The following is a 113,593-nucleotide window of genomic DNA, read 5'->3' on the forward strand; positions in this document are numbered from 1 at the left end:
GCGGGCGCGAGAGGAAGTAGTGCGAGCCCGACTCGATCAGGCGCAGCGCAAACGCGGTTTTGTCGACGTAGTAGTAGGCGTTGTCTTCGCGGATCTTGGCGAAGGTCTGGATGCCGATGGGGAGCTTCAAGCGTTGCACGCGGCGATTATGGCATCGTCCCTACTGTGTCATCGCCACTACTGCGGTGGGCGGCGCGCACTGGATGGATGTCGGCCAAGCCGAGATGGACGCGGGCATGGTGGCGATGGCATTGGTGCGCTGGTGTTGCTGCCGCCGCGGGCATCACCCGCGTGCGCGGGTGGCGCTGTTGCCGAGTGCCCGTAGCGCACGGTATGTGAAACGTTATGTGGGACAGCCTGAAAACATCGACAATCTTTCATGCTTTGTTCTATGCCTACTCCTGAGCGGCTTCGGATACGTGCCCGGCACACCATCGGCGTCCGGTCGCTGCGGCTGCGGCTGCAGCGTGGCGCTGCGGCAGCGGTTGGGCGCTGCGGCTGCCGCGCCGTGCGGCGGCGTGGCGTTGCGGCAGCGTGGTGCGGTGACGGCTGGGCGCGGTGGCACGCAAAGCGCCATCGACGATCGCCGCCGTTGCCACGGGCCTCAAGCGGCGTCGAATGCGATGGTGCGCACGCCCTGTGGCGTACCCAGCAAGCACAGGTGCGCGCGCTGGTGGGCAAATACCCCCACTGTCACCACGCCGGGCCAGTTGTTGACCATCGACTCGAACGCCAGCGGATCGTCGATCGTCAGCCCCGTCACGTCCAGAATGTGCTGGCCATTGTCGGTGACCAACGGCACGCCGTCGCGCAGGCGCACACGGGCACTGCCACCCAGGGCCGCAAACTGGCGGATCAGCCGCTGCGTGGCCATCGGAATGACCTCCACCGGCAGCGGGAAGCGCCCCAGGCGCGCCACCCACTTCGACTCATCGGCGATACAGATGAAGCGGCGCGCCTGGGCGGCGACGATTTTTTCCCGTGTCAGCGCGGCGCCGCCACCTTTGATCATGCAACCGCCGGGCTCGATTTCGTCGGCGCCGTCGATGTAGACCGACAGCTCGGGCACTTCATTGGCGTCGAACACCGGAATGCCATGCGCCTGCAGCCGCAGCGTGGACGCCTCGGAGCTGGATACCGCGCCGGCGATGGCGATCTTGGAGGCCGCCAAAGCGTCGATGAAGCGGTTGACGGTCGAGCCAGTACCGACCCCGATCACCTGCCCCGGCTCGACATAGGCCAGCGCAGCACGCCCCACCAGGGCCTTGAGTTCGTCTTGTGTCATGGCCGAAGCGGCCGAGTCGGTATGCATCGAAACATCCTGTGCCAAAACCCGGACAACGATCGCCCAGGGGATGCGACAATCGGCCCTGCGGTCCACAGCGGCGTTGGCGTGAGCCGCGCATCCTTCCACGTCACCCCGGCACGACCGGCGCCCGCCCCCGCGCTACGCCGCAACACCACAGCGGCGGACGTGAGGCGACGTCACCCCGATTATCTATGACTTGGCTGCCCTATGCCCCCTTGCGCAGTGCGCTGTTTCGGCTCGACCCCGAGCGCGCCCACGATCTGACCTTGTCCACCTTGGAGCGGCTACAGCACACGCCGCTGGCGTGTGTGCTGCGTCAACCACGCATCGACGACCCTGTCACCCTGGCCGGTCTGCACTTTCCGAACCGGGTGGGCCTGGCCGCGGGCCTGGACAAAAATGCGCGCTGCATCGACGCCTGGGCGGCGCTGGGCTTCGGTTTCGTCGAGGTCGGCACCGTCACACCGCGCCCCCAGCCCGGCAACCCGCGGCCTCGTCTGTTTCGGCTGCCGCAGGCACGAGCGCTGATCAACCGCTTCGGCTTCAACAACGATGGACTCGACGCCTTCGTGGCCCATGTGCGTCGCGCGCGCGTGCGGCAGCAGCCAGGGGGCGGCGACTTGGTGCTGGGCCTCAACATCGGCAAAAACGCCAGCACGCCCATCGAGCGCGCCACCGACGATTATCTGCTCGGCCTGGAGGGGGTCTATCCGTGGGCGGACTACATCACGGTCAATATCTCCAGCCCCAATACGCAACATTTGCGCCAATTGCAAAGCGATGCGGCCTTGGATGCGCTGCTGGCTGCGCTGGCCGAACGCCGCCAGGCGCTGGCCGATCGGCACGGCGTGCGGCGCCCGATCTTCATCAAAATCGCGCCAGACTTGGACGACGATCAGATCGCCGTCATCGCCGCGACCCTGCAGCGCCACGGCATGGACGGCGTCATCGCCACCAACACGACGCTGGCACGCGATGCGGTAGCGGGTCTGCCTCACGCGGACGAGGCGGGTGGTCTGTCGGGGCAACCGCTGCAGGCCGCCAGCAACCGCGTCATTGCGGCGCTGCGGGCGCGCTTGGGGCCCCGCTTCCCCATCATCGGCGTCGGTGGCATCATGGATGCCGCCAGCGCCTGCGCCAAGCTGGACGCCGGCGCCGACGCGGTACAGCTCTACACCGGGCTCATCTACCGCGGCCCGGCGCTGGTGCACGAAGTGGCCCTGGCGCTGCGCGACGCACGCGGCCGCCGCGCCGCATGACGGCAACCCGCGCCGGACGCACACCGGCTGTGCGGTCAGCCGCTTGGGCCGTGCGCGCTGGCGGGCGACACCAGAACATCGCAGGGCGCTTCGGCCACCACGTGCTTGGTGACGCTGCCCAGCAACAGATCCTCCGCAGCGCTGGTGCCGTGCTTGCCGATCACGATCAAATCGCACCGATGGGTCTGCGCCGTCTCCACGATCGAGGGCGCGGCATCGGCTTCCCGCAGCAGCAGCGTATAGCGCGCCGACGTCCAGCCCTGGGCCTGCGCCAAGGCACGCAAGCGCGCGTGCGCACGCGAACGCGCCTGCTGCCGGTACATAGCAATGGTTTCGTCGGGTACGCCAGCAAAGCGCAGTTTTTCTTCGAACGGCACGCGGTAGGCATGCAACAGGTGGATATGGGCTACCGGTGCCAGAGCATCGGCCACGGCCAACGTCGGTGCGGACCACGGCGAAAAATCCACCGGCAGCAGCACGCGTTCATAGGGCTGGGTGGGTTCGCCACGCACCACCAACAAGGGTTGCTGGGTTTTGCGCAACAAGCGTTCGGCCGTCGTGCCCAGCAGCAGCCGTCGCGCGCTCGCCCCCGCGCTGTCTTGCCCCAGTGCGCCCACCACCACCAAACGCGCCTCACAAGCCGCCGCCACCTCTGCCAGCGCCTGTACGGGGTGCCCCGACAGCAGCACGGCGCGCACCGGTCGCCCCAGTGGCTGGCTCAGCCGTTGCGCGCATCCTGCAAGGGTGGCGCGCACCGTGCCGGCCACCGTCTCGACACCGCGGGTGGCGCTCAGCCATTCCTGCAAGGACGCAAGCCAGTCCTGCGGCAAGACATGCACCAGCGCCAGCGGCGCATCGCTGGCGCGCGCCAGGCGCAACGCGCGCTCTTGGGCGCGCTCGGCCCCGGGTGAAAAATCGCTGGCCACGACGATGGCGCCTTTCAGCGTCGCATCCGCAGCCAAGTCGATCGGTCGGTCCAACAGCATCATCACCACTCCAGCCCCGCAGGCGCATCGTTGTTCTGCACGGTCTCTACCCGTCTGGCGCTACCCGGCCACCTATCATTCCGGAGGTGAAGCCGGCGCTGCAACCAGCGCGGCCGCCAGGGTCTGTGCCGCATGCACGGCAGCATCGCGAAACGGTAGAAAAACGCGCTGCACCGGCAGGGTAGCGAGTTGGCGCAGCGCGGCCTCATCGCGGGCGGTCACGGCCACGGCGCCCGTGTAGCCGGCCGCACGCAAGCCGTGCACCAAGGCACGGGTGGACTCCACCAACGGTAAGGTCACCACCACCCAGCGCACATCGACCAGTGGCAGCGATTCGAGAAAGTCGAGATTTTCCGCGTCGCCGTAGTGCACCGGCAGCCCTTCGCGCTTGAGGTCACGCACCGCCTCGGGATCGTGGTCGATGCCGGTGGCGGCAACACCCGCCGCCCGCAGCTCCCGCAACAGCCGACTGCCATAGCGTCCCAGGCCAAAGATCAACACGTCGGCTTCGCCCTGGCGCGGCGGATGCCGATCCACGGCCAGCTCGCGAAAGGGTCGCCGGCGCTCGAACACATCCAACCACGGCGCCAGTCGTTCATACAGCGGCTGCGAGTACAGAATCATGTACGTCGATAAGGTAATCGTGATCAACCCGACCAAGGTCGTCAACCCCAGCGCCTGCACGTCCACGTGCCCGAGCGTGATGCCCATGGCCACGAAAACGATGGAGAACTCGCTGATCTGCGCCACCGTCAACCCCGCCAGAAAGCCGGTGCGCTTGCGATAGCCCATATAGCCCATGATGGCCATGACGATGAGCGGGTTGCCAATCAATACGCGAAGACCGACAGCACCAAGGCACTGCTCAACTCCTGGCCCAAGGTGGTCAGATCCAGCTCGACCCCCAGGTGAATGAAAAAAAACAGCAACAAAAAATCACGAATGCCGCCCAAGCGCGCACTGATGGCGTCTCGGTAGTGGGTGGAGGCCAAGGTGAAACCGGCGACGAACGCGCCCGCTTCCATCGAAAACCCCGCCCACGCACCCAACGCCGCCAGCCCCGTACCCCACGCCAGCGCAAACACCAGCAAAAGCTCTTGCGAGCGCGCCATTGCCGCCACCAGCCGCGGCAGCACCCACCGCATCACCAGGGCAATCAACCCCACCGCCAACGACAGCCGCGTGGCCAGCGACACGGCCACATCCGTCCACGCCGCGGTTGCACCGCCGTCCGCCGGGGTGCGCAAGGCGCTCATCGCCATCATCGCCAGCACCACCGCCAAGTCTTGCACGATCAGAAAGCCGACGGCGATGCGTCCGTGCAGCGAATCGAGCTCGCGCTTGTCGGTGAGCAGCTTGACGATGATGATGGTGCTGGAAAACGTCAGCGCCACGGCCACGTACAGCGCCGTCATCACATCCTTGCCCAGCAGCAACATGAGCCCGAATCCCAATACGATGGTGAACGCCAGTTGCCCCAGGCCGGTGGCCAAGGCCACTGGGCCGATGTGGCGCACATGTTGCAAGTCGAGCTTGAGGCCGACGATGAACAGCAGCACCGTCACCCCGATTTGCGCCAACAGCGCCACTTGGTCGTGCGCTTTGACCCAGCCCAACCCCGCTGGACCCAAGGCGATGCCGATGACGATGTAGGCCATCAGCACCGGCTGGCGCAGCCGCACGAAAACGGCGCCCACCAACGCCGCCACCAGCAACAACGCAGCGAATTCGGCAAACGGCGTATCGAACATGGACGCTTGGCGTGATCTGGCTAACCGAGTGCCATGCAACACCCGCATCGGCCGCCGGGCGGAGCGGGTGGACCGCATAAAGGCCCCGGACACAGCATACCCCAGAAACCAACGTGCACGACGGCGTCGGCACATGCTCGCTGCCGCGGCAGTACTTCACGCCACCGTCACCGTCCATCCCCATGCAGAAAGCGGCCTGCACGGGCTTCAAAGGTGATGGCGGACAACGCCAGGCCCATGAAACGCGACAAGCTGGGAACGCTCGCATCAGCCCATGGCTGTCGATGATGCCCGTCTCGGGCGACCACAAGGCCGCCGAGGCGCGCAACGCCGGGGCACGGCGGCCCACCTCTGCGGCGCTGAGCCACTGCAGTGGCACGCCGTTGGCTGCTGCGCGCTGGGCTATCGCCGCGAGAGCGGCCTCCTCGTCGGTGGCCGTGGCCACCACCAGCTTGCCGCAGCGGCGGTGCGCCACGCCACAGCGCTGGGCCAATTCGTACAGCAGGGCGCGCCCACGGACGCACCAACGTGCCTAGCGCGAACCGGGTGCGTAGTACAGGCCGGCGTGGATAACTTCGCTGTTGCGGCTGCTGATGCCGGTGCCGATGGCGCGCTCACGCTCCAGCACCACCGTCTGCCACCCGGCCTGTGCCAACGCGCGCGCCACCGCCAGGCCGATGACACCGGCCCCCACCACGACAGCGTCGACGCGCTCCATACCTAACGCCGTCCCGCCAACCAGGCGGTGCTACCCAAGACAACCGTCAACGCCGCGAAATGCAAAAACGACCAGTTGGCGATGCTCAAACCCAGAAATGTCCAGTCGATGGCGGTACAGTCACCGCTGCCTCGAAAAATCATCGGGATGGCGCGCCGAAGCGGAAAGGCCTCGATCATGCCGTAGAAGTCGCGCCCGCAGGCCGCGACTTCCGGCGGAAACCACTGCAGCCACGATTGCCGCGCCGCCACCACCGCCCCGAACACAGCCCACAGCGCCCCCACGCCCAACAGCGTCCGCACCAGCGCCACACGCACCCACACCGCCAGCACGGCCGTGGCCAGCGTCAACAGCAAGGCATAGCGCTGCACGATGCACATCGGGCATGGCTCCAAACCGACGACGTGTTGCAAATACAGCCCGGCGGCCAAGAGCGCCGCACACCATGCCGCCACCACCGCAGCGACGCGGCGCGGCCGCCCCATCCACGCCACGACCGCGCCCAGCCCATCCACGACGACGCGCGGGCGGCCGCCACGGCGCCCACTTTCAGTTGGCATCGGCAAATGCCCTTTCGATGACGAACTGCCCCGGGGTGCTGGTGTTGCCTTCGACGAAACCACGACGCTCGCACATGGCTTTGAGGTCGCGCAGCATCGCGGGACTGCCGCAAATCATCACCCGGTCGGTCTGTGGGTTGAGGTCCGGCAGGCCCAGCTCACGCGCCATCTGTCCGCTTTCCACCAATTGCGGGATGCGACCTTGGCGTTCGAACGGCTCGCGCGTCACGGTCGGATAGTAAATCAATTGCGTACGTACATAGTCGCCGAGAAATTCGTGCTCGGGCAGCTCGCGCGTCAAATAGTCGCGGTAGGCCAGCTCGGCCACTTGCCGCACCCCGTGCACCAGAACCACCTGTTGAAACCGCTCGTACGTGGCGGGGTCCCGCACGATGCTCATGAACGGAGCCAGACCGGTGCCGGTGGCAAACAGGTACAGGTTCGCCGCTGGCAACAGATAGTCGATGACCAAGGTTCCGGTCGGCTTATGGCCGACGATGACGGCATCGCCGGGCTGGATGTGCTGCAGCCGGCTGGTCAGTGGCCCATCCGGCACCTTGATGCTGAGGAACTCCAGATGCTCCTCGTAATTGGCGCTGACGATACTGTAAGCGCGCAGCAAGGGCTTGCCGCTTTCCAGCCGCAAGCCGATCATCGTAAACTGGCCGTTGAGGAAGCGCAGACCGGGGTTGCGCGTGGTGGTGAAGCTAAAGAGCCGGTCGGTCCAGTGGTGCACGCTCAAGACGCGCTCTTCATCGAATGCTGCCATGATAATGGAGATGGGTACGAAACGAAGGCCCCAAGCGTAGCGCGGTCGCCCTGTCCGCGCCTTGACTTGACGCAACGCCCTGTCGGCTTTGGGGAAGCGGGGAACGCGTTACAGTTGAGTCTGCTGCAGCGCACGCCCGCCGGATGGCGCACGGTGTGCGCTGAGCACTCAATCCTAACAAACCTTTCATGCCATAAAGCGTAGGCTGACATTCCAGCAAGGCATGAAGGACTCGAACACGGAGCGTCGACACATGGCACGCATGGTTCGCTGCATCAAACTCGGCGTCGAGGCCGAGGGCCTGGATTTTCCGCCCTACCCGGGCGAACTGGGCAAGCGCATCTACGAAAACGTCAGCAAGCAAGCCTGGCAAGACTGGCTGCGCCACCAGACCATGCTGGTCAACGAAAACCGACTCAATCTGGCCGATGCACGCGCCCGCCAATACTTGGCGCGGCAAATGGAAAAACACTTCTTCGGTGAAGGGGCGGACGTGGCCGCCGGCTACGTGCCGCCCAAAGCCGACTGATGGCGCGCCGTGCAGGCAGAGGTCGAGTGGCTGCCCGATGGCACGCCACGCAGCGCTCGTTTCCGTGACATCTACCGCAGCCGCGGCGCCGACGGTCAGGGCGGTCTGGCGCAGGCGCGCTACGTGTTCTTGGCCGGCTGCGGTCTGTGGGCTGACGGCGGCAGCACGGCGTGGGCGGGCCAGGCGCGCTGGCATGTGCTGGAGAACGGCTTCGGCCTGGGCTTGAACGCGCTGGCCACCTGGCACGCCTGGCTGACGCAGCCCGCTGCGCCGCCCACGCTGTTTTACACCGCCACCGAGGCCTATCCCGCGTATGCCGACGATGTGCGCCGCAGCGCAGCGCCTTTTGCAGCGCTGCAGCCGCTGGCGCAATGGCTGGCGGCGCGTTGGCACGGCTTGCTGCCTGGCGTGCATCGCTGGATCTGGCATGGCGCAGATAGCGTCGGCCAACCACGCACCCTGTATCTGACGCTGCTCATCGGCGAGGCCGCACACACCCTGCCCACGCTGGACGTCGCCGTCGATAGCGTCTTTTTGGACGGCTTCGACCCCGCCGCCAACCCGGCCATGTGGGCACCCGAGGTTTTGCGTGCGGTCGCGCGCCTGTGCCGACCGGGCACCCGTGCGGCCACCTGGACGGTGGCACGCAGCGTGCGCGACACCTTGACGACTCTGGGCTTCGAGGTACGCAAGGCCCCTGGCCTGCCGCCCAAGCGCCATTGCCTACGGGCCACATACGCCCCGCGCTGGAAGCCGCGCTCGGCGCTGCGCACGCCATCCTGGCCCGATGAAGCGCCGCGCCAAGCCATTGTCGTGGGGGCTGGGTTGGCGGGGGCTGCCAGTGCCTGGAGTCTGGCGCAGCGCGGCTGGCACGTGACGGTGCTCGATGCCGCCGACCACGTCGCTGCAGGGGCCTCGGGCTTGCCCGTCGGCCTGGTGGCGCCGCATGTCTCGCCCGACGACGCGCCGCTGTCGCGCTTGACGCGCGCGGGCGTTGCCGCCACCCTGCAGCGCGCTGCCGCACTGCTGGAGGTCGGCACCGATTGGGCCCCCAGCGGGGCGTTGGAGCACCGGGTGGATGGCAAGCGCGCCTTGCCGGCCACCGACGCTTGGCAGCAACACGGGCGCGCCTGGAGCACCACAGCCGACGCCGCCCGACTGCGCGATGCCGGCCTACCACCCGACACCCCCGCGCTGTGGCATGCCTGTGCGGCGTGGCTGCGCCCGGCGCGGCTGGTCGCGGCGCAGCTGTCCCATCCTCGCATCACGGTGCACACCGGCGCGCGCGTGGAGGCGCTGCGGCGCGACCCCAGCGATGGCGCCTGGGAGGCGCTGGGGCGTGGCAGGCGGTGCTGGGCCCGCGCGCCCGTGCTGGTGCTGTGCGCGGGGTTTGATACGCACGCGGTGCTGGCCAGCACCGGAGCGGCGACCCTGCCGCTGCACGCCCTGCGCGGGCAAGTGGCGTGGGCCGCGCTGGCGAACCTGGACGCGCAGACGCGCGCGGCACTGCCGCCGTTTCCCGTCAATGGCCATGGCAGCCTGATCAGCGGTGTTCCTGGCGATGACGGGGCGCCCCTGTGGTGTATGGGTTCGACCTTCGTGCGCGGCGTCAACGACCGCACGCCCAATGTCGCTGAACATGCGGCCAACTGGGATAAATTGCACCGGTTGTTGCCCGCCACCGCCGAGGCGCTGCGCGCTGCCTGGCCCCATGCCCAGCGCTGGGCTGCGGTGCGCTGTACCGTCCCCGACCGGATGCCGGTGGTCGGTCCCGCGGATGCGACGCGCTGGCCGGGGTTGCATGTGCTCAGCGGTTTGGGCGCACGTGGGTTGACGCTGGCGGTGCTGTGCGGGGAGGTACTGGCCGCCGACCTGCACGGCGAGCCGTGGCCGCTGGAGCGCAGCTTGGCGCGGGCGCTGCAGGCCAGCCGCTGGCTGCACGCGCCAGCGACGACGCCTCTCCATCAGTCTCCGTAGCGCACCTGCACATAACGCCCCGGCGCCGCCCCCAGCGCGGGGTGGACCGGCGGCGTGCGCGCCGGCACCTCGCCGCTGGAGTGGGCGCGCAACCACGCCTGCCATGACGGCCACCAACTGCCCTCCAGCCGCGGCGCCACCGCCAGCCACTCGTCGGGCGTGCGCCACGCTTCGTGCATACCGGTGGTCAGCAAATGGTGGTAGCGGCCGGCGTGCCCCGGCTCCGAAACGATGCCGGCGTTGTGGCCGCCGTTGGTCAACGCAAAAGTCACTTCGGCCGACACCAGCTGATGAATCTTGTAGACCGAGCGCCAGGGTGCCACATGGTCCTTCACGGTGCCGACGGCAAACACCGGCACGCGGATGTCGCGCAACGCGATGGGCTGGCCCTCGAAACGGAAACGCCCCTCGGCCAAATCGTTGTTGAGGTAGCACTGGCGCAAGTACTGGCTGTGCATCACCGCCGGCAGGCGCGTCACGTCGGCGTTCCACGCCATCAGATCATTGCCGACCTCGTCTTCACCCAGCAACCAGCGCCGCGTCTGGCTCGACCAGACCAGCTCGCGCGAATGCAAGAATTGAAACGAGCCGGCCATCTGCTGCCCGGTCAAAAATCCGCGCGCCGCCATCATGTCTTCCAGCAGTCGCACCTGCTCTTCGTCGATCAAAATGCCCAGCTCGCCCGGCTCCTTGAAGTCCGTCTCAGCCGCCAGCAGCGTCAAACTGGCCAACAACCCCTTCACCCCGGGGTTGTCGGTGGCTACGATCTGGCAGCCCAGGCGTGCATCTCCTCCGCCCAGCGCCGCCGCGGCAATGGCCGCAAATGTCCCGCCAAGGCAGTAGCCCATCAGATGCACCGGGACTTGGGTGGCGCAGTGCACGTATTCCAAGGCGGCCAGTACACCGTCGCGCACATAGTCGTCCATCCCCAGCAGCGCGTCGCCTTCGTCCGGGTTTTTCCACGACACGATATACACCGTGTACCCTTGCCCGACCAACCAGCGCACCAGCGAGTTGTGCGGCGACAGGTCCAGGATGTAGTACTTCATGATGCACGAGGGGATGATCAACACCGGCTCGCGCTGCACCGTCGGGGTGGTCGGTGCATATTGCAACAGCTCGATGAGCGCGTTGCGCATCACCACCTGCCCCGGCGTGGTAGCCAGCTTGCGCCCCGGCACGAGCTCGGGGTCGAAACGCGGCGGCGGCTGCAGGCCAAGGCGCCAACGTACATCCTCGATGACCTGGCCCCACCCCTTCCATAGTGACTGCCCCCCGGTTTCGACGGCGCGCTGCAGCGCCTGCGGATTGCTCCACAGCACATTGCTGGGCGACCACATATCCAGCCACTGCTGGCCATAAAAGCGCATTTGCTCTCGGCTGTGGGACTGCATGCCACGCAACGAGGCGGCCTGCTGCCACCACAGCTCGACCGCCTTGGCGGCGCCGGCCAACGCCCGCCATGGCCACCACTGCCAGGACGGATGGGTATAGCGCGGATCGCCTTGCAGTGCCTGCGCCAGTGCCGTCATTTCGGCAGTGGCCGCGGGTTCGGGTGACGGCGGCGCGTCGCGCAAGGTGCCTGCCGCCGCCAACGGCCCCTGTGCCGCCAGCGCGGCCGTCTGCGCCCAGGCGCGCAGCGCATCCGCCCACCAGGCCTGGGCATGCTGGGCGGCTTGGCGCGCCAGACGCCATTGCGTGCCGGGCGAGCTGCTCAGGTGCAGCCACCAGTCGGTGCCGGCAAGCGCCAGCGACAGGGGCGACACCCCGCTCCACAGCCGTGCCATCAACACCGTGGCCTGCTGGTCCAGTGCATCGTGCGGATCCGCTCGCCGCCGGGATTGCGGCGCCCGTGGCTGCGGTGCTCGTGCCGCCGCCCCCCCCGACGGCGCAGAGGGTGGCGAGGCCGACGATGCCGCGGCAGTAGCCGCCAGCGCCGCCGATCGAGCGCCCCGTACAGTGGAAGCGGCGCGCGACGACCGATCCGACTGCGTTGGCGCGCCAGCAACTGCGGCAGGTGTGACAGTGGAGCGAGAAGGCATGACAGTGATGGCCCGAGTCGATGATGTATCAACGATAACCACATGACAGGCACGAATGAGGTGACGCACATCAAGGGCGCCGCCTGCACATGGACCTACAATTCAAACTCTTTTCGGCGGCAACTGCGCGCCGCGCGGCGCCGTCCGGCGTCACCTTTGACCCTTGCGCCATGACACACGTCGTAACCGAAGCCTGCATCGCCTGCAAGTACACCGACTGCGTCGATGTCTGTCCCGTCGATTGTTTTCGGGAGGGGCCGAATTTTTTGGCCATCGACCCGGATGAGTGTATCGACTGCGCCGTCTGCATCCCGGAGTGTCCGGTCGGCGCCATCTACGCCGAAGAAGACGTACCGCGCGACCAGCAGCACATGATCGCGCTCAACGCCGAGCTGGCCAAGCTGCCAACCTGGAAAAGCATCACCAAGCGTAAGGCGCCGCTGCCCGACGCCGACCTGTACAAGGACAAGACCGGCAAGCTGGCGCTGCTCAAGCGCTGAAACGGCCCCCACACGTGCTGCCGTCTGCCGGGCGTCGGCGCCTCTACTCGGGCTGGGCAATGAACGCCATTCGAACCGATGCCATCGTGATCGGCGCTGGGCCGGTGGGGCTGTATCAAGCATTCCAGCTCGGCCTGCAGGAAGTGCGCGTGCACGTCGTCGATGCGCTGCCGTACGCTGGTGGACAGTGCACCGCACTCTACCCCACCAAGCCGATCTACGATTTGCCCGGCATCGTGGCCTGTGATGGCGCCTCCCTCACCGAGCGGCTGCTGCGCCAGTTGCAACCGCTGCAGGTGCCGCTGCATCTGGGGCAGGTGGTGACGCAGCTACAGCGGCGCGCCGATACGGCCAACGGTGGCGCCGCTCCACCCGGCGATCCCCGGTTTCGGCTGCAGACCAGCGCCGGGCTGGTGTTCGAATGCGACGCCATCGTGATCGCCGCAGGCGCGGGCGCCTTTCTCCCCCGCAAGGTGCCGCTGGTCGATTTGTCGCCGTGGGAAGGCGACCAGGTCCGCTACGACGAGGTCAGTCCGGAGGTATGGGCGGGCCACAACGTCGTGGTGCTGGGCGGCACGGCCAGCGCTGCCGAGTGTGCGCTGCAAATCGCCGAAGGCGGAGCCGCTCACGTCACCCTGGTGCACCGCACCGACCGCTTCGACATCGACGCCGCGCTGGATGAGCGATTGCAATCGGCCATCGGCGCTGGGTGGATTCGCTTGGCCCTGGGTCAGCCCATCGGCGCCATTGCAGGTGACGATGGACGCTTGCAGGCGCTGGAAATCGCCACCGCCGATGATCAGCGCCGAGCCGTCCCGCTGGATCTGCTGCTGCCCCGACTGGGTCTGAGCCCGCAGCTCGGCCCCATCGCCGAGTGGGGTCTGGCCCTGCAGCGCAAGCATCTGCCCGTCGACACCGAGCGCTTTGCGACCTCGGAACCCGGCATCTTTGCCGTCGGCGACGTCAATACCTACCCGGGCAAACGCAAGCTCATCGTCTGCGGCTTTCACGAGGCCACGCTGGCCGCCTTCGCGGTGGCGCAGTGGCTGCGCCCGAACGAGCGCATCGTGCTCGAGTACACCACCACCAGCACGCGGCTGCAGCGCCTGCTTGGCGTGGCGCGCTGAAGCGATCGACACCCGCCCCCAGGGCCGGGCTTCAGACCCTCCCCCGCGCCGGGCCGCCCCCAAGGACTAGGAGCCCGGGGATGAGGCGTCCAAGACGTGCATGGGCACCGGCGCGTAGCCGTGGTTCAGCGGCCCGCTGCCTTGGCCGGTGCGCACATGCGCACCCGCCGCCAGCGCGCCGCGCACCCAAGCGTGCGCCGACTGCACCGCCTCCTCCAGCGTCTGTCCCAAGGCCAGATAGGCGGCAATGGCTGACGACAGCGTGCAACCCGTTCCATGCACGTTGTCGCTGCGGATGCGCTCCCCCGTCAAGCGGATCCAGAATGCGGCTGGCTCGCCACGCACGGCCAGCAGGTCGGTGATGCGATCCCCCACCAAATGCCCGCCTTTGAGCAGCACGGCCGGCGCCCCCATTTGCAACAAATCGGCGGCGGCGGCTTCCAGCTCGTCTTCGGCGCTCAGCGGCCGCCCCAGCAACAGGGCCGCCTCATCCAGATTGGGCGTGACCAGCGTGGCGCGTGGAAACAGCTCCGCCACCAGGCGCTGCACCGTCGGCGGCTCGATCAGCGTGTCGCCACTGGTGGCCACCATCACCGGGTCCAGCACCACATTGGGCAAGCGGTAGGTGTCGATCGCCCAGGCCACCGCCTCGACGATATCGGGCGCATGCAGCATGCCGATCTTGACCGCATCCACCCCGATATCCTCGGCCACGGTGGCGATTTGCTCCTTCAAAAACGCGGCCGGCACGGGGTGGATGGCGCGCACGCCCAGCGTATTCTGGGCCGTCAGCGCCGTGATCGCCGTCATACCGTAACAGCCCAAGGCGGCCACGGTTTTCAGGTCGGCCTGGATGCCGGCACCACCACCCGAGTCGCTGCCCGCAATGGACAACACCCGGGCATAGCGGCGCAGCGGCGGATGAGCGAGGTCGTTGAGCGTTGACATGGATCAGATTATCCGTCGGTACCGCGCGGTTGTGTGGCCCCAGAGGCGGCAGACGCGGTGTCTGTCAGGTACGATCACACCACCATGTCCGATCGCGAACCCGTGCTCATTTTGGGCGCTGGCCTGATGGGTCGGCTGCTGGCCTTTTCGCTGGCGCGTCGCGGCCACTCGGTGCGTGTGCTCGATGCCGCCGCCGACGCGCAACAGGCCGGTGGCGCCGCACGCGTGGCCGCCGCCATGCTGGCTCCGCTGGCCGAATCCGCCGTCACCGAGCCCAATGTCGTGGCCATGGGCCGCTATGCACTGCCGCGCTGGCGTACCCTGTGTGCCGAGCTGGCCGCGCCGGTTTTCTTTCAGCAGAATGGCACCCTGATCCTGTGGCACCGTCAAGACGCGCGCGAAGCGCAGCGCTTCGAGGCGCTACTGCGCACCACCGTCACGCGCCTGCCCGAGCTGCCCGCACCACAGGCAGTGGACGCTGCCGGCCTGGCCACGTTGGAGCCGGCGGTAGCCGGGCGTTTTGCCCATGCGCTGTACCTACCCGAAGAGGGTCAACTCGACAACCGGGCGCTGCTCGATGCCCTCTTGACGACCCTGCACACCCTGGATGTGACGGTGCAATGGGGTACGAACGCCACGCTGGATGAGGCCCTGCGCTGGCAGCGTGCACACCCCGATGGCTGGGTACTGGACTGCCGCGGGCTGGGGGCACGCGCCGACTGGCCAGCCGATACGAACCCGGGCGCCGGCCCCCTGCGCGGCGTGCGCGGCGAAGTCGTGCGCTTGTATGCGCCCGACGTGACCCTGCAGCGCCCCACCCGGCTGCTGCACCCGCGCTACCCCATCTACATCGCACCCAAACCGAACCACCTGTTCGTCATCGGCGCCACCGAAATCGAATCCGACGACCGCTCCCCGGCAAGCGTGCGCTCGACCCTGGAGCTGCTCAGCGCCGCCTATGCGGTGCATCCCGGCTTTGCCGAGGCGCGCATCCTCGAACTCAACACCGAGTGCCGCCCGACGCTGCCCGATAACCTGCCCACAGTGCGCGAGTCGGCCCCGCGCGTGTTGCACATCAACGGTCTGTACCGGCACGGCTTCCTCATCGCGCCGGCGGTGCACGACGCCGTGCTGGAGTACCTGAGCTCGGGCGCCACCACCTTGGCCACCCAGCTGGGACTGCGCTTCGTGCCGTACGACACGAAACACCGTCTTGCCACGGCCCTATCCTGATGCGCTCCCGCATCACCCTTGCCCGCTTCTGACCCGCCATGCAGGTGTTCATCAACGCCCAGCCACACCAACTGGCCGACGGCGCCACCGTGGCCGATGCCGTCGCCGCCCTGCGCCCGGACGCCGGTGCCAACGCACCCTTTGCCGTGGCGCTGAACCTGCAGTTCGTGCCGCGGGCACAATACGCCCAAACTCCGCTGCACGACGGCGATCGCCTCGAAATCATCACCCCCGTCGTCGGGGGCTGATCGACCATGACCACCGCTGCTGCCTCCACGCTTGCCGACGCCGACCCCCTGCGGCTGTATGACCAGACCTTTGCCAGCCGCCTGATGCTGGGCACCGCGCGCTATCCGTCACCCGCGGTGCTGGAGCGCGCCGTCCAACGAGCGCAGCCGTGCATGCTCACGGCATCGCTGCGGCGCCACGGCGCACTGGGGGCCGATGCCAGCCACGGTTTCTGGGCCTTGTTGCAGCGCCTGGGCGTGCCGGTGCTGCCCAACACCGCCGGCTGCCACAGCGTACAAGAGGCCATCACCACGGCCGAGATGGCCCGCGAAGTCTTTGGCACCGACTGGATCAAGCTGGAATTGATCGGCGACGACTACACCCTGCAGCCCGACACCCTGCAACTGCCGGTGGCCGCCGACTTGCTGATCAAGCGCGGCTTCAAGGTCCTGCCGTACTGCACCGACGACCTGGTGGTGTGCCAGCGGCTGCTGGACGTCGGCTGCCAGGCCGTCATGCCCTGGGCCGCACCCATCGGCACTGGCTTGGGGCCGGTCAACCCGCATGCGCTGCGCACGCTGCGCGAGCGGCTGGAGGTACCGCTGATCGTGGACGCCGGTCTGGGTTTGCCCTCACACGCCTGTCAAGTGATGGAGTGGGGGTTCGACGCCGTGCTGCTCAACACCGCCGTGGCCCTGGCGCAAGACCCGGTGGCCATGGCGGGAGCGTTTGCCGACGCCGTCGCCGCCGGGCGCGCCGCCTACCGGGCCGGGGCCATCGCGCCGCAGGCTGCCGCCCAGCCGAGCACGCCGGTGCTGGGCACGCCCTTCTGGCACCAGAGCTAATCCCCCCACGATTCCCCGATTGGTGATGGCCACTCCCTGCTTTCCCACGCTGTCCGCTGCCGCTGACGCCGCCCAGGCCATCGCCCGCCTACACGCGGCGCTCGCCATTGCCCGCGACGCCGATCCCGACGCCCAGCCCGTCGATGCCAGTGTGCGTGCCGCCGCTTACGCCGCGGCGCGGCGCTTGGGCTTCATCGACGCCGACGCCCAGTGTTTGGCGGCGGCATGGGAGCGCCGCTGCCGGGCGCTCCCATTCGATCCCCACGACTGGCCCGATGACCCGGCGGACTTCGATTTATCGATCCCGAGCGCCTCTTTTGCACCCTGCCCTGCGCACCTGGGGCTTTACGCCGTGTTGCCCGATGCCGACTGGATCGGCCGCATGGCACGCGCCGGCGTGCCCACGCTGCAATTGCGCTTCAAACACACCGACCGCGACCGCATTGCGCAGGAAGTGCGCGCCGCCGTCGCCGCCGTGCGCGGCACGCCCGCGCGGTTGTTCATTAACGACCATTGGCGCGAAGCCATCGCCGCAGGCGCCTACGGCGTGCATCTGGGGCAGGAAGACCTCGACGCCCTGACTCCGGCCGATGTGCAGCAACTGCGTGCCAGTGGACTGCGCCTGGGCATCAGCACCCACGGCTACGCCGAAATGCAGCGTGCCTGGTCGTTCGGCCCCAGCTACCTTGCGCTGGGGGCGGTTTTTCCGACCACGCTCAAGGCCATGCCGACGGCACCCCAAGGACCGGCGCGGCTGGCGCATTACGCCCGCTTGGCGCGCGCTCTGCCGACGGTCGCCATCGGCGGCATTGGCCTGGCCGAGCTGCCGGCTGTGGCAGCCAGCGGGGTCGGCTCGTTTGCCGTGGTGCGCGCGCTCACGGCCGCCGCCGACCCCGAAGCGGCGGCGCGCGCGCTGATGCAAGCCTGGCAACGCCTGCGCACCGACACCGCCACCCCGTGACGCCCGACACCGATTCCGTGCCCGAACGGAAGCCGGCGCCTCACGGGCGCTCCGCTATAATGGCGGGATCGATCCCCGATAGCTCAGTCGGTAGAGCGCCGGACTGTTAATCCGTAGGTCCCTGGTTCGAGCCCAGGTCGGGGAGCCAAATAAATCACAAATCACCCTACAGCCCACAATCGGTGGGCCTGTCAAGCCTCCGACGAGAATCGAGGGGGCCGTTGGGTTCGAGTGGACGCCTCTGAGGTGTCGCTGCGCGAGCGAAATTGCTCCACCCAGACCGACGTTTCGACCAACACCGGGCCGCCAGGATCAGACAAAAGTGGCATGAAGCGTGAGTCCAGGGCAGCGATGCGGACTGGCCTTTGGCTGCACGAAGCCCACGCGGGGATCGACCCTCTTTGACGTCGCCCTCTTTCAACCCGGACCGTTTGCCACGGTGGGCTCTGGCTCCGTTTCCAACCGTTGCAACCACCCCTCCAGCGGTTCGGGGCGCCCCAGGTGGTAGCCCTGGCCGGCGTCCACGCCCAGTGCCCGCACCGTTTCCCACACCGTGGCGTCCTCGATGAATTCCGCCACCGTCTTGACCTTGCGCAAGCGCGCTACCTCCACCACCGAGCGGACAATGACGCGATCCATGGCATCGTTGGCGACGTTGCGAATGAATGCACCGTCGATCTTCAGGATGTCGATGGCAAAGCGCTTCAAATAGTCGAAGGTCGCGTGCCCGGTGCCAAAGTCATCGATCGCGACCCGAAAGCCTTGCTGGCGCAGGGCCGTCAAGGTCGCCTCGGCATCGCGCAACTGCGCGATCGCCTGGCTTTCGGTGATTTCGAAGGTGAAGCGCTCGGGGGGCAGCTGGTGGTCAGCGAACAATCGAGTGATGCGTTGCGCCAAGTCCGGGCGGGCCAACTTGGCCCCCGACAGGTTCAGGCTGCAGTAGTCGATGCGGGGCAGTACGTGGCGAAAACGCGCAAACAAGGCGCAGGCGTGCTCCATCACCGCTCGATCGAGGTTCGGCATCAAGCCGGCCCGCATGGCAGCCGGGATGAATTGTGCGGGTGACAACACGGTGCCGTCCTCGTCCACCAAGCGCGCCAGCACTTCCCCGGCGGCTTTCGCTGGCTGTTGTACGCTGACGATGGGCTGCAACATTAACAGCAGACGGCCGCGCTCGATCAGACTGCGCACGTGTTCGACTTCCGCCGTGCGGTCGCGCAACCGGTGTCTGTCGCCTCCCATCAAGACGACCCGCCGGGGCTGCGCATCGTCACCCGGTTCAAGGTCTAGCTCGCGCAAGCGCAGCAGCAAATCACTCAGACTCGGCCGGTCGCTGGTAGCAGCTGGCACCGACGCCGTCACCTCCTGCGCGACGGCGGTCTCCACCATACCGACGCGCCACGCCGGTCGCACGCTCGCATGCAGTGCGGCGTCCACGTCGCGCAAGCTCAAAGTCTGCAGGCGCTCCAACCAGCCCTGCAAAGGCAGCGCGACATCGGATACACGGGCTGCCGTTCCGACGAAGCGCCCGGTAGCCATGCGAGCCCATATCAACGTCGGGGCCCAGCCCTGCAGCGCATTGGCAACCGTACGCTCCCATGCCTGCAACACGCGGGGCCCGTCGAGGTATTCGATGGCGCGCGCGTTGGTCAACCGCACCAACAGTGCGGCCGCCGGGACGGCATCGGTGCGCTCGGCCCAGATGCGCTGCAGGCCGGCTTCATTGGCCAATCCGGTAAGCGAATCCTCGAACGCCCACTGGCGCAACCGCGCCAACGCTTGGCGGCGCTCCTGTTGCACGGCGGCCAGTACCAGCAGCACCGCGGCCGATACCAGCAAAAACAACACCAACAAAATGCTTTCGGCGATCAGTTCGGGGGCGGGTACGCCCTCCTGCCCCCGCATGGCGTAGGCGCTTGCGCCGGTCAGTACCACCCCCGTCAGCGCCAGCAGTGCGTGTAAGACCTCGGGCGGGCTTCGGTAAGCCACCACCAACAGAGCGGGCAGCAACAGATAAGCGAAACCTCGTGCTTGGGTGGCTTCCAATACGCCATATCCGGCAGCAATGGCGCTGGCCAAGGCCAGCACCACCGCCACCGCGGGGACCTCACACCGCAGGCCCGCCCACAGTCCGGCGCAGCGGTGCTGTTGTGCCGTCCCGCTCGGACGGGCGGCCGGCGCGCTTAGCCCCCACAACAGCGGCGTCAGCAGCAACGCGCCGATGCTCTCGATAGCCCAATAGGCCACCCAGGTCAGCACCCAGGCAACCGCGCCTTCGTCTCCACCGGCCGCCGTCCCCATGACCGCCAGCGTACCGACGCTGGCCGCCAGCGGTGCCGCCACCAACAATTGCGCCCACAGCCAGCGCAACACCAAGCTCAGCTGATGAAAAGGCTGCGGCTCGGCGTTCCAGCTCGTCCGCACCCACCCGGCCACCGCTATCGGCCCCACGACGCCTGCAAGCGTGATCACAGGCACCCACATCCATACGTGGCCATAGCGCCACACCGCCCACAGCGCCATGCCCAGCACCAGCGCCGCCAAGCCCGCGACACGCCAACGCAACAGCAGCACGGGCCCCACCCCCGCCACCGGCCACAACAGCGAAAAGCTTCCATCGGCAAACGCCAGTTGGCGCGAGGCCTCGGCCAAGGCCGCCACCACCAACGCGCCGACGAAGATGCGCATCAGACTGGCTTTCATGGCCCGTACCCATCCCCGTAGCCGGCCAAATTTTCGAAGCGCGTCAGCGCATTGAGGAACGCGAGCTTGACCGTGCCGGTGGGCCCGTTGCGCTGCTTGCCGATGATGATTTCCGCCACCCCGGGCTCCTTGCACTGATCTTTGGTGTAGTACTCGTCGCGGTAGATGAACATGATGATGTCGGCGTCCTGCTCGATGGCGCCTGACTCGCGCAAGTCCGACATCATCGGCCGCTTGTCGGTGCGTTGCTCCACGCCACGGTTGAGCTGCGACAGAGCAATCACCGGGCACTGCAATTCCTTGGCCAGCATCTTCAGGCCGCGCGAGATCTCCCCCAGTTCGGTAGCGCGGTTTTCTCCGTCACTGTTGCTGCCGCTCATCAGCTGCAGGTAGTCCACCACGATCAGCCCCAGTTTGCCGCATTGGCGCGCCAGTCGCCGCGCGCTGGCGCGCAGTTCCGCCGGGGTGAGCCCCGGCGTCTCGTCGATGAAGAGCGAAACGTGGCGCAGCCGCTCGATCGCTTCGGTCAGCCGCGGCCATTCGTCGGGTGTGAGCTTGCCGGTGCGCAAATGCCCCTGGTTGATGCGGCCGATCGAGCCCACCACCCGCACCGCCAGCTGCGCCGCGCCCATCTCCATCGAAAACACCGCTACCGGCAGGCCCTCGTTGAGCGCGACGTGCTCGGCGATGTTGATGGCAAAGCTCGTCTTGCCCATGCTGGGGCGGGCGGCGATGATGATGAGGTCACCGGGTTGCAGCCCTGCCGTCAGGCGATCCAAGTCGATGAAGCCGGTGGGCACCCCGGTGATGTCATTGGGGTTGTCGGCCATCTCTTGCACGCGGTCCAGCAACGCCACCACGAGCTTGTCCATCGACTGAAAGCCCTGCTTCATGCGGCTGCCTTCTTCGCCGATGGACAGGATTTTTTGTTCCGCCTCGTCCAGAATGGTGGCCACCGGCTTGCCACGTGGCGCAAAGGCTTGGGCGGCGATGTCGTCGGCCGCCGCGATGAGCTTGCGCAGAATGGCGCGCTCGCGCACGATTTCGGCGTAGCGGCGGATGTTGGCTGCACTGGGCACGAACTGTGCGAGTTGGTTGAGGTAGCTCAGGCCGCCCACCTCTTCGGCCCGGCCCAGGCTGGCCAGGTGCTCGTTGACCGTGATCACGTCGGCGGGTTTGCCACCATTGATCAGGGCATCGATCGCTTCGAAGATACGTTGATGCTCGGGCCGATAAAAGTCACTGGCCGTGACCAGATCGGCCACCCGGTCCCAGGCGGCGTTGTCCAGCAGCAGGCCACCAAGCACACTGGATTCGGCCTCCAGCGAATGCGGCGGCAAGCGCAGCTGGTTGAGCTGCGGATCGTCGTCGAGCATGGGCAGGGTCGGGGGGGTCAGCGTGTCGTCGGCGGTACTCATTGGACGTGATTGTGGCAGCAGCTCGGCCAGCCGCGGCAAGTCACACCCGCCGGCAAATTCTCAACACGCCTCCCGCCAGAAGGCGGGAACGGCGCCGGCTACGCCGCCAACCACGAGCGCGAGCAGATCAAGCAAAAAAAGGCGAGTATGGTGGCACACCGAACGTGGTGTGCGGACCTTACCACGCCAGCGACGCTTGACAGCTGATCCCCAAACGGATCGATTGATCCACCTTTGACCACAGACCGATCGGCCACACACACCGCCTGGCGCACCTCCCTGCATGGGGTATCGACCGTTGCTGGCCGTGACCATGGTGCCGACTCGGGCAAACAAAAAAGCCTGGAGAGACGTTTCCAGGCTTTGTACGCCGACTGCGGTTTGGTAGGCGCGATTGGACTCGAACCAACGACCCCCACCATGTCAAGGTGGTGCTCTAACCAGCTGAGCTACGCGCCTATGCCGTTGTCGAAAACTCTATTGTAGCCGATTTTTCAGCGCCGCCAGACGCGTTGCACGCCCGGCACATCACCCAACACCGCCATCACGCGGCTGACGCGCGTGGCGTCCGATACTTCGACCGTGAAGGTCATCCACGCCACGCCTTTGACGGTTTGCGTTTGCACGCCGATGACGTTGATCTTTTCGCGTGCGAAGGCCTCTGAGATGTCGCGCAGCAGCCCCTGGCGGTCCTGCGCCTGCACGCCCACGTCCACCGCGTACACGACCGGCTGCGCCGCATCCCCGCGCGCGGCCCATTCGACGTCGATGACGCGGTCGGGCTGGCGTTGCGCCAGGGCCTGAAAGTCGGGGCAGTCGGCGCGGTGGACGCTGACGCCTTTGCCGCGTGTCACGAACCCGCGGATGTCGTCCGGAGGCGCTGGCTTGCAGCAGCGCGCCAGCGTCGTCATCAACGACCCTACGCCCTGTACCAGCACGTCGCCCGAGCGCGCCGAGGTCACCGCGCGGTGCTTTTTCACCACCAGTTCCGCGTCAGTCGGCGCGGGTTCGGCCGGACGCAGGTGCTGCTCGATGGCGCGCAGCGTCAACGCTTCTTTGCCCACCGCTTCGAACAGCGCATCGGGTGTATCAAAACCCAGCTCCAGCGCCAGTTCCTCCAGCTTGAGCGCCGTTTTGCCCTCGCGCTGCAGCAGCCGCTCCACCTGCTCGCGGCCGCGCGCGATGTTGTCGGCAGCCGCCTGTGCATTGAACCAGGCGCGTACCTTGCTCTTGGCGCGGTGGCTGACCAAGTAGCCCGCTTCGGGATTGAGCCAGTCGCGCGACGGCCCGCCCTCCTTGGCGGCGATGATCTCCACCGTTTGGCCGGTGGCCAGTGGCGTGTTCAAGGGGACCATCTGCCCGTCGACGCGGGCGCCGCGGCAGCGGTGGCCCAGGTCGGTGTGCACCGCGTAGGCGAAGTCCACCGGCGTGGCGCCCTTGGGCAGTTCGACGATGGCCGCCTGCGGCGTCAGCACATAGATGCTGTCATCGAACAGGCCGTGCGACAGGCCGCTCAAGTCGCGCTGCCACGCCAGCAGTTGACGCAGGACGGCGATTTTGGCGTCGTACGACGAGGCGGCGGACACACCGGCGTACCCTTTGGTGCCGGCCTCTTTGTATGCCCAGTGCGCGGCCACGCCGTGCTCGGCATGCTCGTGCATCGCGCGGGTGCGAATCTGGATTTCGAACGCCCGTCCATGCTCGTCACGCACCACCGTGTGCAACGACTGGTAGCCGTTGGGTTTGGGACGGGCGATGTAGTCGTCGAACTCGTCTGGCACGGGGGTGAAATGATCGTGCACCCACGCCAGCACCCGGTAGCACGCCTCCACCGTCTCGACGATGACGCGCAGCGCGCGCAAATCGTGCACCTGCTCGAAGTCGAGCGACTTGCCGCGCATCTTTTTGACGATGCTGTAGATGTGCTTGGGCCGCCCCTGCACCTGCACCGACAGGCCCAGCGCGCGCAGCTCGCGCTCCAGGCGTTGGCGCATGTGCTCCACCACGGCCTCACGCTCGATGCGCTTTTCATCGAGCAGCCGCGCGATGTGCTTGTAGGTGTCGGGCTCGAGGAAGCGAAAGGCCAGGTCCTCCAGCTCCCACTTCAGCTGCCAGATGCCAAGCCGGTTGGCCAGCGGCGCAAACACCTGCAGCGATTCGGCCGCCAGCGCCGCATCAGGCACGCGTTTGCTGGCGGCAAAGTAGCGCAGTGTCTGCAGCCGCGAGGCCAGCCGCAGCAACACCACGCGCAGGTCGCGCGAGAACGCCAGCAGCATCTTGCGCACGTTTTCGGTCTGGGCGGCAGCCAGGGGGTGGGCTTCACCGCCGCGCGCCGCGGCACTGGCGGCTTGGGCGCGCTGGCGGGCTTGGCGCTGCAGTTGCACCAGTTTGTTGGTCTCGACCGCCACGTCGGCATACGAGTCGCCGAAAGCCTTGGCGATGACCTCGCGCGGGCGGGCCAGAAACGGGCTGGCATACACCAGGTATACGCAGGCTTGCAGATCGGCGGTCGCCCCAATAGTGCGCAAGATCTCGACGACGCCGTCGGCGTGGGCCAGCACCGGCTCGCCGGTCTCCAGCGTCTCACCGCTGAGCAGCGGCTCGGCAAAGGCGCGTGCGCGCTGCAGTGCACGCGCATCGGCACCGGGGTCGGCCAGGGCTGCTGCGATGGCGCTGCTGGCGGCCGTCGCGGCGGGATCAGGGGCTGCGCGGGTGATCACGGGGCAAGCAAAAAGTCGAGCACCACCTGTACTTGTTCCGGCTGCACCAAGGTCGGGGCGTGCCCGACGCCGGGGAACTCCACCAGGCGTGCACGTGGCCCCCGCTGCGTCATGGCCAGCGCGGTCTCGCGCGACAGCAGGTCGGATTCGGCTCCGCGCAGCAGCAGCGTGGGGCAGGTGATGGCGTCGTACAACGCCCACAAGGCCGCCGCATTGGCCTGCTGCGCGGCGCGTTCGGCCTGCTCGCTGCCCGCTGGATCAGCCGAGCGCGCTGCTTGCACCGCCTGCAGCATGGCGCGGAAGGGCACGGCGATGGCGGGGTCGTAGTGCAGCGTCCAGCCGCCTTCGACCGGGCGCAGCATCGGGCGCGTCAGCGCCAGCCATTGTTCGCGCGTGTGCGGGCCAAACGAGCGTGAAATCTCCCACAGCGCAGCGGCCGCCGCTTCTTCGGTCGGCCATACCGGCTGCTGCCCCACGTACTGGGCGATACGCTCCAACGATGCCGGCTCGATCACCGGCCCGACGTCATTGAGCACCAGCCGCCGCAACCCCATGGCCGGTTGCGCGGCCAGGGCCATACCGATCAAGCCACCCATACTCGTGCCCACCCAGTCGATGCGCAAGGCATAGGGCTCGGCGGTGCCGGTGGCCTGCGCATGGCGTTGCCGCAGATGTCCCAGCAACACCGCGGCATCGGCCGCATAGGTGGGGATTTGGTAGGCCATGGGATCGGCCAGCCAGTCGCTGTGGCCGCGCCCGGCCACGTCCACGCACACCACGGCGGCGTGCGGCGCCAGCGCTTGCGCGAGCACGTCGAAGTCGCGCGCCTGGCGCGTCAGACCGTGCACGCAGACGACGATGTGGTCGGGCTGCGGGTGGCCGGTGGCGTTCCACTCCCACCAAGCGATACGGCGCGGCGCGCCGTGGGTGGCCCGGGGGCCAGGGACAGCCAGGTGATGCAGGATGGGTTCCATCGGGCAGTGTGTGTGACAGAATGGTGCCGGATCGGCGCGGTGGCCCGCGCAAATGACCTTGATGCTATCGGAAATGGAGCGCACCTCATGCTGAAAAATAAAACAGCTCTCGTCACGGGCTCGACCAGCGGCATCGGGCTGGGGATTGCGAAAGCGCTGGCGCGCCAAGGCGCCAATATCGTGCTCAATGGCTTTGGCGACGTCGAAGGCGCACGCCAGCAAATCGAAGCACTGGGCGTGCCAGTGTTCTACCACGGCGCCGATATGAGCCGCCCCGCCGACATCGAGGACATGATGCACGCTGCCGAGCAGCGCTTCGGGCGCGTCGACATTCTGGTCAACAACGCCGGCATACAGCACGTGGCGCCGATCGAGGATTTCCCGCCCGAACGTTGGGACGCCATCATCGCCATCAATCTCTCCAGCGCCTTTCACACCACGCGGCTGGCGCTGCCAGCGATGAAAGCCGCCAATTGGGGGCGCATCATCAATGTGGCCTCGGTGCATGGCTTGGTGGCATCGGCGCAAAAATCCGCGTACGTAGCGGCCAAGCACGGCCTGGTGGGGCTGACCAAGGTCGTGGCGCTGGAGACCGCCACCACCGGCGTGACCTGCAACGCCATCTGCCCCGGCTGGGTCTTGACCCCGCTGGTGCAAAAGCAGGTCGACGCCAAGGCCGCCGCCCTGGGCATCAGCAACGAGGAGGCCACGCGGTTGCTGCTGGGCGAAAAAGAACCCTCGATGCAATTCACCACCCCCGAAGAGCTGGGCGAGCTGGCGGTGTTTTTCTGCTCGCCTGCCGCCAACAATGTGCGCGGCGTGGCCTGGAATATGGACGGCGGCTGGGCCGCCCAATAAACAGCCGACCCGGCGCCGCCCGCGCGCCGCACGACGGCCAGCCTCGGCTGGCGCGCCGCGGCCTGTCGGCCGCCGATCGATGCTGGGCGTCTAGCGTGCTGGCGTCAAATGGACCGAGCCGGACACCGTCACTTCCAGCCACGCATGCCCCGGCTCGACCGGCAACGACGGCGCGGACTCCGCGCTGGCCATGCTGAGTGTGCGCATAACCGGCCGTGGCACATCGCCGCCGGCGTTGGCCACACCGATGTGCACTTCCCCCAGCTCATAGCCGGCGTAGCCAAAGGCGCGCGCGACGTCCTGCGCCTGCTGGCGAAACGCCTCGATGGCCTGCGCACGCAGGGCGGCTTCGGCCAGCAGGGTGGCGTCACGGCTGAGCGACAACTGCAGCGCCGCGATGGACATGCCAGGCAACGCCGAGGCCACCGTCGCCACGCGCTCCAGGTCGCGCCCCTGCAGCAGCACTTCGGCACGGCCTTCCCAACCCGTGATTTGGCCATCGCGCCCGTAGCGTGGCTGCACCTGCACACCGCCGCTGGCCACCTCCAATTGACCGGGTTGCTGCAGGGGGCGCACATGCGCCAATGCCTGCTCCAGCGTGCGCCGCAGATGCGCCTGCACTTGCGCCGCGTCAGGCGCCTGATGGCGCACCGCCACCGTCATGGCCAGCCAGTCGTGCGGCACACGCTGTTGAGCGCGCGCACTCAGGTGCACGGTGTGTTTCGGCTGCGCTGCCGGCAGCGCAGCCGCCCCCTGCGCCCACCCCTGGGTTGCCGTCAGCCCCAGGCTTGCCCACAGCAGCGCACGACTCCAATGTCCTCGACGACGTGTTGGTTCCATATCGGTCTCTCCCAAAGCCACGCGGCGCCCCGCCACGCGCGCCGCACGAGCATAGCCGAGCCGCCGCTTTGCCGCGACAATGGCGCCATGAACACCCGTCGTCCCCCGCGCGTGGTCATCGTCGACGATGACCAGCGCATCCGCGAATTGCTGCAACGCTATCTGACACAAGAGGGTTTCGACGTCCTGCTGGCAGAGGACGCCAACCGGCTGGAACGGCTGCGGTTGCGCGACCCGATCGACTTGATCGTGCTGGACTGGATGCTGCCCGGCGAGGACGGTCTGTCGATCTGCCGACGGCTGCGCGCCGGCGGCGATCAAACCCCCATCATCATGCTCACCGCCAAGGGTGAGGATGTGGACCGCATCGTCGGCCTCGAGGTCGGGGCCGACGACTATCTGCCCAAGCCCTTCAACCCGCGCGAACTGCTGGCACGCATGCACGCGGTGCTGCGCCGGCGTCCACCGCCGGAGCCACCGGGGGCGGCCGCCGCCGATGGCACCGTGGTACGCTTCGGTCCATACACCTTCGACATCGGTCGGCGCCGCCTATTGCGCGACGACACCGAGCTGCCCTTGACCACTGGCGAGTTCGCAATGCTCAAGGCGCTGGTGCGACATCCACGCCAACCCCTGTCGCGGGAGCGGCTCGCGGTACTGGCGCGCGGACGCGAGTTCGAACCCTTCGATCGCAGCCTGGACGTGCAGGTGTCGCGCCTGCGCAAACTGATCGAGCCCGATCCGGCCAACCCGCGCTACATCCAAACCGTGTGGGGGGTGGGCTATATGTTCGTGCCCGACGCGTGAAGCAACGGTCGCCATGACCCTGTTTTGGCGCAATTTTTTGCTGCTGGCCGCGCTGCTGCTGTTGAGCGTGCTGGCATGGCTGCAGACCTTCCGCACCTTGGAGGAGGAGCCGCGCGCGCTGCAAAGCGCGCAGGCGCTGGCGTCGCTGGTGAATCTGACACGCGCCGCCCTCATCCATACCGACCCGATCGCGCGCATCGCACTGGTCAAGACGCTGGCCGACGAGGAAAATGTGCGCATCGCCGTGCGCGAGCGCAGCGACGTCCATCAACCCTTCGAGCCACACAGCACCGGCGCGCGCATCGCGGCGGCGCTGACCGAGCGGCTCGGCCCCGATACCGTGGTGGCGCGTGAGGTCAACGGATTCGAGGGGCTGTGGATCGGCTTTGCAATCGAAGGCGACAGCTACTGGCTGCTGGCCGATCAGTCGCGCATCGAGACCGTGCGCGGCAGCACCTGGCTGGTGTGGCTGGTGCTGGCGCTGGGCTTGTCGCTGCTGGGCGCGGTGCTGATCACGCGTGTCATCAACCAGCCGCTGCAGCGGCTGGCCCAGGCGGCGCGGCGCATCGGTGCGGCCGACTTCGAGGCGGCTCACCTCAGCGAAGCGGTATCGACGCGGGAAATCGCCGCCGTCAACCACGCCTTCAACCGCATGGCCGAGGCCCTGGCGCGCAGCGAAGCGGACCGGCGTCTGATGCTGGCCGGTATCTCGCACGACTTGCGCACCCCACTGGCGCGGCTGCGACTGGAGATCGAACTCGGTGTGCCCGATGCGGCCATGCGCGAGCGCATGGCGCTCGACATCGAACAGATGGATGCGATCATCGACCAGTTTTTGCATTACGCGCGCGATGGCAACGGCATGCGCACGCTGCTGCCACTGGCGGCAGCGGTCCAGCGCGCGCTGCAGCCATACGTCGGACGCGACGATGTGCGGCTCGACGTGCAAATTGACGACGAGGCCACCGTTTGTGCCGACCCGACCGCCCTGGATCGGGTGCTGAGCAACATCGTGGAAAACGCGCTGCGTTACGGCCGCAGCGCCGATGGGCAGGTGCGTCTGTCGGTACAAGCCAAGCGCACGCACCAGATGGTAGAGCTGCGCATACGCGACCACGGCCCCGGGGCGGCCCCCGAGGCCCTGCCGCACCTGAGCGAACCCTTCTTCCGCGCCGAACCCGCCCGCACCCAGCCAGGCAGCGGCCTGGGACTGGCGATCGTGCGCCGTACCATCGAACGCTGGGGCGGCCGCTGTCAGATCGACAACGCGCCCGAGGGCGGCCTGGTCGTCACGTTGCAGTTACCCGCGATGTGTCCTCGAGGCGGCACGCATCCGCGCACGGGCACTCGCTCGGCCGCGCTCCCCGACCACACCGCGCCCACCTGATACCGGCCCCCAACATCACCGCGCCGGGCGCTGGGTACGTAGACCCCGCGCCACCTCGCGGCTGGTGCGCACCGCCTCCCCCACCGACGAGCGCGCCTGTCGCTCAGCGCGGGCTGGCGTGCAGCAACACCACCGCGCGCGCCTCGATCGCCAACCCTTGCCCCACCGGCCCCAAGCGCTCAGCCGTTTTGGCCTTGAGGTTGACGGCCGACGCCGGCAGCCCCAGGCACTGCGCCACGCTGGCCTGCATCGCGGCGCGGTGCGGCGCCAGGCGGGGCGCCTGGGCGATGACGGTCGCATCCACGTTCACCGGCTGCCATCCGTGCGTGCGCGCCGCCTGCACCGCCGCCTGCAACAAGGTACGCGAATCGGCCCCTGCATGGCGCGGATCGTCGTCCGGAAACCAGGCGCCGATATCACCCAGCCCTGCCGCTCCCAGCACGGCGTCGGTGATGGCATGCAACAAGGCGTCGGCGTCCGAGTGGCCGAGTAACCCCTTGTCGTGGGCAATCTCCACCCCGCCTAGCACCAACCGGCGTCCCGGCACCAGGGCGTGGATGTCCCAGCCCTCGCCGATGCGCCACGGTGGTGCAGTCTGCTGGCTCAACCAGGTCTCGGCCATGGCGAAATCCTCTGCGAACGTGAGTTTGAGGTTGCGTGCCCGCCCGCGCACCACGCGCGGCCGCAGACCCAGCGCCTCCACCGCACTGGCTTCGTCGGTGATGCCGGCAAATCCGTTGGCATGGTGGGCCTGCAGCGCTTGCTGCAGCACCCCTAAGCGAAACATCTGCGGGGTCTGCGCCAGCCATTTGTCCGCGCGCGGCACGGTGGTCAGCACGCGCGCCTCGGCATCCACCTGCTTGAGCGTGTCGGCCAGAGGCACCGCCAGCAATCCTCCGACCGGGTCGTCGCGGCAGGCGTCGATGAGCGCCTGCACGTCGGCGCTGTGCAGCAGGCAGCGCGCGGCGTCGTGCACCAGCACCCAGTCCTGCGCGCGCGCGCCCGCGCCGACCAGTGCCGTCAAACCGTTGAGCACGCTTTCGGCCCGCGTGGCGCCGCCCACGCGCCAGGACCGAATACGCCCCCCATCGCCCACCGCCGTGGTGTCGTTTGGGGCCAGTACCACCGCCACCCCGGCCAATTCGGGTACGGCTGCCAGCGCCGCCAATGTGTGGTCGATGACGCGCCGCCCGGCCAGCGTGTGGTACTGCTTGGGGACCGCCAGCCCGGCCCGGCTGCCGGTGCCGGCAGCGGGTACCAACGCGTAGTATCGAGGGGGTGCGGCCTCATCGGTGGGCCAGGTTTGACCCTGTCCATCGCCGACACCATCATGTCCGGCGGCAGTGCGGTCATTGGGGGTGACAGAAGCGGCCTTCATGGCGCTGGATTCTAGAATCTCGCCTTCTCATGGAACTGCCCCGTCTGATCCCCGGCAAGCGTTTTGCTTCCACCTGTCCGCCCGCCAGCGCCGACGCGCTGCTGCTGGCCACTTTGGCTGCGCGCGAAAAGGCCGCCGGCCGCCCCACCGCGATCGTCACTGCCGACGCCGCCGATGCGCAGCGCCTGCTCAATGAGCTGCCGTTTTTTGCTCCCGACCTGCGCTGTGCGCTGTTGCCGGACTGGGAGACCCTGCCCTACGACACCTTCTCCCCGCACCAGGACTTGATTTCCGAGCGGCTGGCGACCTTGTGGCGTATCCAGCAGCGCGGCGCCGACGACGGCGCCGACGTGATTCTGGTGCCGGCCAGCACTGCGTTGTATCGACTGGCGCCGCCGTCCTTTCTGGCCGCCTATACCTTTTCGTTTCAGACCGGTCAGCGGCTCGATGCCGATCGGCTGCGCGCCCAGCTGGCGCTGGCCGGCTACCAGCATGTCACCCAGGTGGTCAGCCCGGGGGAATATGCGGTGCGCGGCGGGCTGATCGACCTCTTCCCCATGGGCTCGCCGGTGCCCTATCGGGTGGATCTGTTGGACGACGAAATCGATTCCATCCGCACCTTCGACCCCGACACCCAGCGCAGCCTGTACCCGGTGTCCGCGGTGCGCCTGCTGCCCGGGCGCGAATTTCCGCTGGACGATGCCGCACGGGCGCGCTTTCGGGCGCGCTGGCGCGAGCTGCTCGATGGCGACCCGACGCGCAGCCGCTTGTACAAGGACGTCGGCGCGGGCGTCGTGCCGGCCGGCATCGAGTATTACCTGCCGCTGTTTTTCGAGCAAACGGCCACGGTGTTCGACTACCTGGGTGCCGACGCCACCGTGGTGCTGCACGGTGACGTGGACGAGGCGATCCAGCGCTTTTGGCAAGACACGCGCGAGCGCCACCGGCTGGCGCAGGGCGACCCCGAACGCCCAGTGCTGCCCCCGCAGGCACTGTTCATGGACGCCGAAGGGTTTTACCGGCTGGCCAATCGGCACGCCCAGTGGGCGTTACGGTCTTGCGGTGGCAGCGCCGAGGCGTGGGTGGCGTGGCGTGGCGTATTCGCGGCCCTACCCGACCTGACGGTGCAGCGGGGTGCCGACGAACCGCTTCAGCGCCTGCGTAGCCACCTGGCGCGCACGTCGGCGCGTGTGCTGATCCTGGCCGACAGTGACGGACGACGCGAGCACCTGCTCGACGTTCTGCGCGCCAGCGGCATTGAGCCGCCCAGCTTCGACGACTGGGCCGCCTTTGCCGCCAGCGATGCACGCATCGGATTGACGGTAGCACCGCTGGCAGCGGGCTTTGCCTGGGTCAAGGCGGGCGTCGAACTGGTCACCGAAACCGAGCTGTTTGCCGCCGGCCCCACGGTGCGGCGGCGGCGCAAGCAAGAACAGGCCAGCGACGTCGAGGCGCTCATCAAAGATCTGAGCGAACTGCAGCCCGGTGACCCGGTGGTGCATGCCCAGCATGGCATTGGCCGCTACCGTGGCTTGGTCAACCTCGATCTGGGCGAAAAAAACCCGGACGGCAGCCCCGTCTTGCAAGAATTTTTGTACCTGGAATACGCCCAAGGCGCTACCCTTTACGTACCGGTGTCGCAGCTGCACCTGATCAGTCGCTACACCGGCGTCAGCGCAGACGAGGCACCGCTGCACCGGCTGGGCAGCGGCCAATGGGAAAAAGCACGCCGCAAGGCCGCCGAGCAGGTGCGCGACACCGCCGCCGAGCTGCTGGCGGTGTACGCGCGCCGCGCCGCCCGCCACGGGCATGCCATGCGCTTCGACGCCAAGGCCTACGAAGCCTTTGCCAACGACTTCGGGTTCGAAGAGACACCCGACCAGCGCGCTGCCATCCACGCCGTGATCCAAGATCTGATCAGCCCGCGCCCGATGGATCGGCTGGTGTGCGGCGATGTGGGCTTCGGCAAGACCGAGGTGGCGCTGCGCGCCGCGTTCGTCGCGGTGATGAGCGGCTACCAGGTGGCGCTGCTGGCACCCACCACGCTGCTGGCCGAGCAGCATTACCAAACGCTGGTGGAACGTTTTGCCAAGTGGCCGGTGCGCATCGCCGAGATGAGCCGTTTTCGCACCGCCAAAGAAATCGCCGCTGCCGTGCAGGGGCTGGCCGACGGCAGCATCGACATCGTCGTGGGCACCCACAAGCTGCTGAGCGAGAAGACCCAGTTCAAAAACCTCGGTCTACTCATCATCGACGAGGAGCACCGCTTCGGCGTGCGCCACAAGGAAGCCATCAAGGCCCTGCGCGCCGAGGTGGACGTGCTCACCCTCACCGCCACCCCCATTCCGCGCACCCTGGGCATGGCGCTGGAGGGGCTGCGCGATCTGTCGGTGATCGCCACGGCGCCGCAGCGGCGGCTGGCCATCAAGACCTTCGTGCGCGAAGAAAACCACGGCGTCATCCGTGAAGCCGTACTGCGCGAGCTCAAGCGCGGCGGTCAGGTGTACTTTCTGCACAACGAGGTCGAGACGATCGACAACCGCCGCGCCAAACTGGAGCAGCTGCTGCCCGAGGCGCGCATCGCCATCGCGCATGGACAGATGCCCGAGCGCGAACTCGAGCGCGTCATGCGCGACTTCGTGGCGCAGCGCTTCAACCTGCTGCTGTGCTCCACCATCATCGAAACCGGCATCGACGTGCCCACGGCCAACACCATCATCATCAGCCGGGCGGACAAATTCGGCCTGGCGCAGCTGCACCAGCTGCGGGGGCGCGTGGGGCGCAGTCACCACCAGGCCTACGCCTACCTGCTGGTGCCCGACATCGAAGGCCTGAGCAAGCAGGCCGCCCAGCGCTTGGAAGCCATCCAGCAGATGGAAGAGCTGGGCAGCGGCTTTTATCTGGCGATGCACGACCTGGAAATCCGTGGCGCCGGCGAGGTGCTGGGCGAAGCCCAGAGCGGCAACATCACCGAAATCGGTTTTCAGCTCTACAACGAGATGCTGGCCGAGGCGGTACGCAGCCTGCGCGACGGCAAGGAGCCCGATTTGCTGCGGCCGCTGCACGTCACCACCGAAATCAACCTGCACGCCCCTGCCCTGCTGCCACAGGAATACTGCGGCGACGTGCATCTGCGCCTGAGTTTTTATAAAAAACTGGCCAGCGCGCGCAGCGCCGAGCAGCTCGACGCGCTGGTGGAGGACATCGCCGACCGCTTCGGCAAGTTGCCGCCGGCGGCCCAAACGCTCATCGAGGTGCACCGGCTGCGCGTGCTGGCCGAGCGCTACGGTGTGGCCAAGATCGACGCCACGCCGAGCCACATCCTCATCACTTTCCGGCCCAACCCGCCGATCGAGCCGCTGCGCATCATCGAACTGATCCAGAAAAACCGCCACGTCAAGCTCGCTGGCAACGACCGCTTGAAAATCGAGCGTGCGCTGGCCGAGCCGCGCGACCGCGCGCAACTGGTGCGCGATATCCTGCGCGCGCTCGGTCAGCCCACCACCCTGACGCCCGCATGAACGCCACCCCCCCATCGCTGCAACCCGCCTTCCCCGTGGTCCGCCACACCTGGCTGGACGACGCCCAAGCGTTGCTGACCGGTACCTTGATCGTCGCCCTGGGTCTGGTGCTGTTTCGACATGCCGGTCTGGTCACCGGTGGCACCGTCGGGCTCGCGTTTTTGGTCCACTACGCCAGTGGCTGGCCGTTTGGCGCGCTGGTGTTTGCCATCAATCTGCCCTTCTACGTGCTGGGCTGGGTACGCATGGGGCGCGCCTTCACGCTCAAAACCGTCCTGGCCGTCGGGCTGTTGGCGGCCTTCACCGAAGCCATGCCGCACTGGATCGGCCTGCAACACGTGCACCCGGTGTTTGCCGCCTCGGCCGGTGGCCTCTTGGTCGGCGTGGGCTTCATCATCTTGTTTCGCCACCGCGCCAGCCTGGGCGGCTTCAACACCCTGGTGCTGTGGCTGCAAGAGCGCTTTGGCTGGCGCGCGGGCGTGGTTCAATTGCTCATCGACGGCAGCATTTTGCTGGCGGCGTGGCCGCTGTTGGATGCGCAGCGCCTGGCACTGTCGGTGTTGGCCGCGGCGCTGATGAATATCACCCTGGCCATCAACCACCGTCCCGGCCGCTACGTCGCCTTTTGAAGGACGCCGCGGCGGCGCACCCGCGCCGCGCCCCCTCTGATGCGCTTTTTTTGCCGAGCCACCATGCACGCACTGACCGAAATCGCCCCTGGCCTGAGCATCCAAGGCTTCACACCGCCGCTGCGGCTGCGCGACTTCAAGCTGATCGCCTTCGACATGGACTCGACGCTGATCAACATCGAGTGCGTGGACGAAATCGCCGACGCCGCTGGTCGCAAGGCCGAGGTGGCGGCCATCACCGAAGCGGCCATGCGCGGCGAAATCACCGATTACAAGGAGAGCCTGCGCCGCCGCGTGGCCCTGCTCGAGGGTGTGACCGTCGAGCACCTGGAGCACGTCTATCGAAACCGTCTGAAACTGCACCCCGGTGCGGCCGAACTGGTGCTGGCCTGCAAAGGCGCAGGACTCAAGGTATTACTGGTCAGTGGGGGGTTTACCTTTTTCACCGACCGACTGCGTGAGCGCTTGGCACTGGACTTTGCGCGCAGCAACCGGCTCGAAATCGTCGATGGCCGTCTGACCGGTCGGCTGCTGCCGCAGCACTGGGGCGACATCTGCGATGGCGCCGAAAAGCGCCGCACGCTGCTGCAGGCGTGCGACCTGATCGGTTGCGCGCCCGAGCAGGCCATCGCCATGGGCGACGGCGCCAACGATCTGGAGATGATGGCCGCCGCCGGTCTGTCGGTGGCCTATCGCGCCAAACCGAAGGTACGGCTGCAGGCCAAGATCGCCATCGACATCGGCGGGCTGGATCGGCTGCTCGAAGTCGTGCAGCCGTGAGCGCCCGCCAGCCGTATCAGGCCGGCTCGGGTACGCTGGGCAACCCCGCCAAGGCCATCGCCAGCTCGCGCTCGTCGTAGGTCTCGTCCTTGAGCTCGCCCGCGAAGTACTTTTGGTACGCCGCCATGTCGAAGTGGCCGTGGCCACACAGGTTGAACAGGATGGTTTCGCTCTTGCCCTCGCGCTTGCAGCGCAGCGCCTCCTCGATCGCCCCCTTGACGGCGTGATTGGCCTCCGGCGCGGGGACGATGCCCTCGCAGCGCGCAAACAGCACCCCGGCTTCGAAGCACTGGGTCTGGGTGTATGCGGTGGCTTCGATCAGACCCAGCTCCTTCAGGTGCGACACCAGCGGCGCCATGCCGTGATAGCGCAGGCCACCGGCGTGGAAGGGCGGTGGCGTGAACGTGGAGCCCAGGGTGTGCATCTTGGTCAGCGGGGTCAGGTGCGCCGTGTCGCCAAAGTCGTAGGCGTATTTGCCCCGCGTCAGCGACGGGCACGCCGCCGGCTCCACCGCGACGATGCGCGGCTTGGCCCCTCCGCGCAGACCATGACCGATGAACGGAAACGCGATACCCGCGAAATTGCTGCCACCGCCGGTGGCGCCGACGATGACGTCGGGCCAGGCATCGGCCATCTGCAACTGCTCCATCGCCTCCAGACCGATGACGGTCTGATGCAGCAGCACGTGGTTGAGCACCGAGCCCAGCGCGTATTTGGTGTCCTCACGCTGAGCGGCCAGCTCCACCGCCTCGGAAATGGCGACGCCCAGGCTGCCCGGGTGGTCGGGGCGCTGCGCCAGCACGCGGCGGCCGTATTCGGTTTCGGTGGACGGCGACGGCAGGCAGCGCGCGCCGTAGGTCTCCATGACGGCGCGGCGATACGGCTTTTGGTCGTAGCTCACGCGCACCTGAAACACCAGCACCTCCAGCCCAAAGAGTTGCCCCGCAAACGACAGCGACGTGCCCCACTGTCCTGCGCCCGTCTCGGTGGTCAGCCGCTTGGTGCCCGCCTGCGCGTTGTAAAACGCCTGCGGCACGGCGGTGTTGGGCTTGTGACTGCCCGCGGGGCTCACCCCCTCGTACTTGTAGAAGATCTTGGCCGGCGTGCCCAGCGCCTTTTCCAGCCGGTGCGCGCGATACAGCGGCGAGGGCCGCCACAAGCGATAAATCTCACGCACCGGCTCCGGGATCTCGATCTCACGCTCGGTGCTGACCTCTTGCCGAATCAGCTCCAGCGGGAAGAGCGGCGCCAGATCATCCGGTCCCACCGGCTGCAGCGTCCCAGGGTGCAGCACGGGCGGCGGGGCCTTGGGCAGGTCGGCGACGATGTTGTACCAAAACGTCGGCATTTGGGATTCGTCGAGCAGATATTTGGTGGGGGTGGACATGGTGCTCCTCGATAGACGCTGGAATCGGTACGGGGGCTGCCGTGACTGACCCGGCGAATTCAACCAGGCTTTGCGGTACGCCAACGCCGCGGCCGCCGGCGACAATGTAGCATGCGCCGCCCACTGTCCCGGTTGTTCGACATCCTGTCCACCCTGGTCATCGCTGCCGCCGTTTTCTGGGTGGTGCAGGCCTGGATGCTGCGTGACAGCCCCTCCCATTGGCAGGAGAATGGGGCGCTGCGCTGGGTGCTGGCGGACGGCACGCTGGGGCACGGCACGCTGCGCGATCTGCGCCGGGCGCTCGGCGTCACCGATGCCCCCGTGGGGCTGTATGTGTGGGCCACCTGGTGCCCGATCTGCGCCGCGATGTCCGATGCCGTCGATGGCGTGGCGCGCGAGCAAACGCTGCTGACCGTGGCCACCCGCAGCGGGGAGGCGGATGCGCTGCAGCGGCACCTGCAAGGGCACGGGCAGCGGTGGGTGGTGATCTTGGATCCGGACGGACGCTTGGCACAGCGACACGGCTGGCGTTCGGTGCCCGTCTTTGGCGTGCTGATGCCCGACGGGGCGCTGGAGCACGTCACCGTGGGCTACACGACCGCCTGGGGTATGCGGTGGCGGCTGTGGTTGGCCAAGCGCTGACACGCCTGCAGCGCCGCTGAGCTCACCCCAAAATCGACGCGAGACTGCAGCTGCGTACCCGGTGCAGCACGACCCTGGATAGCCGCGGCTCGCCGCAGCCCGGGCGCACCGGTTACCGCAGCGGCGGCGTGTGTGCGCAGGCGCGGGGGGGCATGGACGCAGGGTGGCGCTTGCACGCCCGCCACACCGGCGCGGCGTTTCAGGTCGCCGCTACCGTTGCCGACGCACCGCTCTCCGTGGCCGCCACCGCCCGACCACGCCCCGCCTGTTTTGCGGCGTAACAGGCCTCGTCGGCGCGCTTGAGCACGTGCGGCCACTCCTCGCTCGAAACATCCGCATCGAAAGCGACAGCGCCAATGCTGGCCCCGATGGGAAAGTGCCGCCCCTTCCAATCGAAAACGAATCCGCCCAGCGCACTCACGATACGCTGCCCCACCTCGAGCGCAGCAGCCTGGTCGAGCTCGCGCAACAGCACCGCGAACTCATCTCCACCTAGGCGCGCCACCGCATCCACGGGCCGGGTCTGCTCGCGCAACAACAAGGCCACCCGCCGCAAGGCGGCGTCGCCTGCATCGTGCCCCGCCGTGTCGTTGATGGGCTTGAAGTGATCGAGATCGATGAGTAACACCGAGTGGCGCTGCCCAGGTCGGCCTTGCGCGCGCCAGCGCTGCACCTCACGCTCGAAGCCGCGCCGGTTCAGCAGACCGGTGAGTGCATCGGTGTGCGCCGAATCCTCCATGCGCTGGCGCTCGGCGTGCAGCAGCCCCTCGCTGCGGTGAATCACCCAAGTGACCAGAGTGCCGATGGCCGCGCCCAACGCGAACAAACCCAGGCCCAGCCAAATCATCAGGGTCTGCGTGGACCGCTGCGTGGCTTGCGCTTCGGCGCGCGCCGCCTCCGTCATGCCGTGGTGCTGCTCCGCCAGCGACTCCAGGGCGCGCACGAGTTCGCGCTGGCGTTCGATCACGCGATCGGACTCGAACAATGCGCGCGCCTGGTCGTCCTGGCCACCGATCAGGGCTTCCACGATGGCGCGCTGCGAGCGACTCAGCGCCACCGCGTCGGCCTGGATGCGCTCGAAACGCGCGCGAATCTCGGGCGGCTTGGGTAATGCCAGCCACGCGTCGCGCGCGCGGCCAAAGGCCAAGCCCTGCTGCTCGAATGCCTGCGCGTCCTCGCTGCGGTCCAGCGGGTCGGGCTGCGCCAGCATGCGCAGCATCAGCAGGATGCGCTGTTGCACGGCCGCGGCCATCTCGCGGGAGTGGCGCTCCGCCGCCACCGTGACATCCGTCACCTCGTCCAGCGCCGCCCCCACCGCCTGCATGCGCGCCATGCCCACATACACCAGCGCCGCCTGCAAGGCCAACAAGACGACGAAGGTGGCAGCGACGATGGCCGCCATGCGGGGGTGACGCCCCAGTTGACCAAGCAGTGTGGACATATCGTCATCGTCCTGTCACGAAGGGGACCGTGGTGCCGATGATACTAACTATATACTACAGATTCGCAGCGCCGCCGCCAACCGCCGCACGCCCTCGCGAATGCGCGCCTCGTCCACGGTGGCAAAGCTCAGGCGCAGCGTGGCGCGGTCGGGGTCGCGGGCGAAGAACGGCGCCCCCGGCACGAACGCCACGCCCTGCTCGATGGCGCGCTGGGCCAGCTCGGCGCCGTCGGTGCACGTACCGCCCGCCCCGGTCAAGCGCACCCAGACGAACAAGCCACCGCGCGGTGGCTCGAACGCCACCGCTTCGCCCAACTCCGCCTGCAGGGCCTGCACCATGGCATCGGCACGGCGGGCATAGATGCCGCGCACGCGCGCCAGCGTCGCCGGCATGCGGCCGGCCGCCAGATAGTGGGCGGCCGTGGCCTGCGCGAAGGTGCTGGTGTGGGCGTCGCTGAACTGCTTGCACATCGTTGCCTTGGCCAGCAACGCCGGTGGCGCCACCAGCCAGCCCACGCGCAGCCCCGGCGAGAGCACCTTGCTCAAGCTGCCGCAATGCACCAAACGGGCGCGGCTGCCGGGCACCTGGGCGCTCAAGGCCAGCAGGCTCGGCGGTGGCGGCGCGTCGAAATACAGATCGCCATAAGGATCATCCTCCACCACCAGCGTTGCCGTTTGCACCGCCAGCTCTAGCACGCGCCGGCGTCGCTGCAGCGACATCGTCGCACCGCTCGGGTTGCCAAAGGTCGGGATGAGATAGACGAATTTGGGCCGATGCTGCTCGATGAGGCGCTGCAGCACCTCGACATCGGCGCCCTGCCCGTCCACCGGCACCGTGATCAACTCCGCCCCATACAGCTTGAAGCACTGGATGGTGGCGAGGAAGGTCGGCCCCTCGACGATCACCTTGTCACCGGGGGAGATCAGCGTCTTGCCCAGCAGGTCCAGCGCCTGCTGGCTGCCGGTGGTCACGATCAGGTCGGTGGGCGCCACATCCACGGCTCCCTTGGACGCCATGAACGCCGAGAGCTGCTCGCGCAGCGGATCGAAGCCCTCGGTGGCCCCGTATTGCAACGCTGCACCGGGGTTGGACGCCAGCGCCGCCAGCGCCGCTTCGCGGATCCCCTCCACGTCGAACAGCGCCGCGTCCGGGAACCCGCCGGCAAAGCTGATGATGCCGGGCTTGCCCAGCAGCTTGAACAGTTCCCGAATGGCCGACGTCTCGACGTTGTTGAGCCGCTCGGCCAATCGAACCGGCGCGCTCGCGGCAAAATCCGACATCACAGATCCTTGAATCCAATGAATGGGCAAACGGCCCGGAGACGGACCCTTTCCCTGTTGCACGATGACTCCCCGCGATATCGAGGCGTTTTTCGCCACACTGCAAGCCGAACGCCCCCATCCGCAGACCGAACTGGAGTATACGAGTGTGTTCGAACTGCTCGTGGCGGTGCTGCTCAGCGCCCAGGCCACCGATGTCGGCGTCAACCGCGCCACACGCGGGCTGTTTGCCGTGGCCAACACGCCCGAGGCCATCCTTGCGCTCGGGCTGGAGGGGCTGCAGGCGCACATTCGCACCATTGGCCTGTACCGCAGCAAGGCGCGCCACCTGCTGGCTACCTGCCGTTTGCTGCTGGAGCGCCACGGCGGCGCGGTGCCGCGCAACCGTGACGCCCTTGAGGCGCTGCCCGGCGTCGGACGCAAAACCGCCAATGTGGTGCTCAATGTCGCCTTTGGTGAGCCGACGATGGCGGTGGACACCCATATTTTTCGCGTCGCCAACCGCACCGGGCTGGCCCCTGGCCAGACGCCGCTGCAGGTGGAGCAGGCCTTGCTGCGGCGCGTGCCGCCGCGCTATCTGGAAGACGCCCATCACTGGCTGATCTTGCACGGACGCTACGTATGCAAAGCGCGCGCGCCCCTTTGTGGGCAGTGCAGCGTGGCGGCCTGGTGTGACCACGCGCGTTCCAGCCGTCGTCCGGCGGCCCAGCGCCCGCGGCGTCCACGGAGTGACGGCCGATGACGGGCACCGCCACACTGCCGTGGCTGGAGCCTGGCGCCCCCTTTCCGCCGGTGGACAGTGCCTGGGGCCCGCGTGATCCGATCCCGGGCTTACTCGCGGCTGGCGGCGCCTTGGACGTGCCTACCCTGTTGCGCGCCTACGCCGAGGGGATCTTTCCGTGGTTTGGCCGCGACCAACCCATTCTGTGGTGGAGCCCCGACCCGCGCATGGTGCTGCGTCCACAACGTTTTCGCCTGCACCCGTCGCTGCGCAAAACCATCCGCAGCGCCCTTCGCAACGGGCGGCTGGAGATTCGCTTCGACAGCGCCTTCGACGCCGTCATCCAGGCCTGCGCCGACACACCGCGGCCGGGACAAGACGGCACCTGGATCGTGCCGGAGATGGTCGCTGCCTACCGGGCGCTGCACCGCGCCGGCTACGCGCACAGCGTCGAAGCGTGGTGGGACGGCGAACTGGCGGGCGGTTTGTACTGCGTCGCCCTGGGGCACGCCGTCTTTGGCGAGTCGATGTTCACCCGGCGCCGCGATGCGTCCAAGATCGCCTTGGCAGCGCTGGTGGCCGCCTGTCGCGCCTGGGAGGTGCCGCTGATCGACTGCCAGCAAAACACGCGCCACTTGGCTTCGCTCGGGGCCGCCGAGGAACCCCGCGCGGCCTTCGTGCAGGCGGTGCGCCAGGCCATCGCCGCCGCGCCCCTCAGCTGGCGCTGGGATTCCGTATACTGGGATCGATTGTGGTCGGCGACAGCCGCTCCTGCTCCTAGCCCTGCCCCTGACCCGACGTGACCCGACTGCAAGAGCTGCCCCTGACCGCCGTGCAGTTTTATGCCACGGCGCCCTACCCGTGTAGCTATCTACCGGGGCGCGTGGCACGCTCACAAGTGGCCACCCCCAGCCATCTGATCCAGAGCGAAACCTACTCGCAGCTGGTGGCGGCGGGTTTTCGGCGCAGCGGTCTGTTCACCTACCGCCCGCACTGCGATGGCTGCCAGGCCTGCGTGCCGCTGCGGGTGCTGGCGGCCGAATTCACCCCCAACCGCAGCCAGCGCCGCGCCTGGCGCCGCCACGCGGGCCTGCAAGCGCGCGTGATGCGGCTGGGGTTTTCGCCGCAACACTACGCGCTGTATCTGCGCTATCAGCGCAACCGGCATCCGGGCGGCGGCATGGACCACGACGACACCGAACAGTACGCCCAGTTTTTGCTGCAAAGCCACGTCAATTCGCGGCTGGTGGAGTTCGTTGCACCGGCGGCCGGCGAAGGCCAGGACGAGCAGCTCGTCATGGTGGCGCTGATCGATTTGCTCGACGATGGTTTATCGGCCGTCTATACCTTCTACGACCCGGATTGGCCTGGTTCGCTTGGCACCTACGGCGTGCTGTGGCAAATCGAGCAGGCCCGCCGCATGCAGCTGCCGCACGTCTATCTGGGCTACTGGATCGCCGAAAGCGAGAAAATGGCTTACAAGGCGCACTTCCAACCGCACGAGCTCTTCGTCGATGGCGCCTGGCGCCGCCGCGATGCGGGGGCGCACACGCCCATCGGCCAAGGGTAATTCCCCCAGCACGCCGGACCTTAGCGCCACGTGGTCCCATGACAGCACGGCGCTCTTTTCACCTCGTAAAATTTGCAACCGCGGCTTTGTCGCTGCACATCGCCTACCCTGTCGTTCCTCGCCCCGCTTGTGCGCCGCATGCCTCCCCGCGACCCCACCCAATCGAATCAACCCAGCGTGCAGGTCATCGAGCGCATATTTCAGTTGCTCGACGCGCTGGCGCGGCACGACGAACCCGTATCGCTCAAAACGCTGGCCGAGGAAACCGGCCTGCACGCCTCCACGGCACACCGCATCCTCAACGATTTGGTGCTCGGTCGCTTCGTCGAGCGGCCCCAGCCCGGCACCTATCGCCTGGGCCTGCGGTTGCTGGAGCTGGGCAATCTGGTCAAAGCGCGCCTGGATGTGCGCGAGGTCGCCATCGGCCCCATGCGGGAGCTGCACCGCCAAATCCAGCAACCGGTCAACCTGAGCGTGCGGCAGGGCGACGAAATCATCTACATCGAGCGCGCCTACAGCGAACGCTCGGGTATGCAGGTGGTCCGTGCCATCGGCGGGCGCGCGCCGCTGCACCTGACCTCGGTGGGCAAGCTGTTTTTGGCGCAGGAAGACCCGCAGCGGCTGCGCGCCTACGCCACGCGCACCGGACTGGCGGGCAACACGCCCAACAGCATCACCCAACTGAGCGTGCTGGAGCGTGAGCTGGCGCAGTGTCGACGCCTGGGCGTGGCACGCGACAACGAGGAACTCGAACCCGGCGTGCGCTGTATGGCCGCCGGCATCTACGACGACCAGGGCCGCTTGGTGGCGGGTTTGTCGATATCGGCCCCGGCCAATCGCATCGACGAGGGCTGGCTGCCCAAGTTGCAGGCCACTGCCGCCCAGATCAGCGCCGCGCTGGGCTACAAGGCAACGCGCGGCTGAGTCGCTGCCTCACCCGTGACCAGCGTCCGGTCGAGCCAGCGCAGCAGTCGCTCGGCGTCCGCCCAGCGGGCGGTGGAGTTGGCCGCGTCCATCAGCACCATGATCAGATCGCGCCCCGCCAGCCGCACCTGCATGACCACGCAGCGCCCGGCCTCACGGATATAGCCGGTCTTCTGCAACAGGATGTTCCATTCACTCTCGCGCACCAGCCGGTTGCTGTTGCGAAAGTGCACCACGCGCTTGCCCGCCTGCAACTCATACTCGGGTGAGGTGCTGAGTTGCCGCAGCAGGGGGCGCTCGGCCGCCGCTGCCGCCAGCCGCGCCAAATCACGCGGACTGGAGCGGTTGTCGCTCGACAGCCCGGTGGGCTCAACGAAGCGTGTCTGCGTCATGCCCAGTTCGGCGGCCTTACGATTCATGGCCGCGACGAACGCCGGTAGCCCTCCGGGATAGGTGCGACCCAGCGCGTGGGCAGCGCGGTTCTCACTGGCCATCAGGGCCAGGTGCAGCGCTTCGCCGCGCGTCAGACGCGTGCCCACCGCCAGGCGTGACCCGGAACCCTTGAGCCGATCGACATCGGCGTCGGTAATGGTCAACACCTCCTCCAGGGGCAACCCAGCGTCTGCGATCACCAAGCCCGTCATCAGCTTGGTCAGCGACGCGATCGGCAACACGGCCGCCTCGTTCTTGCCCAGCAGCACGGCGTTGGTATCGCGGTCCACCACCAAGGCGGCGTTGGAATGCAAGGCCAGCGGCTCGGGCCACAACGTATCCAAGCGCTGCCCCTGCACACCCGTCGCTTCGTCGCCGGGCCACGCCAGTGCCGCTGCCCCCGTGCCCGCCGCCGGCTCGGCCGCGGGTACGGCCGGGGCCCGCATGGCGGCGGCAAACCGATCGGATGCCGCAACACCGCTGCCAGGCCGAGCCTGCACCTTCACCGGTTGCGCGACCGCCGGTACCCGCGAGCGGTCTGTCTGGCGTGCGGATGGTGCGGCCATGCGCGCCCCTTTTTGAACCGCCACGGGGCGCGCCTTTTGCTGGCGCCGCGACACCTGTCGTTCGGCCGCCAGCCGGCGCTGTGCCCGTGCCTCGGTCACCTTGCGCTTGTGCGCGCGCTGCTTGACCTGCAGCGTCATGCCCGCCCTCGACAGCACGGGTACATCGCCCTTGCCGACCTGCGCCGTAACCGGTGTGGCCGTGGCCGCTACCGATACGACGAGCACGAGGGCACGAAGCAACCGCGTGTACGCGCATTGCCACTGGCGCATGATCGACCACGATTTCGTCGGCATGTGCCGCAGTATACGGCAGTCAACCGACAAAGACCACGGGTTGACAGCCGCTTACGCAGATTTTTTCAGCCAAGACACGAACCACCGCGCACACCGCCCGTATGTTGCGTACGGGTTGACCACCGCGTTGGTGGCCGGTCAAGTGCCATTCGGTGGCGCACGGCTGCCAACCCGGTGCCCGCGCGGCGCGCTGCCTTCACCCTTGGGCGGCCACGCGCTCCACCGCGCTGTGCAGTTTGGTCAACGCCGCCAAATAGGCCTTGGCAGATGCCACGACGATGTCGGGATCGGCGCCCACCCCGTTGACCACGCGCCCGCCGTGTTGCAGCCGCACCGTCACTTCGCCCTGCGACTCGGTGGAGCCGCTGGTGATCGCATTGACCGAGTACAGCAGCAGCTCGGCGCCGCTTTGCACGTGCGATTCGATGGCCTTGATGCTGGCATCCACCGGACCGTTGCCGTCGGCCTCCCCCACCACCTCTTTGCCATCGATGGTGAAGACCACGCGCGCGTGCGGCCGCTCGCCGGTCTCCGAGCGCTGCGCCAGCGCCACCAGCCCATAGCGCTCCTTCTCCGCCGTCACGCTCTCATCGCCCACCAAGGCGATGATGTCCTCGTCGAAGATCTCGGCCTTGCGATCGGCCAGTTCCTTGAATTTGGCAAAGGCGGCGTTGAGTTCGCTTTCCGACTCCATGACGATGCCCAGCTCTTGCAGCCGCTGCTTGAAGGCGTTGCGCCCCGAGAGCTTGCCGAGCACGATTTTGTTCGCACTCCAGCCCACATCCTCGGCGCGCATGATTTCATACGTGTCGCGTGCCTTGAGCACGCCATCCTGGTGAATGCCGCTGGCGTGGGCGAAGGCGTTGGCGCCCACCACCGCCTTGTTGGGCTGTACCACGAAGCCGGTCGTCTGGCTGACCAACCGGCTGGCGGGCACGATCTGCGTCGTGTCGATGCCAACCTCCAGGCCAAAATAATCGCGCCGGGTTTTCACCGCCATCACCACTTCTTCCAGCGCGCAGTTGCCGGCGCGCTCACCCAGCCCGTTGATCGTGCATTCCACTTGACGCGCGCCGCCGATCTTGACGCCGGCCAGCGAGTTGGCCACTGCCATGCCCAGATCGTTGTGGCAGTGCACGCTCCAGATCGCCTTGTCGCTGTTGGGAATGCGCTCGCGCAAGGTTTTGATGAAGTGGCCGTAGAGTTCGGGCACCGCGTAGCCGACCGTGTCGGGAATGTTGATCGTGGTGGCACCCTCGTCGATCACCGCCTCCAGCACCCGGCACAGGAAGTCGATCTCACTGCGATACCCATCCTCGGGACTGAATTCGACGTCGGCGCACAGATTGCGCGCGAAGCGCACCGACAGCCGCGCCTGCTCCAGCACCTGCTCGGGCGTCATGCGCAGCTTTTTCTCCATGTGCAGCGGGCTGGTGGCAATGAAGGTGTGGATACGCGCGCGCTGCGCGCCACGCAGCGCCTCGGCCGCCCGGCTGATGTCGCGGTCGTTGGCACGCGCCAGCGAACAGACGGTGGAGTCCTTGATGACATCGGCGATCGCCTTGACCGCCTCGAAGTCGCCGTTGGAGCTGGCGGCGAAGCCCGCCTCGATCACGTCCACCTTCAGGCGTTCGAGCTGACGTGCGATGCGCAGCTTCTCTTCTTTGGTCATCGACGCGCCGGGCGACTGCTCGCCGTCACGCAAGGTGGTGTCGAAAATGATCAATTTGTCGGTCATGGCTGTGCTCCACGGAGGCGCCCGGTACCGGTCGTCGCAGCGCGCCCTAAAAGCAACGGCCCGCAGCGATCAGGCGGCGGGCCGTTGGGGTGAGTGAACGAGACGCGCTAGACCACCACCAGCCCGCAGGCGGGTAGCAGCGCTAGCAAGGCGATCTGGCACGTCATGGGTGCAATGTAGCACATTCGCAGCGCCGGCGCGATAGCGCCGGCCAATCACGCCCGTACAAAACCATCTATTGCCACCGGCAGCACAGCGGCCATCAATCGTGCAAGCCGCGCTCGTCGGGCTCATCGGTCGAGGTGCTCACCACGCTCACCGGCCGCCCCTTGGCTTTGCGCACGCCGTACACCACGTAGCCGGACAAACCGTAGAGCACGAACAGGGCGAACAGCACCACCGGCGGGTGAATATTGATGACCGCGATGCCCAAGGCGATCGCCACCAGCGTGGCAAATGGCACGCTGCGCCGCAGGCTCAGATCCTTGAAGCTGTAGAACGGCACGTTGGTCACCATCGTCAGGCCGGCGTACAGCGTCAGGCCGAACAACAGCCACTGCAACCCGTCGCCGTCGTGGCCAGCGTCGGTAGCCAGCCAGATGAACCCCGCCACCAGCGCCGCCGCCGCCGGTGACGGCAAGCCTTGGAAATAGCGTTTGTCCACCACGTGCGTGTTGACATTGAAGCGGGCCAGGCGAAGCGCCGCACACGCGCAATAAACGAACGCCGCGATCCAGCCCCAGCGCCCCAAATCGCGCAAGGCCCATTCGTAGGCCACCAGTGCCGGTGCCGCGCCGAAGGACACCATGTCCGACAGCGAATCCATCTGCTCGCCAAACGCGCTCTGGGTGTGCGTCAGGCGCGCGATGCGGCCATCCAGACTGTCGAGCACCATGGCCACGAAGATCCCCGTGGTGGCCAAATCGTAGCGACCGTTCATCGCCATGACGATGGCGTAAAAACCGCCGAACAGCGCCGCCAGTGTCACCAGATTGGGCAACACATAAATGCCCTTGGCGCGACGGCGCGGCTCCAGCGCGTCGCCTGTATCGAAACCGTCGTTCATGCCCTCTCAACCCGACTGTGACCGCGCCCGCCCAACGGGCCGCGGGGCGCATAGTGTACGCCCACACCGACGCGGGCCGGCGGCGCCGGGTCGGCGCACGCGCGGCCGGCGCACCCGCCGGGGAGGCAGCCGCATGGCCGCAGGCGGCACGTTCCGAGCAGCGGCGGCGCGCCGGCTGCGGCGCGCCGCACCGCCTCAGTTGCGGGTCTGGTCCACCAGCTTGTTCTTGGCGATCCAGGGCATCATCGCACGCAGCTGGGCGCCCACCACTTCGATTGGGTGCGCCGCCAGATTGCGGCGGCGTGCCGTCATGCTGGGGTAGTTCAGGCGCCCCTCCTGGATGAACATCTTGGCGTAGTCGCCGTTTTGGATACGCTCCAGGGCGCGCTTCATGGCGCGGCGCGATTCTTCATTGATCACCTCGGGGCCGGTGACGTATTCGCCGAACTCCGCGTTGTTGGAGATCGAGTAGTTCATATTGGCGATGCCGCCCTCGTAGATCAGATCGACGATCAGCTTGAGCTCGTGCAGGCACTCGAAGTAAGCCATCTCGGGGGCGTAGCCGGCTTCCACCAGGGTTTCGAAGCCGGCCTTGATCAGTTCCACCGCGCCGCCGCACAGCACCGCCTGCTCGCCAAACAGATCGGTCTCGGTCTCTTCCTTGAACGTGGTCTCGATGATGCCGGCCTTGCCGCCACCGTTGGCCATCGCATACGACAGCGCCAGATCGCGCGCCCTGCCAGAGCGGTCTTGATGCACGGCCACCAGATGCGGCACCCCACCCCCTTGCAGATAGGTGCTGCGCACGGTGTGGCCGGGCGCCTTCGGCGCCACCATCCAGACGTCCAGATCGTCGCGCGGCACCACCTGGTTGTAGTGCACGTTGAAGCCGTGCGCAAAAGCCAGCGACGCACCCGGCTTGATGTGGGGCTCGACGTTTTGCCGGTAAACATCGGCGATTTGCTCGTCGGGCAACAGGATCATCACCACGTCGGCGGCCTTGACCGCGTCGTTGACTTCCATCACGGTCAGGCCGGCTTTCTCGGCCTTACCCCAAGATGCCCCGCCTTTGCGCAAGCCGACGATGACCCGCACACCGCTGTCGTGGAGGTTTTGCGCATGCGCGTGGCCTTGCGAGCCATAGCCGATGATGGCCACCGTCTTGCCCTTGATCAGGCTCAGGTCGCAGTCCTTGTCGTAGAACACTTTCATGGGTTGCTCCGGTTGAGTGAGGGGAAAGGCCGTTGGTCACACGCGCAGGATGCGTTCACCACGCCCAATGCCGCAGGCGCCGGTGCGCACGGTCTCCAGAATCGCGCTGCGGTCGATGGCCTGCAAAAAGGCATCGTTCTTGGCTTGGTCGCCGGTGAGCTCGATGGTGTAGCTCTTGTCGGTGACGTCGATGATGCGGCCGCGGAAGATATCGGCCATGCGCTTCATCTCTTCGCGCTCCTTGCCGACGGCGCGCACCTTCACCAGCATCAGCTCGCGTTCGGTGTAGGCGCCCTCGGTCAGGTCCACCACCTTGACCACTTCGATCAGGCGGTTGAGGTGCTTGGTGATTTGCTCGATGACGTCATCCGACCCGGTGGTCTGGATCGTCATACGCGACAGCGACGGATCCTCGGTCGGGGCCACGGTGAGCGACTCGATGTTGTAGCCCCGCGCGGAAAACAACCCCACCACGCGCGACAGCGCCCCGGCTTCGTTTTCCAGCAAAACGGCAATGATGTGTTTCATGGGATGCGATTCCTCTTTTCGCTGGCGCCCACACCGGGCGCCCGATCCGCCCTCCCCCGCCACCGGTAAGCGGCGGGCTTGGCGGGCGATAGATTCCTCTTCAACGGGATGGGGCGGCGCCGCCGCCCCGGGGCAAAGAGACGCTTACAGGTCCTCGCTGCCGAGCAGCATCTCGGTGATGCCTTTGCCGGCCTGCACCATCGGCCAGACGTTTTCGGTCGGGTCGGTGCGAAAGTCGATGAACACCGTACGGTCCTTCAGACGCCGGGCCTCGCGCAGCGCCGGCTCGACGTCTTGCGGACGTTCCACCAGCAGGCCCACGTGTCCGTAGGCCTCGGCCAACTTGACGAAGTTGGGCAGCGCGTCCATGTACGAGTGGCTGTAGCGGCCCGAATACTCGATTTCCTGCCACTGCCGCACCATGCCCAGGTAGCGGTTGTTCAGCGACAGGATCTTGATCGGCGTGTTGTACTGCAAGCAGGTGGACAGCTCCTGGATGCACATCTGCACCGAGCCTTCACCGGTGATGCAAAACACCTCCGCCTGCGGCCGCGCGAGCTTGATGCCCATCGCATACGGAATGCCCACACCCATCGTGCCCAAGCCGCCGGAGTTGATCCAGCGCCGCGGCCGATCGAATTTGTAAAACTGCGCCGCCCACATCTGGTGCTGGCCGACGTCCGACGTGATGTAGACGTCGTCGTTGCGCGTCATCTGCCACAGCGTCTCGACCACCATCTGCGGCTTGATGACCTCGGTGTTGTCGCGGTCGTACTTCAGGCAGTCGCGCGCGCGCCAGCCCTCGATGCGCTGCCACCATGCCGCCAGGGCCTCGCGGTCGGGGCGTTGGTCGCTGTCGCGAATCATCGCGATCAGCTCGGTGAGCACATCTTTGACGTCACCGACGATCGGCACATCGACCTTGACCCGCTTGGAGATGCTCGACGGGTCGATGTCGATGTGGATGATCTTGCGCTCGTTTTGGGCAAAGTGCTTGGGGTTGCCGATGACGCGGTCATCGAAGCGCGCCCCCACTGCCAGCAGCACGTCGCAGTGCTGCATGGCGTTGTTGGCCTCGTATGTGCCGTGCATGCCCAGCATGCCCAGGAAGCGCCGGTCGGTGGCCGGAAACGCCCCCAGCCCCATCAGCGTGTTGGTCACCGGGTAGTCGAGCAAATCGACCAACTGGCGCAGCTCGGCCACGGCGTCGCCCAAAATGACGCCGCCGCCGGTGTAGATATAAGGGCGCTTGGCGCTGAGCAGCAGCTGCAACGCTTTGCGAATCTGCCCGCCGTGCCCCTTGCGCACCGGGTTGTACGAGCGCATGGTCACGCTCTGCGGGTAGCCCGTGAAGCGCGTTTTCTTGAACGACACATCCTTCGGGATGTCGACCACCACCGGCCCCGGACGCCCTGTGCGCGCGATGTGAAACGCTTTTTTGATCGTCAGCGCCAAATCGCGCACGTCCTTGACCAAAAAATTGTGCTTGACGATCGGGCGCGTGATGCCGACGGTGTCGCACTCCTGGAACGCGTCCTGCCCGATGGCGGGCGTTGGCACCTGCCCGGTGATGATCACCATCGGGATGGAGTCCATGTAGGCGGTGGCGATGCCGGTGATGGCGTTCGTCACCCCGGGGCCGCTGGTGACCAGCGCCACCCCCACCTCGCCCGTGGCGCGCGCGTAGCCGTCGGCGGCGTGCACGGCAGCCTGCTCGTGGCGCACCAAGACGTGCTGGATGGTGTCTTGCTTGTACAGCGCGTCGTAGATATAGAGGACCGCGCCACCGGGGTAGCCCCAGACATACTGCACGCCCTCGGCTTGCAGGCAGCGCACGAGAATCTCGGCGCCCATCAGTTCGACACCCGCTTGCCCCGCCGCGGCGGACGCGGACGCCAGTTCGGCCTTGTTGATTTCCATGGTCGGTAACCTTTCAGTATTTCTCTGACGAAAAACCTCCGGTGCCCCTTCGATCGCGCCCTCGTGAGGCGGCGTCGGGACTTGAGGCCAAGGCCATGGCGGTCGATCCGCGACCTTGACCCGTTTCGGACTGGCAATGGTGAATACCAGCATAGATTATCGCACTGCAGCACGAGGAGTGCGCGTTCATTCGTCGGATTTTTTGCGCGCCGCCCCCGCTGGGCGCCGCGTTGGCGCTGCACGCAAGCGTGCGACAATGTGCGGCGGATGTCCACTGTCACCACGTCTTCCGATGCGTCTTCTGACGCCGCAGCAGCGTTGCGCACGCCCTCCCTGCCGCGCCGCATGGCCTGCTGGCTCTACGAGGGCATGCTGCTATTCGGCGTCGTCTTCATCGCCGGCTATTTGTTTTCGGCGCTGACCCAGACCCGCCACGCGCTGGACAACCGGCATGCCCAACAGGCGTTTTTGTTCGTGGTACTGGGCATTTACTTCACCTGGTTCTGGCACAAGGGCCAGACCCTGGCCATGAAAACCTGGCACATTCGGGTGGTGGATCGGCTGGGGCGCCCGCTGACGCAAGCGCGCGCCTTCTGGCGTTATCTGCTGGCGTGGGTGTGGTTTTTGCCGCCGCTGGCCCTGCGCACCGCCTTCGATCTGCCCGCGCTGGAAGTGGTGGTTCTGTGGGGCGGCTGGGTGGTCGTGTGGGCGCTGCTGGCGCGCTTTCACCCACAGCGGCAGTTCTGGCACGACGTCTGGGCCGGCACACGCCTCATCGACACCCGACCAGCCGGCAACGCGCCGCCGGGCGCGGTATCGTCGTGACGGTGCGCGCCCGCCGACTCCCGTGTACTCTCCCCTTCCCCGCATGACGAAGCCGAACCATCGCGCACCCTCCTTCTCGTTGTGTGTCTTTTGTGGCTCACGCTCAGGCGCCGATCCGCACCACCTGGCGATGGCCGAGCGCGTCGGCGCTTGGATCGGCCGCCATGGCGGGCGCCTGGTCTACGGCGGCGGCCAGTACGGCCTGATGGGGCGCGTGGCCGACGCCACGCTGGCGGCAGGCGGCACGGTGGTGGGCATCATCCCACAGACGCTGGTGGAGCGCGAGTGCGCCAAGCGCGATTGCACCGAGCTGCACATCGTGCAGACCATGCACCAGCGCAAACAGATGATGGCCGAGCGCGCCGACGCCTTCGTGGTGCTGCCCGGGGGCATCGGCACCCTGGAGGAAGCGTTCGAGGTCTGGAGCTGGCGCCAGCTCGGCGTCCACGACAAGCCCATCGGCTGGCTCAATGTCGATGGTTACTACGACGCCCTCTTGACGTTTTTGGCGCAGACGGTGCGCGCTGGCTTCGTCGGCGCCGCGCCAATGAATCTGATCACGGTGGGCGACAACCCCGAGACCCTGCTGCCACAGTTGGTGCAAGCCGCAGGCGTTCAGGCGCCGGCCGACTGGCGCGGTATCTGACGACCGCGTCACACGGCACTGCCGCGCCCACGCGCGCCCGCCAACCGTGCGACCGATGCGCCTGCTGCGGCTGCTGGGCACCGCAATTGCCCGGCGGCGCTGCGCCGGCCGCCGACGCGGCGGGGCTCAGACCGCTGCGTCGTCTTCCTCGCCGGTGCGGATGCGCACCACGCGCTCCACGGGGGTGACGAAAATCTTGCCGTCGCCAATTTTGCCGGTGCGCGCAGCGCGCACGATGGCTTCGATGCAGCGCTCGACGTCGCCGTCGCGCACCACCACGTCGATACGCACCTTCGGCAGAAAATCGACCACGTACTCGGCGCCACGGTACAGCTCGGTGTGCCCTTTTTGCCGCCCGAAGCCCTTGACCTCGGTCACCGTCAAGCCCGTCACGCCCTGCTCGGCCAGCGCTTCGCGCACCTCCTCCAGCTTGAACGGCTTGATGATGGCAGTGATTTGCTTCATGCGACTCGACTCCTCAGACGTCTAACGGACCACGGGCGCAGAACCGGCTCGACCGGGTGGGCTGCGAACCAAGCGGGACGGATGCGAACAATTGGCCTTGGAATCTATCACAGGGCCGCTGCCGCCAGCCCAGATGACGCACGCCCGGTGCCCCGGCAAAGAATGGCGGACGCCCGATTCCCGTGCGCCCGATTCCCGTGCGCCCGATTCCCGTGCGCCCGATTCCCGTGCGCCCGATTCCCGTGCGCCCGATTCCCGAGCGCACGAGCACCGCCTGCGGCGCCCATGAGAAGCAGGCGGGTAAGGCTTCAGCCACGCCAGCGGTTGGTGACCGGGTAGCGCCAGTCCTTGCCGAAGCTGCGGTGCGTGACACGGATACCCACTGGGGCCTGACGGCGCTTGTACTCGTTGATGCGGATCAGCCGCACCACCTGCTCGACCGCCGCGGCAGGAAAACCCTCGGCGACGATCTCGGCCGGGCTGCGGTCTTCTTCCACGTAGCGCTCGATGATCGCATCGAGCACGTCGTAGGGCGGCAAGGTATCCTGGTCCTTCTGGCCAGGACGCAGCTCGGCGCTGGGCGGACGCTCGATGATGCGCTGCGGAATGGGGTTGGCGCCGTGGCCAAACGGGTCGTGGGCATTGCGCCAGCGCGCCAGCCGCCACACCCAGGTCTTGGTCACGTCTTTGATCACCGCAAAGCCTCCGGCCATGTCGCCGTAGAGGGTGCAGTAACCGGTGGCCAGCTCGCTTTTGTTGCCAGTGGTCAGCACGATGTCGCCGAACTTGTTCGACAGCGCCATCAGCAAGGTGCCGCGGATGCGTGCCTGCAGGTTTTCTTCGGTGGTGTCCGGCCCGCGCCCGGCGAACAGGGGTTGCAGGTCCGCCTGGTAATGTTCGAAGATCGATCCGATCGGGATCTCGTCGTAGCGCACGCCCAGACGAGCCGCCATTTCGCGCGCGTCCAGCCAGGAAATGTCGGCGGTGTAGGGCGACGGCATCATCACCGCGCGCACCCGCTGTGGCCCCAGCGCATCGACGGCGATGGCCAGTACCAGCGCCGAATCGACACCGCCCGACAGCCCGATGACGGCGCCCGGAAAACCGTTTTTTTCGACGTAATCGCGCGTGCCCAGCACCAGCGCGTGCCACAGGTCGGCCTCGGTGCTGGGTTGCGCGGCCACGGGTCCGCGCACCCCCCCGTGTCCTGCGCCGTCCTCCAGCTCGACGACCAGCAGATCCTCGGCAAAACTGGGGGCGCGCGCCGCCAGCGCACCGTGCGCATCCAGCGCGAAGCTGCGGCCCTCGAAGACGATCTCGTCCTGTCCGCCCACCAGATGGGCGTACACCAGTGGCAGCCCGGTCTCCCGCACGCGCTCGCGCATGGCGCGCTCGCGCTCATCGCCTTTACCGATGTGGAATGGCGAGGCGTTGATGACGCACAAAACGTCTGCACCGGCCGTGGCCGTCTCGGCCACCGGCCGCGCATACCAAGCGTCCTCACAGATCAGCAGCCCGATGCGCCAGCGGTGGGCGCCCTCGACCACCTCGAACACACAGGGGCGCTCGCCCGGCACGAAGTACCGGCGCTCATCGAACACCTGGTAGTTGGGCAGCTCCCGTTTCGCGTAGCGGTGGGTGATGCGCCCCTCACACAAAACGCTGGCGGCGTTGACGCACGGCGTGCGTCCGACGCTGCGACCCATGCCAGCACCGGATGCCGCGCCTGGGGGCGCCTGCAGCGGCTGTCCCACCACGATGTGCAGGCCCTTCAGCCCCGCGGTCTGCAGCGCCACCGTTTGCACGGCATCATCGCAGGCAGCGACGAACGCGGGCCGCAACAACAAATCTTCGGCTGCATAGCCGCAAATGGCCAGCTCGGGGGTGAGCAACACGCGCACCCCCTGGGCGTGCGCGGCTTGCGCCGCCTCGACGATGCGGCGGGCGTTGCCAGCCAGGTCACCCACCACGAAATTGCACTGTGCCACCCCGATCTTGATCGCCATGGATGCCCCGACGTCCTCCGAAAGCACCGATTATGTCACCCAGGTCGTGCACGACCCGCGTGAAATCGCGGCCGATGAATGGGATGCGCTGCTGCGCGCGCAGCCCGACGGCGCAGCCTGCGGCCCGTTCATGCGGCACGCCTATCTGGCGGCGCTGCACACCAGTGGCTGCACCAACGCGGCCACGGGCTGGACGCCGCACTGGGTGACGCTGCGCCAACGCTTCAGCGGCCGCTTGGCGGCGGCCGCGCCGCTGTACGTCAAGCGGCACTCGTACGGCGAATACGTGTTCGACTGGGCCTGGGCTGCCGCCCACCAGCGGCATGGCCTGCGCTACTACCCCAAGGGGGTGGTGGCGGTGCCGTTCACCCCAGTGGCCGGTCCGCGCCTGCTGGCCGACGGTGCCGCCGCCCGCGCCGCCCTGGTGCGCGCCTTACTCGATCAGGCCCGCGCCCTTGGGCTGTCATCGCTGCACGTGCTGCTGGATACCCCGGCCGATGAGGCGGCAGCGCAGGCCGCCGGACTGCTGGCGCGTGAAACGGTGCAATTCCATTGGCACAACCGGCACCCGGTGCACGGCGCGGCGTTTGCCGACTGGGACGATTTTCTGGCCAGCTTGAGCCAAGACAAACGCAAAAAGATCCGCCAGGAGCGCCGCAAAGTCGCCGACGCCGGCGTGACGTTCGAGGTACGGCGCGGCGCGCACATCAACGCCGAGGACTGGGACTTTTTCGTGCGCTGCTACGCGCAAACCTACTGGGAGCACGGCAACCCGCCCTACCTCAACCGCGCGTTTTTCCATGCGGTCGGCGCCGCCCTGCCCGAGCATTGGCTGCTGTTCATCGCCCGCATGGGTGAGCGGCGCATCGCCGCCAGCCTGGTGGCCCTCAGCGACGATGGGCCATCACCCAGCGCGGCCTATGGCCGCTACTGGGGTGCCTTGGCTCGCGTGGACTGCCTGCACTTCGAGGCCTGCTACTACCAGCCCCTGGCCTGGTGCATTGCGCATGGGGTGGGCCGCTTCGAGGGCGGCGCCCAAGGCGAGCACAAAGTCGCGCGGGGACTGCTGCCGGTGTCGGTTCACAGTCGCCACTGGCTGGCCCACCCCGCGTTTGCCGACGCCATCGCCTACTATCTCGACCGGGAGCGCGCAGCGACGGACGAATATCGCCAGGCGCTGCGCGCGCATGCGCCGTTTCGTCAGGCGCCTTGACCGCCGACGGCGGCACGGTAGGCCGCCACGCCCGACAGGATTTCCTGGCGGGCCTCCTCCAGCGACCCCCACCCCAGCACCTTGACCCATTTGCCCGGGTCCAGATCTTTGTAGTGCTCGAAGAAGTGCTCGATGGTCTTCAAGCGCACGGGGTTGAGGTCTTCGTAGGTCTTCCAGCGCGCGTACAGCGGCAGCACCTTCTCCGTCGGCACCGCCAGCACCTTGCCATCGACCCCGCCCTCGTCTTCCATCTTCAGGATGCCCAAGGCGCGGCAGGGCACCACCACGCCCGGCGGCAGCGGCACCGGGGTGATGACCAGCACGTCCACTGGGTCGCCGTCACCGGCGATGGTGTGGGGCACATACCCGTAGTTGGTCGGGTAGTGCATGGCGGTGTTCATGAAGCGGTCGACGAAGATCGCGCCGGAGGCCTTGTCGACTTCGTACTTGATCGGCTCACCGTGCATCGAGATTTCGATGACGACATTGAAGGCGTCGGGCACCTTGTCGCCCGCGGTCACTTGATCCAAAGACATGACGTTTCGTAAGCGGTAGTGGAAAAACAATAGTCTGACCGATTTTACTGGCGCCATCCTGACGTCTGCGGGGACGCCGCCTTCCGCACGCCACCCTGACGGCGCCAGCCGGGGTGGACGTCGGGGTGCCGATTGCGTTACAGTGATAGCGTTGGCCAATCATCTCGGCGGCAGCGTGCTGCGGCGGTGAGGAAGCAACGCAGCGGAAGCCAGCGGCTCGCTTGCGTTGGCTTCCTCCAAGTCGAACGGTTTCGAGGAGACATCGGTATGGTTGGTCAATCCGCGCTGATCTTAGCGCTCGTCTGTGCGCTGGCTGCGGTCGCCTACGGGTTGTGGGCACGCAGCTGGATCCTGGCCCAGGATCCCGGCAACCCCCGCATGCAAGAAATCGCCGCAGCGGTGCAAACCGGAGCCGCTGCCTATCTGGCGCGTCAGTACAAGACGATCGCCCTGGTGGGTGTGGTGCTGGCGGTGTTGATCGGCGTCTTCATCGACGGCGCAACCGCCGTGGCCTTCGTGGCCGGGGCGGTGCTGTCGGGCGCTTGCGGCTTCATCGGGATGAATGTGTCGGTACGGGCCAACGTGCGCACCGCCCAGGCGGCCGCACGCGGCATCGCACCCGCCCTGGAAGTGGCCTTTCGTGGCGGCGCCATCACGGGGCTGCTGGTGGTTGGGCTGGGCCTGCTCGGTGTGACGGCGTTTTACTGGTTTTTGGTCGGCAACGGGCAACTCAATCCAGCGCGACCGCTGAGCACGCTGTTGCAGCCGCTGATCGGGCTGGCCTTCGGCGCCTCGCTCATCTCCATCTTCGCGCGCTTGGGCGGTGGCATCTTCACCAAGGGCGCCGACGTGGGCGCCGACCTGGTGGGCAAAGTCGAGGCCGGTATCCCCGAGGACGACCCGCGCAACCCGGCCGTGATCGCCGACAACGTCGGCGACAACGTGGGGGACTGCGCCGGCATGGCGGCCGACCTGTTCGAGACCTACGCCGTGACGCTGATCGCCACCATCGTGCTGGGCGCTCTGCTGGTGACGGCAGCGCCCGTGCAGGCGAGCCTGTATCCGCTGGCGCTGGGCGGGGTGTCGATCCTGGCCTCCATCGTCGGCTGCTTTTTCGTCAAGGCCACGCCCGACATGCGCAACGTCATGCCGGCGCTGTACAAGGGGCTGATCGTTGCCGGCGTGCTGTCGGCGCTGCTGTTTTATGGCGTCACCGTCTGGCTGATTCCGGACGACGCCATTGCCGCCAGCGGCACCCAGTGGCGTCTGTGGGCAGCGGGGTTGGTCGGGTTGGCGCTGACGGCGGCGATGGTCTGGATCACCGAGTACTACACCGGCACCGACTACGCCCCGGTACGCCACGTGGCGCAAGCCTCCACCACGGGTCATGCCACCAACATCATCGCCGGCATCGGCGTCAGCATGAAGTCCACCGCCTGGCCGGTGCTGGCCGTCTGCGCCGCCATCATCGCCTCGTATGCGCTGGCTGGCCTGTATGGGGTGGCGGTGGCCGCCACGGCCATGCTGAGCATGGCCGGCATCGTGGTGGCACTGGACGCCTACGGCCCCATCACCGATAACGCCGGCGGCATCGCCGAGATGGCCGAGTTGCCGGCGAGCGTGCGGGCCGTGACCGACCCGCTGGATGCAGTGGGCAACACCACCAAGGCCGTGACCAAGGGCTACGCGATCGGCTCGGCCGGCTTGGCCGCTTTGGTGTTGTTTGCCGACTACACGCACAAACTGGAGGCAAGCGGACAGGCGCTGCGCTTCGACCTGTCGGATCCGATGGTGATCGTCGGCTTATTCATCGGCGGCCTGATCCCTTATCTGTTCGGCGCACTGGCGATGGAGGCCGTGGGCCGCGCTGCCGGCAGCGTAGTGGAGGAAGTGCGGCGGCAGTTTCGCGAGATCAAAGGCATCATGGACGGCAGCGCCAAGCCTGAATACGGGCGCGCCGTCGATATGCTGACCAGCGCCGCCATCAAGGAAATGATGCTGCCGAGTCTGCTGCCGGTGGTGGTGCCGATCCTCGTCGGCTTGGTGCTGGGGCCGGTGGCGCTGGGCGGGCTGTTGATGGGCACCATCGTCACCGGACTGTTCGTCGCCATCAGCATGTGTACCGGCGGCGGCGCCTGGGACAATGCGAAAAAGTACATCGAAGACGGCCACCACGGGGGCAAGGGTTCGGATGCGCACAAGGCCGCCGTCACCGGCGACACCGTGGGCGACCCCTACAAGGACACCGCCGGCCCAGCGGTCAACCCGCTGATCAAAATCATCAATATCGTGGCCCTGCTGATCGTGCCCTTGCTGGTGTGAGCGGTGGTGTACTCAGAAAAAACGAGCGATCGCCTCGACATCCTCGGGAAAAAGCTGACCGCGCTCGGCCATCGCGATACGCCCATCACGCCCGCGCACCAGCGTGATGGGCAGGCCCTTGGGCTTGGGCATGGCGCGCTGCACCTGGGGCGTCACCCAGGCCGAGGGAAAGGTATAGCCGCGCTGGGCCAAGTAGCGCCGGGCCGCCTCCTCGGTGCGGTCGATCGATAAGCCCAGCAGCAGCCAGTCACCGCGCGCGCCGTGGGTGCGCCACAGGCGCTCGATGTGCGGCGTGGTGACGGCACAAAACGGGCAGGTGCTTGCCCACCAGTACAACACCAGCACGCGCCCGTCGGCCTGCGCCGGCTCGAACGCCACGCCTTCGAGCCGCGTCATCGGCGGCACCGACCACGGCTGACCAATCACCGGCAACGGCCCGGCTTTGGCTTCGGCCTCGGCGCTGGACGCCGACTGCGTCCACCCCACGCGCGGGGCTGTGCCCCCCAGCACGGCCCCACTGAGCCATGTCAGCCAATCCCGTCGGCGCATACCCCTGTGTCCTCGCAAACAACCCCGTCCGTGGTATGCCCATGGCAGCCTCACCTGCACCACGGCTTGACGATGCTAATCTATCACCCATGGCCGAACGCGTCATTCCCTTGGTTGACCAGCGCCTGACCACGCTGACTGCTCCCGAACCGACCGAGCCCATCACGGCCACCGGCACCCTAATAGACCGTCTCGGTCGCCCGCTGCGTGACCTGCGCATCAGCGTCTCCGATCGCTGCAATTTCCGCTGCAGCTACTGCATGCCCAAGGACGTCTTCACCAAGGACTACCCCTATCTGCCGCATGCGGCGCTGTTGACGTTCGAGGAAATCACGCGCGTGGCGCGCTGCTTCATCGCGCATGGCGTACGTAAGTTGCGCCTGACGGGCGGGGAGCCACTGCTGCGCAAAAACCTGGAGATCCTGGTGGAGCAGCTGGCCGCGCTGCGCACGATCGAGGGCGCCCCGCTGGACCTGACCTTGACCACTAACGGCAGCCTGCTCAAGCGCAAGGCGCGCGCCCTGCGCGACGCGGGTCTGCAGCGCGTCACGGTCAGCCTGGATGGCTTGGACGATGCGGTCTTTCGGCGCATGAACGATGTCGATTTTCCCGTGGCGGCGGTGCTGGAGGGCATCGCCGAAGCGCAGGCCGTGGGGCTGGGGCCGATCAAGGTCAATATGGTGGTCAAGCGTGGCACCAACGACGACCAGATCCTGCCGATGGCGCGCCATTTTCGTGGCACCGGCATCGTACTGCGTTTCATCGAATATATGGACGTAGGCGCCACCAACGGCTGGCGCATGGACGAGGTATTGCCCAGCGCCGAGGTGCTGCATCGGCTGCAGCAAGAATTCGCCCTGGTACCGCTGGAGCCCAGCGCCCCCGGTGAGACCGCCGAGCGCTGGGGCTACGCCGGGCCGGATGGGCGCCACGATCCCGACCTGGGTGAAATCGGCCTGATCAGCAGCGTCACACAGGCCTTCTGCCGCGACTGCAACCGTGCCCGCTTGTCCACCGAAGGCAAGGTGTATCTGTGTCTGTTCGCCGATCGCGGCTACGACCTGCGCGCGCTGCTGCGCACGGGCGCCAGCGACGACGCCTTGATTTCGGCCATCGGCGCCATTTGGCAGCAGCGCGCTGACCGTTACTCGGAACTGCGGGCCAGCCTGCCCGCGCAGGCGCGCGCGCAGCGCCGACGCATCGAAATGAGCTACATCGGGGGCTGACGCCCCTATCCTCGAAACGCAACGATGACGCCCACCCCTGCCGACCGCGACCGCCGCGCCCCCGACGACGCGCTTTTCCCCCCACCGCCGACCTCCCCTGCACCCGACGCCGTCGCCTCCGCCGTGGACGCCGTCGCCGAGCAACCATGGCCGACCCCCGGGGCGGTGACCGGTGTGGTGTTGGCCGGTGGACGCGGCGAGCGCATGGGAGGCGTCGACAAAGGACTGCAAACCTTGGCGGGGCTGCCGCTGGCGCTGCACGCCTTGCTGCGTCTGCAGCAGCAGCGCGGCGGCTGGATCGGCGCCTGTCTGATCAACGCCAACCGCAATCTGGGCGCCTACGAGGCATTCGGTGTGCCGGTGTGGCCTGACCTGCACGGTGATTTCGCCGGCCCTCTGGCGGGTATGGCGGCGGCGCTGACACACTGCGAAACCCCCTATGTGCTGACCGTGCCGTGCGACTCGCCGCGCTTTCCCCTGGACTTGGCCGATCGGCTGTGTCAAGCGCTGATGCGCGAGCGCGCCGACATTGCGATGGCGGCAGCACCCGAGACCGACGGCGCCGTGCGGCCCCAGCCGGTCTTTTGCCTGCTGCACGTCGGCTTGTTGGGCAGCTTGCTCGACTTTTTGCAGTCGGGCCGGCGCAAGATCGACGCCTGGACCCGTACCCACCGCACCGTCGTGGTGCCCTTCGATGGACCGGCGGACGATCCACGGGCTTTTGCCAACATCAACACGCTGGCCGAGTTGCACACCCTGCAGCGCGACTTGCCCCTCGGTGCCGGGGCGGGTGCGTAACAGCGCCGCCAACGCTGCCCCAGCGCTTCGTGATATGCCAACCGTCATACCGATGAAAACGCTCGACGCCATCGCCGCCGAACTCCAAGGCTACGATCCACAGGCCCTGCCTGCCGCCACCGTCGGGGCCTTTTTACACGCGCTGGTGGAGCCGCTCACCGAGGTCGAATCCCTGGCGCTGCCCCAGGCGCTGGACCGCGTGCTGGCGCAGGATGTCATCTCGCCCATCAGCGTGCCGCCCCACGACAATGCGGCGATGGACGGCTACGCGGTCCACGGCGAGGCCCTGCGAACCGATGGCGACACCGTGCTGCGGGTGCTGGGTACCTGCTTGGCTGGGCAAGCCCGCTGGCGCACGCCCGTGCCGCCGGATGCCTGCGTGCGCGTCATGACCGGCGCCGTGATGCCCGAGGGGCTGGATACCGTCGTGCCGGTGGAATTCGTGCAACCCGTCCCCGGGCCTGCCACCGCGTCCGTCGCGGCGGGTGCAGCTCCTCAGACCACGGCAAACGGTGCCACCGAGTTCATCCGCATACCACCCGGCGTGGTCCGGCCCGGGGACCATCGGCGCTTGTGCGGAGAGGACCTGATGGCTGGCCAACCCGCTTTGTTGGCAGGGCAGCGCCTCGGACCCGCTGCCCTGGGGCTGCTGGCCAGTTTGGGAATCGCCGAAATCCCCGTGGTGCGACGCCCACGGGTGGCCTATTTTTCCACCGGCGATGAAATCCTCTCGCTTGGGCAGGCGCTGCGCCCCGGCGCCGTCTTCGACAGCAACCGCTACACCGTCACCGGCCTGCTGCGGCGGCTCGGCGCCGACGTCATCGACATGGGCGTGGTGCCCGATGATCCAGCGGCGCTGGAGCAGGCATTTCGAGAAGCGGCCAGACTGGCCGACGCGGTGATCACCAGCGGCGGCGTCAGCATGGGCGAAGCCGACCACACCAAGGCGATGATGCGCCGCTTGGGCGAGGTGGTGTTCTGGCGCATCGCGATGCGGCCCGGGCGGCCGATGGCCGTGGGGCGACTGCACGTACCTGGGCGCGACCGCCCCACGCTGTTGTTTGGACTGCCGGGCAACCCGGTGGCGGTGATGGTAACGTTCGTGGCCTTCGTGCGCCCCGCCCTGCTGCGCCTGATGGGCGCGCGCCACACCGAGGCGCTGCTGATGCGCGCGCGCAGTGCCGAAGTGATGCGCAAAAAGCCGGGACGCACCGAGTACCAGCGCGGCATCGTCAGCCGTGATGCCGACGGCACTCCGTGGGTGCGCACCACCGGCAACCAAGGCTCGGGCGTGCTGCGCTCGATGGTCGAAGCCAACGCCCTGATCGTCCTCGGACACACGCAGGGCTCGGTGGCCGTCGGGCAAGAGGTGGACGTGATGCTGTTCGACGGTGTGATCTGACAAACACGCAGGCGCTGCCCGTTCGGCGCCACCCGGCTGGCGCGTCACCGACCCGCGCGGCAGTGCCACATCAGGCCAGCAACATCAGCGCTACTTGCAGCGCGATCAGCCACAGCAGCACCGACAAATCGACGCCACCCACGGTGGGAATCACGCGGCGCACCGGCGCGAGCAACGGCTCCAGCAGCCGCCCCAGTGTGCCGTGCAGCGGGGCGTACGGCTGCACCCAACTCAGCACCGCATACACCAGCAGCAAAACCATCAGCCCTTGCAAGGCGGTGCGCAACAGCCACTGTAGCGCCAGCAGCGGCACCGTCAACCAAAAATCCACGGTTTGCACCCCGGGCAACGCCCCGCCCCACGCCAGGTGCACCAAGCCCGCGTAGGCCAGTGACAACAGCAGCGCCGCCAGCCAACTCGCCCAGTCGGCATTGGCTTGCGCCCACGGACGCGGCAGCCAGCGCCGCAGGGGCTGCACCAACCAGTCGGTGATGGCGATGACGAACGGGCCTGGCTGGTTGCTCATGCGCATGCGCCGGGTGTTGAGCCACCCGCGCAGCAAGGCCGCACCCACCAGGATGAAAAACACCGTATCGAGCAAAAACAGCAACACACGCATGGCCGACGGGAGCGGACGAAATTGGGCTGTGCCGGCAGCCGTCAACGCCGTGGCCGACCGCCGCGGCGCCCACGGGCGCTTGGACCGAGCACCGACGCCGATTGTGCCCCAGTTGGGGACGCGGCGCGCGGCTTGGCACCGCTGCGGGCCGTGGCAGGCACCGCGGCACGTCCCGGCGCCGCAGCGCGCGCTTTCTTGCCTCCTCGCTTGCCGCTGTCGCTGGCGCCGTCGCCAGCAGCGCGTGTGCTGCGCTCGGTGCGGCGGGCGCGCCGCACCGGCCCACGGCCGTCGTCGCCTTCGTCGAACTCGGCCGGCTCGCCGGCCACCACCGCCCGGCCCTCGGATACCGCCATCTGGGCGTCGCGCACCAGGCGAAAGTCGATCCGCCGCCCATCCAGGTCCACACGGCTGACCTGCACCGTCACTTTCGACCCCAACGTGAAGCGCGCCCCGGTGCGCTCGCCGCGCAGCTCCTGGCGGCGCTCGTCGTAGCGGAAATACTCGCCGCCGAGCTCGGTGATGTGCACCAGACCCTCGACGTACAGCGCATCGAGTGTCACGAACAGACCAAAGCTGGTGACGGCGGTGACGGTGCCGGTGAACTCCTCGCCCAGGCGCTCACGCATATATTTGCACTTTAGCCAGGCCTCGACGTCACGGCTGGCTTCATCGGCGCGGCGCTCGTTGGCGCTGCAATGCAGCCCGGCGGCCTCCCACCCCAACACCTCGTTGGTCGGGCGCCCGCGGGTGCGCTGCATGGCGTCGGACGCACCGCGCTCCTGCAGCCGTTTGGTCAATTTGGCCTGGGCTTCGCCTGGCGTCGGCAGCATGGGTAAATGGTAGCGCTCGTCTTTCAGCAGTGCCTTGATGACGCGGTGCACCAGCAAATCGGGGTAGCGCCGGATAGGACTGGTGAAATGGGTGTAGGCGTCGAAGGCCAGGCCAAAGTGGCCGACGTTGTGCGGCGAATACATGGCCTGTTGCATCGAGCGCAGCAACATCTGGTGGATCTGCGGCGCATCGGGCCGCTCGGCGGTAGCCTTCGCGATGGCCTGAAAGTCGCGCGGGCTGGGCATATCGGGCAGCGTGGCGGTCACGCCAACGGCTTTCAGATACTCGCGCAGCACCTCCAATTTGTCCGGCGCGGGGCGCTCGTGCACGCGGTACAGCGCCGGATGGTGGTGCGCGGCGATGAACTCGGCCGCGCACACATTGGCCGCCAGCATCGCCTCTTCGATCAAGCGGTGCGCCTCGGTACGGGTACGCGGCTCGATGCGCTCGATGCGCCCGGCCTCATCACAGACGATCTGGGTCTCGACGGTCTCCAAATCGACGGCGCCACGGGCTTCACGGGCCGCCAACAGGGCGCGATAGACGTCATGCAAGTGGAGCAGATGGGGCACCAGCGCCGCATGCCGCTGGGCCAGCGGCCCGCGCGTATTCTGCAAAATGGCCGCCACCTCGGTATAGGTGAAGCGCTGATGGCTGTGCATCACCGCCGGATAAAACTGATACGCCTGCACCTGCCCCTTGGCATCGATGAGCATGTCGCACACCATACACAAGCGGTCCACCCCCGGGTTGAGCGAGCACAGGCCATTGGAGAGCTTTTCCGGCAGCATCGGAATGACGCGGCGCGGAAAGTAGACGCTGGTGGCACGGTCGTAGGCATCGACGTCCAGCGGCGAGCCATTGCGCACATAGTGGCTGACGTCGGCGATGGCTACCAGCAACCGCCAACCCTTGCCGCGTCCCACGCGCGCCGGTTCGCAGTACACGGCATCGTCGAAGTCGCGCGCGTCCTCGCCGTCGATGGTCACCAGCGGCACGTCGGTCAAATCGATACGCCCGCGCCGATCGACCGCACGCACTTTGTCGGGCAGCGCACGCGCCTCGGCCATCGCGGCCTCGGAGAACTGATGCGGCACGCCGTACTTGCGCACCGCGATCTCGATTTCCATGCCGGGGTCGTCGATGTCACCGAGCACCTCTTTGACACGCCCGACCGGCTGGCCATAGAGGGCCGGCGGCTCGGTCAACTCCACCACCACCACCTGACCCGATTGCGCAGCGCCGGTGGCACCCTTCGGGATGAGCACATCCTGGCCGTAGCGCTTGTCTTCTGGGGCCACCAGCCAGACGCCGTGCTCGAACAGCAGGCGACCGATGATGGGGGCGTCGCTGCGCTGCAGGATTTCGGTGACGCGCCCCTCGGGGCGCCCCCGCCGGTCGTGGCGCACGACGCGCACGCGCACCCGATCGCGGTGCAAGACCGCTCGCATCTCGTTGGGTGGCAGGTAGATATCGGGTTGGCCGTCGTCGCGAACCACGAAGCCATGGCCGTCGCGGTGGCCCATGACCACGCCTTCGATTTCGTTGGGAGAGGGAATGGATAAATCTTTCTTCACGTAGAGATGAGTCTGGAGCGGCCGGATGCCGCCATTTTCGACGATATAATGTGCGCTTCCTGAGACGCCCAGGTGGCGGAATTGGTAGACGCACTAGTTTCAGGTACTAGCGCCGCGAGGCGTGGAGGTTCGAGTCCTCTTCTGGGCACCAGCGCTTGGCACTGCGTTTGACGCGACAGCGCATCATCACACTGCGATCGCGGCCGGCGTTTGAGACCACCGCACCGGCGCCGATTTCAGCGCCGCAAGCGCGATCATACCCGTTTCCCACCCCAATGCACGTTCGCCACACGGGTGGCTGTTGCGAGCGGTGCTCGCCGATCGCATCCGATCGGCACGGCAACCGAAACGCGCCCGGTTCGGCGCTATAATGCGAGCATGTCGAGACGCCCAGGTGGCGGAATTGGTAGACGCACTAGTTTCAGGTACTAGCGCCGCGAGGCGTGGAGGTTCGAGTCCTCTCCTGGGCACCAGTCTCTGACGTTTGGTCGGACATCGATCGCGGCCCCCGCCAAACCCCCTGTTTCGCAGGGGTGGCCGTGCGCAGGCGCCAAGCGGGCGCAAGCGCATCAAGTCAGCAGATGCTGCTTATTCCAAACCCTTTTTTTATTGGCCGGGCCTGCCACCCCCGAGCCACATACGGCCGCCGGCGGCACCCGCTCACACCGGCAGCGCGATCAGGTCGTGTCCATCCGCAGCGACGATACGTGCCTTGATGAAGTCACCCGCGCGATAGGTTTTGCTCGCCTTTTCGGCCGGCAGCAGGCGCACCGTGCCGTCGATCTCGGGGGCGTCGGCGTAGGTGCGCCCCACCCCGCCCTTTTTGCCAAGGCTGTGCGCCTGGTCCACCAACACCTGCATGGTGGCGCCCACGCGGCGCTGCAGGCGCTGCACCGCCACCGCCTCGGCCACCGCCATGAAACGCGCACGCCGCTGCTCGCGCACCGCATCGGGCAGCGCGCCGGGCAGCGCATTGGCGGCAGCACCCGCCACGGGCGAATACGCAAAACAGCCAGCGCGGTCGATCTGGGCCTCGCGCACGAAGTCCAGCAGATGCGCGAATTCGGCCTCCGTCTCACCGGGAAAGCCGGCGATGAAAGTGCTGCGCACGACCAGCTCCGGGCAGATTTCGCGCCAGCGGCGGATGCGCTCCAGGTTGCGCTCGCCGCTGGCGGGACGCTTCATGCGCCGCAAGACGTCCGGATGGCTGTGCTGGAAGGGCACGTCGAGATACGGCAGCACCAACCCGTCGGCCATCAGCGGGACGATGTCATCCACGTGCGGGTAGGGGTAGACGTAGTGCAAGCGCACCCAGGCCCCGTGGGCGCGCGCCAAGGTGCCGAGCTCACGCACCAGATCGAGCAGACGGGTGCGGATCGGTCGCCCGCCCCAAAAGCCGGTGCGATACTGCACGTCCACGCCGTAGGCGCTGGTATCCTGGCTGATGACGAGCAGCTCCTTGACACCGCCCTCGAAAAGCCGCTGCGCCTCGGTCAGCACCTCGCCAATCGGCCGGCTGACGAGGTCGCCGCGCATCGACGGGATGATGCAGAACGTGCAGCGGTGGTTGCAGCCTTCGCTGATCTTCAAATACGCATAGTGGCGCGGCGTCAGCTTGACACCCACGCCCTCGATGGCGTTGCTCGGCGGCGGCACCAGGTCGACGAACGGATCGTGCGGCTTGGGCAAGTGCGCGTGTACGGCATCGAGCACCTCGTCGGCGGCGTGCGGGCCAGTGACGGCCAAGACCGCTGGGTGCCTTTCCTTCACCCAGTTGCCGCCGTGCGCATCGGTACGGGCGCCCAAGCAGCCGGTGACGATGACCTTGCCGTTGGCGGCCAACGCCTCACCAATGGCATCCAGGCTTTCCTGGACCGCCTCATCGATGAACCCGCAGGTGTTGACGATGACCAGGTCCGCCCCCTCGTAGCGGCGGGTGGTGCGGTACCCTTCGGCGCTCAGGCGCGTCAGGATCAGCTCAGCGTCGGTGAGTGCCTTCGGGCAACCCAGGCTGACGAAGCCGATGGTGGGCAAGCGTGTCGCAGCCGGCGCAGTCGCGGCATCAACGGTGTCGGTCATACCCCGTATTGTCGCAGGGTTGCTGCCGCCCTGCCCCGCGTCCAGCCGCCGCCCGGCACCCGTCCGGTGCGAAACCCGCTCAACCCGGTGGACGCTTGACGCCGAAGGCCGCCAACATCTGCTCCTGCATCTGCGCCAGCGCCTTTTGCGACTGCGCGAAGAACTGCGGCATCATCAGCGTCGGCTGGCTGGCCAGCCATTGCTGCCACAGCTCGGGCGTGAACTCCTTGGCCTGCTCGGCCATTTTTTGCTGCAAGTCCATGAAGATTTGCAGATTGCGCTCCAGGTAGGTGCCCATGAAACCCTGCATGGCGTGACCGTAGAAACGGATCAGGTTGGCCAGCATCTTTTCCGAGAACAAGGGCACACCGGCCGTCTCCTCCTCCAAAATGATTTGCAGCAAGATGGCGCGCGTCAAATCCTCGCCGCTTTTGGCATCACGCACGACGAAGGACTCGCCGCGCATGACCAGCTCCTTGACGTCGCTGAGGGTGATATAGGACGACGAGTCGGTGTCGTAGAGGCGGCGGTTGGGGTATTTTTTGATGACGCGAACCGAGCCTCCCCCGTTGTCGGTAGGGGTGCTGCCTTCGGGGGCGGCGGTAGGGGCCTGGGTGGACGGCACGAAACGCTCTCCTGCGAGGTAGGCTGTCTGATGGGGGGCCGGTGCCAGACACCCGCTGCACCGCGACACCCCACGGGGCATTGTAGAACGCGGCCACCGCGATCGAGACCGGGGATTACCCGCGCCGCCGCTGGCACGACGGGCTTGGCGGCGGGCCAAACCGCAGCTGGATGGCGCACGACGGCGGGCAGGCACGGCGCACCGGATCCGCCCGCCTTGGGGGATACACTCATTGCCCATGAAGCGGGGCAGCGCAGAACAGTGCAGAAATGTCTCCGCATGGCGCAGCGATCGCGCTATACTCGTATAGCGTTTTCAGTCATTGGAATCGGAACATGCTCGCCATTCGACTGCCCGCCGAAGTGGAAAGGCGCCTTGAAGCGCTGGCGCGGGCCACCGGGCGCACCAAGACGTTCTATGCCCGTGAAGCCATCCTCGAGCACTTGGACGACCTCGAAGATTTGTACCTCGCAGAACAGCGCTTGATCGACGCTCGCGCGGGCCGCAGCCGCACCTACACGCTAGACGAAGTGGAGCGCGATCTTGGCTTGGCGGATTGAGTTCGACGAGAAAGCCAAGAAGGACTTGGCCGCGCTGGACAGGACCGTTGCCAAGCGCATCACCGCCTTTCTGCGCGAACGGGTCGCGGGACTCGACGACCCGCGCAGCATTTGTGATACGCTCAACGGATCCACGCTGGGGGCCTTCTGGAAGAACCGCGTTGGCGACTATCGCATCATTGCCAGCATCGAGGACGGCGCGTTGCGCATCCTCGTTGTGCGCGTCGGCAACCGCAAGGGGGTGTACCGGACAGGATGACGACCATCCATACGATGCCCGCTGCGGACTCCTTGGGCGCACAGACCGAGGTGTCCGATGAGCCGGAAAACGTGTGCTCGGATGGCTTCAGAGCTTGCCGCCTCCAGCCGGTCACGGCGGGGATTTTTGACTGGCCAATTAGCCTGAACTACCGGCCGCGGCCAGACGCTGGCGCACCGCTTCGTACAGACACACCGCACTGGCCACCGATACGTTGAGGCTTTCGACCGCGCCGCGCATCGGGATGGCCACCAACTCGTCGCAGTGGCGGCGCACTAAGGGACGCAACCCTCGGCCCTCGGCACCGAGCACGAACGCCACTGGGCCACGCCAGTCCGCCTCGTACACGGTGCGCGGCGCGTCGTCGCTGGCGCCCACGACCCAGACACCGCGCGCTTTGAGGGCGTCGAGCGTGCGTGCCAGATTGGTCACCATCAGATACGGCACACTGTCGGCCGCGCCGCTGGCCACTTTGGCCACGGTGGCGTTGAGCCCACACGCCTGGTCTTTGGGCGCGATGACCGCGTGCGCCCCAGCCCCGTCGGCCACGCGCAAGCACGCGCCCAGGTTGTGGGGGTCGGTGACGCCATCGAGCACCAGCAGCAACGGCGGGTCGGCGCGGCGCTCGGCCTCGCTGCGCGCCTCGAGCTGGTCGAGGACGTCGTCGAGCGTGCGCGCCAGCTGCAGCGGTCGCACCCGCGCCACCACCCCTTGGTGGTGAACCCCGCCGGCCAGACGCGCCAAGCGCGCCCCATTGGCTTCGATGATGCGCACCCCCGCTTCCTGCGCACGCTGCAGAAATTGCCGCATACGCGCGTCGCGCCGAGCAGGATCGGCATAGAGCTCGACGATCGAGCCGGGGTCGAGTTTGAGCCGCACGCCAATGGCGTGAAAACCGAACAAAACACTGGTGTCGCTGGCCATGGGGCGGGATTATCGCCGCTGCTCATCCGGCATCGGCGACCGCGGCGGGCGCGCTCAGCTCGCGCGCCCGACCGGCCTCGATAGCGATGCGGCGCTCGCAACGGCGGGCGATGGCCGCATCGTGCGTGACCAGCAGCAGGGTGGTGCCATGCTCGCGGTTGAGATCGAACATCAGGGCCATGACGCGCTCGCCGGTGGCGTGGTCCAGGCTGCCGGTGGGTTCGTCGGCCAGCAGCACCGCCGGCTCGACGACGAAGGCGCGCGCCAGGGCCACGCGCTGCTGCTCGCCGCCGGAGAGCACACGCGGATAATGGCCCAGCCGCTCACCCAGGCCGACGCGTTCGAGCATGCGGCGCGCCGCTGCGCGTGCGTCGCGCCGCCCCGCCAGCTCCAGTGGCAGCATCACATTTTCCAGCGCGGTCAAATTGCCAAGCAATTGAAAGCTCTGGAATACGAAACCCAGCCGGCGCGCGCGCAGCGCGGCACGGGCGTCTTCGTCCAGCGCAAAGATGTCCGTGCCATCCCAGTGAACCGTGCCCGTGCTGGGGGTGTCCAACCCGGCGATCAGGGACAGCAAGGTGCTTTTACCGGAGCCCGAAGCACCGACGATGGCCAAGGTCTGCCCCGCGAAGACGTCAAAGCTGACGTCGTGCAAAATGGTCAGCGGCCCGCCGGCGTCCTGCACGGTCTTGGTCAGGTGACGCACGGCGATGATGGGTTGGGTCATGAGGATCGATCGACGAATGAAACGCAGGGACGCGGCCTTGGCTGCGCTGGCGGCCGCCGGCTGGGCCTGGTGGCCGGGTAGAGCGGCGTGGGGCGCCAGCGGTTCCCCAACCGTGGTGTTGGTGGTGGGCGACTCGCTCAGCGCCGAGTATGGCATTGCGCGCGGACGCGGCTGGGTGGCGCTGCTGCAGCAGCGCCTACAAGCGCAAGGGCGCTCGGTCCAAGTCGTCAACGCCAGCATCAGCGGCGACACCACCGCAGGTGGACGTGCCCGCTTACCCGCCCTGCTGCAACGGCACCGCCCGGCCGTGGTCATCCTGGAATTGGGGGGCAACGACGCCCTGCGCGGCCTGCCGCTGCCGTCCACCCGCGACAATCTGCGCGCCATGATTCGCGCCAGCCGTGCCGCCGGCGCTCGCGTGCTGCTGCTGGGCATGGACATGCCGCCCAACTATGGCGAGCGCTTCCGCGCGGAATTTCGCGCCGTCTACACCGATTTGGCGCGCGAAGAAGGCGTGGCGTTGGTGCCGTTTTTCCTCGCCGGCGTAGCCGACGGCCCCCAGGCCGCCGCCCTGTTTCAGGACGACCGCATCCACCCCAATGAGCAGGCGCAGCCGCGCCTGCTGGACAACGTCTGGCCCGCCCTGCGGCCGTTGCTGCCGCGCGGCTAGCGTGGTGGCGCGGCACGGCGACGTCCCGACCGGGTCGGTTGGCGGCGGCCCCGCAGCCAGCCGCGGGCGGCTGCGGTCGGCAGCGTCCTCGATCAGGCCAAGACGTGCATGGCCTGGGCCAAGTCGGCGCGCAGGTCTTCGATGTCCTCCAGGCCGACGGCAAAGCGCACCAGATGCGGCGCGTGCCGCCACGGGCGCTGACGCAAGGGCGGCATCTCGTAGGGCATACACAGGCTCATCGGGCCGGCCCAACTGTAGCCGAGGCGGAAGCAGCGCAAGGCGTCGCAGAACGCATCGACCTGCGCGGCGCTGACCGCGTCATCGAACACGACGCTGAACAGGGCGGCGGCCGCGCGCGCATCGCGCCGCCAGGCGGCGTGTCCGGGCGAGTCGGGCAGCGCCGGATGGAACACCCGCGCCACCCGCGGTTGGTCTTGCATCCAGCTGGCCAAGGCACGCGCGCTGGCGTCTTGAGCCTGGTAACGCAGCGGCAGGCTGGGCAGCCCACGCAGCACGGCTTCGGCGTCGTTGGCGCCCACGCCCAAGCCCAGGCGCATGTGCGTCATCAACAGCGTTTGATGCAACGCATCGTCGCGTGTGACCACCGCTCCCATCAGCACATCGGCCCCGCCGCTGGGGTATTTGGTCAGCGCCTGCAGGGCGATGTCCACCCCCAGCTCGAACGGTCGCAACGCGATGCCTGCGCCCCAGGTGTCGTCCAGCGCGGTGACGATCGGCACCTCTCGCGCCGCATTGGCCTGCCGTACCACCGCCAGCAGCGCCGGCAGATCGGGAAATTCCAGCGTCACCGAGCCAGCGGCTTCCAGCCACACCAGGCGCGTGCGCGGCGTGATGGCGGCGGCCAGATCGGCCGGATCCATCGGATCGTAGATGCGGAACCCGATGCCCCAGTGCGCCAACTCGTGCGCCGCCAGGGCCTTGTTCGGTCCGTAGGCGTTGTCGGGCAGCAGCACTTCGTCGCCGGCGCGCAACAGGGCCAAATCGACCAAGGCGATGGCCGCCAGACCGCTGGGGGCCAGGACGCAGTGGCGGCCGCCCTCCAAGGTGGCGATGCGCTCCTCCAAGGTAAACGTGGTGGGCGTGCCGTGCAACCCGTAGGTGTAGCCGGACTTGTCCTGCCAGCGCCGCGCCCGCACCGCCGCCACGTTCGGGAACAGCACGGTGGAGGCCTTGTACACCCCGACGGGCACGGCGTCGAACGCGGCCGGTGCCCGGTAGGGATGATGGATCAGTTGGGTGGCCATGGCACGCTCCGGCGCCGCTGCGGTCTGCTCCGGGCTCGACGGCAGCGGCACGCACGGTCGCTGCGCCTGGCCATCACGGCCGGGCGACGAACCGGCTGGGTTGGAGGGAGGTTGCAGCATCATCGGCCTGCGGTGCGCTGGGAAAGCCGCCCGGGTTGCCGCGGCGCCATGAGGGCAAAGCGGTGCCGCGCCGTTGCGCGCGCACTCACCGCCCCCACTTGGCCAGCAATTGCGCTGGGCGAAGGTTATCGTAGCACTCGAAGGGCTGGTGAATCCACGGATTGGTCGGCAAGTACTCCACCGAGTAGTCGGGCGTGAAGATCGACAGGGCTTTGGTCCAAATGACGGCGCTGCGCAGCTCGCTGATGGGTGGATAGCTGCTGCGCAACAGCTCCACCACCGCCTTGAGCGTGTGCCCGGAGTCGGCCAGATCATCGACCAACAGTACCCGACCGGCGATCTCACCCTTGGGGGTGGTGATGTAGCGCGCAATATCGAGCTGGCCGCGCACCGTGCCGCCCTCGGCCCGGTACGAGCTGGTGGACATGATGGCCAACGGCTTGTCGAAGATACGGCTGAGGATGTCACCCGGCCGCATGCCGCCGCGCGCCAAGCACAGGATGGTGTCGAATTCCCACCCCGATTGATAAATCTGAATCGCGAGTTTTTCGATCAGATTGTGGTACTCGTCGTACGACACGTACAGATGCTTGCCGTCTTCGGTAAGCATGGCAGCCGATCTTTCGAAACGGTTGAGGAGGCGTTGCCCGGGTCGCGGGCAGGCGATGCGACGGGTTTACGCGGCAAACGGGTGGTGCAGCAAGATGGTGTGATCGCGGTCGGGGCTGGTGGAAATGATATGCACCGGCACGCCCGTGACGGCCTCGATGCGCTCCAGATAACGCCGCGCATTGGCGGGCAGGGCCTCGTAGCGGGTGACGCCCGCGCTCGATTCGCTCCAGCCGGGCAGGGTCTCATAAATGGGCTCGCAGCGTGCGATCTCGTCCGCGCCCAGCGGCAGCAGGTCGATTTCCTGGCCGTCGAGCCGGTAGCCGACACACAGCTTGAGCTCGGGCAGACCGTCGAGCACGTCGAGCTTGGTGATGCACAGACCCGACAGGCCGTTGACCTGCGCGGAGCGCTTGAGCAGCGCGGCATCGAACCAACCGCAGCGGCGCGCGCGCCCCGTGGTGGTCCCTTTCTCCGCCCCCACCGTGGCCATGTGCCAGCCCGGGGTGCCCTCGGTCTGCCAATCGAGCTCGGTGGGAAATGGACCGCCACCGACGCGCGTGCAATAGGCTTTCGTGATGCCCAGCACGTAGTGCAACAAGCCCGGCCCGACGCCGGCGCCGGCGGCCGCATTGCCCGCCACGCAATTGCTGGACGTCACGAAGGGATAGGTGCCGTGATCGATGTCGAGCAGCGTGCCCTGCGCGCCCTCGAACAGCAGGTTGGCGCCGGCACGGTGTGCTTGGTTGAGTTCGCGCGACACATCGGCCATCATCGGTGCCAGTGCCTCGGCGTGGCGCATGGCTTCGTCATAGACGGCGTCGAAGCGCACACGGCCGCTGGCGTCCAGATACGGCCGCAGCGCCGGGCCGAAGTCGATGGCCGACGACCCGAGGTAGGTGCTCAGCAGGTGGTTGTGCAGGTCGAGCAGCTCGCGCAACTTTTCGGCGAAGCGCTGCGGATACTTCAAATCTTGCACGCGCAGCGCGCGCCGCGCCACCTTGTCCTCGTAGGCCGGGCCGATACCACGCCCGGTGGTGCCGATCTTGGCCGCGCCGACTTTCTCCTTGGCCGCCTCGCGCGCTATGTCCACCGCCGCATGAAAAGGCAGGATGAGCGGGCAGGCCTCACTGATGCGCAGGCGCGAGCGAACTTCGACGCCCGCGCGCTCCAAGCCCTCGATCTCCTCCAGTAGCTTGGCCGCCGACAACACCACACCGTTGCCGATGTAGCAGGTGACATGGGGCCGCATGATGCCGCTGGGAATCAGGTGCAACGCCGTCTTGACGCCGCCGATGACGAGCGTGTGCCCCGCGTTGTGCCCGCCTTGGAAACGCACGACGGCGTGGGCGGTTTCGGTCAACCAATCGACCAGCTTGCCCTTGCCCTCGTCACCCCATTGGGTGCCCACCACCACCACATTGCGCCCCGGCTGGGGCTGAAAGGCCTTGTCCATCGTCTAACGGTTCATCGGTTGATTGTGTTGTCGGGGGGCGCCGGCGCTTTCGTCCACGCTGGCCGTCAGGCTGCACGCGGGCGGGGCGCCACCACCCACTCGCCTTGGTGTTCGATCAACTCGCGGTCGCACGCGAATTCGTCCACCTCGTGTTCGTGCCCGGGCAGGACACACACCACGGTCTCCCCCTGCGCGCGCAGCCGCGCGATGGCGGCGCGCAGGGCTGGGTCGTGCCGCCACGGTGCGCGGATGGCCGGCCGCAGCGCTGGCGCGGGCAGCCCGCGCACCAACTGCCGCAGATCGAGGCTGAAGCCCGCCGCCGGCCGGCGTCGTCCAAAGACCGCTCCGACCTCGTCATAACGGCCGCCGCGGGCAATTTCTTCGCCTTGTCCGCTGTCCGCGCTCAAAATCGCGTAGCGCACGCCCGTGTAGTAGGCATAGCCGCGCAGATCGGCCAAATCGAAGGTGACGGCAACATCCGGGTCGCGCTGCGTCAACTGGTTGGCCAAACGGCGCAGATCGCCCAGGGCCTGCTCCAGCCCAGGAGCGTCACCCAGCTGCGCCGCGGCTGCCGCCAGTACCTCGGGGCCGCCGTACAGCCGCGGCAGGGCCAGCAGACGCGCGCGCACAAGCGGCGGCAGGCCCGCCGCCAGTTCGGCCAGCGTAGCCTCGTCCTTGGCCGCCAGCGCCGCGTGCAGCCGCGACAGCACCGGCGGCGCCACGGCGCAGCCGTGCAACACGGCATCGACCACGCGCACGTCGCCCAAATCGACGCTGAGGCGCCGTACGCCGGCCGCGCGCAGCGCGTCCAGCGCCAACTCGAGTACCTCGAGATCGGCCTCGAGCCCCGCGTGGCCATAGATCTCGGCGCCGAACTGCAACAGTTCGCGGCTGCCGCTGGTGGCGGTGGCACGCGTGTGCACCACCGGAGCGCAGTAGCACAGGCGCGTGACTCCGGCGCGGTTGAGCAGATGCGCATCGATGCGCGCCACCTGCGGCGTGGTGTCGGCGCGCAAACCAAGGGTGCGCCCGGAGAGTTGATCGACGAGCTTGAAGGTCTGCAGCTCCAGCGCTTCGCCGGTGCCGGTAAGCAGCGAATCCAAATGCTCGATGAGCGGTGGCATCACCAGCTCGTAGCCATAGCGCCGCGCCGTCTCGAGCAGGCAACGGCGCAGGTCCTCGAGATGCCGCGCTTCGGCGGGCAGCACGTCGGCGATGTGATCCGGCAGCAGCCAGGCAGACATGGGGGTAGGACGTTTGAAACGGGCAAAGGGCCAATTCTACCCCGCCCGGTTTCGACGCCGCTCAGCGCGCGGCCGGCGCCACCGTGCCTTTGAAAGCGCGGAAAAACTCCGACGACGGATCGACGACGAGCAGATCGCCCTTGCCGCTGAAGCTGGCGCGGTAGGCCTCCAGGCTGCGGTAAAACTGCGCAAAAGTGGGGTCACGTCCGAAGGCCTGTGCATAAATGCGCGCCGCTTCGGCATCGCCCTCACCCTTGATCTTTTGCGCCTGCCGGAACGCCTGCGCCAAGATCACCTCGCGCTCGCGGTCGGCCTCGGCGCGAATCTTCTCGCCTTCGGCGAAGCCGGTCGAGCGCAGTTCGTTGGCCACACGCTTGCGCTCGGCCTCCATCCGGTCGTACACCGAGCGGGTGATGGATTCGGCGTAATCGATGCGTGAGATGCGCACGTCCACCACATCCATCCCCCACGGTTTTTCGGCACCACGCACGGCTGCCAGCACCTCACGCTGTACGGCCGCCATCAGCTCCTCGCGCTTGGTGGAGAGCAACTCGCGCAGCGTTCGTTTGTTGACTTCCTGCTGGAAGGCGTTGCGCACCACGCGGTTGAGCTGGGCGGCACCGGCGCGCTCGTCCAGCCCGACGTTGCGGATGTAGGCCGAGGGATCGGAGATGCGCCAGCGCACGTACCAGTCGATGACGACGCGCTGCTTCTCCGCCGTCAGCGTCGGCTCGGTGTCGGTGCTCTCCAGTGTCAGCAACCGCTTGTCGATGTACGAGACGTTTTGAAACGGCGGTGGCAGCTTGAAGTTCAGCCCCGGCTCGGTGACGACGTTGCGGATCTGGCCAAACTGGAAAACGACGCCGTACTGCCGCTGATCGACGACGAAGACGGTGGAGCTGGCGATGGCCAACAGCACCAGCAGGGAGGAGACGAAAAATCCGATGCGATTGATCATGGCGTGGCCTCCGGTCAACGCACTTCGCGCTCACGGCTGCGCAGGTCCATGCGGCTGCGTGCATCGGCCGCGCTGGGGGCGCTGCTGCTCGACGCGCTGCCACCAGCGGCGGCGGCACTGCCGGTAGCAGCTGCCGCTGCGCCCGATGCACCGGTGTTGGCGGCGGCGCTGACTTGTTGCATGATCTTGTCCAGGGGCAAGTACAACAAGTTGGACTGCTGGCGCGCGTCGATCATGACCTTGGTGACGTTGCTGTAGATCTCCTGCATCGCTTCGAGGTACATGCGCTCGCGCGTGACCTGGGGCGCCTTGGCGTACTCCGCCTGCACCAAGGCAAAACGCTGGGCGTCCCCTTGTGCCTGCGCCACCACGCGCGCCTTGTAGCCTTCGGCTTCCTCGATCAAGCGGGCCGCCGCGCCACGTGCGCGCGGCACCACGTCGTTGGCATAGGCTTCTGCCTCATTTTTGGCGCGCTCGCGCTCCTGACCCGCTTTGAGCACGTCGTCGAACGCCGCCTGCACCTGCTCGGGTGGCCGCACCCCGCCCGCTTGCAGATTGATGCCGACGATTTCGATGCCGACCTGATAGCGGTCCAGAATGGTTTGCATCAGCGTGCGCACGCGCGGCGCGATTTGCTCGCGTTCCTCGGCCAAGGCGGCGTCCATTTTCATTTTGCCCACCACCTCGCGCACCGCCGTCTCGGCGGCTTTGACCACCGCCGCGTCGGGGTCGCGGCTGTTGAAGAGGTAAGCCCGCGCGTCGCTCAAGCGGTACTGCACCGCAAATTTGATTTCGACGATATTTTCGTCTTCGGTGAGCATGGCCGATTCACGCAGGCCGGTGGCGCGGACGATGGCGTCGCGCCCGATGTCGACCGAGCGGATCTGGGTGACGAATACCGTCTCGTGGCGCTGGATGGGGTACGGCAGGCGCCAGTTGAAACCCGCGCCGACGGTGCTGTGGTAGCGCCCGAATTGGGTGATGACGGCCTGCTGGCCTTCCTGCACGATGAAGAAGCCGGTGCCCAGCCAAATCAGCACCGCCACACCGGCGATCAAGCCCACGCCGACGCCGGTTCCTTTGGGATCGCGCGGCGCCGGCGCTTCACGCTCGTCACGGTCCCACCCCGGCCCGCCCGGCGGACGGCGGCCACCGCCAAACAGTCCGCTGAGCTTGCGGTTGAAATCGCGCCAGAGCTCGTCCAGATCGGGCGGCGTCTGGCTGCCGCCGGCGGGGCGGCGACCGCTGCCGTCACGCGGCTCACGCGGCTCCTCCTCGTCACCGCGGCCCCAGCGGGGATCGTTCAGATTGAAGACCGCAGGCAAGCGCTGCCACCACCGACGGCGGCGCGCCGGCTGCGGACGGGACGCGGCGTCGGCGGGATCGCGGGCTCCCAGGGGATAGTCACTCATGGATGCGTCGTTACAGTTCGTGTTGGGGCGGCTCAATTGTGCCCAAATGTCGAGGGTCACGCTGCGGAGGCACGGACACACGCGGTGCGGCCACGGCATCGGCGATGGCCGCGCGCAGCGCCTCCAACCCCTGGCAGGTGCGGGCGCTGACAAACACCCGAGTCACCGGATGCCCTTCGAGTTCCGTCACGTCACACTCCCGCTGTGGCTGATGTTGCGGCGGCAGCGCATCGATCTTGTTGAACACCAGCACCTGCGGCACGTCGGCCGCGCCGATTTCATGCAGTACGCGCTGCACATCACCGATGTGCTCCGGATGCTGCGGGTTGGCGGCATCGACCACGTGCAGCAGCAAGTCGGCGTCACGCGCCTCTTGCAGGGTAGCGGCAAAGGCCTCCACCAAGGTGTGCGGCAGGTCACGGATGAAGCCCACCGTGTCCGACAGCGACACCCGTTGGCCCACTTCGCCCAGGTAGAGCTGGCGCGTGGTGGTGTCGAGGGTGGCGAAGAGCTGGTCGGCCGCATACGCGTTGGCCTTGACCAGCGCATTGAACAGCGTGGACTTGCCGGCGTTGGTGTAGCCCACCAGCGAGACATTGAAGGTGCCGCGGCGCTCGCGCTGGCGACGCTGGGTCTGGCGCTGACGCTTGACGCGCTCGAGCCGCTCGCGCGTGCGCTGGATGGCCTGGGCGATCATGCGCCGGTCCAGTTCGATCTGCGTCTCACCAGGGCCGCCGCGCAGGCCGATGCCACCGCTTTGGCGCTCCAGGTGGGTCCAGCGTCGCACCAGGCGTGTCGAGAGGTACTGCAGACGTGCCAGTTCCACCTGCAGCTTGCCTTCGTGGCTGCGGGCACGGCGGGCAAAGATCTCCAAGATCAGCAGGACGCGGTCATTGACGGCGCGCTCCAGATAGCGCTCCAGGTTGCGCTGCTGCGCCGGGCTGAGCGCCTGATCGAACAGCACTTCACTGGCGCCATGGGCGGCTGCCAGGGCCTTGATTTCGTCGGCCTTGCCACGCCCGACGTAGAGGGCGGCGTCGGGCGCGCGCCGTCGGCACACCACACGGTCGCACACCCGGTAGCCGGCCGACTCGGCCAACGCCGCCAACTCGTCCAACGTCGGGTCGAAATGGGGCTGGCCGATGTCGACACCGACCAGGATGACGCCAGGGGCGGCTGACGCCGCAGCCGGCGTCGGCGCCTGCATACGCGGCGTGCTCAGGCGTTTTCGGTGGGCTGCCCCACCGTGAAGTGCACCGGACGGCCCGGCACGATGGTGGAGATGGCGTGCTTGTACACCATCTGGGTCACCGTGTTGCGCAGCAAAACGACGTACTGATCGAACGATTCGATCTGGCCCTGCAGCTTGATGCCATTGACCAGGTAGATCGACACCGGGATGTGCTCACGGCGCAGCTGGTTCAGAAACGGGTCCTGCAGGAGTTGGCCTTTGTTGTTGCTCACGATATCTTCCGTGTTCCAAAAAACGAGGGGGAGCCGACCATACCACAAAAGCACGCCCGCGGCTGCCGACGTCCGGCGGCGCGTACACTCAGCGGTAGGGATTGTCCTGGGTACGCAGCTCGATGCGCAAGGGCGTGCCGACCAAATCGAACGCCTTGCGAAAGCGCGCCTCCAGGTAACGCCGGTACGCATCGCCCACGTGCTCCAGGGAGTTGCCGTGGATGACGATCACCGGCGGATTCTGTCCGCCCTGGTGGGCATAGCGCAGCTTGGGGCGAAACGCGCCGCTCTTGGGCGGCGCCTGAAACGCCACCGCCTCGTGCAGCAAGCGGGTGAGCGTCGGCGTGGGCATCTTGACCATCGCCGAAGCATGCGCCCGAATGATCGACGGCCACAGGGCGTCGATGCCTTGGCGGCGGCGTGCCGAGACGGTATGCAGCGGCGCGAAGCGCAAAAAGCCCAGCCGCGCCTCGATCGAACGCCGTACCAGCTCGCGCTGGTAGTCGTCCACCGCGTCCCATTTGTTGACCGCCAGCACCACCGAGCGGCCACTGTCGAGGATGAAGCCGGCGATGTGCGCATCCTGCTCCGTCACGCCCTGGGTGGCGTCGAGCAGCAGCAACACGACGTGTGCGCTCTCGATGGCCTGCAGGGTTTTGACGACGGAGAACTTCTCCACTGCCTGGAACACCCGGCCCTTGCGCCGCAGGCCAGCGGTGTCGATCAGCTCGAAGCGCCGGCCCTGGCGCTCGAATGGCACCCGAATGGCGTCGCGCGTCGTGCCCGGCAGGTCGAAGGCCACCAGGCGCTCCTCGCCCAGCCAGGCGTTGATCAGGGTCGATTTGCCGACGTTCGGGCGCCCGGCCACCGCCAGCCGGATGACGTCCTGTGCCGCCGGCTCGGGCGTCTCGTCAGCGTCGTCGTCCGCGGGCCAGACGATGGGCGCCAATGCGCGCTCCAACATCGAACGCACGCCTTGCCCGTGCGCCGCCGACACCGGTACCACCTCGCCCAGCCCCAGCTCATAAAACTCGGCCAGCTGCGCGCCTTCGCGCATCCCCTCGGCCTTGTTGGCCACCAGCACGCACGGCTTGCCCAAGCGCCGCAGGTAGGCGGCGATGTCGTGGTCCTGCGCGCTCAAGCCAGCACGGGCGTCGACCACGAACAACACCACATCGGCCTCGGCCACCGCCTGCTGGGTTTGGCGCGCCATTTCGCGCGCGATGCCTTCGCTGGCCTCGGGCTCGAAGCCACCGGTGTCGATGACGATGAACGAACGCCGCGCCAGCCGTGCTTGGCCATAGTGACGGTCGCGCGTTAGGCCCGGCAAGTCGGCGACGATGGCATCACGGCTTTTGGTGATGCGATTGAACAACGTCGATTTGCCGACGTTGGGCCGGCCCACCAGCGCGATGACAGGCGCAAAGCCGCTCATTCTGGACGCCAAGCAAACACGCCGCCGTTGCGCGTGACCGCCACCAGCGTATTGCCCACACGCAGCGGGCCATCGACGATCGGCGAACCATCGGTGCTGAGGCGGTTGACGATGCTGCCGTCGGCGCGCGCCAACAGATGCACATGGCCCTGCGCGTCGCCGATGGCCAGCGTGCGACCGATGGCCAGGGGCGCGCTGAGCGTGCGGTGCAGCAAGCGCTCCTGGGTCCAGACGCGCCGCCCGTCGGCGCGCGCCAGCGCCAGCACCCGCCCGTTGGCTTCCACCGCATAGACGTGCTCGGCGCTGGCCTGCACCCCGGTGGCGCCGTCGGCCGCCTGCGTCCACAGCAAGCGCCCAGCGGCGGCATCGGCACAGCCCACCGCCGCCTGAAACGCGCGCGCACACAGCACGTCGCCGTCGCGCCCCAGCCGACCGACGATGTCCACCAGGCGCTCGATTTCGGTGGCACCGCGCGTGCGCCCGATGGTGACATCCCAGCGCACCCGGCCGGTGTCGGGATCGATGCCGACCAGCCGACCACCGATACCCGCCACCAAGGTGTTGCCCACCGCCGTCAGGGCCCCAGGCTGTTGCAGCACCAAGGGATCACTGCCACGGCTGGGCTGTTTCCACAGGGGCGCGCCGTGGTCGGCGTCGAAGGCGCTGAGGCTGCGGTCGCCAGCCAAAACGAACACGCGTCCCCCCGCCACCAACGGCGCCGTGTAGACGCGCGCCGGCAAGCGCTGGCGCCACGCCACGCCGCGCGCCGTCAACACCACCAATTCGTTGTCGCGCGTCACCAGCGCCACCCGCTGGCCGTCGAACCCGACGCCGGCGGCAAACGGCGCCCCAGCGTCGGCGCGCCAGCGCACCTGGCCGCCGTCGCCATCGAACACGGTGACCGAGCCCGCCGCGTTGGCCAGCGCCAGCGCGTTGCCGTGCACCGCCGGCACCAACAAGGCATCGACCACACCGACGGACTGCTGCCACGCCAGACGCGCCGCCACCAGCGGCACCACCGGCTCCAAGGGAGTCGGCTGCGGCTTCTTCGGGCCCGATGCGCAACCCGCCAACGCCACGACCAGGGCCGACAGCCACAGCGCGTAGCGCCGACGCGATGACGACACGGCGCCAAGCGGCGCGGACAAACGCGACTTCACCAGCAAGTTCACGGCTTGGCCTCCGGTTGCGTGGGATCGACCCCGAGCGCATTCAATTTGGCTTCGACGATGGCGCGGTAGCCGCTGTCATCCGCCAACCCGCGCCACGCTTCTTGGTAGGCCGCGCGCGCCGCATCGAGCTCGCCACGCACCTGCTGCACGTCCCCGCGCCGATCGGCGGCCCAGGGCCGCAACGCCGACGGCCACTCGAACTGCAACCAGCGCAGCGCGGCGTCGGCCTGACCGGCATCGAGCTCCAGCGCCGCCAGCCGCAGGCGCGCCAGCGCCGCCAGGGTCGGATCGCGCCCGCGCTCCGCCGCAAACTGCGCCGCCGCTTTGGCATCCTGCACCGCGCCGGCGTCGGCCAGCGCCCGCGCCGCCCACAGCGCGCCTTGCTGGGCCTGCACGGTGCGCGGGGCCTGCGCCTGCAAATCGCTCCAGACGCGACGCACACGCTCGACATCGGCGCCGCGGGCGGCCTGCTCCAGCTCATCGAGCAGCGCGGTGGCCTGCAGCGCTTGGCGCCGCTCCCAATATTGCCAACCGTTGTACGCGGCAAAGGCGGCCAAAGCGGCCACCAGGGCCCAGGTGATGACGTTGCCCCACGCGGCCCAGAAGGCCTTGAGGCGGTCGATTTGTTCCTGCTCTTCGAGATCGTAATGCGAGGCCATGGGCTGCCCGTTCCAGTCAATGCACCGGGATTGTAGAGGCCGCACCGCACCGCAGCTGGCTGGCCCACTGTGCCACCTGCGCCAGCGGCAGCGTGGTTTGCGCCGTGATCGGCCCGGGCAGCCCCTCGCGCAGCGGCTTGACGGCCACCACGCCAGCGGCCAGCTCGTCGGCGCCGAAAATCAAGGCATAGCGCGCACCACTGGCGTCGGCTTTTTTGAATTGCGACTTCATGCTGCCCAGTCCGTCGGTGGTGCTGGCGTGCATCCACACCTGCACGCCCGCGGCGCGCAGCGCGCGCAGCACCGGCAGTACCGTGGGCCAGGCCGACGCATCGGGCACCACGGCATAGGCGTCGGGCGCCGGCGGCTGCGGCAGCCGCTGCTGTGCCTTGAGCAACTCCAGCACCCGCTCCACGCCCATGGCCCAGCCGACGCCGGGGGCGGGTTTGCCACCCAGCTCGGCGATCAGGCCGTCGTAGCGGCCGCCGGCGCACACGGTGCCCTGCGCGCCCAGCGACGTGGTGACGAACTCGAACACCGTGTGGTGGTAGTAGTCCAGCCCACGGACCAAGCGCGGATTGACGCGATAGGCAATGCCTTGCGCCTGCAGCAGCGCACACACTGCCTCGAAGTGCGCACGCGAGGCTGCCCCCAGGTGGTCGATCAGCTTCGGCGCCGCCTCGACCAAGGCCTGCATCTGGGGGTTTTTGGTATCGAGAATGCGCAGCGGGTTGGTGTAGAGACGACGCTGGGCGTCGTCGTCGAGCCGATCGCGGTGCCGCTCGAAGTAGGCGATGAGGGCTTGCCGATGCGCCTGCCGCTCGGCCGGCTGGCCCAGGGTGTTGATCTCGAGTGTGACATCCTGCACACCCAGCGCCTGCCACAGGTCGGCCGCCATCGTGATGAGCTCGGCATCCGCCTCGGGCCCGGCCAAGCCCAGCGCCTCCACCCCGATCTGGTGAAACTGCCGGTAGCGGCCACGCTGCGGGCGCTCGTGGCGAAACATCGGCCCCATGTAGTACACGCGCTTCGGTCCGTCGTACAGCAGCGCGTGCTCCACCGCCGCGCGCACCACGCCAGCGGTGCCCTCCGGCCGCAGCGCCAGCTGCTCGCCGTTGAGCCGATCCTCGAAGGCGTACATCTCTTTTTCGACGATGTCGGTGACCTCCCCCAGCCCGCGCACGAACAGCGCCAACGGCTCGACGATGGGGGTGCGGATGTTGCGGTAACCGTAGCGCGCAAACAACGCGCGCACCTGGGCCTCCAGCCATTCCCAGTGCGCCGATTCGGGCGCGACGATGTCATTCATGCCTTTGACGGCGACGATTTTTTCTGCCATGGACGTTATTGTGACGGAGACGGGAGACCCAAACGGCCGGCACCGCAGCGCCAGCCCACCGCAGACCCCGGGGCGCGTCTGCCTCAAGCCATGGTGCGGCCGCACCCCCCGCCGCCCTGCGACCGGGCAGCAGCAGGTGCCACCGGGCGCGCCGATGGCGCGGCCTGTGCCGGCGATGGGCTCCTGCCCCACCCTCGCCGCGCGCACGAACGGTGGTGCACCCGGGTTGGTGCTGGCGCAGAGCCGAACCGCCGAGGGCCACGGGACTAGCCGGACGGCGGTGACGCCGCGCCAAAACGGCGCTGCACGTAATCTTCGACGATGGCGCGAAACGCCTCGGCGATGCCCTCGCCGCGCAGCGTCGTGACCTTTTGCCCGTCGATATAGACCGGTGCGGCGGGCGCCTCGCCGGTACCCGGCAGGCTGATGCCGATATCGGCATGTTTGCTCTCGCCCGGCCCATTGACGATGCAGCCCATCACGGCGACTTTGAGGTTTTCGACGCCAGGGTAGCGTTGCCGCCATTGCGGCATCGCCGCGCGCAAATAGTCGTCGATCTGTTTGGCCAACTCTTGGAATACGGTGCTGGTGGTACGCCCACACCCCGGGCAAGCGGTGACGCTGGGCACGAAGTGTCGCAAGCCCAGGGCCTGCAAAATCTCCAGCGCCACCACCACCTCTTGGGTACGCGGCTCGCCGGGCTGCGGCGTCAAGCTGACGCGGATGGTGTCGCCAATACCCTGCTGCAGCAAAATGGCCAACGCAGCGGTGGACGCCACCGTACCCTTGACCCCCATGCCGGCTTCGGTCAAGCCCAGATGCAGGGGATGGTCGCAGCGCCGCGCCAGCTCCTGGTACACGGTGATGAGATCCTGCACCCGGCTGACTTTGCACGACAGCACGATATCTTCGGCCCGCATGCCCAGCGCAATGGCCTGCTGCGCCGACTCCAGCGCCGAGCTGACCAGCGCTTCGACCATCACTTGCCGAGCCTCCCAGGGCTGCGCGCGGCGTGCGTTGTCGTCCATCAGGCGCGCCAGCAGCTCCGGATCTAGACTGCCCCAGTTGACGCCGATGCGCACCGGCCGGCCCCAGCGCAGCGCCGTCTCGATCATCTGCGCGAACTGGCGGTCTTTTTTGTCCCCCCGCCCGACGTTGCCGGGATTGATGCGGTATTTGGACAATGCCTGCGCCATCGCCGGGTGGTCGGCCAACAGGCGGTGGCCGTTGAAATGAAAGTCACCGATCAGCGGCACGCCGATGCCCATGCGGTCGAGTTGCTCGCGGATGTGGGGCACCGCACGCGCTGCCTCGTCGTTGTTGACGGTGATGCGCACCAGCTCGGAGCCCGCCTGGGCCAGCTCCTTGACCTGGATCGCCGTGGCGATCACGTCGGCGGTGTCGGTGTTGGTCATCGATTGCACACGCACCGGCGCATCGCCGCCGACGGTGACCCGATGGTCACCCCAGGCGACGACGCCCTGCCGGCTGCGCCGCGGCGCCGGTGCGCTCAAGTTCACCGGTGGCGCCTCACCGTGGTCGCTGCGAGCGGCAGGAAATGCTGGATGGTTCATGGCGATCAGCGCACTTCAAAGCGGGCGACGTTGTTGCGCGCCCGTGGAGTCAAATCGAATGGCTGCCCGTGCACCCAAACCTCGGTGGCATCGGCGCGCCCGACGGTAACCGCCAACACCTCGTCCTCGTCGAAAGACACCGTTTCCCCCGGCTGGAGCGTCCGCTGCAGCCGCACCTGCCCCGACGCTCCGATCACCTGCACCCAGCTGGGCTCGCGCGCCTGCAAACGCAGCCGCTGCGCGCGGCGAGGAGCTGTACCGCCGTCCGCGCCGCCGGCGGGGGCGGCCTCGGACGCCACCGCGGCCAGCGGCGCCGCCGTCCCCGCATCGCCCCCCGCGGCCGATGACGGGCCGCTGGCGAGCCTCTGCGGCTCCGCGCGGACCTGCTCCGCCAACGAGGCCGCACCGGCATCGGACGCCGAGCCGGAGGCGGCCGAGGCGTCAGCCGCGCTCGGGGTCGGGTTCAACCCTCCCGACGGCGCTGGGGCTGGCGGCAACACCACCCACAGTGCGGCGGCCAGCGCCACCAGAGCCAACGCCGCCCACAGCGGCCAACGCCGCCGCAGCGCATCCCCACCGAGCCATCCCACCCCGGCCTCTTCACGCGGCATCGGTGCCCCAATGGCCTCGACGGCGTGACCCAAGGACGGCGCCGCGACAGCGGGCAGCGCCGCCAGGATGGGGCCGGCATCGATTTTCAAGGTCCGGCAAACGCTCAGCGCCAGCGCACGGGTGAACGTCACATCGGGCAGTGCCTCGTAGCGGTCTTGCTCCAGCGCCTCGATCCGCTGCACCGGGACCTTGAGCATGGCCGCCAAGGTCGCGATGTGCAGCCCCGCCGCTTCGCGCGCTTGGCGCAGCAACGTCCCTGCCGTGGCGGGTGCGGTCGGTGTCTGCGGCGCATCACTCATGGAAGGCTCCCCGCTCGTAGGCATCGGCCTCGCGCGACGTCGGGAAGCGGCGCCGCAGCTGCTCGGCCAGCTGCTGGGCCGCCTCGTAGTTTTGCAGCCGGTTTTCGATCTTGATGCCCAGCCACAGCGACTCGGCGTTGGCGAACTCGGAATTGTTCAGACGCCGGATGTACAAGCGCGCCCGCGCGGCGTCACCGCGCTGATGCAGCAGCAGCGCCAGGTTGTACAGCGTCACCGGATTGCTGGGGTCGAGTTCGAACGCCCGCGTCAGGCTGCGTTCGCCGGCCTCGGGCTGCCCGGCGCGAACTTCACACACCCCCTGGGCCAACCACGTGCGCGCCGCCGAGCGATAGCCCGATGTTTGCAGCGCGCGCGCAAACGCCTCGAAGGACGGCGGGTAGCGCCCGTCCTGGCAATACATCCAGCCCAGGTTGTGCCACACATCACCGTCGCGTGAATCGAGCCGCAGCGCCTGCCGAAAGCTCTCCTCGGCCAGCGCGTAGTCGCGCAGCTGCGTGTAGATGAGCCCGCGCAGATTGAACGCTGCCGCAAACGACGGATCGATTTGGATGGCTTGCTTGACTTCATCCAGCGCCACGGTGAGCTGGCCCTGCTCGAAATATCCCGTGGCCAATTCGAGTCGGGTGCGGGCACGTTTGCGCGCCTGCGGCTCGTCGGACTCGGTCACCCAGTCGCGCCCGGTCGCACCAGCGCCGCCGACGGTGCCTGCACAGCCCGACAGCACGGCCGCCACCACCAACGAAAGCGCCGCCACAGTGCCCCACCGCCCCAACGCCCGGCGCAAGGTATAGCCCAGCGGCCTCATCGGGTGCTCTCCGTCGTCGTTGCCGGCTCCGCGCGACGCCGCAGCGCCACCACTTGCCAGTCGTCGCTGCGGCGCGCCAGCCGCTGCGCCACCCGGGTGCGGTCCCATACCTCGCCTGCCAGCTGACCGCAGGCGGCGTCGATGTCGTCGCCGCGCGTTTTGCGAATCGTGGTGACGATGCCAGCGCCGTTGAGCCGGTCGGCAAAGGCCTTGACGGCGGCGCGAGACGAGCGCTGCAACCCCGACGCCGCAAAGGGATTGAATGGAATCAAATTGACCTTGCACGGCACGCCACTGCCGCCATGTCCGCGCAACAGGTCGATGAGCTCGTCGGCGTGGGCTGGGGTGTCGTTGATGCCGTCGAGCATGCAGTACTCGAAGGTGATGAAGTCGCGCGGCGCCGACGGCAAATAGCGCAGGCAGGCGTCGAGCAACTCGCGCAGCGGATATTTCCGATTCAACGGCACCAAGCGATCACGCAGCGCATCGTTGGGGGCGTGCAACGAAACCGCCAATGCCACCGGGCAGTCCTGCGCCAAGCGCTCCATCATCGGCACCACGCCGGAGGTGGATACCGTCACGCGCCGGCGCGACAACCCATAGCCGTGGTCATCGAGCATGACACGCAGCGCGCCCACCAAGGCCGCGTAGTTTTGCAAGGGCTCGCCCATGCCCATCATCACCACGTTGGAGATGACGCGTTCCTGGGTGCCGAAGCGCCGCCGCAGCGCGTGCTCGGCGTACCACAGCTGGGCGATGATCTCGCCGGTGGTGAGATTGCGACTAAACCCCTGGTGCCCGGTGGCACAGAAGCGGCAGCCGACCGCGCAACCCGCCTGACTGGATACGCACAGGGTGCCGCGGTCGTCTTCGGGGATATAGACGGTCTCCACCGCATTGCCGTCGCCCACGTCGAACAGCCACTTGACGGTGCCGTCGGTCGAAGCCTGCTCGGCCAGCACGGGCAAGGCGCGCACCTGGGCCACCGAGGGCAAACGCTCGCGCAGGTCGCGCGCGAGGTCACTCATCTCCTCGAAGCGCGCGACGCCTTTTTGGTGGATCCAGCGAAACAGCTGGACGGCGCGGAAGCGCTTGTGTCCGAGCCGCTCGCAAAAAGCGGCCAACCCCTCGAGGTCGAAATCGAGCAAATTGGCCGTCATGACATGATCAGCGCGAGTAAATGGCCATGCCGGGGAAGAAGAACGCCACCTCGACCGCGGCGGTCTCGGGCGCGTCGGAGCCATGCACCGCGTTGGCATCGATGCTGTCGGCGAAGTCGGCGCGGATGGTGCCCGGCGCCGCCTTCTTCGGGTCGGTGGCCCCCATCAACTCACGGTTTTTGGCGATGGCGTTTTCGCCTTCGAGCACCTGCACCATCACCGGACCGGAGACCATGAAATCCACCAGGTCCTTGAAGAACGGGCGCTCCTTGTGCACGGCGTAGAACTGTTCGGCCTCACGGCGCGACAGGTGCACCATTTTGGCGGCGACGATCTTCAAGCCCGCCGCCTCGAACCGGCTGTAGATCTGGCCGATGACATTTTTGGCAACGGCGTCGGGCTTGATGATGGAAAGGGTGCGTTCGATGGCCATGATGTTTGCAATCGTTGGGCAATAGTGGAATCAAACCTATTATTTTACCCTGAACGACGCCCACTCGACCGGCGCGCGTTGCGCGCCGGCCCCGTGCGTGTGCGGTCGCTGCCTGCATTGCCACCGCGGGCAGAGCGCGCCGACGCTGGGGTCGATGGGGCAGCGGCGCGCCTCGCCCCTGCGCCGCGAGGTGGGCGCCCCGCGCCGGCCGCCTTGCCGGCGGCTGCCCCCGCCCCCGGCAGGACGCCCCCGCTGCGCCGTTCAGAGGGGCGCGCTTCCATGGGTGCCCGAGCGGGACGCGGCGCCGGCGGTCGGCTGGGCCGGGGGCCTGCGCCGCGCGGCGTGCGCGGGCGGCGCGGCGGCGGTGCTGGCGGCGCCGCGCTGTCCAAACCACTGGCCTGCAGCAACGCCTTCACATCGGCGGCAGGCAACTCGATGAACGCCCCGCGGCGCAAACCACGTGGCAACACCACCGCCCCGTAGCGCACGCGAATGAGGCGGCTGACCGCATGCCCCACGGCTTCGAACAGCCGCCGCACTTCCCGGTTGCGTCCCTCGGCAATCGTCACCCGATACCAGCGGTTGGCGCCATCGCCGCCGGCCTCCTCCAGCGTCGAAAAGCGGGCTGGACCGTCCTCCAGCTCAACACCGTCGAGCAAGCGTTGCCGCTCCGGCGCCGACAGGGCACCCAAGACCCGCACCGCGTACTCGCGCTCCAGACCAAAGCGCGGATGCATCAAGCGGTTGGCCAGTTCGCCGGAGTCGGTGAACAACAGCAATCCTTCGGTGTTGATATCCAGTCGGCCCACCGCCATCCACTTGCCGCTACGCAGGCGCGGCAGGTTGCGAAACACCGTCGGGCGGTTTTCCGGGTCGTCGAGCGTGACCACCTCACCCGTGGGCTTGTGATAGGCCAGCACGCGCGGCAGGCGGCGTGCCGTGGCCTGCCATGCCACCCGCTTGCCATCCAGGCGCACCACGTCACCGGGGGCCACACGCTGGCCAACGTGCGCCACCTCCCCATTGACCGTCACCCGCCCGGCGGCGATGGCCTGTTCCATATCGGTGCGCGAACCCAGTCCAGCCTGGGCCAACACCTTGTGCAATTTCACCGAAGCGCTGGTAGAGGCCACAGCGGATGCGCGACCGTGCGTCGCAGCCGCGCTGGGTGCGACCGCGGCCCGGCGGCGCGGCGCAGAGGGGGCATGTGCAGACATATCGAACTTTCAAGCAAGGCCGGCGTCTGCCGGCGTAGTTGGCGGGTCATCGACGCGCCCGGTGGGCAGCGCCGCCGGCGCAGCGGACGCCTGCGGCGGCGCCGGCACGGGATCCGACACCACTGGCTCCAGGCCCGGCAGCATCGGGGTGCGGTGGTCTGCGTCGGGCAGCAAAGGTAGCTCTTGCAGCGAAGTCAGACCCAAGTCGTCGAGAAACTGGCGCGTCGTCGCATACAGGGCCGGCCGCCCCACCGTCTCACGATGCCCCACCACTTCGATCCAGCCGCGGTCTTCCAGCTGCTTCAAAATCTGGCTGCTGATGGTCACGCCGCGAATCTCCTCCATGTCGCCGCGGGTGACCGGCTGTCGATACGCGATGATGGCCAGCGTCTCCAGGACGGCGCGGCTGTAGCGCGGCGGCTTCTCCGGATGGAGACGCTCCAAAAACGGCTGCAACTGCGGCCGACTTTGAAACCGCCAGCCACTGGCTACGCACACCAGCTCCAAGCCACGCTCGGCCCACATCGCCTGCAGGTCGAGCAGCAGGCGCTTGAGCGTCTGCGGCGCGAGCGCACCGTCAAACAACTGACCCAGCTCGCGCAGCGACAGCGGCCGCCCGGCACACAGCAAAGCGGCTTCCACGATACGGCGCGCCTCGGCAGTGTTCATGCACGGGTGTCGATGTCGTCGTCCTCGCCAGTGGGCGCAGCTGCCCACAAGAGGGCGGGATTGTAGTGCAGCTCGGCCGCCGCCAATGCAGCGGCCAGGTCCGGTGGCGGGGGGCAATCGAACGCCAGCCACTGCCCGTGAACCGGGTGCGGCAAGCCCAAGCGGGTGGCATGAAGCGCTTGGCGCTGCAACCCCAAGCCTGCCGGCCCACCGTACAAGCCGTCGCCCACCAGTGGGTGCCCCAGCGACGCCAGATGCACGCGAATCTGGTGGGTGCGCCCGGTGTGCAGGCGGCAGCCCAACAGCGCCCAGGCCCCGCCCGCCGACGACTGCGCCAGGCAACGCACCGCGGTGCGCGCTGGCTTGGCGCCTGCGCCGCCTGCCGGGTGCACGGCCATGCGCAACCGCTGGCGCGGATCGCGCCCGATCGGTGCATCGACGACCGCGTCGGCCACCTGCCGCCACGGCCCGCGCACCACAGCCAAGTAAATCCGCCGCACCCGCCGCGCAGCGATCATCGCCACCAAGGCATCGAAGGCGCGCGCCGTCTTCGCCACCACCATCAGACCGCTGGTATCTTTGTCCAGCCGATGCACGATACCCGCCCGCGGCAAGCTGGCCGCGCCCGCATGATGCGCCAGCAAGCCGTTGAGCAGGGTGCCCGACCAATGGCCGGCGGCCGGGTGCACCACCAGGCCGGCGGGCTTGTCCAGCACCAGCAAATGCTCATCCTCGAAGACGATGGGCAGCGCCATTGGCTGCGGCACGAAGGCGCGCGCCTGCGCCGTCGGGCGCAACTCGATGCAAACCTGCTGGCCCACACGCAGACGCAGCGCCGCCTTGGCAACCGGCCGTGCGTCCACCTGCACCGCCCCCTCCGCCAGCAAATGCTGCACATGGCTGCGCGAGACCTCTGGCAGCCGCTGCGCCAGCCAACGGTCCAGCCGCTGGCCGTGTCCGTCCGCCTGCACCGTCCATTGCCGCCATTCGGCCTGCGCCTCGGGGTCGCTGTCGCGCTCGTCCCACTCGTGCGCCGACGGCGTCCCCAGCGGTGGGGCCTCTATAATTTTTTCCATCATGTTTGCTGCCCTGGCAGCGCGCCAAAGGGGCTCCCAATGTCTATGCAACGATTATCCGCCGTTGGCTCGCGCGCTTGCGCTGTCGCCGCTCTCACCGCCGGGGCCCTGCTGCTGGCTGGCTGCGCCAGCGGCCCCGAAAAAGACGTCACCGCCGGCTGGAGTCCCAACAAGCTCTACGCGGAGGCGATGGGCGAGCGCAACGCGGGCAATTTCGACAAAGCGATCGCATACTTCGAAAAACTCGAAGGTCGGGCCGCCGGCACGCCGCTGGCGCAACAGGCGCAGCTGGAAAAAGCCTACGCGCACTACAAAAACGGCGAACAGGCGCAGGCCATTGCCACGCTGGATCGCTTCATGCGCGTGCACCCGGCCAGCCCCGCATTGGATTATGCCCTCTACCTCAAGGGACTGGTGAACTTCAACGACAGCTTGGGGCTGTTTGGCTTCATCTCCCAGCAGGATTTGTCCGAGCGCGACCAAAAAGCCGCCAAGGACTCGTTCGAAGCGTTCAAGGAGCTGGTCGAACGCTTCCCCGACTCGCGTTACGCGCCCGACGCGCGCCAGCGCATGACCTACATCGTCAATGCACTGGCGCAGTACGAGGTGCACGTCGCGCGCTACTACTACCGGCGGGGTGCCTACCTGGCCGCCATCAACCGCGCGCAAACCGCGCTACAGGACTACCGCAACGTTCCAGCGCTGGAAGAAGCGCTGTATCTGCTGATGAAGTCGTACGAGGCGCTGGGTATGGAGGAGCAGGCGCGCGACGCGCGGCGCGTGCTCGATGCCAACTTCCCCAACAGTGTCTTTCTGACCCGTGGGCTGCAGCGGGACAGCGGCCCGTGGTGGAAGCTGTGGTGAGATCCGCACCGGTGGTGCAAGGCGCCGACCTCTCGTTGGCCGTCGGTGCCTCACCCGCCCTGCCCTGACCGGGCGAACCAAACCATGATCAGACGCGCGCCCCGCGGCGAAACATTCCCAGCGGACGGCCGTGCGATGTTACCACGCACTGCAAGCCGCGCACGGCCAAATAAAAAAGCCACCCTCACGGGTGGCTTTCAGCGGTGAGCCGTTGCGGCGACTGGACAGTCTCAGACGGTCTCGCCCAGCACCTGAACGTTGACGTCGACGACGACGTCGGTGTGCAGCGCCACCGACACCGTGTAGTCGCCCACCATCTTCAGCACGCCGTGCGGCATACGCACCTGGGCCTTGCTGACCGGGAACCCGGCCTTGGTCAACTCGGCGGCGATGTCGTGGTTGGTGACGGAGCCGAACAGACGGCCATCGACACCGGCCTTTTGCGACAGCTTGACGGTGTAGCCGTTGAGCTTTTCGCCCAGAGCCTGCGCTTCGGCCAGCTTGGCCGCGGCGGCTTTTTCGAGCTCGGCACGCCGCGCCTTGAACTCATCGATGGCGGCTTGCGTGGCGCGACGGGCGCGACCGGTGGGGATCAAGAAATTGCGGGCATAGCCGTCTTTGACCTTGACGATATCGCCGAGGTTGCCCAGATTGACGACTTTGTCGAGCAGGATGACTTGCATGGTATCGGGCTCCTTCAGACGCGGTGCTGGTCGGTGTACGGCAGCAGGGCCAGAAAGCGCGCGCGCTTGATGGCCGTGGCCACCTGGCGCTGGTAAATGGCGCGCGTGCCGGTCAGCCGCGCCGGGATGATCTTGCCGTTTTCGGCAATGAAGTCTTTCAGGGTTTCGATGTCCTTGTAGTCCACCTCTTCCACGCCCATGACGGTGAAGCGGCAGAACTTTTTGCGACGAAACAGCAGGTTGCTGTTGGAGGCGCGCTTAGGACGGTTGCTCTGCGAATTGCGTTGCGGTGCAGCCATGATGATTTCCTTGATTACTCGATCGGCTCGATATGTTGGAGGTGGAAGACGACGCCTTTGCCCCGATAGGCCGCGGCCAGAAACCCCGTGCAGCGCAGACGCGAACCCAGCGACATGCGACCAAGGCGCAGTGCCGTTTCACCGAAGGCCACGGCCTTCAGGTTGAGCGCGACGCGACGCACGTGATCGACCTCGGTTTGCTGCGACTCGTGCTCCAGCAACACATCTTGCGCGGGCAAACCGGCCGGGGTGTAACGCAGAGGTGCCAGCTGCGCCAAGCGTGCCACCAGCCGCAGGTGGTTTTCCGACGGGGAAGACGCCGACGCCGGGCTCAAGCCGCGGCTTCCTGCTGGGCCTTGCGGGCCTCCTCGCGCTCGACGGCCTTCATCATGGCCGACGGGCCAGTCTCCGCCTTCTTCTTCTGCACGACCAGGTGGCGCAGCACGGCGTCGTTGAAGCGGAAGGCGTGATCGAGCTCATCCATGACCTCACGACCCGCCTCGATGTTCAGGCACACATAGTGCGCCTTCGACAGCTTGTTGATCTGGTAGGCCAACTGGCGACGCCCCCAGTCTTCGACGCGATGAATGACCCCGCCGCCGGCGGTGATCATGCTCTTGTAGCGCTCGAGCATGGCGGGCACCTGCTCGCTCTGATCCGGATGGATCAGCATGACGATTTCGTAGTGACGCATGAACTCTCCTTGTGGCAAAACTGCTGCCCCGGCGTCAACTGGGTGCAGCAAGGAAGCCCTCTATTATAGCTGGGAGCGTGCCGGCGCGCGCAAGCGCTGCACCAGCTCGCGCACGGCCGCAGGCGGCGCCGGGGTCAGCAGGCTGACCACCACCAGCGTCAGCAACCCGGCTGGCACGCCGAACACACCCGCCGCAATGGGCGGAATGTCCCACCACAGGCGCACCGGGCCACGCAACCCCAGCCATTCGTGCAACCAGGGGTGGGTCACGGCAATATAGCCCAGCGCCACCGATAGACCCACCACCATGCCAGCCAAGGCCCCGGCGGCATTGGCGCGAGACCAGAATATCCCCAGCACCAAAGCCGGAAAGAAGGCCGACGCCGCCAACGAGAAAGCGGCCGAGACGAGAAACAAGATATCGGCCGGCTTGTGGGCGGCCACATAGGCAGCCAACAGGGCCACCACCAGCAGCAATACTTTGGACAGCGTGACCCGGCGTGCGGCGTCCGCATGGGGATTGATCGTGCGGTAGTAGACGTCGTGGCTGAGGGCGCTCGTGATCGACAGCAGCAGCCCGTCGGCGGTGGACAGGGCGGCCGCCAAGCCGCCCGCCGCCACCAGACCGGCCACCACATACGGCAACCCAGCGATTTCGGCGGCCGCCAATACGATGATGTCGGCGCCGATACTGATCTCGCTCCACTGCACGCGTCCGTCGCGGTTGACATCCTGCACCGACAACAACGCAGGATCGACCCGGCTCCACCCCGCCACCCACGACGGCAGGGCATCGAACGACACACCGATCAAACCACCGAACATCTCGGCCTTGACCAGCACCGCCAGGGCCGGAGCGGTCAGATACAACAAGGCGATGAAGCCCAAGCCCCAGACCACCGACTGCCGCGCCTGCGCCACGTCCGGCACGGTGTAGAAACGCACCAACAGGTGCGGCAGCGCCGCCGTGCCCAGCATCAGGCAAAACACCACCGCCAAAAATTGGCGCCGTGCAACGTCCGCAGCCTGCACGGGTGTGCCGGCGGTGGCGAAAGGCTGCGCCTGCGGCGCGACACCGCCCAGCGCCGCGCTCTGTGCCAAGGCACGCCGGTACTCGCGTTCCCACAGAGCTTGCGCCGTGGCGGCGTCGCGCGGCAGCTGCGCCAGCAGCCGCTCGGCCTCGGCGAGTTCGGCGGCGTCCGCCCCATACGACCCCAGCGAAGCGATCAGCTGCTCGATCTGCGCGCGCTCTCGCTGCAGGGCTGCGGCAGGGTCGCGCAAGCGCTCCTGTAGCACCTGCGCGCGGTGCAGCCAAATGCGCTGTGCGTGGCGCTCATCGGGACTGTCGGCCAGCGCCTGCTCGATGGCGGTGACCTGCTGCAGCTGCACCCCGTAGGTTAGCTGCGGCACCGGCGAGCCGGTCTGCTTCATCGACAGCCACACCACCGGCGTGACATACGCCACGATGAGCACGATGTACTGCGCCACCTGGGTCCAGGTGATGGCCCGCATGCCGCCCAGGAAGGAGCACACCAAAATGCCCCCCAACCCCAGAAAGACACCCACCTCGAAGGCCAGTCCGGTCAGGCGCGAAGTGATCAACCCGACCCCGTAGATTTGCGCCACCAGATACAGAAACGAGCACAGCAACAGCGCCACCACCCCCACCAGCCGCGCCGGCGCGCCGCCGTAGCGCGCCGCCAAAAAGTCCGGCACGGTGAACTGCCCGAAGCGGCGCAGGTAAGGCGCCAGAAACACCGCCACCAGCACGAAGCCGCCACTCCAGCCCAGCACATAGGCCAAGCCACCGAAGCCCTGCAGATACAGGGTGCCGGCCAAGCCCAAAAAGGACGCCGCCGACAGCCAATCGGCTGCAATGGCCACGCCGTTGTAGAAGGCCGGCACCCGTCGTCCGGCCACGTAGTACTCCACCGGATCGATGGTGCGCGCCAAGATGCCGATCGTGGCGTACACGGCCAGCGTGGCCAGCAGGAACGTCACACCGATGGCGGTGCGCGAAACGCCCGCCCCCTCCAGCACCGCCAATACCCCCACGAATACCGCAAACGCCAGACCAAAGCGCAGATACAGCCGATCCAGTCGGCGGCGGGCATCCGGGTCCATGGCAGCGCGCATAGGCGTGCTATTTTGCCGGCAGATAATGCGTCGCTGCCGACGACGTACCACACGCGCCGGATCGCCGTGGCCGCCATCGACCACCACCGGCAGCGCCGCGCGTCTTTTTTGCGCGCTGCGCGGTGTACGATGCGATGGCTGGCATCCACCTGCGTGTAACCGATGAATACCTCCGCTGCCACGCCACGCGACACCGACGATTCGATCCGGCTGGCCACCCTGCCGGTGCGCGCACTGCTGCGTCGCGCGCCGGTGACGGTGGCGCCCGACACCCCCATCCATACCGCTGCCCGCTTGATGCGCGACGAGCGCGTCTCGTCGCTGCTGGTGGTGCACGAGAACCGCCTGATCGGCTTGGTGACCGACCGTGACCTGCGCAATCGCGTGCTGGCCGCCGGCCTCGACCCACAGTCGGCCGTGGTGGACGTCGCCACCACGGTGGTACAGACGGTGGACGTGGGGGACCATGCGTTCGATGCGTTGCTGTTGATGGCGCGCCTGAATGTGCACCACGTCCCGGTCCTGGACGACGGGCGCGTGGTCGGCATCATCACCGCCACCGACTTGCAACAGCAGCAAAGCAACTCCGCGGTCAACCTGGCCGGAGCGATCTACGCGCAGGAAAGCCTGGAGGATTTGGTGCAGGTCAGTGCGCGTATCGGCGAGCTGCAACGCCAGCTTGCCGCCGCCGGCACGCCCGCGCACGCCGCAGGACGGCTGGTGTCGGCCATGACGGACGCCTTGACCTCGCGGTTGCTGCAGCTGGGTGAAGCGCGCTTTGGCCCGCCGCCGGTACCCTACGCGTGGGTGGCGGCGGGCTCGCAGGCACGCAACGAGCAAACCGCCAAGTCGGACCAGGACAATTGCCTGGTGCTGGACGACGCTTACGACCCGGCGACGCACGGCGCTTATTTCGAACGATTGGCACGCTGGGTGTGTGACGGCCTCAATGCCTGTGGCTATGTGTATTGCCCGGGCGAGATGATGGCAATGACCGACGCCTGGCGGCAGCCGCTGGCGCGCTGGCGCGCCTATTTCCGCCAATGGATCGAAGAGCCACAACCGAAGGCGCTGATGTTGACCTGTGTCTTCTTCGACCAGCGCTTCGTCCATGGCGAGCGGTCGCTGCTGGACGCCTTGCGCGCCGAAGTGCTGCAACGCACCCCCGGGCAACGCATTTTCTTGGCGCACATGGTCAGCAACGCGCTGACGCACCAGCCCCCACTGGGCTGGCTGGGCGGCATCCACACCATTCGCAGCGGTAAGCACGAGGGCACCATCGACCTCAAGCACAGTGGCATCGTGCCCATCATCGATCTGGCCCGGGTGTACGCGCTGGCCGGGGGGTTGCTGGCGGTCAGCACCCGCGAGCGCTTGGCGGGCGCCGCGCACAGTGGTGAGATCACCGCCGAGCGCACACGCGACCTGATCGACGCGCTGGACTTTTTGGCCGATCTGCGCATCCAGCACCAGGCGCGTTTGCTGGCGGAGGGGCGTGCGGCTGACAACTATTTGCACCTGCACGAGCTCTCGGAGCTGGAGCGCCGCCACCTCAAAGACGCCTTCACCGTGGTCAAAGAACTGCAGGGGGTGCTGGAGCGGCGCTACCTGGCTGGGCGGTTCTGATGGCCGCCCGTCGGCGCTACGTCCCAGTGGGCACAGGCAACGGTGCGGGCGGCCGGCACCCACCCGCACGGGCCGCCGTGGTGCCACACACGGGACGACAACGCCCCGGCCTCAATACGTCAGGCGCGCGTAGTAGGTGCGCTCCGCGGCCCGCCGCGCTTCGCCTAAAGTGCGGATACCCTGTTGCTGCAACAGCGGAATCAGGCGCAAAAACACCTCGGCCGTGACGATGGCGTCACCCAGGGCCGTGTGGCGGCCGATGACATCGATGCCGAAGCGCTCGGCGATCTCCTCCAGCCGATGCGAGGGCTGCTCCGGATGTACCACGGCCGATAGCAGCAAGGTGTCGAGCACCGGCTGATCGAATACGACGCCCGTGGTCTTTTCCTTGAGCTGCAAAAAACGCATGTCGAAGGCGGCGTTGTGGGCCACCAAAACGGTGTCGCGCGCAAACGCGTGAAAGGCCGGCAGCACCTGCGTGATGTCAGGCTGATCGGCCACCATCTCGGGCGTGATGCCATGGATCGGAATCGAGGCACGCGGAATCGTGCGACGTGGATTGACCAGCTGCTCGAAACTCTCATGCCGCAACAAACGGCCGTTGACGATGCGCGTGGCACCGATCTGGATGATTTCGTCTCCCTCGGAAGGGTTCAAACCGGTGGTTTCGGTGTCGAACACCGTGTACGACAATTGCTCCAGCGGCACATCGTCCAGCGCCTGAGTGGCGGGTGACACCCGGAACAGGTCGAAGTCATAAAACTCGGGGCGACTGTCTGCCGCCGGCCGCACCAGCGCGGCGGCCACCGGCGCGGCGTCCGCCGGCTCGGCCGCCGGCAGTAGCAAGCGGAAAAAGGCTTCGCCCGCTGCTTGGTCGCACTCCACCCACAAGGCGGCGCCGTGCCGTTCGATGACGTCGCGCGCGCTGTAGGCCGTGCCCGCATCGCCCACGCGCAGCGGGTCGAGCTCCCAGCCCATCAGGGCCGACAAGGCCCCCTCGTCCCCCGCGTGCGGCCACACCACGTCCAGATGCACCTGCGCCCCGCGCGCGGCCGCCGGCGGCACGCGCTGCAGCCGCAACTGCAGCCTTTCCACCCCGCGTTCGTCATGCAAGCGTCGTCCCAGGGTGGCGATGAGCTGCAACAGCGAGAAGCTGTCGATGCGCAGCCAGACGTCGGGCGCCACTGGCCCGCAGCCGACCTCCAGTCCGGGCAGATCGGCCAAGCGGCGTTGCAGTGCCGCGACCAGGTCGGCGCCGAGCATATCCTCCATCGGCCACTGACTGCTCCACAGCGCCGCACCGTCCGCCACGCCACGCTGCAGCCGCTCGCTCAGCCCCGTGACTTCCTCGCGCGCCACATCCAGCAAGCGCGCGCGCAGCGCTGGGTCAGCCTCCGGCAGCTCCAACACCTCCAGCGCCGCGCGCACATTGGCCAGGGCACGGCGCGCCCCTTCGGTCAGCTCCAGCCACAGCTGCTCGCGCGCCGCTGCCTGCTCGACCTCGCGCGTAATGTTGTCCAGCACCAGCACGAACCCGGCCAGGGGCGCTTCACCCACGCTGTCGCCGGCGGTGTCGCGCACCGGCGCCACCTGCACCCGCAACAGTTGCCCGCTGCGCGTGGTGGTGACGAACTGCGCACTGGGGTGGGCGGCGCCGCGCCGCAGCCGCTGGGCGATATTGTCCAGCGCGTGAGCGATCAGCGCCCGATCGAACACCGTGTAGATCGAGCGCCCCAAGCCGATCCACTCGCCGCCGGCGATTTGGCTGGGCCCCGGCGACAGCGCCCGAAATTGCAGACGGGCCCGGTTGTTGTAGAGCAAGATACGGCCGTCGCGATTGCAGACGACCACGCTTTGCGTCAGCTCGGACATCAGCGCGGCCAGCCGCGATTTTTCCTGCTCGATATGGCGCGCGGCCTCGCGCACCCGCTCGTCGAGCTGGGCGCGCCAGGCCTCACGCTGCTGCACCAGCTGGTTGAACAACTGTGCCACACGCCGCACATCCGCCGGCCCGCGCTCGCGCAGGGCGGGGGCCGGGTCGGCGGTGAGCAGCACGCGCGCCTCTTCGGCCAGCCGACGCCAGGGGTGCACGGCGATGTCGAAGGCGCGCTGCAGCGCCCAGGCGATGCCCGCCATGCCCAACAACCACATCAGCAGCACGAAACCCCAGCGGTCCCCGAGCAAGTCGAGCATGCGCTGGCGCGCCTCGGGCTCCAGCGTAACGGCGATCAGCCCCACCGTCACCGCCAGCCAGGCCAGCGAAGCGCCGCCGGCGGCCGCCAACAGCCACCACAGGCGCGCATCGATGCGCCGTCTCATGCCGGGTCTCCCAGCAATTCGCGCACGCGCTGCACCAAATCCTGGGTGGCAAATGGTTTGGTCAGGTAGGCGTCGGCCCCCAGCGCCAAGCCCTTGGCCACGTCGGCGTCACGTCCTTTGGCCGTCAGCATCACCACGCGCAGACCAGCCAGCGAGGCATCGGCGCGAATCGCCTGGCAGACATCGAACCCGCTCTTGCGCGGCATCATCACGTCCAGCAGAACCAGGTCGGGCCGCCACTGCATCACCGCGTCCAAGCCCTCTTCGCCGTCGCGCGCCGTGCGCACCTCGTAGCCGGCGCGCTTCATCAAAAACTCCAGCGAAATGAGGATGTTCGGCTCGTCATCGACGATCAAGACGCGTTTGCTCATCGGCGTTGTCTCCGTTGTCTGGGCCACTGAGCAGGGGCAAGTCGAACCCGAAACACGCCCCCTGACCCGGCGTGGACTGCAGCCACAGCCGCCCACCCAAATGTTCCACGATTTGGCGGCTGATCGGCAAGCCCAAACCGGTGCCCGGCGGCCGCTGCAGCGCGTCGCCCCCCTGCCGAAACTTCTCGAAGATGACCGCTTGCTGCGCCGGCGGCACCCCGGGCCCATTGTCCTGCACTTCAACGCGCGCCCAGGCAGCGCCCTGCGCGTCGGTCCAGCGCCGTACCCGCACCTGCACGTGGCCGTGCTGGGCCGGCACGAATTTGGCTGCATTGGACAGCAAATTGAGCAGCACTTGTTGCAACCGGTCCGCGTCGGCGCGCACCCACAGGGGCGACTCGGGGCACTGCAGCAGCAAGCGCGCGCCGCGTTCATGCAACAGCGGCTCGGCCGCTTGGGTGGCCTGGCGCACCAAGGCGCAGAGTTCGAGCCGCTGCACCGCCCACTGGGCGTTGCCCGACTCGATTTTGGCCAGATCGAGCACCTGGTTGACCAGCCGCGTCAAGCGCTCGGCCTCCGCCACCACGATATCGAGAAATTGCTGGCGCTGCGCCGGCTCCAGCGTCGGATCGTCGCGCATGATCTCCGACAGCGCCCGTATCGCCGTCAGTGGGGTGCGCAGCTCGTGTGTCACCGAGGACATGAAGTCGTCCTTCAGGCGGTCGAGCTCCTGCAGCCGCTCGTTGGCCGCGCGGAGCTCGGCGGTGGCGCGCTCCAGCGACGCCGATTTCTCCTCCAGTGCGCGCGACAGGGCGCGCAGCCGACTGGTCTCCTGCAGGATGTCGAGCACATCGTCGAGCTGCAGGGGCTGCTCCTGCACCACCGAAGCCACCAGCCGGCGCGCCGAGGCGCTGCCCACGGCGCCGGCCAGCTGGGTCTCGACCCAGTGCACCAACGCGGCGTCGGCCGGCAAGGCGCCTGGCGCGACGCCGCGCTGGCGCGCCACCTCCTGCAAGGCCGCCTGGGCCCGCTGCGGCCCCAATACCCGCGCCAGCAGCGCTTGCAGCGCCGACAACGACGCCGCTCCGCGCCAAAATACCGGCGCGGCGGGGTCGTGGCGTGCGTGGCGATCGAAGACATCGACGAACAACAGGGCTTGGCTGGCCTCGGCTGCGCCCGGCGGCCGCGCCAGCGACACCCCCACATATAACCCGACGTTGACCAACGCGCTCCAAAACAGGGCGTGTGTCAGCGGATCGAAGCCGTGCAAGCCGAACAAGGCCTCCGGCCGCAGCCAGGCCAGCCCCCACGGGCCGTCGGTGACGAACGACGCCGGCAGCCAACCGGATTTGGCCAGCGAGGGCAGCATCAGCGTGTAGGCCCAGACGGCAAAGCCACCCAGCAAGCCGGCCACGGCGCCGGCGCGGCTGGCCCCGCGCCAGTACATGCCACCGAGCAAGGCCGGGGCGAATTGCGCCACTGCGGCGAAGCTGATCAGACCAATGCTGACCAAAGCATAGGCGTCGCCCGCTACCCGGTAGTAGCCATAGCCCAGCAACAAGAGCACGACGATGGCGCCACGCCGAATGCGCAGGATGATGCGTGTGAGGTCGGCGCCGCCACTGTGCGCGCCGTAGCGCAACCACCAAGGCAGCACCAGGTCGTTACAGACCATGGTGGCCACCGCAATCGTCTCGACGATGATCATGCCGGTGGCCGCCGACAGCCCACCGATGAAGGCCAGCAGCAGCACGGCGTCGGCACCGGCCGCCTGCGGCAAGCGCAGCACGAAGATGTCGACGTCGCTGGCGCCAACCCCGAACCACAGCAGCCCTGCCAAGGCAATCGGCAGCACGAACAGATTGATGAGCCACAGATACAGGGGGAACACCCACGCCGCGCGACGAATGTGGCGCTCATCGACGGCCTCCACCACCATCACCTGAAACTGGCGCGGCAGCAACAGCACGGACAGCCCGGCCAAAACCACCAAGGCAAACCAGCTCGACCACGCGAACGCGTTGGGGTCACCCAAGTCCAGCAACCGCGCCAGCGTCGGCTCTTGCCGTGCGCGCCCGACGATATCGGCCCAGCCGTCGAACAGCCCCCAGGTCACCAGCACGCCCACCGCCAAAAAGGCCACCAGCTTGACCAGCGACTCGAACGCAATGGCGGCCACCATACCCTCGTGCCGCTCGGTGCTGTCCCAGTGGCGCACCCCGAAGGCGATGGTGAACACCGCCAACCCCAGGGCGATGTAGAAGGTGCTTTCCTGCCACCACGGCAGCGCGCGTGCGCTGTGCACGCCCTCACCCACCACCACCGCGTAGGCCACTGCAATGGCTTTGAGCTGCAAGGCGATATAGGGCACGATCCCGATGACCGTGATCAAGGTCACCAAACCGGCCACGGCCGGGCTTTTGCCGTAGCGACTGCCGATGAAGTCGGCGATGGTGGTGATGCGATAGGTGTGTGCGATACGCACCATCTTGCGCAGCACCGTCCAGCCCAGCACCATGGCCAGCGTCGGCCCGAGGTAGATCGGCAAAAACCACAGCCCGCCGCTGGCGGCGCGCCCGACGCTGCCAAAGTAGGTCCAGGCGGTACAGTACACCGCCATCGACAGCGCATAGATCCAGGGGTTGTCGATGACGGAGCGGCCGGCGCGCGCACGCGCATCGGCCCAGTGCGCCAGCGCGAACAGTAACCCCAGGTAGGCAAAAGCCGCAGCGGCAACGACCCCAGCAGACACCGCGCGGCCCTCCTGCCCTGCGCCGTCAGTCTGGCGCCCGCTCCACGATCCAGGCCAAGGCGGCGATCAGCACCGCCCAGACAGCAAACAGCGCCACGACGAAGGGCGCCGCCGCCCCCCACTGTTGGGCCCAGGTGGCCCACAGCGCCAGCAGCGGAAAATTGACCGCCGCCACGCCCGCCACGAACATGGCCCACAGCCGCTGTGCGGTCGGCGAAGAACCGAAGGGGCGCACGACGCTGTCTCCGGTGGGCACGAGCTCAGGCGCGCTCCGCCAAGCGCTGCCAGGTCTCGATCACGGTATCCGGATTGAGCGAGATCGAGCTGATGCCCTGCTCCATCAGCCACTGGGCGAAATCCGGGTGATCGCTGGGACCCTGGCCGCAGATGCCGATGTACTTGCCCTGGGCGCGGCAGGCGCGGATGGCCTGGGCGATGAGGGCCGTCACGGCTGGGTCACGCTCGTCGAAATCGTGCGCCAGCAGCTCCAGCCCCGAGTCGCGGTCCAACCCCAGGGTGAGCTGGGTCAGGTCGTTGGAGCCGATCGAGAAGCCATCGAAATACTGCAGAAACTGCTCGGCCAAAATGGCGTTGCTGGGGATTTCGCACATCATGATGAGCTTCAGATCGTGTTCACCCCGCTTCAGACCCTTGGCCGCCAACAGTTCGGTGACGCGTTGCGCCTGCTGCAGCGTGCGCACGAACGGCACCATCACCTGCACGTTGGTCAGGCCCATGTCCTCGCGCACGCGCTTGAGCGCCTCGCACTCCATCGCAAAGGCTTCGGCGAAGTCGTCGCTGATGTAGCGCGCCGCGCCGCGGAAACCCAGCATCGGGTTTTCCTCGTCGGGCTCGTAGCGGCTGCCGCCGATGAGCTTGCGGTACTCGTTGCTTTTGAAGTCCGACAGACGCACGATCACCGGCTTGGGCCAGAAAGCCGCCGCGATCGTCGCCACGCCTTCGGCCACCTTGTCCACATAGAAGGCGCGCGGGCTGGCGTGGCCACGTGCGGCCGACTCCACGGCGCGCTTGAGGTCGGCGTCCACATTCGGGTAGTCCAGGATCGCCTTGGGGTGCACGCCGATGTTGTTGTTGATGATGAACTCCAACCGCGCCAGCCCCACCCCGCCGTTGGGAATCTGGGCGAAATCGAACGCCAGCTGCGGGTTGCCGACGTTCATCATGATCTTGACCGGCAGCTCGGGCATGGCGCCGCGCTGCACCTCGGTGACTTCGGTCTCCAGCAGACCTTCGTAGATGTGGCCGGTGTCACCCTCGGCGCAGCTGACGGTGACCAACTGCCCATCCTTGAGGGCCTCGGTGGCGTTGCCGCAACCCACCACTGCTGGAATGCCCAGCTCGCGCGCGATGATGGCGGCGTGACAGGTACGCCCGCCGCGGTTGGTGACGATGGCGCTGGCGCGCTTCATGATCGGCTCCCAGTTGGGATCGGTCATGTCGGTGACCAGCACATCGCCCGGCTGCACTTTGTCCATCTCGGCGATCGAGTGCACGATGCGCACCTTGCCGGTACCGATCTTCTGTCCGATGGCGCGACCGCTGGCCAGCACCGCCCCCTTGGCCTTGAGTTTGTAGCGCAGTTCGACCTGTCCGGCGGACTGACTCTTGACGGTTTCGGGACGCGCCTGCAGGATGTAGATCCGTCCGTCGATGCCATCTTTGCCCCACTCGATGTCCATCGGGCGCCCGTAGTGCCGCTCGATGACCAGCGCGTAGCGCGCCAGCTCCAGCACCTCGGCGTCGGTGAGGCTGTAGCGGTTGCGCTGCTCCAGCGGCACGTCCACCGTCTTGACCAGCTTGCCGCTGGCGGCCTTCTCTTCGGGGGACGCAAACACCATTTGGATCAACTTACTGCCCAGATTGCGGCGGATGATGGCGTGCTTGCCAGCCTCGAGCATCGGCTTGTGGACGTAGAACTCATCCGGGTTGACGGCACCCTGCACCACCGTTTCCCCCAACCCGTAGCTGGCGGTGATGAAGACCACGTCCGGAAAGCCCGACTCGGTGTCGATGGTGAACATCACGCCCGATGCCCCGAGGTCGGAGCGCACCATGCGCTGCACGCCGGCCGACAGCGCCACTTCGCTGTGCGCAAACCCTTTGTGCACGCGGTAGCTGATGGCGCGATCGTTGTAGAGACTGGCAAAAACTTCCTTGATCTTGTGCAGGATCTCGTCGATGCCGCTGACGTTCAGAAAGGTTTCCTGCTGCCCGGCGAAGGAGGCGTCGGGCAGGTCCTCGGCGGTGGCCGACGAGCGCACCGCGTAGCTGGCGTTGACCCCGCCGTCGAGCGCCGCAAAGGCCTGCCGAATGGCTTGCTCCAGCGCCGGCGGAAACGGCTGCGCCTCGACCATGGCGCGAATTTCGGCCCCGGTGGCCGCCAGGGCGCGCACATCGTCGGCGTCCAGCGCCGCCAGCTTGGCATGGATGCGCTCGGCCAGGCCGTCGTGCTTGAGAAATTCGCGAAACGCGTGCGCCGTGGTGGCGAAACCGGTGGGCACGCGCACCCCTTGCGGCAATTGCGAAATCATTTCGCCCAAGCTGGCGTTCTTGCCACCGACGGCCTCGACGTCGGACATGCGCAGCTGCTCGAACGGCACGACCAGCGCATCAGGGGGGAACAGGGAAGACATGGTGAACACTCCTCGATGATGAAAAACCGGGTGCGCGCCCGAGCAGGAACACCTTGGGCGTGGCGGCGCGGGGACTTTCGAGTCGTTGTTCTGGTCCGGCGCGGCCCACGCAGATGCAGGACCCGTGCAGCGGTCGCGATAATGGCGGCATTGTAATTGGCCCTACCTTCGCTCCCCATGCCCCACCGCACCGCTTTCTTCGTCTCCGACGGCACCGGCATCACCGCCGAAACCTTTGCGCGCGCGCTGCTGGCGCAATTCGAAATCCGACCCAAGATGGTGCGCCTGCCCTTCATCGACAGCGCTGAAAAAGCGCACCAGGCGGTGCGACAGATCAATCACACGGCGCAGGTGGACGGCAAGCGCCCGCTGGTGTTCACGACCCTGGTCAACGAAGAGGCGCTGGAGGTGCTGCGACGTGACTGTACCGGGCTGCTGATCGATATGTTCGGCACCTTCATCGCGCCGCTGGAGTTGGAGCTGGGCATGAAATCCAACCACCGCGTCGGGCGCTTTTCCGATGTCACACGCAGCCGCGAGTACCACGACCGTATCGAGGCCATCAACTTCACGCTGGAGCACGACGACGGCCAGACCGACCGCAGCCTGGAGATGGCAGACGTGATTCTGGTGGGGGTCAGCCGCAGTGGCAAGACGCCAACGTCCCTATACCTGGCGCTGCAATTTGGCCTGAAGGCCGCCAACTACCCATTGATCCCGGACGATTTCGAGCGCCGCCAGCTGCCTGCCGCGCTGCTGCCGCACAAAAAGAAGCTCTTCGGCCTGACCATCGACCCGCAGCGCTTGAGTGAAATTCGCCACGAACGACGCCCAAACTCGCGCTACGCCAGCCTGGAGAACTGCCGCTACGAGGTGCGCGAGGCCGAAGCGCTGATGCGCCGCGCCGGCATTCGGGTGCTGTCAACCACCCACAAGTCGATCGAAGAGATCGCCACCCTGATCCGGCAGGATTTGGAGGCCCGCGCCTGAGACGGCATACGCCGCCAGTCACGCACGCGGTGCGCTACGCTGGCCTGCGGCAAATCCGTGCGCGTGACGCGACAGTGCGAACGAAAAAAATATCTTGATCCACAGCGTGCTGCCGGCCACCGCCACCCAATCCTGGTATTCGACCCAGCCCAACAGCACGGACACGATCACGCCCACCAGCACGCCGCCGGCCACCAGATCGAGCGCCAGCTCGTAGGGCGCCCAGCGCGCGGCGTCGGGCGGTGGCTCGCCTTTTTTCAAGGCCACCTCAGAAAAGTCGCGCCGCACGGCGATGCGCCAGGCGCGCCGCAGCCAAACGAAGGCAATCGGAAACAGCGCCAGAAAAAACAAAATCTTGATCGGATAGATACTGACCATGGCGGTTCGATGTTCCGAAAACGATCGGCTCTGCCGGATCGTCCGGCAGAGCCACTGGACGGCAAGGTGCGGCTGATGCCGCCCCCCGCCCACGATCGACGGGCAAGGCACCACGCGGCGCCCCACTTCATCGGTCTCAGTGACCGACCGCAGCGCCCGCGCCCTTGGGCACGCGCACCGACTCGACCAGCTGCTGAATGTGCGCCGGCACCGGCTTGGACACCGCGCTGACCGCAAACGCCACCACGAAGTTCACGATGGCGCCCACGGTGCCGAAGGCCTCGGGCGTGACACCGAAGAAGCTGTTGGCGCCGCCGATCAGATCGAGGTACTCGGTGCCCTTGACGAAGAAGATGCCCTTGTGCGCGAACACGTAGAACAGCGTCACGAACAGGCCCGACAGCATGCCCGCGATGGCGCCAGCACCCGTAACCTTCTTGCTGAAGATACCCATCATGAGCGCCGGGAAGATGGTCGAGGCCGCGATACCGAAGGCCAGCGCCACGGTCCCCGCCGCAAAGCCCGGCGGATTCAGGCCCAGGTAGCCCGCCACCACGATGGCAACCGCCATTGCGATCTTGCCGGCCAGCAGTTCGGCTTTTTCACTGATGTCGGGCTTGATGGCACCCTTGATCAGGTCATGCGAGATGGCCGACGAAATCGCCAGCAGCAGCCCCGCCGCGGTCGACAGCGCCGCCGCCAGACCACCCGCAGCCACCAGCGCGATCACCCAGTTGGGCAGCAGCGCGATTTCCGGGTTCGCCAGCACGATGATGTCGGCGTTGACGGTGAGCTCGTTGCCCTTCAGACCCGCCGCTTCGGCCTTGGCCAGCACGTCGGCATTCTTGGTCTTGTCGTTGTAGAACTGGATGCGGCCGTCACCGTTCTTGTCTTCGAACTTCAGCAGACCGGTCTTTTCCCAGCGCTTGAACCAGTCGGGGCGTTGCTCATAGGGCAGCGCAGCCTCCGGGGCGAAGGGGTCGCCGCCCGCTTTCACGCGCTCGGCGTTGACGCGGATGCCACCGGCGGGATCGGGCTCGACACCCACGGTCGTGTTGACCGTACCGATCAGATTCAAGCGTGCCATCGCCCCCACCGCCGGCGCGGTGGTATAGAGCAGCGCGATGAACACCAGCGCCCAACCCGCCGAAGCACGGGCATCGGCCACCTTCGGCACCGTGAAGAAGCGCACGATCACGTGCGGCAGGCCGGCCGTGCCGATCATCAGCGAGACGGTGTAGAAGAACATGTTGAGCTTGTTGCCTGCCACCGCGGTGGTGTACTCCCCAAAGCCCAAGTCCTTCAGCACCAGGTCCAGCTTGGCCAGCAGCGACACATCGGTGCCCTTGAGGTCTGCCCCCAAGCCGAGCTGAGGAATGACATTGCCCGTGAGCGCCAGCGAAATGAAGAACGCCGGCACCAGATAGGCCACGATCAGCACGATGTACTGCGCCACCTGGGTGTAGGTGATGCCCTTCATGCCGCCGAACACCGCGTAGGCGAACACGATCGCCATGCCGATGTAGATCCCCATGTCGCTGGACACGCCCAGGAAGCGCGAGAACGTCACGCCCACCCCGGTCATCTGGCCGATGATGTAGGTGATGGAGGCCACCAGCAGGCAGATCACGCCGACGTTGCGCGCGGCCTGCGAGTAGTAGCGGTCACCGATGAACTCGGGCACGGTGAACTTGCCGAACTTGCGCAGGTACGGCGCGAGCAGGCAAGCCAGCAGTACGTAGCCGCCGGTCCAGCCCATCAGGAACACGGCGCCGCCGTAGCCCATGTTGGAGATCAGGCCCGCCATCGAAATGAACGAGGCTGCCGACATCCAGTCGGCGGCGGTGGCCATGCCGTTGGTCACCGGGTGCACCCCGCCGCCGGCGACGTAGAAGTCGGACGTGCTGCCGGCGCGCGACCACACCGCGATGCCGATGTACAGCGCGAAGGTCGCGCCAACGACCAGATAAGTCCAGAGTTGCAAACTCATGGTGCGCTCCTTCGGATCAGTCTTCGGCCATGCCGAACTTACGGTCGATCTCGCCCATCTTCTTGGCGTACCAGAAGATCAGCGCGATGAACACGTAGATGGACCCTTGCTGGGCAAACCAGAAGCCCAGCGGATAGCTCCCCAGCTTGATGCTGTTGAGCGCCTCCACGAACAGGATGCCGGCGCCGTACGACACCAGGAACCAGATGACCAATACCTTGGCCAGCAGCCCCAGCGTCGCGGACCAATAGGCCCGGGCGTTGCTGTCTTGGGACATGAGACTCTCCTCGGATACACACACAATCGACGAGCGGACGGGCCGCCTGCGTAGCGCACCGCGCAGGACCGCGCAATGATGCTGTGCCCGACTATCCGGGCGCTGCCTTACACGCGGCTGATGAAACGGGGACGCGGGCGCCCAACCTAGGGAAAGTCCCTAGACACTGACACGATCCCGATGGGGCCGCCCGCCCTCAGGTGGAGAAATCATCCTTCTTTCGAGGTGCCGGCCGCACCGCGGCCAGCGCACCATCCCGTGGCCAGATGCAGTGGCGCGGCCGCTGCACACGCCAGGGGCCGGGCTGACCTGGCGGACAGGGCCAGCCGCTGCAGGGGCACTCGGAGGATGGCCCCGAATCCCGGAGCCCGCTGCGGCCACTGGTGTGGCGCCGCTGGTGTGGCGTCCCAGCCGTGGCGCACGGTGTAGCGCACCGCACGGATGACCCCGGCGTGGGTGATCCAGACCCACGCCGGCCGTTCGCCGTCTGCGGTGGGGCCACCGGCACCCGCGCCTGTGGCGCAGCCGCTCACACCCGTGTCACCGCCGCCCAAGGCCAACAGATCGCGCAACGCCGCGCGCACGCGCCCCAGCAAGGCGGCGACCGACTCGCCGCCGCCGGGGGCGTAGTGGGCAAAGTCCGTGCACCAGGCATCCAGCACTGCGGGCGGTATCTGGTCCCACGGGCAACCCTCCCAGGCACCAAAGTCCAGCTCGTGCAGGCGTGCATCGATGCGCGGCGGCGGCATGGTCGGACGTAGCGCCGACAGCGCTTGCGCCAACCCCCACGCCCGAGCCGCCGGCGACGACACCACCCTCGCCCGCGCCGGCAGGCGGGCATGCAGCCGCTGGGCCACCGCCGCCACGGCCGCCAGCTGCGCCCTCAGGTCCAGCCGTCCATAGCACCGCCCAGTAGCGCCTTCCACAGCGGGATGCCGTACCAGCCACAACGTCGGCATCGTCACGGCGCGCCCCTCCCGCCCCGGAATCGGTGGCACGGACGAGTTCCAACGCCTGCCGCACGACCGCGCGTTCTCAAGCGAAGCCTCCCCCAACCAGCGCCGACGCCATGGCCAGCCCGAGCCACCATCCCAGTTCGGCGAGCTGTTGCGTCGCGCCCAAGGTGTCCCCAGTAAAACCGCCCAGGCGCCGACGCAGCAGGTGCCACATCCAGCTCCAGCCGAGCAGCGCCCCTAGCACCCCGGCCCACCAGGGCGCCGGCGGTGTGGCCCACACCAGCACGGCCAGCGCCGCCGCACACCACAGCCCCGCCACCCCGAGCGCGGCGACCCCGATGCGATCGGCCAGCGGTTTGCTCTTCGACGTGGCGGTGTCGCCGATGTGCGGCAAAGTCGCGATCGTCAGCAGCGGCGCGGTACGCGAGGTGACGTGGGCGCCGAACAGTCCCCACGCCACCGCCAGCGGTCCGAGCGCCTGCGTCAGCCACACCAGCAGCGCCAACTTCAACGCCAGCGCCAGCAGCACCGCCAGTGTGCCGTAGCTGCCGATACGCGAATCCTTCATGATTTCCAGCGCGCGCTCGCGGCTGACGTGACCGCCGAGCGCGTCGGCGGTGTCGGCCAGGCCATCTTCATGGAAGGCGCCGGTGAGCCAGACACCGGCAGCGGTGGACAGCACCGCAGCCAGCGCGGCGCCGGCGGCGTTGGCGCCAAAGATATGGATCGCCAACGCAAAAACCGCCCCGCACCACGTTCCCACCACCCAGCCGACGCCCGGAAAATGCGCTGCGCTGGCACGCAGCATGGCCGGCGAATAGCCCACCCAAGCGGCCAGCCGGCCACGCACCGGGATGCGCGTGAAAAACTGCAGCGCCAGCAAAAAGTGGCGCACGCCGCGCACGATCATGCCGGCTGGCTCGCGCTGCGCCGCGACACCCCGGCAGCGGAAAAACTGGCCATTTCGCGCAGGATGGCACAGGCCGACACGAGCAGCGGCCACGCCAGCGCCGCACCAGACCCTTCGCCCAGGCGCAGGCCCAGATCCAGCAGCGGCTCGGCGCGCAAGTGGGCCAGCAGCAAGGCGTGCCCGCGCTCACCGGAGCGATGGGCGAACACGCAGCGCTGCAGCACATGCGGGCGCAGCTTGACCGCCACCAACACCGCGGCGCTGGTGATGAAGCCATCCACCACGATGACGCGCCGCTCGGCGGCGGCCTGCAGTACCGCCCCCACCAGGGTGGCGATTTCGAAGCCACCGAGCGCA

104 protein-coding genes, 4 tRNA genes and 1 pseudogene (1 of these 109 cut by a window edge) are annotated in these 113,593 nt (G+C 67.5%); 36 read left to right on the forward strand and 73 right to left on the reverse strand.

The window, feature by feature from the left end; genetic code table 11:
* From Tchar_RS00005 to rpiA, 3 genes are all read right to left on the reverse strand, one after another.
* Positions 1-139 (reverse strand): AAA family ATPase (locus Tchar_RS00005; RefSeq protein WP_144327055.1); only part of this gene is annotated, 139 nt, incomplete at its 3' end.
* A 256-nt stretch (positions 140-395) separates the two neighbouring features.
* Complete coding sequence (locus Tchar_RS00010; protein WP_144327056.1) at positions 396-599, reverse strand: hypothetical protein; 204 nt, start codon at positions 597-599, stop codon at positions 396-398.
* Positions 600-604: 5 nt separating this feature from the next.
* Positions 605-1,285: a ribose-5-phosphate isomerase RpiA gene (gene rpiA / locus Tchar_RS00015; RefSeq protein WP_144327187.1), complete on the reverse strand. Its 681-nt coding sequence runs from the start codon at positions 1,283-1,285 to the stop codon at positions 605-607.
* A gap of 215 nt (positions 1,286-1,500) precedes the next feature.
* Here rpiA and Tchar_RS00020 point away from each other — a divergent pair, with 215 nt between their 5' ends.
* Positions 1,501-2,568, forward strand: a complete 1,068-nt coding sequence (locus Tchar_RS00020) for a quinone-dependent dihydroorotate dehydrogenase (protein WP_144327057.1) — start codon at positions 1,501-1,503, stop codon at positions 2,566-2,568.
* A 35-nt stretch (positions 2,569-2,603) separates the two neighbouring features.
* Here Tchar_RS00020 and Tchar_RS00025 read toward each other — a convergent pair whose 3' ends face one another.
* The 6 genes and pseudogenes from Tchar_RS00025 to Tchar_RS00045 all read right to left on the reverse strand — a co-directional run bounded on the left by Tchar_RS00025 (position 2,604) and on the right by Tchar_RS00045 (position 7,352).
* Positions 2,604-3,557, reverse strand: a complete 954-nt coding sequence (locus Tchar_RS00025) for a universal stress protein (protein ID WP_144327058.1) — start codon at positions 3,555-3,557, stop codon at positions 2,604-2,606.
* 72 nt (positions 3,558-3,629) lie between these two features.
* The gene (locus Tchar_RS13785) at positions 3,630-4,388 is read right to left on the reverse strand and encodes an NAD-binding protein (RefSeq protein WP_201739257.1); all 759 of its coding nucleotides are present in this window, start codon (positions 4,386-4,388) and stop codon (positions 3,630-3,632) included.
* Positions 4,385-5,305 (reverse strand): cation:proton antiporter domain-containing protein, encoded by a 921-nt coding sequence (locus Tchar_RS13790; RefSeq protein ID WP_201739258.1) that lies wholly within the window; start codon positions 5,303-5,305, stop codon positions 4,385-4,387. Before Tchar_RS13790 ends, Tchar_RS13785 begins: the two co-directional genes overlap by 4 nt.
* A gap of 259 nt (positions 5,306-5,564) precedes the next feature.
* Positions 5,565-6,023 (reverse strand): annotated as a pseudogene (locus Tchar_RS00035) (NAD(P)/FAD-dependent oxidoreductase); the annotation flags it as partial.
* 2 nt (positions 6,024-6,025) lie between these two features.
* Complete coding sequence (locus Tchar_RS00040) at positions 6,026-6,508, reverse strand: disulfide bond formation protein B (RefSeq protein WP_144327188.1); 483 nt, start codon at positions 6,506-6,508, stop codon at positions 6,026-6,028.
* A gap of 64 nt (positions 6,509-6,572) precedes the next feature.
* Entirely contained in the window at positions 6,573-7,352 is a 780-nt protein-coding gene (locus Tchar_RS00045) for a ferredoxin--NADP reductase (RefSeq protein ID WP_144327059.1), read from the reverse strand.
* A gap of 253 nt (positions 7,353-7,605) precedes the next feature.
* Between Tchar_RS00045 and Tchar_RS00050 the strand changes: the two genes are divergently transcribed.
* Both Tchar_RS00050 and mnmC read left to right on the forward strand, forming a co-directional pair.
* Positions 7,606-7,881 carry an oxidative damage protection protein gene (locus Tchar_RS00050; protein ID WP_144327060.1) on the forward strand — a complete coding sequence of 92 codons (276 nt, stop codon included), beginning with the start codon at positions 7,606-7,608 and terminating at the stop codon, positions 7,879-7,881.
* Positions 7,882-7,890: 9 nt separating this feature from the next.
* Positions 7,891-9,858 carry an FAD-dependent 5-carboxymethylaminomethyl-2-thiouridine(34) oxidoreductase MnmC gene (gene mnmC, locus Tchar_RS00055; protein WP_144327061.1) on the forward strand — a complete coding sequence of 656 codons (1,968 nt, stop codon included), beginning with the start codon at positions 7,891-7,893 and terminating at the stop codon, positions 9,856-9,858.
* Here mnmC and Tchar_RS00060 read toward each other — a convergent pair.
* Positions 9,846-11,669 carry a PHA/PHB synthase family protein gene (locus tag Tchar_RS00060; RefSeq protein WP_408033519.1) on the reverse strand — a complete coding sequence of 608 codons (1,824 nt, stop codon included), beginning with the start codon at positions 11,667-11,669 and terminating at the stop codon, positions 9,846-9,848. The two genes, mnmC and Tchar_RS00060, sit on opposite strands and share 13 nt — an antisense overlap.
* Before the next feature lie 401 nt (positions 11,670-12,070).
* Between Tchar_RS00060 and fdxA the strand changes: the two genes are divergently transcribed.
* Complete coding sequence (gene fdxA / locus Tchar_RS00065; RefSeq protein ID WP_144327063.1) at positions 12,071-12,400, forward strand: ferredoxin FdxA; 330 nt, start codon at positions 12,071-12,073, stop codon at positions 12,398-12,400.
* Positions 12,401-12,459: 59 nt separating this feature from the next.
* Entirely contained in the window at positions 12,460-13,527 is a 1,068-nt protein-coding gene (locus Tchar_RS00070) for an NAD(P)/FAD-dependent oxidoreductase (protein WP_144327064.1), read from the forward strand.
* 66 nt (positions 13,528-13,593) lie between these two features.
* Here Tchar_RS00070 and thiD read toward each other — a convergent pair whose 3' ends face one another.
* The gene (gene thiD / locus Tchar_RS00075; protein WP_144327065.1) at positions 13,594-14,475 is read right to left on the reverse strand and encodes a bifunctional hydroxymethylpyrimidine kinase/phosphomethylpyrimidine kinase; all 882 of its coding nucleotides are present in this window, start codon (positions 14,473-14,475) and stop codon (positions 13,594-13,596) included.
* A gap of 84 nt (positions 14,476-14,559) precedes the next feature.
* On the opposite strand from thiD, the gene Tchar_RS00080 reads away from it, so the two are divergent.
* The 5 genes from Tchar_RS00080 to Tchar_RS00100 all read left to right on the forward strand — a co-directional run bounded on the left by Tchar_RS00080 (position 14,560) and on the right by Tchar_RS00100 (position 17,890).
* The gene (locus tag Tchar_RS00080; protein WP_144327066.1) at positions 14,560-15,708 is read left to right on the forward strand and encodes an FAD-dependent oxidoreductase; all 1,149 of its coding nucleotides are present in this window, start codon (positions 14,560-14,562) and stop codon (positions 15,706-15,708) included.
* Between the two features lie 38 nt (positions 15,709-15,746).
* The gene (gene thiS / locus Tchar_RS00085; RefSeq protein WP_144327067.1) at positions 15,747-15,956 is read left to right on the forward strand and encodes a sulfur carrier protein ThiS; all 210 of its coding nucleotides are present in this window, start codon (positions 15,747-15,749) and stop codon (positions 15,954-15,956) included.
* A 6-nt stretch (positions 15,957-15,962) separates the two neighbouring features.
* Positions 15,963-16,781, forward strand: coding sequence for a thiazole synthase (locus Tchar_RS00090; RefSeq protein WP_144327068.1), 819 nt, complete (start codon positions 15,963-15,965; stop codon positions 16,779-16,781).
* Positions 16,782-16,806: 25 nt separating this feature from the next.
* Entirely contained in the window at positions 16,807-17,742 is a 936-nt protein-coding gene (locus tag Tchar_RS00095; RefSeq protein ID WP_144327069.1) for a thiamine phosphate synthase, read from the forward strand.
* A gap of 72 nt (positions 17,743-17,814) precedes the next feature.
* Positions 17,815-17,890: transfer RNA gene (locus Tchar_RS00100), tRNA-Asn, on the forward strand.
* 269 nt (positions 17,891-18,159) lie between these two features.
* On the opposite strand, the gene Tchar_RS00105 is transcribed toward Tchar_RS00100, so the two are convergent.
* The 5 genes from Tchar_RS00105 to Tchar_RS00125 form a co-directional block, all read right to left on the reverse strand.
* Positions 18,160-20,445, reverse strand: coding sequence for an EAL domain-containing protein (locus Tchar_RS00105; RefSeq protein ID WP_144327070.1), 2,286 nt, complete (start codon positions 20,443-20,445; stop codon positions 18,160-18,162).
* On the reverse strand, positions 20,442-21,863 hold the full coding sequence (gene dnaB, locus Tchar_RS00110; protein ID WP_144327071.1) for a replicative DNA helicase: 1,422 nt from the start codon (positions 21,861-21,863) through the stop codon (positions 20,442-20,444). The genes Tchar_RS00105 and dnaB overlap by 4 nt, the downstream gene beginning before the upstream one ends.
* A gap of 382 nt (positions 21,864-22,245) precedes the next feature.
* Positions 22,246-22,322: transfer RNA gene (locus Tchar_RS00115), tRNA-Val, on the reverse strand.
* Positions 22,323-22,357: 35 nt separating this feature from the next.
* Positions 22,358-24,580, reverse strand: a complete 2,223-nt coding sequence (locus tag Tchar_RS00120; RefSeq protein ID WP_408033520.1) for a RelA/SpoT family protein — start codon at positions 24,578-24,580, stop codon at positions 22,358-22,360.
* Entirely contained in the window at positions 24,580-25,557 is a 978-nt protein-coding gene (locus tag Tchar_RS00125; RefSeq protein ID WP_144327073.1) for an alpha/beta fold hydrolase, read from the reverse strand. Before Tchar_RS00125 ends, Tchar_RS00120 begins: the two co-directional genes overlap by 1 nt.
* 87 nt (positions 25,558-25,644) lie before the next feature.
* Here Tchar_RS00125 and Tchar_RS00130 point away from each other — a divergent pair, with 87 nt between their 5' ends.
* Positions 25,645-26,415, forward strand: coding sequence for a 3-hydroxybutyrate dehydrogenase (locus Tchar_RS00130; protein ID WP_144327074.1), 771 nt, complete (start codon positions 25,645-25,647; stop codon positions 26,413-26,415).
* A gap of 90 nt (positions 26,416-26,505) precedes the next feature.
* On the opposite strand, the gene Tchar_RS00135 is transcribed toward Tchar_RS00130, so the two are convergent.
* On the reverse strand, positions 26,506-27,255 hold the full coding sequence (locus Tchar_RS00135; protein ID WP_144327075.1) for an SIMPL domain-containing protein: 750 nt from the start codon (positions 27,253-27,255) through the stop codon (positions 26,506-26,508).
* A gap of 87 nt (positions 27,256-27,342) precedes the next feature.
* Here Tchar_RS00135 and ompR point away from each other — a divergent pair, with 87 nt between their 5' ends.
* Entirely contained in the window at positions 27,343-28,062 is a 720-nt protein-coding gene (gene ompR, locus Tchar_RS00140; RefSeq protein WP_144327076.1) for an osmolarity response regulator transcription factor OmpR, read from the forward strand.
* Positions 28,063-28,075: 13 nt separating this feature from the next.
* Positions 28,076-29,449 (forward strand): sensor histidine kinase, encoded by a 1,374-nt coding sequence (locus Tchar_RS00145; protein WP_144327077.1) that lies wholly within the window; start codon positions 28,076-28,078, stop codon positions 29,447-29,449.
* Positions 29,450-29,552: 103 nt separating this feature from the next.
* On the opposite strand, the gene ispD is transcribed toward Tchar_RS00145, so the two are convergent.
* Complete coding sequence (ispD, locus tag Tchar_RS00150; protein WP_144327078.1) at positions 29,553-30,827, reverse strand: 2-C-methyl-D-erythritol 4-phosphate cytidylyltransferase; 1,275 nt, start codon at positions 30,825-30,827, stop codon at positions 29,553-29,555.
* A gap of 29 nt (positions 30,828-30,856) precedes the next feature.
* On the opposite strand from ispD, the gene mfd reads away from it, so the two are divergent.
* The 3 genes from mfd to serB all read left to right on the forward strand — a co-directional run bounded on the left by mfd (position 30,857) and on the right by serB (position 35,757).
* On the forward strand, positions 30,857-34,348 hold the full coding sequence (mfd, locus tag Tchar_RS00155; RefSeq protein WP_144327079.1) for a transcription-repair coupling factor: 3,492 nt from the start codon (positions 30,857-30,859) through the stop codon (positions 34,346-34,348).
* Positions 34,345-34,977, forward strand: a complete 633-nt coding sequence (locus Tchar_RS00160; protein ID WP_144327080.1) for a YitT family protein — start codon at positions 34,345-34,347, stop codon at positions 34,975-34,977. Before mfd ends, Tchar_RS00160 begins: the two co-directional genes overlap by 4 nt.
* A 63-nt stretch (positions 34,978-35,040) precedes the next feature.
* On the forward strand, positions 35,041-35,757 hold the full coding sequence (gene serB, locus Tchar_RS00165; protein WP_144327081.1) for a phosphoserine phosphatase SerB: 717 nt from the start codon (positions 35,041-35,043) through the stop codon (positions 35,755-35,757).
* Positions 35,758-35,773: 16 nt separating this feature from the next.
* Here the strand turns inward: serB and Tchar_RS00170 are convergent, their stop codons facing one another.
* A complete protein-coding gene (locus tag Tchar_RS00170; protein ID WP_144327082.1) occupies positions 35,774-37,144 on the reverse strand; it encodes a TrpB-like pyridoxal phosphate-dependent enzyme in 1,371 nt (456 codons plus the stop codon).
* 111 nt (positions 37,145-37,255) lie between these two features.
* Between Tchar_RS00170 and Tchar_RS00175 the strand changes: the two genes are divergently transcribed.
* A complete protein-coding gene (locus tag Tchar_RS00175) occupies positions 37,256-37,786 on the forward strand; it encodes a thioredoxin domain-containing protein (RefSeq protein ID WP_144327083.1) in 531 nt (176 codons plus the stop codon).
* Between the two features lie 199 nt (positions 37,787-37,985).
* On the opposite strand, the gene Tchar_RS00180 is transcribed toward Tchar_RS00175, so the two are convergent.
* Positions 37,986-39,227, reverse strand: a complete 1,242-nt coding sequence (locus Tchar_RS00180; RefSeq protein ID WP_144327084.1) for a GGDEF domain-containing protein — start codon at positions 39,225-39,227, stop codon at positions 37,986-37,988.
* Between the two features lie 48 nt (positions 39,228-39,275).
* Positions 39,276-40,508, reverse strand: coding sequence for an aminotransferase-like domain-containing protein (locus Tchar_RS00185; protein ID WP_144327085.1), 1,233 nt, complete (start codon positions 40,506-40,508; stop codon positions 39,276-39,278).
* A gap of 64 nt (positions 40,509-40,572) precedes the next feature.
* On the opposite strand from Tchar_RS00185, the gene nth reads away from it, so the two are divergent.
* From nth to Tchar_RS00205, 4 genes are all read left to right on the forward strand, one after another.
* Entirely contained in the window at positions 40,573-41,250 is a 678-nt protein-coding gene (gene nth / locus Tchar_RS00190) for an endonuclease III (protein WP_144327086.1), read from the forward strand.
* The gene (gene aat / locus Tchar_RS00195; RefSeq protein ID WP_144327087.1) at positions 41,247-42,032 is read left to right on the forward strand and encodes a leucyl/phenylalanyl-tRNA--protein transferase; all 786 of its coding nucleotides are present in this window, start codon (positions 41,247-41,249) and stop codon (positions 42,030-42,032) included. Before nth ends, aat begins: the two co-directional genes overlap by 4 nt.
* Positions 42,029-42,799, forward strand: a complete 771-nt coding sequence (locus Tchar_RS00200) for an arginyltransferase (RefSeq protein ID WP_144327088.1) — start codon at positions 42,029-42,031, stop codon at positions 42,797-42,799. The genes aat and Tchar_RS00200 overlap by 4 nt, the downstream gene beginning before the upstream one ends.
* A 138-nt stretch (positions 42,800-42,937) precedes the next feature.
* Complete coding sequence (locus Tchar_RS00205) at positions 42,938-43,723, forward strand: IclR family transcriptional regulator (RefSeq protein WP_144327089.1); 786 nt, start codon at positions 42,938-42,940, stop codon at positions 43,721-43,723.
* On the opposite strand, the gene Tchar_RS00210 is transcribed toward Tchar_RS00205, so the two are convergent.
* The 6 genes from Tchar_RS00210 to Tchar_RS00235 form a co-directional block, all read right to left on the reverse strand.
* Positions 43,702-45,015 (reverse strand): serine hydrolase, encoded by a 1,314-nt coding sequence (locus Tchar_RS00210; protein ID WP_236640062.1) that lies wholly within the window; start codon positions 45,013-45,015, stop codon positions 43,702-43,704. The genes Tchar_RS00205 and Tchar_RS00210 overlap by 22 nt on opposite strands.
* 196 nt (positions 45,016-45,211) lie before the next feature.
* Complete coding sequence (locus Tchar_RS00215; protein ID WP_144327090.1) at positions 45,212-46,753, reverse strand: 2-isopropylmalate synthase; 1,542 nt, start codon at positions 46,751-46,753, stop codon at positions 45,212-45,214.
* A 262-nt stretch (positions 46,754-47,015) separates the two neighbouring features.
* On the reverse strand, positions 47,016-47,819 hold the full coding sequence (gene pssA / locus Tchar_RS00220) for a CDP-diacylglycerol--serine O-phosphatidyltransferase (protein ID WP_144327091.1): 804 nt from the start codon (positions 47,817-47,819) through the stop codon (positions 47,016-47,018).
* Positions 47,820-48,014: 195 nt separating this feature from the next.
* A complete protein-coding gene (gene ilvC, locus Tchar_RS00225; RefSeq protein WP_144327092.1) occupies positions 48,015-49,031 on the reverse strand; it encodes a ketol-acid reductoisomerase in 1,017 nt (338 codons plus the stop codon).
* A 36-nt stretch (positions 49,032-49,067) separates the two neighbouring features.
* Entirely contained in the window at positions 49,068-49,559 is a 492-nt protein-coding gene (gene ilvN, locus Tchar_RS00230; protein WP_144327093.1) for an acetolactate synthase small subunit, read from the reverse strand.
* 144 nt (positions 49,560-49,703) lie between these two features.
* Positions 49,704-51,479: an acetolactate synthase 3 catalytic subunit gene (locus Tchar_RS00235; protein WP_144327094.1), complete on the reverse strand. Its 1,776-nt coding sequence runs from the start codon at positions 51,477-51,479 to the stop codon at positions 49,704-49,706.
* Between the two features lie 267 nt (positions 51,480-51,746).
* Between Tchar_RS00235 and Tchar_RS00240 the strand changes: the two genes are divergently transcribed.
* Both Tchar_RS00240 and Tchar_RS00245 read left to right on the forward strand, forming a co-directional pair.
* A complete protein-coding gene (locus Tchar_RS00240) occupies positions 51,747-52,304 on the forward strand; it encodes an RDD family protein (protein ID WP_144327095.1) in 558 nt (185 codons plus the stop codon).
* A gap of 43 nt (positions 52,305-52,347) precedes the next feature.
* Positions 52,348-52,950, forward strand: a complete 603-nt coding sequence (locus tag Tchar_RS00245) for an LOG family protein (RefSeq protein WP_144327096.1) — start codon at positions 52,348-52,350, stop codon at positions 52,948-52,950.
* A 126-nt stretch (positions 52,951-53,076) separates the two neighbouring features.
* Here Tchar_RS00245 and Tchar_RS00250 read toward each other — a convergent pair whose 3' ends face one another.
* Positions 53,077-53,415 (reverse strand): P-II family nitrogen regulator, encoded by a 339-nt coding sequence (locus Tchar_RS00250; protein ID WP_144327097.1) that lies wholly within the window; start codon positions 53,413-53,415, stop codon positions 53,077-53,079.
* Between the two features lie 308 nt (positions 53,416-53,723).
* Positions 53,724-55,421: an NAD+ synthase gene (locus Tchar_RS00260; protein ID WP_144327098.1), complete on the reverse strand. Its 1,698-nt coding sequence runs from the start codon at positions 55,419-55,421 to the stop codon at positions 53,724-53,726.
* Here Tchar_RS00260 and Tchar_RS00265 point away from each other — a divergent pair.
* Entirely contained in the window at positions 55,420-56,634 is a 1,215-nt protein-coding gene (locus tag Tchar_RS00265) for a GNAT family N-acetyltransferase (RefSeq protein WP_144327099.1), read from the forward strand. The genes Tchar_RS00260 and Tchar_RS00265 overlap by 2 nt on opposite strands.
* On the opposite strand, the gene ppa is transcribed toward Tchar_RS00265, so the two are convergent.
* Positions 56,622-57,170 (reverse strand): inorganic diphosphatase, encoded by a 549-nt coding sequence (gene ppa / locus Tchar_RS00270; protein ID WP_144327100.1) that lies wholly within the window; start codon positions 57,168-57,170, stop codon positions 56,622-56,624. The two genes, Tchar_RS00265 and ppa, sit on opposite strands and share 13 nt — an antisense overlap.
* A gap of 267 nt (positions 57,171-57,437) precedes the next feature.
* Between ppa and Tchar_RS00275 the strand changes: the two genes are divergently transcribed.
* On the forward strand, positions 57,438-59,492 hold the full coding sequence (locus Tchar_RS00275; protein ID WP_144327101.1) for a sodium-translocating pyrophosphatase: 2,055 nt from the start codon (positions 57,438-57,440) through the stop codon (positions 59,490-59,492).
* 12 nt (positions 59,493-59,504) lie between these two features.
* Here Tchar_RS00275 and Tchar_RS00280 read toward each other — a convergent pair whose 3' ends face one another.
* Positions 59,505-60,002: a TlpA family protein disulfide reductase gene (locus Tchar_RS00280; protein ID WP_236640063.1), complete on the reverse strand. Its 498-nt coding sequence runs from the start codon at positions 60,000-60,002 to the stop codon at positions 59,505-59,507.
* A 128-nt stretch (positions 60,003-60,130) separates the two neighbouring features.
* On the opposite strand from Tchar_RS00280, the gene moaA reads away from it, so the two are divergent.
* The 3 genes from moaA to moeA all read left to right on the forward strand — a co-directional run bounded on the left by moaA (position 60,131) and on the right by moeA (position 63,467).
* A complete protein-coding gene (gene moaA / locus Tchar_RS00285) occupies positions 60,131-61,267 on the forward strand; it encodes a GTP 3',8-cyclase MoaA (protein ID WP_144327103.1) in 1,137 nt (378 codons plus the stop codon).
* A gap of 204 nt (positions 61,268-61,471) precedes the next feature.
* On the forward strand, positions 61,472-62,065 hold the full coding sequence (mobA, locus tag Tchar_RS00290) for a molybdenum cofactor guanylyltransferase MobA (protein ID WP_236640072.1): 594 nt from the start codon (positions 61,472-61,474) through the stop codon (positions 62,063-62,065).
* 52 nt (positions 62,066-62,117) lie between these two features.
* Positions 62,118-63,467 carry a molybdopterin molybdotransferase MoeA gene (gene moeA, locus Tchar_RS00295; RefSeq protein WP_144327105.1) on the forward strand — a complete coding sequence of 450 codons (1,350 nt, stop codon included), beginning with the start codon at positions 62,118-62,120 and terminating at the stop codon, positions 63,465-63,467.
* A gap of 70 nt (positions 63,468-63,537) precedes the next feature.
* Here moeA and Tchar_RS00300 read toward each other — a convergent pair whose 3' ends face one another.
* Together Tchar_RS00300 and rnr are read right to left on the reverse strand one after the other, a co-directional pair.
* A complete protein-coding gene (locus Tchar_RS00300; RefSeq protein ID WP_144327106.1) occupies positions 63,538-64,086 on the reverse strand; it encodes a YggT family protein in 549 nt (182 codons plus the stop codon).
* 41 nt (positions 64,087-64,127) lie between these two features.
* Positions 64,128-66,443, reverse strand: a complete 2,316-nt coding sequence (gene rnr, locus Tchar_RS00305; protein ID WP_144327190.1) for a ribonuclease R — start codon at positions 66,441-66,443, stop codon at positions 64,128-64,130.
* A 117-nt stretch (positions 66,444-66,560) separates the two neighbouring features.
* Between rnr and Tchar_RS00310 the strand changes: the two genes are divergently transcribed.
* Positions 66,561-66,645 (forward strand) — tRNA-Leu (locus Tchar_RS00310).
* 237 nt (positions 66,646-66,882) lie between these two features.
* Positions 66,883-66,967 (forward strand) — tRNA-Leu (locus Tchar_RS00315).
* Between the two features lie 187 nt (positions 66,968-67,154).
* Here Tchar_RS00315 and rimO read toward each other — a convergent pair.
* Together rimO and phaR are read right to left on the reverse strand one after the other, a co-directional pair.
* The gene (gene rimO / locus Tchar_RS00320) at positions 67,155-68,573 is read right to left on the reverse strand and encodes a 30S ribosomal protein S12 methylthiotransferase RimO (protein ID WP_144327107.1); all 1,419 of its coding nucleotides are present in this window, start codon (positions 68,571-68,573) and stop codon (positions 67,155-67,157) included.
* Between the two features lie 79 nt (positions 68,574-68,652).
* Positions 68,653-69,198: a polyhydroxyalkanoate synthesis repressor PhaR gene (gene phaR, locus Tchar_RS00325; RefSeq protein WP_408033515.1), complete on the reverse strand. Its 546-nt coding sequence runs from the start codon at positions 69,196-69,198 to the stop codon at positions 68,653-68,655.
* 335 nt (positions 69,199-69,533) lie between these two features.
* On the opposite strand from phaR, the gene relB reads away from it, so the two are divergent.
* Both relB and Tchar_RS00335 read left to right on the forward strand, forming a co-directional pair.
* Positions 69,534-69,758 carry a type II toxin-antitoxin system RelB family antitoxin gene (relB, locus tag Tchar_RS00330; protein WP_144327109.1) on the forward strand — a complete coding sequence of 75 codons (225 nt, stop codon included), beginning with the start codon at positions 69,534-69,536 and terminating at the stop codon, positions 69,756-69,758.
* Positions 69,742-70,017, forward strand: a complete 276-nt coding sequence (locus Tchar_RS00335; protein ID WP_144327110.1) for a type II toxin-antitoxin system RelE family toxin — start codon at positions 69,742-69,744, stop codon at positions 70,015-70,017. Before relB ends, Tchar_RS00335 begins: the two co-directional genes overlap by 17 nt.
* Positions 70,018-70,155: 138 nt before the next feature.
* Here the strand turns inward: Tchar_RS00335 and rlmB are convergent, their stop codons facing one another.
* Together rlmB and Tchar_RS00345 are read right to left on the reverse strand one after the other, a co-directional pair.
* Positions 70,156-70,941: a 23S rRNA (guanosine(2251)-2'-O)-methyltransferase RlmB gene (rlmB, locus tag Tchar_RS00340; RefSeq protein WP_144327111.1), complete on the reverse strand. Its 786-nt coding sequence runs from the start codon at positions 70,939-70,941 to the stop codon at positions 70,156-70,158.
* Positions 70,942-70,963: 22 nt separating this feature from the next.
* Positions 70,964-71,668, reverse strand: a complete 705-nt coding sequence (locus Tchar_RS00345) for an ABC transporter ATP-binding protein (RefSeq protein WP_144327112.1) — start codon at positions 71,666-71,668, stop codon at positions 70,964-70,966.
* A 16-nt stretch (positions 71,669-71,684) separates the two neighbouring features.
* Here Tchar_RS00345 and Tchar_RS00350 point away from each other — a divergent pair, with 16 nt between their 5' ends.
* Positions 71,685-72,338 carry an arylesterase gene (locus tag Tchar_RS00350; protein ID WP_201739259.1) on the forward strand — a complete coding sequence of 218 codons (654 nt, stop codon included), beginning with the start codon at positions 71,685-71,687 and terminating at the stop codon, positions 72,336-72,338.
* Between the two features lie 92 nt (positions 72,339-72,430).
* Here Tchar_RS00350 and Tchar_RS00355 read toward each other — a convergent pair whose 3' ends face one another.
* The 20 genes from Tchar_RS00355 to Tchar_RS00450 form a co-directional block, all read right to left on the reverse strand.
* Positions 72,431-73,603 (reverse strand): PLP-dependent transferase, encoded by a 1,173-nt coding sequence (locus Tchar_RS00355; RefSeq protein WP_144327114.1) that lies wholly within the window; start codon positions 73,601-73,603, stop codon positions 72,431-72,433.
* Between the two features lie 205 nt (positions 73,604-73,808).
* Positions 73,809-74,333 carry a phosphoribosyltransferase gene (locus Tchar_RS00360; protein ID WP_144327115.1) on the reverse strand — a complete coding sequence of 175 codons (525 nt, stop codon included), beginning with the start codon at positions 74,331-74,333 and terminating at the stop codon, positions 73,809-73,811.
* Positions 74,334-74,399: 66 nt separating this feature from the next.
* Positions 74,400-75,788, reverse strand: a complete 1,389-nt coding sequence (locus Tchar_RS00365; protein ID WP_144327116.1) for an adenylosuccinate synthase — start codon at positions 75,786-75,788, stop codon at positions 74,400-74,402.
* 65 nt (positions 75,789-75,853) lie between these two features.
* Positions 75,854-77,032: an ATP phosphoribosyltransferase regulatory subunit gene (locus tag Tchar_RS00370; RefSeq protein WP_144327117.1), complete on the reverse strand. Its 1,179-nt coding sequence runs from the start codon at positions 77,030-77,032 to the stop codon at positions 75,854-75,856.
* A gap of 61 nt (positions 77,033-77,093) precedes the next feature.
* On the reverse strand, positions 77,094-77,987 hold the full coding sequence (gene hflC, locus Tchar_RS00375; RefSeq protein ID WP_144327191.1) for a protease modulator HflC: 894 nt from the start codon (positions 77,985-77,987) through the stop codon (positions 77,094-77,096).
* A gap of 17 nt (positions 77,988-78,004) precedes the next feature.
* Positions 78,005-79,402, reverse strand: a complete 1,398-nt coding sequence (gene hflK, locus Tchar_RS00380) for an FtsH protease activity modulator HflK (protein ID WP_144327118.1) — start codon at positions 79,400-79,402, stop codon at positions 78,005-78,007.
* A gap of 10 nt (positions 79,403-79,412) precedes the next feature.
* A complete protein-coding gene (hflX, locus tag Tchar_RS00385; RefSeq protein WP_144327119.1) occupies positions 79,413-80,609 on the reverse strand; it encodes a GTPase HflX in 1,197 nt (398 codons plus the stop codon).
* Positions 80,610-80,620: 11 nt separating this feature from the next.
* A complete protein-coding gene (hfq, locus tag Tchar_RS00390) occupies positions 80,621-80,866 on the reverse strand; it encodes an RNA chaperone Hfq (protein WP_144327120.1) in 246 nt (81 codons plus the stop codon).
* Between the two features lie 88 nt (positions 80,867-80,954).
* Positions 80,955-82,301, reverse strand: coding sequence for a ribosome biogenesis GTPase Der (gene der / locus Tchar_RS00395; RefSeq protein WP_144327121.1), 1,347 nt, complete (start codon positions 82,299-82,301; stop codon positions 80,955-80,957).
* Positions 82,298-83,473, reverse strand: a complete 1,176-nt coding sequence (bamB, locus tag Tchar_RS00400) for an outer membrane protein assembly factor BamB (protein ID WP_236640064.1) — start codon at positions 83,471-83,473, stop codon at positions 82,298-82,300. Before bamB ends, der begins: the two co-directional genes overlap by 4 nt.
* Positions 83,470-84,132: a YfgM family protein gene (locus tag Tchar_RS00405; RefSeq protein WP_144327122.1), complete on the reverse strand. Its 663-nt coding sequence runs from the start codon at positions 84,130-84,132 to the stop codon at positions 83,470-83,472. The genes bamB and Tchar_RS00405 overlap by 4 nt, the downstream gene beginning before the upstream one ends.
* Before the next feature lie 16 nt (positions 84,133-84,148).
* Positions 84,149-85,471 carry a histidine--tRNA ligase gene (hisS, locus tag Tchar_RS00410; RefSeq protein ID WP_144327123.1) on the reverse strand — a complete coding sequence of 441 codons (1,323 nt, stop codon included), beginning with the start codon at positions 85,469-85,471 and terminating at the stop codon, positions 84,149-84,151.
* A 266-nt stretch (positions 85,472-85,737) separates the two neighbouring features.
* On the reverse strand, positions 85,738-87,045 hold the full coding sequence (gene ispG, locus Tchar_RS00415; protein ID WP_144327124.1) for a flavodoxin-dependent (E)-4-hydroxy-3-methylbut-2-enyl-diphosphate synthase: 1,308 nt from the start codon (positions 87,043-87,045) through the stop codon (positions 85,738-85,740).
* Positions 87,046-87,050: 5 nt separating this feature from the next.
* Positions 87,051-87,956, reverse strand: coding sequence for a helix-turn-helix domain-containing protein (locus Tchar_RS00420; RefSeq protein ID WP_144327125.1), 906 nt, complete (start codon positions 87,954-87,956; stop codon positions 87,051-87,053).
* A complete protein-coding gene (gene pilW, locus Tchar_RS00425; protein WP_144327126.1) occupies positions 87,949-88,782 on the reverse strand; it encodes a type IV pilus biogenesis/stability protein PilW in 834 nt (277 codons plus the stop codon). The genes Tchar_RS00420 and pilW overlap by 8 nt, the downstream gene beginning before the upstream one ends.
* Positions 88,779-89,942, reverse strand: coding sequence for a 23S rRNA (adenine(2503)-C(2))-methyltransferase RlmN (rlmN, locus tag Tchar_RS00430; RefSeq protein WP_144327127.1), 1,164 nt, complete (start codon positions 89,940-89,942; stop codon positions 88,779-88,781). The genes pilW and rlmN overlap by 4 nt, the downstream gene beginning before the upstream one ends.
* A 7-nt stretch (positions 89,943-89,949) precedes the next feature.
* On the reverse strand, positions 89,950-90,375 hold the full coding sequence (ndk, locus tag Tchar_RS00435) for a nucleoside-diphosphate kinase (RefSeq protein ID WP_144327128.1): 426 nt from the start codon (positions 90,373-90,375) through the stop codon (positions 89,950-89,952).
* Between the two features lie 44 nt (positions 90,376-90,419).
* Positions 90,420-91,487, reverse strand: coding sequence for a 23S rRNA pseudouridine(2605) synthase RluB (rluB, locus tag Tchar_RS00440; RefSeq protein ID WP_408033516.1), 1,068 nt, complete (start codon positions 91,485-91,487; stop codon positions 90,420-90,422).
* Positions 91,488-91,601: 114 nt separating this feature from the next.
* A complete protein-coding gene (gene scpB, locus Tchar_RS00445) occupies positions 91,602-92,261 on the reverse strand; it encodes an SMC-Scp complex subunit ScpB (RefSeq protein WP_144327130.1) in 660 nt (219 codons plus the stop codon).
* Positions 92,258-93,340, reverse strand: coding sequence for an RluA family pseudouridine synthase (locus Tchar_RS00450; protein ID WP_144327131.1), 1,083 nt, complete (start codon positions 93,338-93,340; stop codon positions 92,258-92,260). Before Tchar_RS00450 ends, scpB begins: the two co-directional genes overlap by 4 nt.
* Positions 93,341-93,376: 36 nt before the next feature.
* Here Tchar_RS00450 and Tchar_RS00455 point away from each other — a divergent pair, with 36 nt between their 5' ends.
* Entirely contained in the window at positions 93,377-94,201 is an 825-nt protein-coding gene (locus tag Tchar_RS00455; RefSeq protein ID WP_144327132.1) for an outer membrane protein assembly factor BamD, read from the forward strand.
* A gap of 230 nt (positions 94,202-94,431) precedes the next feature.
* Here the strand turns inward: Tchar_RS00455 and rplI are convergent, their stop codons facing one another.
* From rplI to Tchar_RS00480, 5 genes are all read right to left on the reverse strand, one after another.
* Positions 94,432-94,884, reverse strand: coding sequence for a 50S ribosomal protein L9 (rplI, locus tag Tchar_RS00460; protein ID WP_144327133.1), 453 nt, complete (start codon positions 94,882-94,884; stop codon positions 94,432-94,434).
* Between the two features lie 14 nt (positions 94,885-94,898).
* Positions 94,899-95,183, reverse strand: a complete 285-nt coding sequence (gene rpsR / locus Tchar_RS00465; RefSeq protein WP_144327134.1) for a 30S ribosomal protein S18 — start codon at positions 95,181-95,183, stop codon at positions 94,899-94,901.
* Between the two features lie 14 nt (positions 95,184-95,197).
* Positions 95,198-95,518 (reverse strand): primosomal replication protein N, encoded by a 321-nt coding sequence (priB, locus tag Tchar_RS00470; RefSeq protein ID WP_144327135.1) that lies wholly within the window; start codon positions 95,516-95,518, stop codon positions 95,198-95,200.
* Positions 95,515-95,877 (reverse strand): 30S ribosomal protein S6, encoded by a 363-nt coding sequence (rpsF, locus tag Tchar_RS00475; RefSeq protein WP_144327136.1) that lies wholly within the window; start codon positions 95,875-95,877, stop codon positions 95,515-95,517. Before rpsF ends, priB begins: the two co-directional genes overlap by 4 nt.
* A 63-nt stretch (positions 95,878-95,940) precedes the next feature.
* On the reverse strand, positions 95,941-98,001 hold the full coding sequence (locus Tchar_RS00480) for a sodium:solute symporter family protein (RefSeq protein WP_236640065.1): 2,061 nt from the start codon (positions 97,999-98,001) through the stop codon (positions 95,941-95,943).
* 174 nt (positions 98,002-98,175) lie between these two features.
* Here Tchar_RS00480 and Tchar_RS00485 point away from each other — a divergent pair, with 174 nt between their 5' ends.
* Complete coding sequence (locus Tchar_RS00485) at positions 98,176-99,639, forward strand: putative nucleotidyltransferase substrate binding domain-containing protein (RefSeq protein WP_144327138.1); 1,464 nt, start codon at positions 98,176-98,178, stop codon at positions 99,637-99,639.
* A gap of 111 nt (positions 99,640-99,750) precedes the next feature.
* Here the strand turns inward: Tchar_RS00485 and Tchar_RS00490 are convergent, their stop codons facing one another.
* The 5 genes from Tchar_RS00490 to ppsA are packed head-to-tail and all read right to left on the reverse strand — an operon-like array spanning position 99,751 to position 107,735.
* A complete protein-coding gene (locus Tchar_RS00490) occupies positions 99,751-101,958 on the reverse strand; it encodes a 3'-5' exonuclease (protein WP_144327139.1) in 2,208 nt (735 codons plus the stop codon).
* Positions 101,955-102,329, reverse strand: a complete 375-nt coding sequence (locus tag Tchar_RS00495; protein ID WP_144327140.1) for a response regulator transcription factor — start codon at positions 102,327-102,329, stop codon at positions 101,955-101,957. Before Tchar_RS00495 ends, Tchar_RS00490 begins: the two co-directional genes overlap by 4 nt.
* The gene (locus tag Tchar_RS00500; RefSeq protein ID WP_144327141.1) at positions 102,301-105,081 is read right to left on the reverse strand and encodes a sensor histidine kinase; all 2,781 of its coding nucleotides are present in this window, start codon (positions 105,079-105,081) and stop codon (positions 102,301-102,303) included. Before Tchar_RS00500 ends, Tchar_RS00495 begins: the two co-directional genes overlap by 29 nt.
* A gap of 25 nt (positions 105,082-105,106) precedes the next feature.
* Positions 105,107-105,337 carry a hypothetical protein gene (locus Tchar_RS00505; protein WP_236640066.1) on the reverse strand — a complete coding sequence of 77 codons (231 nt, stop codon included), beginning with the start codon at positions 105,335-105,337 and terminating at the stop codon, positions 105,107-105,109.
* A 4-nt stretch (positions 105,338-105,341) separates the two neighbouring features.
* Entirely contained in the window at positions 105,342-107,735 is a 2,394-nt protein-coding gene (ppsA, locus tag Tchar_RS00510) for a phosphoenolpyruvate synthase (protein WP_144327143.1), read from the reverse strand.
* Positions 107,736-107,912: 177 nt separating this feature from the next.
* Between ppsA and ppsR the strand changes: the two genes are divergently transcribed.
* Positions 107,913-108,725, forward strand: coding sequence for a posphoenolpyruvate synthetase regulatory kinase/phosphorylase PpsR (ppsR, locus tag Tchar_RS00515; RefSeq protein WP_144327144.1), 813 nt, complete (start codon positions 107,913-107,915; stop codon positions 108,723-108,725).
* An 18-nt stretch (positions 108,726-108,743) separates the two neighbouring features.
* Here ppsR and Tchar_RS00520 read toward each other — a convergent pair whose 3' ends face one another.
* The 6 genes from Tchar_RS00520 to cobT all read right to left on the reverse strand — a co-directional run.
* On the reverse strand, positions 108,744-109,103 hold the full coding sequence (locus tag Tchar_RS00520) for a hypothetical protein (protein ID WP_144327145.1): 360 nt from the start codon (positions 109,101-109,103) through the stop codon (positions 108,744-108,746).
* 136 nt (positions 109,104-109,239) lie between these two features.
* Positions 109,240-111,093, reverse strand: a complete 1,854-nt coding sequence (locus Tchar_RS00525; RefSeq protein WP_144327146.1) for a sodium:solute symporter family protein — start codon at positions 111,091-111,093, stop codon at positions 109,240-109,242.
* A gap of 16 nt (positions 111,094-111,109) precedes the next feature.
* The gene (locus Tchar_RS00530; RefSeq protein WP_144327147.1) at positions 111,110-111,370 is read right to left on the reverse strand and encodes a DUF4212 domain-containing protein; all 261 of its coding nucleotides are present in this window, start codon (positions 111,368-111,370) and stop codon (positions 111,110-111,112) included.
* 209 nt (positions 111,371-111,579) lie between these two features.
* Complete coding sequence (locus Tchar_RS00535; protein ID WP_201739262.1) at positions 111,580-112,329, reverse strand: histidine phosphatase family protein; 750 nt, start codon at positions 112,327-112,329, stop codon at positions 111,580-111,582.
* Between the two features lie 76 nt (positions 112,330-112,405).
* Positions 112,406-113,236: an adenosylcobinamide-GDP ribazoletransferase gene (locus Tchar_RS00540; protein WP_328592021.1), complete on the reverse strand. Its 831-nt coding sequence runs from the start codon at positions 113,234-113,236 to the stop codon at positions 112,406-112,408.
* On the reverse strand, positions 113,233-113,593 hold the final stretch of the coding sequence (gene cobT / locus Tchar_RS00545; protein WP_144327149.1) for a nicotinate-nucleotide--dimethylbenzimidazole phosphoribosyltransferase. It continues 692 nt past the right edge of the window; the window shows 361 of its 1,053 coding nt (coding positions 693-1,053); its start codon lies off the right edge, out of view; the stop codon is at positions 113,233-113,235. The genes Tchar_RS00540 and cobT overlap by 4 nt, the downstream gene beginning before the upstream one ends.

The sequence above is a fragment of the Tepidimonas charontis genome (assembly GCF_007556685.1).
Lineage (GTDB): Bacteria > Pseudomonadota > Gammaproteobacteria > Burkholderiales > Burkholderiaceae_C > Tepidimonas > Tepidimonas charontis.

Coding starts and splice junctions, on each gene's coding strand:
- Tchar_RS00525 (WP_144327146.1), bottom strand. CDS start 111,093: ATGAGTTTGCAACTCTGGACTTATCTGGTCGTTGGCGCGACCTTCGCG.
- Tchar_RS00485 (WP_144327138.1), top strand. CDS start 98,176: ATGAATACCTCCGCTGCCACGCCACGCGACACCGACGATTCGATCCGG.
- Tchar_RS00530 (WP_144327147.1), bottom strand. CDS start 111,370: ATGTCCCAAGACAGCAACGCCCGGGCCTATTGGTCCGCGACGCTGGGG.
- Tchar_RS00135 (WP_144327075.1), bottom strand. CDS start 27,255: ATGGAACCAACACGTCGTCGAGGACATTGGAGTCGTGCGCTGCTGTGG.
- relB (WP_144327109.1), top strand. CDS start 69,534: ATGCTCGCCATTCGACTGCCCGCCGAAGTGGAAAGGCGCCTTGAAGCG.
- Tchar_RS00275 (WP_144327101.1), top strand. CDS start 57,438: ATGGTTGGTCAATCCGCGCTGATCTTAGCGCTCGTCTGTGCGCTGGCT.
- Tchar_RS00080 (WP_144327066.1), top strand. CDS start 14,560: ATGTCCGATCGCGAACCCGTGCTCATTTTGGGCGCTGGCCTGATGGGT.
- fdxA (WP_144327063.1), top strand. CDS start 12,071: ATGACACACGTCGTAACCGAAGCCTGCATCGCCTGCAAGTACACCGAC.
- rpsR (WP_144327134.1), bottom strand. CDS start 95,183: ATGGCTGCACCGCAACGCAATTCGCAGAGCAACCGTCCTAAGCGCGCC.
- rlmN (WP_144327127.1), bottom strand. CDS start 89,942: ATGACGGCCAATTTGCTCGATTTCGACCTCGAGGGGTTGGCCGCTTTT.
- rplI (WP_144327133.1), bottom strand. CDS start 94,884: ATGCAAGTCATCCTGCTCGACAAAGTCGTCAATCTGGGCAACCTCGGC.
- Tchar_RS00535 (WP_201739262.1), bottom strand. CDS start 112,329: ATGCCGACGTTGTGGCTGGTACGGCATCCCGCTGTGGAAGGCGCTACT.
- Tchar_RS00185 (WP_144327085.1), bottom strand. CDS start 40,508: ATGTCGGATTTTGCCGCGAGCGCGCCGGTTCGATTGGCCGAGCGGCTC.
- thiD (WP_144327065.1), bottom strand. CDS start 14,475: ATGTCAACGCTCAACGACCTCGCTCATCCGCCGCTGCGCCGCTATGCC.
- Tchar_RS00480 (WP_236640065.1), bottom strand. CDS start 98,001: ATGGACCCGGATGCCCGCCGCCGACTGGATCGGCTGTATCTGCGCTTT.
- moeA (WP_144327105.1), top strand. CDS start 62,118: ATGAAAACGCTCGACGCCATCGCCGCCGAACTCCAAGGCTACGATCCA.
- Tchar_RS00020 (WP_144327057.1), top strand. CDS start 1,501: ATGACTTGGCTGCCCTATGCCCCCTTGCGCAGTGCGCTGTTTCGGCTC.
- Tchar_RS00265 (WP_144327099.1), top strand. CDS start 55,420: ATGGATGCCCCGACGTCCTCCGAAAGCACCGATTATGTCACCCAGGTC.
- pssA (WP_144327091.1), bottom strand. CDS start 47,819: ATGAACGACGGTTTCGATACAGGCGACGCGCTGGAGCCGCGCCGTCGC.
- scpB (WP_144327130.1), bottom strand. CDS start 92,261: ATGAACACTGCCGAGGCGCGCCGTATCGTGGAAGCCGCTTTGCTGTGT.
- Tchar_RS00345 (WP_144327112.1), bottom strand. CDS start 71,668: ATGACCCAACCCATCATCGCCGTGCGTCACCTGACCAAGACCGTGCAG.
- Tchar_RS00450 (WP_144327131.1), bottom strand. CDS start 93,340: ATGATGGAAAAAATTATAGAGGCCCCACCGCTGGGGACGCCGTCGGCG.
- Tchar_RS00090 (WP_144327068.1), top strand. CDS start 15,963: ATGACCACCGCTGCTGCCTCCACGCTTGCCGACGCCGACCCCCTGCGG.
- Tchar_RS00370 (WP_144327117.1), bottom strand. CDS start 77,032: ATGTCTGCCTGGCTGCTGCCGGATCACATCGCCGACGTGCTGCCCGCC.
- Tchar_RS00175 (WP_144327083.1), top strand. CDS start 37,256: ATGCGCCGCCCACTGTCCCGGTTGTTCGACATCCTGTCCACCCTGGTC.
- rnr (WP_144327190.1), bottom strand. CDS start 66,443: ATGGGCCACCGCGACGGCCATGGCTTCGTGGTTCGCGACGACGGCCAA.
- Tchar_RS00520 (WP_144327145.1), bottom strand. CDS start 109,103: ATGGTCAGTATCTATCCGATCAAGATTTTGTTTTTTCTGGCGCTGTTT.
- Tchar_RS00365 (WP_144327116.1), bottom strand. CDS start 75,788: ATGGACAAGGCCTTTCAGCCCCAGCCGGGGCGCAATGTGGTGGTGGTG.
- rimO (WP_144327107.1), bottom strand. CDS start 68,573: ATGACCGACACCGTTGATGCCGCGACTGCGCCGGCTGCGACACGCTTG.
- serB (WP_144327081.1), top strand. CDS start 35,041: ATGCACGCACTGACCGAAATCGCCCCTGGCCTGAGCATCCAAGGCTTC.
- Tchar_RS00170 (WP_144327082.1), bottom strand. CDS start 37,144: ATGTCCACCCCCACCAAATATCTGCTCGACGAATCCCAAATGCCGACG.
- Tchar_RS00025 (WP_144327058.1), bottom strand. CDS start 3,557: ATGATGCTGTTGGACCGACCGATCGACTTGGCTGCGGATGCGACGCTG.
- hflK (WP_144327118.1), bottom strand. CDS start 79,402: ATGAGTGACTATCCCCTGGGAGCCCGCGATCCCGCCGACGCCGCGTCC.
- ilvN (WP_144327093.1), bottom strand. CDS start 49,559: ATGAAACACATCATTGCCGTTTTGCTGGAAAACGAAGCCGGGGCGCTG.
- ispG (WP_144327124.1), bottom strand. CDS start 87,045: ATGAACCATCCAGCATTTCCTGCCGCTCGCAGCGACCACGGTGAGGCG.
- Tchar_RS00105 (WP_144327070.1), bottom strand. CDS start 20,445: ATGAAAGCCAGTCTGATGCGCATCTTCGTCGGCGCGTTGGTGGTGGCG.
- ppsR (WP_144327144.1), top strand. CDS start 107,913: ATGCCCCACCGCACCGCTTTCTTCGTCTCCGACGGCACCGGCATCACC.
- thiS (WP_144327067.1), top strand. CDS start 15,747: ATGCAGGTGTTCATCAACGCCCAGCCACACCAACTGGCCGACGGCGCC.
- Tchar_RS00405 (WP_144327122.1), bottom strand. CDS start 84,132: ATGGCCTCGCATTACGATCTCGAAGAGCAGGAACAAATCGACCGCCTC.
- Tchar_RS00205 (WP_144327089.1), top strand. CDS start 42,938: ATGCCTCCCCGCGACCCCACCCAATCGAATCAACCCAGCGTGCAGGTC.
- aat (WP_144327087.1), top strand. CDS start 41,247: ATGACGGGCACCGCCACACTGCCGTGGCTGGAGCCTGGCGCCCCCTTT.
- der (WP_144327121.1), bottom strand. CDS start 82,301: ATGAGCGGCTTTGCGCCTGTCATCGCGCTGGTGGGCCGGCCCAACGTC.
- rpiA (WP_144327187.1), bottom strand. CDS start 1,285: ATGACACAAGACGAACTCAAGGCCCTGGTGGGGCGTGCTGCGCTGGCC.
- rlmB (WP_144327111.1), bottom strand. CDS start 70,941: ATGGCCAGCGACACCAGTGTTTTGTTCGGTTTTCACGCCATTGGCGTG.
- Tchar_RS00540 (WP_328592021.1), bottom strand. CDS start 113,236: ATGATCGTGCGCGGCGTGCGCCACTTTTTGCTGGCGCTGCAGTTTTTC.
- mfd (WP_144327079.1), top strand. CDS start 30,857: ATGGAACTGCCCCGTCTGATCCCCGGCAAGCGTTTTGCTTCCACCTGT.
- ppsA (WP_144327143.1), bottom strand. CDS start 107,735: ATGTCTTCCCTGTTCCCCCCTGATGCGCTGGTCGTGCCGTTCGAGCAG.
- Tchar_RS00160 (WP_144327080.1), top strand. CDS start 34,345: ATGAACGCCACCCCCCCATCGCTGCAACCCGCCTTCCCCGTGGTCCGC.
- pilW (WP_144327126.1), bottom strand. CDS start 88,782: ATGAGGCCGCTGGGCTATACCTTGCGCCGGGCGTTGGGGCGGTGGGGC.
- Tchar_RS00245 (WP_144327096.1), top strand. CDS start 52,348: ATGACGAAGCCGAACCATCGCGCACCCTCCTTCTCGTTGTGTGTCTTT.
- Tchar_RS00260 (WP_144327098.1), bottom strand. CDS start 55,421: ATGGCGATCAAGATCGGGGTGGCACAGTGCAATTTCGTGGTGGGTGAC.
- rpsF (WP_144327136.1), bottom strand. CDS start 95,877: ATGCGTCACTACGAAATCGTCATGCTGATCCATCCGGATCAGAGCGAG.
- Tchar_RS00250 (WP_144327097.1), bottom strand. CDS start 53,415: ATGAAGCAAATCACTGCCATCATCAAGCCGTTCAAGCTGGAGGAGGTG.
- hflX (WP_144327119.1), bottom strand. CDS start 80,609: ATGCAGGCGCCGACGCCGGCTGCGGCGTCAGCCGCCCCTGGCGTCATC.
- Tchar_RS00300 (WP_144327106.1), bottom strand. CDS start 64,086: ATGCGTGTGTTGCTGTTTTTGCTCGATACGGTGTTTTTCATCCTGGTG.
- dnaB (WP_144327071.1), bottom strand. CDS start 21,863: ATGAGTACCGCCGACGACACGCTGACCCCCCCGACCCTGCCCATGCTC.
- Tchar_RS00145 (WP_144327077.1), top strand. CDS start 28,076: ATGACCCTGTTTTGGCGCAATTTTTTGCTGCTGGCCGCGCTGCTGCTG.
- Tchar_RS00240 (WP_144327095.1), top strand. CDS start 51,747: ATGTCCACTGTCACCACGTCTTCCGATGCGTCTTCTGACGCCGCAGCA.
- Tchar_RS00125 (WP_144327073.1), bottom strand. CDS start 25,557: ATGGAACCCATCCTGCATCACCTGGCTGTCCCTGGCCCCCGGGCCACC.
- moaA (WP_144327103.1), top strand. CDS start 60,131: ATGGCCGAACGCGTCATTCCCTTGGTTGACCAGCGCCTGACCACGCTG.
- ppa (WP_144327100.1), bottom strand. CDS start 57,170: ATGTCTTTGGATCAAGTGACCGCGGGCGACAAGGTGCCCGACGCCTTC.
- Tchar_RS00350 (WP_201739259.1), top strand. CDS start 71,685: ATGAAACGCAGGGACGCGGCCTTGGCTGCGCTGGCGGCCGCCGGCTGG.
- Tchar_RS00070 (WP_144327064.1), top strand. CDS start 12,460: ATGAACGCCATTCGAACCGATGCCATCGTGATCGGCGCTGGGCCGGTG.
- nth (WP_144327086.1), top strand. CDS start 40,573: ATGACTCCCCGCGATATCGAGGCGTTTTTCGCCACACTGCAAGCCGAA.
- Tchar_RS00235 (WP_144327094.1), bottom strand. CDS start 51,479: ATGGAAATCAACAAGGCCGAACTGGCGTCCGCGTCCGCCGCGGCGGGG.
- Tchar_RS00180 (WP_144327084.1), bottom strand. CDS start 39,227: ATGTCCACACTGCTTGGTCAACTGGGGCGTCACCCCCGCATGGCGGCC.
- Tchar_RS00040 (WP_144327188.1), bottom strand. CDS start 6,508: ATGGGGCGGCCGCGCCGCGTCGCTGCGGTGGTGGCGGCATGGTGTGCG.
- Tchar_RS00360 (WP_144327115.1), bottom strand. CDS start 74,333: ATGCTTACCGAAGACGGCAAGCATCTGTACGTGTCGTACGACGAGTAC.
- Tchar_RS00495 (WP_144327140.1), bottom strand. CDS start 102,329: ATGAGCAAACGCGTCTTGATCGTCGATGACGAGCCGAACATCCTCATT.
- Tchar_RS00095 (WP_144327069.1), top strand. CDS start 16,807: ATGGCCACTCCCTGCTTTCCCACGCTGTCCGCTGCCGCTGACGCCGCC.
- Tchar_RS00420 (WP_144327125.1), bottom strand. CDS start 87,956: ATGAGTGATGCGCCGCAGACACCGACCGCACCCGCCACGGCAGGGACG.
- Tchar_RS00355 (WP_144327114.1), bottom strand. CDS start 73,603: ATGGCCACCCAACTGATCCATCATCCCTACCGGGCACCGGCCGCGTTC.
- hisS (WP_144327123.1), bottom strand. CDS start 85,471: ATGGCAGAAAAAATCGTCGCCGTCAAAGGCATGAATGACATCGTCGCG.
- Tchar_RS00045 (WP_144327059.1), bottom strand. CDS start 7,352: ATGGCAGCATTCGATGAAGAGCGCGTCTTGAGCGTGCACCACTGGACC.
- Tchar_RS00490 (WP_144327139.1), bottom strand. CDS start 101,958: ATGAGACGGCGCATCGATGCGCGCCTGTGGTGGCTGTTGGCGGCCGCC.
- Tchar_RS00455 (WP_144327132.1), top strand. CDS start 93,377: ATGTCTATGCAACGATTATCCGCCGTTGGCTCGCGCGCTTGCGCTGTC.
- Tchar_RS00050 (WP_144327060.1), top strand. CDS start 7,606: ATGGCACGCATGGTTCGCTGCATCAAACTCGGCGTCGAGGCCGAGGGC.
- Tchar_RS00215 (WP_144327090.1), bottom strand. CDS start 46,753: ATGACCGACAAATTGATCATTTTCGACACCACCTTGCGTGACGGCGAG.
- ndk (WP_144327128.1), bottom strand. CDS start 90,375: ATGGCCATCGAACGCACCCTTTCCATCATCAAGCCCGACGCCGTTGCC.
- Tchar_RS00130 (WP_144327074.1), top strand. CDS start 25,645: ATGCTGAAAAATAAAACAGCTCTCGTCACGGGCTCGACCAGCGGCATC.
- Tchar_RS00210 (WP_236640062.1), bottom strand. CDS start 45,015: ATGCCGACGAAATCGTGGTCGATCATGCGCCAGTGGCAATGCGCGTAC.
- mobA (WP_236640072.1), top strand. CDS start 61,472: ATGGGAGGCGTCGACAAAGGACTGCAAACCTTGGCGGGGCTGCCGCTG.
- ompR (WP_144327076.1), top strand. CDS start 27,343: ATGAACACCCGTCGTCCCCCGCGCGTGGTCATCGTCGACGATGACCAG.
- Tchar_RS13790 (WP_201739258.1), bottom strand. CDS start 5,305: ATGTTCGATACGCCGTTTGCCGAATTCGCTGCGTTGTTGCTGGTGGCG.
- ilvC (WP_144327092.1), bottom strand. CDS start 49,031: ATGAAAGTGTTCTACGACAAGGACTGCGACCTGAGCCTGATCAAGGGC.
- ispD (WP_144327078.1), bottom strand. CDS start 30,827: ATGAAGGCCGCTTCTGTCACCCCCAATGACCGCACTGCCGCCGGACAT.